Origin of the sequence: Stenotrophomonas tumulicola (assembly GCF_014117215.1) — a bacterium.
In the GTDB taxonomy this organism is placed as follows: Bacteria; Pseudomonadota; Gammaproteobacteria; order Xanthomonadales; family Xanthomonadaceae; genus Stenotrophomonas; species Stenotrophomonas tumulicola.
Map to the genome: position 1 here is coordinate 226,852 of NZ_JACGXS010000003.1, position 112,605 is coordinate 339,456.

Below are 112,605 nucleotides of genomic sequence, written 5' to 3' on the forward strand. Positions count from 1 at the left end.
CTGCTGGGCTGGTCGCTGACCGGGCTGGGCATGGGACTGATCTACCCCAGTCTCTCGGTGCTCACGCTGTCGCTGTCTGCGCCGCATGAACAAGGTGCCAACAGTTCGGCATTGCAACTCAGCGAAGGACTGGCAGTGGCCACCACGCTGGCACTGTCGGGCTCGCTGTTCGCCGCCTTCATAGGCGGGCGGGAGACGCTGGGTTACCTGCTGTGCTTCGCGGTCACGCTGGCACTGGCCATGCTGGGCACGGTGGTGGCGCGGCGGATCTGAACGATGCCATTCCGGAAGGGGCGTGCCGCGCTGCGCGCGGGGGACGGGCATGGCCCGTCACTACCCTGATACGCTTTTGCCCGGCGCCGTTGCACGATCAGGGACGGGCGCCGACCTCGTCGACGTCCTCGCGCAGGATGCGGCGGATCTCCAGCACCGCCTGCGGCGTTTCCTGCACGCTGTGCCCGGAAATGACGACCTTCTCCGACAACGCACCGTCCAGGTGGGAACTCCAGTAGGGCACCAGCCCATCATCGGACTGCAGCAGCGGCACCTCGGGCTTGCGGTGGGCGATGATCGAATGGTATTTCAGGCCGGGCTCGATCGGCAGCGAAGCGGCTGCCTTGACGAATGGATCGCTGGATTTGAGGTTGTCGATGCTGTTGGGCACGCGCAGCTTTTCGCTGCCCTCATGCTGGGGCTCCGCCTGCTGCAAGGTCAGGAACACGTCCTCGAACTTGCCCAGGATGGTCAGCGGCAACCTGACCAACCGGCCGATCAGGCGGCCGATCCGGTTGCCGGCGATATCCGTGCCCTTGTGCGGGGCGGCGATGAAGATGGCGCGCTCCACGTTCGGCTGCGGATCGAAATGCAGCAGTGGCCCGAGCCGAGCCTGTACCCGCTGCAGCCGTTCACCCTTCAGCTCGTACCGGGCCAGCAGGCCATCCCACAGTTGCTCCCCTGAAGAGCTGACCAGCAGGCGCGCCAGCACCCCGCCCATGCTATGGCCGATGAATACCATGTCCTCGGAAGCACGGGTCTGGCCGTTGGGATCGAAGTGCTTCAACGTGGCGTCAAACGCGCGCGCGATCTCGTAGCGGTTCAGCGCGATCGGGGCATTGGTTGGATAGTAGACCTGCCATACCTGGTACTCGCGGCGCAGGTCACTCTCGCCCATGATCTCGTTGGCCACGTTGACCCACGCTTCCGGGCTGCTGCCCAGGCCATGCAGCATGAAGATGATGCGCCGGTCAGGGTCCCACGGCTGCATCAGGTAGATGTGCGGCTCGTTGATGCCCTCGCTCATGCCGAACAGCGTGCGCAGCGATTGCCGGGCGAAACCACTCTGCGCCAGCCACAGCCCGTAGGCGGCGGTGAAGTTCCCGGCCAACGGCACCTGCTCGCCATGCAGGTCCACGTGCTCCGTGGCCTCGGGCGAGTACACATCCAACAGCACCTGGCTGGTCTGCAGCACTTCCTGCAGGGAATTCCCCTTGAAACGCAGCAGCGCCGTGGCATTGATCGACGACATTTCGCTGTACTGCGGCACCTCGTCTGTCCGCCCCGGTTGCGTGCCGTCGACCGGTGCATCGGCCTGTGGCAGCGGCATGGTCAGTTTCGGCGGATCCATCACCACGACCAGCTCGGCACCAAAGCCATCGCGGCGGTAGGTGCTGCGCAACCCGACGAAGCTGATGGTGGCCGCCGAAACCAGCCGCGTGGGGACGCTCGGCATGGACAGCCGATCGAAATCGGAAGTGATGGTCCAACGTTCGCCGGCGACCGGGGCGTTATAGTCCTGCCCTTCCAGCGCCGATGCACGCGCACGCCGGAACACCACCGACGCGGTCTGTTCGGCCGCGTAGTTGTAATAGTCGCGGACCTGCGTCTGCCTGTCCTCGAAAGCCCGGTCGGAGGGCGCGCGTCCGCTGAAGAACAGGTAGGCGTACGCATAGCGGGCGGCCTCCAGCCACGCATCGACGGCCGCATCGCTCATCGGCTCGGTGTCGGCGTGCTTCGGCTTGGGGCTGAGCGCCAGCGCGGTGCGCACCCACAGTTCGGACATGGCGGACATCCGTTGTTCGGCGCTGATGCCATCGGTTTCCAGCAATGTATGCCGGCACGCTACAACGTCCTTGGCGCACTGGCTTTCGTCCAGTCCGACCACGCTCAGTGTCTCCTGCGATGCCGCACTGAGCTTGCCCGTGGTCAATACGTCTGCACGCTTGGTGGTCAGGTAATCGGTATTGGCCACCTGCTTGACGGTGACCATGGCGCAGCCGCTGCCGGCCACGAGGATCATCACCGCCAGCAGCAGGCGCAGCCGGTTCTGCCAGGAGAATGCGCCGGGGTTGGACTTCATCGTGGGTCTTCCTGGGGGGTGCCCGGCACGCCGCGGCGTATCCATGTGGAGAAATGCTGCGCAGCCTGTGGCTGCAGCGCGCGTTCCGTGATCCGGCCACGCGCATGCAGGGTATTGAAATCGTATCCCGGCACCAGTGCCTGCTGGTCGAAGGCATAGTCGGCCAGGTAGCCGGACAGCAACAGGCGATAGTCCAGCGGCAGGCCCGGTGCGATATGCCGCGCCAGGTCGAATACGATGGTGGTGCAGTTGCTGGTGAGCGTGTTGTAGAACGCCGGTTCGGCGTCCAGCGCGCGTGCCTGGTCGATGTAGGCGGCGAACAGCGTGCGCAGCTGCGCCTGGCTCATGCCATGCAGCCGGTACAGATAGACATCCTCACCGCGCGCATTGGTGCGGGTACGGATGATGTCCGTCTCCTCCGAGGCCACCAGGGTCATCTCGAACTTGCGGAAGAAGCCACCCAGTGCGGAGAACGATTCGCCACGTTCCTTGCGGATTTCCAGCGAGAACACCAACTGGCGCCCATCCTCGAAACCGAACGACACCAGCGTGTGGGCGATGGCCGGCCCCATCCAGTAGGACAGCACCAGGTCAGCCGAGCGCAGCTGCTCCAGGTCGTAGGCACGGCGCACCCAGCGTGCGTCGTAGTCCGTTTCAGTACGCCAGTTGAAGTCGCGCACATTGTCGAGCACCACATGGCGCCCATCGAAGGACACCACATGCAGGCGCTGGGCTACATCATCGGCCCAGACCCGGTCCTGGCTGGGGGCCAGGGCCATCCAGCCGGCGCCGGCGGCGACCACGCACAGTCCGTAAGCCAGGCGGACGCGGCGGCCAGCCCGGCCGCGCGCAACGCGCAGCGCCATCCAGGTGGCAGCCACCAGCCAGCCCAGCGCCACCAGCGCAGCCAGCCACTCCGGTCCGGGCAACTGGTAATACAGCAACCCGCCGACCCAGACGGCCAGCAACAGCATGAGGGTCCCGATGCTCCAACGTCCTGCTGCCTTCACTGTCGTCCTGTCGTGATCTCCTTGGGTCGCCTAGTTAGCCACAACCGGTGCCACAGCGGAATCCGGGCCTGTTCAGGGACGCCATCGCTGGCAGAATGAACGCCCGCGCGCCGGCGTTGGCGTGACCTTGCACGGAGCATCCCCATGGGCATCACCCTTGTTGCCGGCACGCCGGTAAGCGAATGGCACACCGCCACCTGCCACTGCGGCGCGGTCGAACTGCGCCTGCACCTGCCCGATGGCATCGTCGATCCTCGCCGCTGCGACTGCTCGATGTGCCGCCGGCGCGGCGCCATCGCCGCCAGCGTGGCCGAAGACGGGCTGGAAATCGTGCGCGGAGGCGAGCACCTGCGGCGCTACCAGTTCAACACGCACGTGGCCGAGCACTATTTCTGCGGCGCGTGCGGCATCTACACCCATCACCGCCGCCGCTCCAATCCGCGTCAGTTCGGCTACAACGTGGCCTGCCTGGTGGGCATCAATCCGTTCGCACTGGGCGCAGTGCCCACCAATGACGGGGTCAACCATCCCGCCGATCGCGCCCCGCCGCCGCACTGACGACGATGGCCGAGCGTGTGGCCAGCGTCAGTTGGCCACCCTGGACCGGCCCAGGCCGCGTACCAGCACGAAGAACAACGGCACCAGCAGGATGGCCAGCAACGTACCGGACACCATGCCACCGATCACACTGACGCCGATTTCGCGGCGGCTGACCGCGCCTGCCCCGGTGGCCAGGGCCAGTGGCACCACGCCGGCAACGAACGCCAGCGAGGTCATCACGATCGGTCGCAATCGCAGGCGTGCGCCGATCAGCGCCGCCTCCACCGCCGAACGCCCGGCACGGAACTCCGCCTCGGCGAATTCCACGATCAGGATCGCGTTCTTGGCGGACAGGCCGATGGTGGTCAACAGGCCCACCTGGAAGTAGATGTCGTTGACGAAGCCGGCCAAGGTCGTCGCCAGCACGGTCCCGACCACGCCCAGCGGAATCACCATCAGCACCGCCACCGGAATCGTCCAGCTTTCGTACAGCGCTGCCAGGCACAGGAAGATGAAGGCGATGGAGGCGGCATACAGCCACAGCGTCTGGTCGCTCAACAGCTGCTCCTGGTAGGACAGCCCGCTCCATTGCAGGTCGAATCCATCCTGTGCATCCACCAGCGCCTGCATGCGCTGCATGGCTTCGCCCGAGCTGCGTCCCGGCGCCGCGCTGCCCTGGATCTCCATCGCGGGCAGTCCATTGAAACGCTGCTGCAGCTGCGGGCCCCGCGTCCAATGGCTGCCGGCGAAGCTGGCGAACGATGCCATCTGCCCATCACCACCACGCACATACCATTGGCCGATGTCCTCCGGCACCGAGCGATACTGCTGGTCACCCTGCATGTAGACGCGCTTGACGCGTCCACGATCCAGGAAATCGTTGACGTAGCTTCCTCCCCACGCAGCCGACAGCGTGGAATTGATATCGGCCTGCGACAGTCCCAGTGCACTGGCCTGGGCATGGTCGATGTCCAGCTGCAGCTCGGCCTTGTCGCCGAGCCCATTCAAACGCACCGAGCTCAGGCCCTCATCCTCGCCTGCCGCCTGCACCACGCGCTCCTGCGCGAGCTGCAACGGCCCACGTCCAGCCGCGCTGCTGTCCTGCAGCCACAGTTCAAAGCCGCTGGACTGGCCAAGGCCGCGCACGGCCGGCGGTGACAGCACGTTCACCCGGGCATCGACCAGCCCGCGGAAGTGCGCATTGGCACGGGCGATGATCGCTCCGGCATTGTTGTCCCCACCCCGTTCGCTCCATGGCGTCAGCGCCAGGAAGCCCTGTCCGGCATTCTGGCCGGCACCGGCATTGTTGCGGCCGACGATCACGAAGGCGACATCGACATTGTCCTTCTCGTTCTCGCGGAAGTAGCGGCCGATCTGTTCACCCAGCGCCTCGGTCTTCGCCATCGGCGTTCCTTCGGGCGTATTGAACTGGAACATCACCAGCCCCTGGTCTTCCACCGGCAGGAATCCGGTCGGCATGCGCGTGTACAACGCCGCCACGGCGACGATGACCAGCAGGTAGAAGGCCATCCAGCGACGCGGCTGGCTGACGATGCGGCCCAGGCGCCCCTGGTAGGCAAGCTGGCTGCGTTCGACGCCACGGTTGAACCAGCGGAAGAAGCGCCCGGCCGGCCGTTCCTTGTCCACAGGCTTGAGCAGCGTGGCACACAGTGCGGGGGTCAGGGTCAACGCAACCAATGCCGACAGCGCCATCGCCGAGGCGATGGTGATCGAGAACTGCCGGTAGATGATCCCGGTGGAGCCCCCGAACATCGCCATCGGCAGGAATACCGCGCCCAGCACCACGGTGATGCCGACCAGCGCACCGGTGATCTCGCCCATCGAGCGTTCGGTGGCCTCGCGCGGCGGCAGGCCTTCTTCGTGGATGATCCGCTCCACGTTTTCCACCACCACGATGGCATCGTCCACCAGCAGGCCGATGGCCAGCACCATGGCGAACAGGGTCAGCGTGTTGATGGTGAAGCCAGCCACCGCCAGCACCCCGAAGGTACCCAGCAGCACCACCGGCACGGTGATCGCCGGGATCAACGTGGCACGCAGGTTCTGCAGGAACAGGTACATCACGACGACCACCAGGATGATGGCCTCGATCAGCGTATGCACCACCCCTTCGATGGACACCCGCACGAACGGCGTGCTGTCGCGCGGGTAAGCCACTTCCAGTCCCGGCGGGAACGTCGGCTTGAGCCGCTCGATTTCGGCGCGCACCGCATCGGAGGTTTCCAGCGCATTGGCGCCGGCCGCCAGCGAGACCGAGAAGCCCGCGGCAGGATGGCCATTGAGGAAGCTGCTGGTCTGGTAGTTCTCCGCGCCGATCTCGATGCGCGCCACTTCGCCCAGCGTCACCGCCGCACCACTGGGAAGCGTCTTCAGGATGATCGCGCGGAACTGCTCGGGCGTCTGCAACCGCGATTGCGCGGTAACCGTGGCGTTGAGGCTCTGGTCAGGCACGGCGGGCAGCGCACCCAGCTCGCCGGCGGTCACCTGGGTGTTCTGCGCCTCGATGGCGGTGCGCACGTCCGATGGCATCAGCCCATAGGCCCGCAACTGGTGCGGGTCCAGCCACACACGCATGGCATAAGGCGCACCGAACACATCGATCTCGCCGACACCGGGAATACGGCTCATCGGATCCTGCACCGTACTGGTCAGGAAGTCGGATACATCCACCCGTTGCATCCGCCCGGTGGTGTCGTACAGCGCCACCACCATCAGCGAATCGCCCTGCGACTTGGCTACCGTGATGCCCTGCTGCTGCACTTCCTGCGGCAACCGGTTGATGGCCTGGTTGACGCTGTTCTGCACCTGTACCTGGGCGATATCCGGGTCGGCTCGCTGGTCAAAGGTGACGGTGATGCGCGCCTGGCCCGAGGACGAGCTGGTGGAGGAGAAATACAGCAGGTGGTCGATGCCCTTGATCTGCTGTTCGATCACCTGGGTGACACTGTCCTCCACCGTCTGCGCCGAGGCGCCGGTGTAACGCGCGGTGATGTTGATCTGCGGGGGAGCGATGTCCGGGTACTGTTCAACCGGAAGCTGGGTGACCGCGATGGTGCCCAGCGCCATGATGCAGATGGCCAGCACCCAGGCAAAGATCGGTCGATGGATGAAGAAGCGCGGCAGCATGCGGGAGTCAGCCCTGCGGACGCGGTGCGGACGCGTCCTTGATGGAAACCTTCGCGCCGTCGGTCAGTCCCTGCCTGCCGCCTGTTACGACGCGTTCTCCGGCCTGCAGGCCGTCGCGTACCAGCCACTGGTCGCCGACCGCGCGCACGGTGCTGAACTCCCGCAGGCGCGCCAGTCCTTCGTTGTCGATCACCCAGGCCTGGGCATCGCCTCGCGCGCTGCGGTCCACCGCCGACTGCGGCACCAGCAGCGCCTGCTGCCGCGTGCCCTGCCCCACCCTGGCACGCACATACATGCCCGGCAGCAGCTGGCCATCGGGATTGGGGAAGGTGGCACGCAAGGTAATGCTGCCGGTTGCCGGGTCCACGTCCAGGTCGGCGAATTCCAGCGTACCGGGCACCGCATAGTCGGTGCCGTCGGACAGTTTCAAGGTCACCGGCGTGGACGAGGCCTGCACGCCGCCTGCAGCGATGGCCCGGCGCAAGGCGAGGAATTCACTGCTGGACTGGGTGATGTCCACGTTCATCGGATCCAGCCGCTGGATCCTGGCCAGCGGCTCGGCCTGGCCGGAGGTGACCAGCGCACCCGGCGTGAACCGCGCGCGGCCGATACGGCCGGCAATGGGAGCGGTCACGCTGGCAAAGCGCAGGGTAGTGCGCGCCGTATCCAGTGCAGCAGCCGCTGCATCGACGCTGGCATCAGCCTGCCTGGCCGTGGCGATCGCATCATCCACCTCCTGTTGCGAAGCGAGTTGCTCCTTGCCCAGTGCCTGCAAGCGCCCCGCGCGCAGGCGCGCGGCGGCCGCCGTGGCTTCGGCGGTGCGCTGGTTGGCCTGTGCTTCGTTGGCCGCCGCCTGGTACAGCGCCGGTTCGACCTGGAACAACGGCTGGCCGGCGCGGACCATCGCCCCTTCCTCGAACAACCGTCTGAGCAGCACCCCGGAAACCTGTGGGCGCACGTCCGACTCTTCGGAGGCAACGGTACGCCCGGGAAGCTCCTGCTGCAGCGCCACGGCCTGCATCTGCAGGGCCAGGACCTGCACCTCGCGTGGCGCGGACGCTTGTTCCATCTTGTCGCCACTACAGGCAGCAAGGCTGAGGCAGGTCATGGCGGCGAACACCAGCCTGTGGGGGACGGAGAGCAGCATCAAGCAGGTTTCCTGATGGAGGCGACGTGGAAGGGAACGCGGCGAATATAGAAGACCCAGCGGTCGCCAGACGTGCAATCCAGATGAAACATTCTTCATTTGCGCTGGCTCTTCCAGGTTGCGAGGATGTATCGGACCTCATCTCCAAGCTGGCCCATGCCGCGTGTACTGACCATCGAGGACGACGCCATTACCGCCGAGGAAATCGCGACGGAACTGCGCAGCCATGGATTCGAGGTCGACCTGGCATCCGATGGCGACCGCGGGCTGCTGCTGGCCCAGCGCGGTGGCTATGACGTCATCACCCTGGACCGCATGTTGCCGGGCATGGATGGGCTCACGCTCGTTGCCAGCCTGCGCCACCAGGGCATCACCACTCCGGTGCTGATGATCAGCGCACTGTCCGATGTCGACGAGCGCGTGCGCGGGCTGCGTGCCGGCGGCGATGACTACCTGACCAAACCGTTTGCCTCGGACGAGATGTCCGCGCGCGTGGAGGTGCTGCTGCGGCGCCAGGCGCAGGTCGCTCCGACAGACAGCGTGCTGCGCGCGGGCGACGTGGAACTGGACCTCATGGCACGCTGTGCGCGACGCGGCGGGCAGGAGATCGCCCTGCTGCCCACTGAATTCAAGCTGCTGGAATTCCTGATGCGCAATTCCGGCCAGGTGCTCAGCCGGACCATGTTGTTCCAGGAGGTCTGGGGCTACCATTTCGATCCCGGCACCAACCTGATCGAAGTCCACATCGGCCGCCTGCGCCGGCGCATCGAGCAACCCGACCGCCTGCAACCGATCAGGACCGTACGAGGGACCGGCTATGTCTTCGACGCGCCTCACTGAGGGCTGGCGCTCGTCCAGCAGCCGCCTGCTGGGGCTGTATTGCCTGTTGTTCATCGCTTGGTCCAGCGTGCTGCTGGGCGTGGTGTACTGGCGCGTATCCAATTACCTGGACGACATGTCCGAGTCCGCACTGCTGCAGCGTGCGCACCTGTTCCACCGCTTCCAGGGCGACGTGCTGGACGATGCATTGAATGACAGCCTGCGTTACGACATCCATGGCACCTATGCGTACGGCATGTTCACGGCGCAGGGAAAGCACCTGGCAGGGCCGTTGATGGCATTTCCCGCCGGCGTGCGGGCGGACCAGCCCTCACGTGAAATCCCCGGCTGGCTGCTGGCTGGCGGCGAGCGCCGTGAAGCCGGCCGTGCACTGGCGGTGAGCACGCAGGATCAGCGCGTACTGGTGCTGGTGCGGCAAAGCGGAAAGCTGAGCGGGGTGAACAGCATCATCCTCGATGCGCTGCTCTGGGGGATATCACTGACGGTCATTCCCGGCCTGGCCGGCTGGTACTTCCTGCGCCGGCGCCCATTGAAACGAATCCAGCAGATCGAAGGGGTGACCAACCGCATCATCGCCGGCGATCTTGGCCAGCGCCTGCCGGTATCGGATCGTCGCGACGAGATCGATCGCCTGTCCAGCATCGTCAACGCGATGCTGGAACGCATCGAGCAGTTGATGACCGAAGTGAAAGGCGTCTGCGACAACATAGCCCATGACCTGCGTACCCCGCTGACACGCCTGCGTGCGCACCTGTACCGCACACGCGTGGAACTGGGCGACAGCCCGCATACCGTGCAGATGGACAAGGCACTGGCCGAGACCGACCTGCTGATGGCCCGCTTCAGCGCACTGCTGCGGGTTTCCGAACTGGAAAGCGGGCAGCGCCGCTCGGCGTTCGAAGACGTGGACGTGGCTGCGTTGCTGGGCGAGCTGCATGAGTTCTACCTGCCACTGGCCGAAGAAAAGCGGCAGGCACTGGTGCTGGAAATCGAAAGCGGCGTACACACGCTGCGCGGCGACCGGGAACTGCTGTTCGAAGCGCTGGCCAACCTGTTGTCCAACGCGATCCGCTTCACCCCTGAAGCGGGGCGGATCCTGTTGCGGGCGGTGGATGATGACGGCGTGCCGCGCATCGACGTAATGGATACCGGGCCAGGCATCGCCGAGCAGGACCGGGAACTGGTGTTCCAGCGCTTCTTCCAGGGGCAGGACGAAGCCGGGCGGGCGGAGGGATTCGGCCTGGGGCTTTCCATCGTGGCCGCCATCGCCGGACTGCACGGTTTCCGGCTGCGCGCGAGCGGCGCGGAGGGCGGCGGTGCCTGGCTGAGCCTGCGCTGCGCCCCGGAAACGCTGTGATTGTGATGAGGACAGCCGCGCCGGCCACATCCGCCACTGAATGCATTCGCTGCTGCGAATCATTTGTACTTACATATCCATAACGGGATAATCCGTCGCTATTGCCCTCCCGGATCGCGACCATGTCTGCCCCGCTGCGCCCCCGCGCCTTGCTGTTGCTTGCCCTCGGCACCCCCACCCTGCTGGCCACCGCGGTGGCGCAGGCACAGGACAGCGGCGATGCCCGTACGCTGGATGGCGTGAACGTGGTGGCCGACCGGGCCAGTACCGCAACCAAGACCGATACCCCGCTGACACAGACCCCGCAGGCCATCAGCGTGGTCACCCGCCAGTTGTTCACCGACCGTGGCGCCCAGAACCTGCAGGAGACGCTGCGCTACAGCGCCGGCGTCACCGCCGAAGCCTATGGCCTGGACAGCCGGGGCGACGGCAGCAGCATCCGCGGCCTGGACCCGGTGCAGTACCTGGACGGCCTGCGCCGCGTCCATGGCTTCAGCCCGATGGCGCGGCCGGACGTGTTCGGCCTGGAACGCGTCGAGGTGCTGCGCGGCCCGTCCTCTGTCCTGTATGGCGCTGGCGCGACCGGCGGCATCATCAACGCCATGAGCAAGCGCCCCAGCCTGCAGGACGGCGGCGAAGTCGGCGTGCAGCTGGGCAGCTTCGACCGCCGCCAGTTGCAGGGCGACGTCACCGGTGCGTTGAACGAATCAGGCACGCTGGCCGGCCGCCTGGTCGGAGTGGTGCGCGAATCCGGCTCGCAGACCGACCACGTGGACGATGACCGCATCTACCTGGCACCGTCGATCAGCTGGTTCGGCGAAAGCAGCAACCTGACCGTGCTGGCCAGCTACCAGCGCGACAAGGGCGCGTCCACCCAGCAGTTCCTGCCGGTGGTGGCTTCGCTGCGCGCGCCGGAAGGCCGCCGGCTGGACCCGTCCACCTTCCTTGGCGATCTGCAGTTCGACAAGCTCGACACGCGCATGGCCAGCCTGACCGTCCTGTTCGACCACCGTTTCAGCGACAGCATCAACTGGCGCTCGAACCTGCGCTACATCGATTCGAAAACGGAATTCCGCGAACTGTTCCCGGATGTCTACAGCAACCCGGATGCTCCGTTCCTGGATGCCGACCAGCGCATGCTCAACCGCACCGCCTACGGCACGCGTCCGGACAACCGCATCCTCAGCAGCGACAACGCGCTGGAATTCAGCTTCCGCACCGGAGCGTTCGAACACCAGTTGCTGGCCGGCGTGGACTACACCGATTTCCGCGAGGAGTCGTCCGACCTGGTGGCCAGCGCCACGCCCATCGACATCTACAACCCGGTATCAGGCGGGGTGGACATCGAAGGCTGGCAGCGCCTGCCCAACCAGCGCTCCACCCAGCTGGGCGTCTACCTGCAGGACCAGATCCGCTGGGCCGACCGCGTGTCGCTGGTGCTGGGCGCGCGCCGTGACCACGCCCGGTCGAAGACCGAAGGGCTGCCCAGCCAGACCGACAATGCCAGCACCTTCCGTGTCGGCCTGATCGGCGAGATCGGCGCCGGTGTTTCGCCGTACATCAGCTACAGCGAATCGTTCCTGCCGGTCACCGGGCAGGATCTGTACGGCCGCGCGTTCGTGCCGATGGAAGGCCACCAGGTCGAAGCCGGCGTGAAGTGGCAACCGCATCGCAATGCGCTGTTCACCCTGGCCGGTTACCGCATCACCGAGACCAACCGGCAGACCAACGACCCGGACAATGTGCTCAACGTCATCCAGACCGGCGAAATCCAGTCCAAGGGCGTGGAGCTTGAAGGCGCCTACGCGTTCGACAACGGCTTCAACGTGACCGCCGCGTATGCGCACAGCGAACCGGAAGTAACCCGCAGCACCTATGCACCGGAGGTGGGCGTGCGCCTGAACGACACCCCGCAGGATCTTGCTTCGCTGTGGCTGTCCAAGGAGTTCCAGCTCGATGCCGATGCACGGCTGCGGCTGGGCATCGGCGGGCTCCATGTGGGCAGCACCGTGTCCTCCGGCCCGGGCGGCTACCTGCGTACCCCGGGCTACACGCTGGCCGATGCGTTGATGGAGATCCAGGTGACGGACTGGACGATGGGACTGAACATCACCAACCTTGCCGACAAACGTTACTTCGCCCCATGCCGTAATTTCGGCGACTGCTTCACCGGCAGCCCACGCGTGGTGACCGGCACCATCCGCTACCGCTTCTGATCGATCACGCCACGCCCTGGTAGAACGGGGCCCTGCCCCGCTGCTTCCTGCACCTCCAGCTGCCGCCCGAGGAACTTCGATACATGCAACGCGCCACCATCAAAACCTGGTTCGTCGTCCACAAGTGGACCAGCCTGGTCTGCACGCTGTTCCTGCTGCTGTTGTGCGTGACCGGCCTGCCGCTGGTATTCGGGCACGAGATCGGCCACCTGACCGGCGCCGACCCGGACGTACCGGCAGCGCCCGCCGATGCGACCCTGCGCGATCTCGACGCACAGGTACAGACCGCGCTGCAGCACTATCCTGGCAACGTACCGCTGTTCGTCGGCTGGGATCCGGATGCACCGGTCATGTACGTCAACACCGGCGCGCGGACGGATACCCCGCCACCGCAGATGCAGACCGTGCTGCTCAACACCATCAGCGGCGAACAGGTCCCGGCACCACAGTTCAACGAAGGGGTGATGTACTTCCTGTACCGCCTGCATACCGACGTGTTCCTCGGCTTGCCGGGCATGTTGTTCATGGGCGCGATGGGACTGTTGTTCGTGGTCGCCATCGTGTCCGGCCTGGTGCTGTACGGGCCATTCATGCGCAAGCAGCGCTTCGGCACCCTGCGCACCGGGCGCAGCCGCAGGCTGGCTTGGCTGGACCTGCATAACGTGCTGGGCGTGGTCACCCTGGGTTGGGCGCTGGTGGTCGGCCTGACCGGTGCGATCAACACGCTGGCCAAACCGCTGGAACAGGCATGGCAGACCGAGCAGCTGGGCGAGTTCGCCGCGCAGTATGCCGGCCAGCCCAAGCCGACCCGGCTGGCCTCGTTGCAGGCGGCCGTGGACACCGCACGCACGGCGGAGCCTGGCATGCGCCCGGCCTTCGTCAGCTTCCCCGGCACCGGCTACAGCGGCGACCATCACTACGGCGTGTTCATGCAGGGCAGTACGCCGCTGACTGAACGCCTGTACCGGCCGGTGCTGATCGACGCACAGACCGGTGCACTCACCGCGCAACCGCAACTGCCGACTTACATGACCGTGCTGCTGCTCAGCCAGCCACTGCATTTCGGCGACTATGGCAAGCTGCCGTTGAAGATCCTGTGGGCGCTGCTGGACCTGTTGACCATCATCGTGCTGGTCAGCGGCCTGTACCTGTGGTTCAAGCGCGGCAGTACCGAAACGCGCGTGGCCGAGATCGAGCGCGCACAGACGCAGGAGGTTGCATGAGCCGGCCGGTGGACAAACGTCCCGCACCGCGCAGTCCTTTCATCGCGCCGACGTGGATCGCCCTGGCCAGCCTGGTGGGGCTGGTCAGCGCGCTGGTCGGCGACGGCGTGTTCGACGTCGTTTCGTGGCTGGTGTTCAGCGCCTTGATCGCGCTGTTCGTGCGTGCCTGGATCAAGCGCGACCGCCGCTGAACCGTGCTTCGGCGTGGTGGTGGGTGACAGGCATGGCCCGCCACTACCCGGTCAGCGTTCGCACACCAGGTTCACCGACATGCAGTTGTGCACATAGGCTTCCCAGTAACCTGCGGGCCGGCCGGTGATGTCCTCTTCCAGCAGCACTGGCTCGTGCCAGCGCAACCTGCTGAAGCCGGCAGCCAGGATGGCCTGCTCATAATGGTCGCGCGCCCAGCGATAGTTGATGATCCGTGCCGGTGGCGTCCCCGGAAACTCCAACTGCAGGCGGGTGCCCTGCTTCCAAGGTACTTCCTCCAGCACTTTCACGCCGTACATCGCGTAGTCCCCCAGCGCGAGGCGGTAGTCAGGGTTGAACGTCTGGATGACCAGTTTCCCATCGCGCTTGAGGTGCGGCAGTACCGCGGCAAACATCCGCTGCAGCTCGTCCAGCGACTGCGCGTAATTGAACAGGTATGCCGCCAGCACGACGGAGTACTCGCCGGCGAATGGCATCGCCATGACATCATTCCGCTGGAAGGTCATGCCATCGCCCCGGTGCGCGGACAGCGCGCGTGCAAAGTCGATCATGCCCTGCGACTGGTCCACGCCGTGGGCGCTGCGCGCCCCGAAGCGCAGGAATTCCCGACCGTAGTAGCCGGATCCACAGGCCAGGTCCAGCACGTCCCGTCCTTCCAGGTCGCCGGCCAGACGCAGCATGGTGCGCAACTCGATCGGCCGGGTCGGCGATGCGTAGGCATAGGCTACGTACTGGTCGACAATGCTGTCGTACTTCGCGCTCATCACATCTTCCTTCCATAGTCAGGAACGTTGTAATGAGACGCTATCGACTGACTGCGCTTACTTGAAGAGGCAAAAGCGACGCCAAGGCATCGGGCCGTTGTAGCGCCGGGCCATGCCCGGCGAACGTCAGGCCTTCAGCACGTACCGCGTGCTGCGCCCACCGCCGGGCAACTGGCTTGCGCTGATACCCCATCAAAGCTGCGTTCGCCACCGTGAAGCAACCGGCCCAAGACCTTGACCTGCTCATCGAAAAGACCATCGTCGCGATGCGCCTGCCATAAGCACGCTTTGGCCATCACACGTTCGGCCATGCCCAACCGCCAGCGCACCGAGCCCACGTCCAACCCCTCGCCCTCGATGGCCGAGGCGTGATGATGTTGGACAGCAGCGTATCCAGCGCGTCCTGCGACTCCTGAAGGAACGATGAGCCGATTAATTAGCCTATTCGGCTCATCTGAGAATCCAGGACAGCATTGTCGCGGGGCCTCCGGCCATATCATTCTCCGCGCCGGGCCATCATGCTGGAGGCAGGACAGGAAGGTCTGCGGTACCGCCTTGTTCTTTTCAATGTACGCCGCAAACGCAAGGAGCTGCTGAATGTCGAACACCATCGAATCACTGCAGGCGCAGGTCGACTCGCTGAAGAGGACCCAGCGCAGGCTGGGCACGGGTCTCGCTGCCGCAGCCCTGTTGGCCATGGCGGGCGTGCTGGTGGGCGCAACGGCGCAGCGCAATGCGACGTTCGACGTCATCGATGCCCAACGCATCAACATCAAAGAACCCGACGGCACGCTGCGGCTGGCCATCTCCAACCGGACACTGTTTCCCGGCGCCATCATCCATAACAAGGAACAGCCGCATCCACGCCCCATGGCGGGCATGCTGTTCTTCAATGATGAGGGCACCGAGAACGGTGGACTGATCTACAACGGCCATCTTGGAAAGGATGGCAAGCCATCCAGCGGGATGAGCCTGACCTTCGACCGCTACCAACAGGACCAGCAGATGCAGTTGTTGGGCGTCGATGAAGCAGGCCAGCACTACGCCGGCCTGACCCTCAACGACGTTGTTGACGGGCTGGAACGCCCCATCTTCTCCGCTGCGGATGAGACACTGCATGGAAAGGGAATCCCCGCGATTACCCGTCGTGTCTTCCTCGGCAAGTCGGAAACGCGCGATTCGGTGCTGGAACTGCTGGACGCCGATGGAAAGCCCCGGCTGGAACTGGCGGTAACGCCAACCGGCGAGGCCACGCTGCGTTTCCTGGACGAGCACGGCAAGCCAACGCGCGAAATTTCAGGGGTACGCACCAGTGCACCGCAATGAGTGACAGGGCACCGATGCTGGGCAATGGCCGCGCTGGGCTGTGACGCTTTACGTGCCTGCATGCAGCCACAGCTCGCCGGCCTGACGCCGTTCGTTCTATTGGGTGAATCCTTCGGCAGTCCGTTGTCCATCATGCTTGCCAGCAGCGCACCGCCCACGTTGCGCGGACTGGCCCTTTCCACGCCATTTGCTCTGCCTGCAGGCACGACAAGACAGGCTGCTTGCCATCACGGTGAAGGAAGCACGGGACAGATGGGTGCCGGCCTCGATGGCATCGCATTCGTTCCATGGCCCGCACCTGCTTCTGCAAGCAAGGGCCATGGCAACCGCTTCATGTTTGGCGACGTGGATGAAACGTTTGCCAGCCTGAGGCTGCCGCGATATCGATCAGCGGCGGTGCACCGTCACCGGACGAAGAAGGCGCTGCGTGCAATGCCCGCGTTGTTGCCCGGCCCCATCCAGGCACGGATTTCCAACTCGTGGACGCCAGCGACATCGGTAGGAACATCCACGCTGAACAGTGAGTCGGCCGGGTCATAGGTCATTGCATATCGGCGTGGCGCGCCGCCGTCGACGGTCAGGTACGCCTCTACTTCGGTATCAGCCAGCCGCCATGGGCCGTCGGCGCTGATCGGGCAGCCGCACAGCATGGTGACACCTGCGCGCACAGGGACCGATGCACCGCGCGCCACCACCTGGTAGGCAACCGGGGTGGCCAGATCGACAATCAGGCCAGGCAGTTCCATCCGCCAGCCATCACCGGCGGTGAGGTGGCGCCCGGGCAGGATCCACTGCGTACTGGTGGCGGTGGTGGTCGCCTGTGGCTGGCTGAGCGGGCCGGTGACGCTCAGGGTGACCCGACGCGGATGGTCGATGTCCAACGTGGCGCGGAAGGCAGCGGAATCGTCACTGGACAGCGTGCCGCTACCCGTACTGGAACCGCCCATGATCTTGCCGGTGTCGCCGGTGGTTCCAGCCGTCAGGCCGCGTGCCAGCACTTCCCCGGTGTCGGCGTCGGTCATGACCACGCGCACGGGCGCTGTATATCCCCCCATGAACTTGGCGCCACGCGCCAGCACCCGCACGTCCACCTTGGTGGGTTCGGCCAGTGCCGGGGCAGCAAACACCAGCGATGCACACAGTGCGGCGATGAATGAAGGGCGCATGGAATCAGTCCTCGAGGCGAAGGGAAAGGATCACAGATTACCGCTGGCCGGGCACCCTCACGGGGGCGTGTTCCCGCTCAGGTCGTCCAGGATCGGACAGTCCGGACGCTGGTCGCCATGGCAGCGACGGGCGAGATCATCCAGCGTGCGTTGCATTGCCTGCATCTCCGCGATGCGCTTGCCCAGCTCATCGGCATGCTGCCTGGCCAGCTTCTTCACTTCCGCGCTGGCACGCGAGCGGTCGGACCAGAGTGCCAGCAATACCATGATCTGCTTCATCGAGAACCCGAGCAGGCGCGAGCGCTTGATGAAGCGCAACCGGTGGATGTCCTGGCCACTGTAAAGCCGGTAACCGGCAAACGTCCGGGCCGCTTCGGGGATCAACCCGATGCTCTCGTAATGGCGGATCATCTTGGCGGTGACACCGGAAAGGCTGGCGGCTTCCCCGATGTTATGCAGGCCCTGGCCGCGTGCCTCACCCAGTTCGGGCAGCATCGTTTCATCCGGCATCCCGCACCTCCGCAGTGATACCCGATGGTACTGGCCGCCAGCGCTTCAACAACAATGTATTGCCCAGCACGCTGACCGACGAGAACGCCATGGCCGCGCCAGCGAAGATCGGGTTGAGAAGCCCCATCGCCGCCAGCGGGATGCCGACCACGTTGTAACCGAACGCCCAGAACAGGTTCTGGTGGATCTTGCGGGTGCTGCGCCGGGAAATGTCGATGGCATCAGCCACCAGGGCGATGTCCGGGCGCATCAGGGTGATCGCTGCGGCGTGCATGGCAACGTCCGTGCCGGAGCCCATCGCGATGCCGACATCGCTCGCCGCCAGCGCCGGGGCATCGTTGATGCCATCACCGACCATCGCTACCACGCCCTGCTGTTTCAGCGCGCGGATGGCGTCGACTTTCTGCTCCGGCCGCACATTGGCGTGTACCTCGTCGATGCCCAGGCTGTCGGCGATGCTGCGTGCCGCACCCTCGTTGTCGCCAGAGATCATCACGGTCTGGATGCCCAGTGCATGCAGGCGCGCAATCGCCTCACGTGCACCGGTGCGGGCTTCATCGCGGAAAGCCAGCAGGCCCTGCACCTGGATGGAATCACCGTGCTGGCTGGCCACCCATGACAGCGTATGGCCATGCGCTTCCAGTTCCTTCGCGCGGATACCCAGTGCACCAATATCAGCATTGATTTCCTGCATCAGGGCCTGGTTGCCCAGCCATGCCTGGCTGCCGTCGACGCGTCCGGCCAGGCCGCGGCCCGGCAACGCCCGTGTATCGGTCGCGGCAGCCACCGGCGTCGCCTCGCGCAGGACGGCACGTGCCAGAGGATGCTCACTGCCCGCCTGCAGCGCTGCCGCCAGCGAAAGCAGCGCTTCGCGACCGCCAACAAGTGCGACCGCCTCCACCAGGCGCGGCTGGCCTGCGGTAAGGGTGCCGGTCTTGTCGAACGCAACGATCTGCACCTTATGCGCGATTTCCAGCGCCTGCGCATCTTTGATCAGGATGCCGGCACGGGCCGCTACGCCGGTGCCGGCCATGATCGCCGTGGGCGTCGCCAGGCCTAGTGCGCAGGGACAGGCGATGACCAGCACGGCCACGGCATTGAGGATGGCGGCGTTCCAGTCCTGTGTCAGCAGGCCCCAGGCGAGCATCGTCAGCAGCGCGATGGCCACCACGATGGGCACGAAGATCGCACTGATGCGGTCGACCGTCTTCTGGATGGGCGCTTTCCCGGCCTGTGCATCTTCGACCAGCCGGATGATGCGCGCGAGCGCGGTTTCGCTGCCGACGGCGCGGGTTTCGACCACGACCACGCCTTCGCCGTTGACCGCACCGCCAGTGACCCGGTCGCCGATGTCCTTGGCCACGGGCAGCGATTCACCGGTGATCAGCGATTCGTCGGCATGGGTCCGCCCCTCGCGCACGTCACCGTCGACCGGAAAGCGCTCGCCCGGGCGCACCACCACCAGATCACCCGGCTTCACGCTTTCAACCGGTACGTCGATGTCGCCTGATGCGCCACGCACGCGTGCGGTGGAGGGCTTCAGTGCCTGCAGCGCGCGGATGGCTTCGGTGGTCTGGCGCTTGGCGCGCGCTTCCAGGAACTTGCCCAGCAGGATCAAGGTGATGATCGCGGCCGAAGCCTCGAAATACAGCGCAGTGGAACCCTGCAGCAGGTGATGCAGGCTCAGGCCAAAGCCGGCCGAGGTGCCCAGGGCCACCAGCAGATCCATGTTGCCGGTGCCGGCCTTTACCGCCTTCCACGCAGCGCGGTAGAAGCGCGCACCCAACCAGAACTGCACGGGAGTGGCCAGGACAAGCTGCACCCAGCCCGGCAGCATCCAATGCTGGCCAAACAGCATGCCGATCATCGGCAGCACCAGGGGTGCAGTCAGGACGGCGGCGATGACCAGGTGGCGTGCTTCGCGATTGGACTTTGCATGGGTTGCCTCCGCCTTCGTGCCATCCGCGGTGGCGGTGGCCGCCTGCGGTCGCCGGGCGGCGTAGCCGGCAGCAAGCACGGCCGCGACAAGGCGTTCGATGTCCGCGCTACCGGCGGTGCGTATCCGCGCGCGCTCGGTGGCCAGGTTGACCGATGCATCCAGCACCCCGGGCACCTGCTTGAGCGCGCGTTCCACACGCCCCGCGCAGGACGCGCAGGTCATGCCCTCGATGGCCAGTTCGGCCTCGCCGGTGCCCACGGTGTAGCCGGCCGCTTCGATCGCCTGGGCGATGTCTGCCACCGTGGGCAATGCAGCGCCCCGGACTTCGGCCGTTTCCGTGGCCAGGTTGACGGTCGCCGCTTCCACGCCCGGCAGTTGCTTCAGTGCCCGCTCCACCCGCCCAGCGCAGGTTGCACAACTCATCCCTTCGACGGGAAATCGCAGATCGGCGGGAGGATTGGCGGCTGTCATGGGAGGGTCTCCTGGTTGATGCGTCCAGCCTGGGCCTTCCCATCATAGGAAGGTCAAGCGATCGGCGCACCTCAAGCCTTCCCCCCTCCCCCGGCACCTGGCCTGGCCATGCACACCAAGGGTCAGCCAAGAAACATGCCGCCATCCACACGAAGCTCGGCGCCGTTGACGAAGCGGCTCTCATCCGATGCCAGGAACAGGGCGGCAGCGGCCAGTTCCTCGGGATCGCCAAGCCGGCCGGCCGGAATCCGGTCGGCCATCGATTGCAGGAAGGCCGGCCGATCGGCCTCGGGGACGCCCAGCTTTTCCACGATGGCCGTGTCCACGGGGCCGGGAACAAGCACGTTTACGCGGATCCGGCGGTCTTTAAGTTCCAGCGCCCAGCTGCGCGCGAATGCTTCGATGGCCGCCTTGGAACCTGCGTACACGGCGTGGCCCTGCAGCACGCGGCCCGAGGCAAGCGAGCTGGTCACGATGATGCTGGCTCCATCGCGCAGGATCGGCACCATGGCCTGCACGCCGAAGAACACCCCCCGCGTGTTGATGGAAAACTGCGCGTCGAATTCCGTCGGCGAAACAGCCGCCGAATCCTGGATGGTCAGCACCCCGGCGTTGGCAACGTACACGTCAAGCGCGCCGAAGTCGCGGCGCACCTGCCGGGCAACCTGGGCATGATGGGCGATGTCGGCCACGTCGCCACATATACCCATCGCACCGTGGCCGATGATGGCGAGTGCCTCCTCCAGCACCTGCTGCCGCCGGGCAGTGATGATCACCTGCGCTCCCTCTTCGGCAAAGCGTTGGGCGGTAGACAGGCCGATGCCGCTGTTGCCACCGGTGACCAGCGCTACTTTGTTTTCCAAGCGTTTCATTGCAACGGTTCCTGATGTTGTTCGGGCGATGTGCCCATTGCCTTTGTGAATAAACTCAACCTGCGGCCATATGGACGCCCACTGCGGGTCCCACGCGCTGCGGAACACGCCCGCTGGCTTCGGCAAGCACGCCTTTCAGTTCCTGCTCCAGCGACATGCAGATGCGCGGGAGGGACACGCCGTCGGCACTGCTTTCGAATGGATTGGGCGGACCTTGGCCGGCACGATCAAGCGCCAGGTACAGCCAGGTCACCAATGCCGACAGCGGCACGATGCACCACGACGCGACGGCTCCCATCAGCGCGTCGTCGAAGATCACCAGCGGTGCCAGGGCATCGAGCAGACCAAAGGGAAGAAACAGCGCGAATACCCAGAGAAGGGCAGCGCCGATGAAGCGGGATTGGCGCGGATGCGAATCTTCCTTCAGCTGCTCCGTGCTTGCCTGCAGCGCCTGCAGTTGTTGCAGCAGGCGGTGCATTTCCAGCGACGATGCAGCGTCCAATCCGCCCTGCGCCACCAGCGCCGTCAGTGCCTTGCCCTGCAGCACCAGCACCTGGCCGGCCTTGTTGTCCGCCCGCAGGATGCACCTGCGTTCCGTTGCATCCACATACCGGCCTAGCGCCTGCGCCAAGGCGGACTCCTTCTCCGGCATCGCATAGCTGCCGTAGGCGAGATTCGGCCTGTCCCTGGAAGCCTCCCATTCCTGGCTGAAGCGCACCTGGTGGCGCAGCGCTGCCAGCCACGCCAGGTGGCGATGCACCAGTTTCCCGGCGGCCTGTCCGTCCAGCGGCAGGTTGCAGCTCAGCAGGGTCCAGCTGCGGCTGGCTGCGATGATCGATGCCCAGACGCGCCGGGCATCGGTCGTCCGTCCGCAGGTGCGTACCGCCTTTAGCCCGCTGGTGATCGCCAGCGTGAGCCCCAGCATCGTCAGCAGGCTCCAGGGCAGGCTGATCCATTGCCCGTCGGACAATCGGTACATCGCGATGATGGCTGCGGCATAACCAATGGCCAGGTACATGGGGCGCCTCGTCGACAGCACGAACTCGCCGAAACCCTGGGAATTCCGCACGTACATGGCTGCGTTCTCCTCGGTAGGCAGGCAGCGCAGGTTAGGCCGGGCCACGCACGTCCGGAAGGCAGGGACGCATCTCCATGATGTTTCTGCACACGCAACAATCAGCGCCGACATGGCCGAGCCCGAGCCCGCCCCGCAGGCGCAACGCATCCCGCCATTGTTGCGCCGCGCACAACACGGAGCGTCCCTGCGGCTGCCTACCCGATGGCCCCACGGCGACCTAGATTGCGGCCACACGGGGACCTCCCCGTGCCCCTTCCTTCGCAGAATCGAGGCCCTCCATGAAACGACACGCGTCCGGCCATGAGGCCGATCCTTCCACCGATCCGATCAAGGGCGTGGACGAAGGCCGGCGGTTGCTGGTCACCGCAGGCATTGCCGCCGCTGGAGCAGCGGCACTTCCCCTGACCGCCACCTCTGCACCATCACGCCACCTCTCCGTTTCCCCTCCAAGGAAAGACGACATGCAATCGATCACCACCACAGACGGCGCCGAAATCTTCTACAAGGATTGGGGCAGCGGCCAACCGATCGTCTTCCACCATGGCTGGCCGTTGTGTTCGGACGACTGGGATACGCAGTTGTTGTACTTCCTGGCCCACGGCTACCGCGTCATCGCCCACGACCGTCGCGGCCACGGTCGATCCAGCCATACGGCAACAGGCAATGACATGGATACCTATGCCAGGGATGTGGCGGCCTTGGCCGAACACCTGGACCTGCGTGACGCCATCCACGTGGGACACTCCACCGGTGGTGGCGAGGCCGCACGCTACGTCGCCCGCCACGGTGCCGGCAGGGTGGCCAAGCTGGTGCTGGTGGGTGCGGTGCCGCCGCAGATGCTGCGCACCCCAGCCAACCCTGGCGGCCTGCCGCGCGAGACCTTCGATGGCCTGCGCAAGGAACTGGCGGCCAGCCGCGCGGGCTTCTACTGGACCTTCCCGGTCCCGTTCTATGGCTTCAACCGCGCAGGCAATCCGCTCTCCGAACCAATCCGCATGAACTGGTGGCGGCAGGGCATGATGGGAGGTGCCAAGGCACAGTACGACTGCATCGCGGCGTTCTCGGAAACGGATTTCACCGAGGACCTGAAACAGATCACCATGCCCACCCTGGTGATGCATGGCGACGACGACCAGATCGTGCCCATCGCCGACTCGGCCGTACTTTCAGCCAAGCTGCTGCGCAACGCCACGTTGAAGGTGTACGCCGGCTATCCGCATGGCATGTGCACGACCCACGCCGATACCATCAACCCGGACCTGCTCGCCTTCTTCCGCGGCGGCTGAAGGCTGCCATCAACGGGCGGGGAACCTTGCGCATGGATGCGCCGTGTCGGTCATCGTGCCTCCAATCGGTTCCCCGCCGCCGCCTTGATCAGCTTACGACCGGCAACAAGCAGGCCGTCCCGCAGGTGTCAGGCTTTCACGCCTGACGCAGGGGCACTTGGCTGCACCCAGGAAAGCAGCCATGAAAAAACCGGCCAAGGCCGGTTTCGTCATGATTCTTCGAATTCGTGGTGGGCGGTACAAGGTTCGAACTTGTGACCCTTGCCGTGTGAAGGCAATGCTCTACCGCTGAGCTAACCGCCCGATGCTGCTGAGCCGCTCATTATAGGAACTTTTCCGGGAGCGTCAACACTTTCCACGCCCGGTCTTCACATGGTGTGGGTCGGCTTTTCCGAGGCGGTCAGGCCAGCCAGCAGGGCCTCGATCTTGTTGCGCACGGTCTCACCTTCCACGCCATCGGCCAGCTGCATGCCGATGCCGGCGGTGCGGTTGCCCTGCGCGCCAGCCGGCGTCACCCAGATCACCTTGCCGGCCACCGGCAGCCGCTCGTTGGAATCGGGCAGGGTCAGCAGCAGGAACACTTCATCGCCCAGGAAGTAGCGCTTCGGCGTGGGCACGAACACCCCGCCATTCTTCACGAACGGCATGTAGGCGCTGTACAGCGCGGCCTTGTCCCTCACGGCAAGCGAGAGGATGCCTTGTCGGGCGTTGTTGGCACTCATCGATTTCCCCTTGCTTGCTGCCGTTCGTTGACCCTGTTCCAGGCCAGCAACAACTCCACCACGGCCAGGTCCGCGCGTACGGTGGTGCGCAGCAGGTCGCGGGTCCGGTTGGCAGCGTCGAACCAGGCTGCCAGCTTGTTCAAACGCTCCGGCGCGGTCAAGCCATCGCTGCTGGCCTGGGCCAGCGCCAGTTCGGCGGCGAACCGCAGCCGCAGCGCGGCGCGTTCATCGCCACACCACTTCTGCGCCAGCGCCACCGCACCGGTGCGCCCCGCGGCCAGCTGTTCCAGGTCCTTGGCGACCTCCCGGCGCAGCACCAGGCCCTCTTCGCGCAGCCAGCTGTCGGCCAGCCCGGGATGGCCACGTGCCGCGTCCAGGGCTTCGCGCGCATCGGCGTCGCCGTGCCCCTGCTGCTGCAGCCAGGCCAGGGCCTCGGCATAGGGCGGCAATTTGAACTCCAGCCGCTGGCAGCGGCTGCGCACCGTCTGCGGCAGGCGCGCCGGATCGCTGCTGACCAGCCACAGGTAACGGCCCGGCTGCGGTTCTTCCAGCGTCTTCAGCAACGCGTTGCAGGCGGCGCGGTTGATCGCATCGGCCGGATCGACGATGACCACCTGGGCCACGCCGTATTGCGGGGTCAGCGAGAGCTTCTGGCCGATCTCGCGCACCTGTTCGATGACGATCTCGGTACGCAGCTTGTCGCCGCTCTTGTTCGGGATGAAGCTGATGATCTGCAGGTCAGGATGCGTTCCGGCCGCGATCAGCTGGCTGCTACGCTCGGCCTGCGCCCCACCGCCCTGCGACAACACATGCAGCGCCAGCGCTTCGGCCACCGCGCGCTGGCCCAGGCCGGCCGGGCCGCAGATCAGCAGGCCATGGCCCAGGCGACCGGCATCCAGCGCCGCGATGGTCTGGTCGTATGCGCGCTGCTGCCACGGTGAAAAACTGCTGGTCGTCGGCATGCTCATCTGCCCTCCCCGGCCTGCAGCCAGCGCTCCACGTGCGCCACCACGTCGGCCGCCACGCACTCCTGTGCCTGCGCGGCGTCGATCAGCGCAAAGCGCTGTGGATCCTGCCGGGCACGCTCGCGGAACACCGCGCGTACGCGCTGGAAGAAGTCATCGTGCTCGCTTTCGATCCGGTCCGGCCACAGATCGCGTCCGTTGGCGCGTGCGCGGCCCACTTCCACGTCCACGTCCAGCAGCAGGGTCAGGCCGGGCAGCAGCCCGACCACGCGCCGCTCCAGGTCGGCGATCCACGCCGCATCCAGGCCACGGCCCCCGCCCTGGTAGGCGTAGCTGGAGTCGGTGAAACGATCACTGAGCACATAAGCGCCCCGACGCAGCGCCGGCTGGATCACCTGGCGTACGTGCTGGGCGCGCGCGGCGAACACCAGCAGCAGTTCGGCTTCGGCACTCAACGGTTCGGCAGCGATCTCCTCGTCCGGCTTCAACACCAGCGCGCGGATGCGCTCGGCCAGCGGCGTGCCGCCTGGTTCGCGGGTCAACAGCACCTCGTGCCCCTGCGCGCGCAGGCAGGCATGGATGGCGTTGATGGCAGTGGTCTTGCCAGCGCCCTCGCCGCCCTCAAGGCTGACGAAACGCGGATGGCGCAGAAGCGCTGGACTCATTGCGCTGGGGTCTCCTTGCGGCGGTTCTGGCGCAGCTGCTGCAGGTAACGCGCCACGGCGGCGTTGTGCTCGGCATAGCTGGCCGAAAATACATGGGCGCCACTGCCATCGCCCACGGCGACGAAGTACAGCGCGTTGCCCGCCGCCGGCCGTGCAGCGGCCATCAGGGCATCGCGGCTGGGCATGGCGATTGGCGTCGGGGTCAGGCCGACACGGGTGTACGTGTTGTAAGGCGTATCGGTGGTGAGATGGCTCCTGCGGATGTTGCCGTCGTACGCCATGCCGATGCCATAGATCACGGTCGGATCCGTCTGCAGGCGCATCCCCATCTTCAGGCGGCGTGCGAAGACGCCGGCGATCTGCGGACGTTCGCTGGCCAATGCGGTTTCTTTTTCGATGATCGAGGCCAGGATCAACAGTTCGTACGGCGAGCTGATCGGCAGGTCGTCGGCACGCGCTTCCCACGCCGCCGCCAGTGCCTCTTCCATCGCCGCGTGTGCACGCTTGAGCACGTCGGCGTCATTGTCGCCACGTTGATAGACGTAGGTCTCCGGCAGGAAACGCCCTTCCGGATGCTGTCCATCGAAGCCCAGCCGCTGCATCAACGCAGCATCGTCCAGGTCATCGGTGGTGTGCACCAGCGGCTGCGCACGCTTCAGCGCCGCGCGTACCTGGCGGATGTTCCAACCCTCGACGATCGTGATCCGGTGCTGCAGCACCCGGCCCTGGCGCATGCGCATCAGCAGTTCGCGTGGGGTCAGGTTGGCATCCAGCGCGTACTCGCCGACCTTCAGCTTGCCTGCCGCATCAAGCTGGCGTGCCAGCACCTGCCACTGCGCGTCCTGGCCTTCGTCGACACCGGCCTGGCGCAGCTTGCCGAGCACGGTATTGAAGCCATCGCCACTGGCGATGACCACGCTCTGCTCGCTGGGGGTCAGCCGGGTGTCGGCGAACTGCACCTGCTGGTAGTACAACCAGGCACCCGCACCGACCACCACCGCGGCCAGCAGCACCAGCACCGTCACCACCAGCAGACACCCGCGCTTGGCTCCCGCCATGGACTACCTCGAAGAAGAATTCAGGGGTGCAGGATACCGCGTGGCGACAAACCGTAGCGCCGAGCCATGCCCGGCGAAGGCAACGGTGCCGGCCAGCGCCCGGCACCTGCCGGGGCGCCCTCAGCCCTGCTGCCCCAGCGCGCGCATCAGGCCACGCGCCTTGGCGCGGGTTTCGTCCAGTTCCTTGTCCGGGTCGGAGTCCACCACGATGCCGGCACCGGTGCGGAAGCTGACCCTGTCGCCGTCCACTTCAGCGGTGCGGATCAGGATGTTCAGGTCCAGGTCGCCGTCGCGGTTCAGCCAGCCGAAGGCGCCGGTGTAGGCGCCGCGCTCCACCTGCTCCAGCTCGCTGATGATCTGCATGCAGCGCACCTTGGGACAGCCGGTGATGGTGCCGCCGGGGAACGTGGCGGCGATCACCTGCCCGGGGGTGACGTCATCGCGGAGATGGCCACTGACGTTGCTGACGATGTGGTGCACGTGGGCGTAGCTTTCCACCGTCATCAGTTCGTCCACCACCACGCTGCCGGGCGTGCAGATGCGGCCCAGGTCGTTGCGCTCCAGGTCGATCAGCATCACGTGTTCGGCGCGTTCCTTCGGGTGCCCCACCAGTTCCTGGATGCGCGCGGCATCGTCGTCGCCATCGAAGCGTGGTCGCGTACCGGCAATCGGCCGGGTCTGCGCGTGACCGGCGTGCACCGACACCAGGCGCTCCGGCGAAGAGCTGACCACATGGCGGCCATGTCCGGTGAACAGCCCGGCGAACGGTGCGGGGTTGGCACGACGCAGCTGCGCGTAAAGCGCCTGCGGGCACACCGGCGCGGCGAAACGGGCGCACCAGCGGCGCGACAGGTTCACCTGGAACACGTCGCCGGCACGCAGGTAGTCGATCACCGTGCGCACGCCGTCGGTGAATCGCACCGGCTCATCCTCGTCCACCGCCAGCGGCGGCTGCCAATCCTGCCCCGCCGCTGGCAACGGCCGCGACAGGTCGTCCTGCAACTTCGCCAGCAGCGCTTCCTGCCCCGCCTCGGCCAGCAGGTAGCTGCGCTGCGCCTGGTGGTCATGCAGCACCGCCGCGGGGCAGCGCAGCGCAAGCGCCGTGGGCTGGCCGTCACGGCGTGGCATCGGCGGCAGCACCGGTTCAATCTGGCTGGCCACTTCGTAATCCAGCAGCAGCGCCCAACCGCCCCGGAACGGTAGCGCCCGGTCCGCAGCCGGCGGTAACCGTTCGGCCTGCCAGGCGGCATCCAGCACATCGAGGAAACGACCGTCCTGCACACGGCCGTCGTGGTCGCGCACCCGTCCATCGGCATCCAGACGCAGGAATGCCTCCCCAGCCACCAGCAGCAGGTCCCAGCGCCCCTGCGCGGTGCCTGATGCGGTGGATTCCATCAGCAGCGGGAAACGCGCCGGATTGGCCTGTTGCAGGGCAAGCAGGTCCACGGGCGCGGCCAGTGGCTGGATCAGGAGGGCATCGGACATGGGCGTGGCATCGAAGGTATGTAGCGCCGAGCCATGCTCGGCGGCTGTTTGCCGGGGCCGCTGCGCTCGCCGAGCATGGCTTGGCGCTACAGCACGCCTGCATGGCTCTGCGCTACAACACGGCGGGCAGGGCCCGGCGCTGCAACATCCAAGGCGATGGCCGGACGCCAACCGCCAAAGTGGTCAGACGCGCTTGAACACCAGCGTGCCGTTGGTGCCACCGAAGCCGAAGCCGTTGGACATCACCACGTCCACCTTGGCCTGGCGCGCTTCATTGGGCACGTAGTCCAGGTCGCAACCTTCGCCCGGCTGCTGGAGGTTGATGGTCGGCGGAATCACGCCGTCCTGCAGCGCCAGCACCGAGAAGATCGCTTCCACGCCACCTGCGGCACCCAGCAGATGGCCGGTCATCGACTTGGTGGAGCTGACCAGCATCTTGTAGGCATGGTCGCCAAAGGCGGTCTTCATCGCCATGGTTTCGCCGAGGTCGCCCAGCGGCGTGGAGGTGCCGTGCGCGTTGAGGTAACCGACCTGGTCCGGGTTGACGCCCGCATCCTTCATGGCCGCGGCCATGCAGCGTGCAGCGCCTTCGCCGCTCTCGGCCGGGGCGGTCATGTGGTACGCATCGGAACTGGCGCCGAAACCGGCCAGCTCGCAGTAGATCTTCGCGCCACGCGCCTTGGCGTGCTCGTACTCTTCCAGCACAAGGATGCCGGCACCGTCGCCCAGCACGAAGCCATCACGGTCCTTGTCCCACGGACGCGAGGCCTCGGCCGGTGCATCGTTGCGGGTGGACATGGCTTTCATGGCGCAGAAACCGCCCAGTGCGGTTGGCGAAGAGCCGCGCTCGGCGCCGCCTGCAACCATCACGTCGGCGTCGCCGTACTGGATCATGCGCATCGCGGTACCGATGGAATGGTTCGACGTCGCGCACGCAGACACCGCAGAGAACGACGGGCCCTTCAGGCCGGCGATGATGCTCAGCTGGCCGGGCAGCATGTTGATGATGGTCTTGGGCACGTAGAAGGGCGAGATCTTCTTGCCTTCGTGGAAGTCGATGGTCTGCTCTTCGATGCCCAGCAGGCCGCCGATGCCGGCGCCGACGATGGCACCGATGCGATCGGCGTTGCTGTCGTTGATTTCAAGGCCCGAATCGGCCAGCGCCATGAACGAGGCGCCCAGGCCGTAATGGATGAACGGGTCCATCTTCTTGGCGTCCTTGCCGGACACCCGATACTTGCCGAACAGTTCGTTGTCGGCGGTGATGTCGAATCCTTTGACTTCACCTGCAATCCTGGTGGTGAAACGTTCCAGATAGGAGTCCGCAACGTGGGTCAGCGGGCCGATGCCCGAGCGGCCTTCGGTGATGCCCTGCCAACTTGTGGCCAGGTCATTGCCCAGTGGCGAGACCATGCCCATGCCGGTAACGACGACGCGACGCTTCATTGCTATCTCCTGACCCGAAGGTGGTGCGGGTATGACGCGGGGTGTTGCTCAATTTAACCAGCGCAAATACACAGGGCCGCATGCGCGGCCCCATGGAGTGCCGTACGCGGGGCGTCCATGACGCCGCCGCGCACCAGCCGCCGTACATCAGGACTTGGTATGCGCCTTGATGTAGTCGATGGCAGCCTGCACGGTGGTGATCTTCTCGGCTTCTTCGTCCGGGATCTCGCACTCGAACTCTTCTTCCAGCGCCATCACCAGTTCAACGGTGTCCAGCGAGTCGGCGCCCAGATCATCGACGAACGATGCGGTGTTGATGACTTCTTCTTCCTTGACGCCGAGCTGTTCGACGACGATTTTCTTGACGCGTTCTTCGATGGTGCTCATGGGGTATCGCTCCAGATGGAGTAGTGGTTCAAAAAGACGCCATCGGTGGCGATGGCCGTGGGATAGTGTAGTGGAAACCGGTGGCGCCTTGCATGCGTGCAAAATACCATCCAGATCAACCACTTGCGGCGCAGTCCCTGCGCCCCGTGCTTACGGCATGTACATGCCGCCGTTCACATGGAGGGTTTCTCCGGTGATGTAGTTGGCTGCCGGGCTTGCCAGGAAGGCCACCGCATGGGCGATATCTTCCGGCGAACCCAGCCGTTCCAGCGCGATATCGCCGATCAGGGCGGCGCGCGCCTCGTCCGGCAGCGCCTTGGTCATGTCGGTGTCGATGAAGCCCGGCGCGACGACATTCACGGTGACGCCGCGCGAGCCGATTTCCTTGGCCAGCGACTTGGAGAAACCGATGATGCCGGCCTTGGCCGCGGCGTAGTTGGCCTGCCCGGCGTTACCGGTCACGCCGACCACCGAGGCGATGTTGATGATGCGGCCCTTGCGTGCCTTCATCATGCCGCGCATCACGGCCTTGCTGGTGCGGAACACACTGGTGAGGTTGGTGTCGATGATCGACGCCCAGTCCTCTTCCTTCATCCGCATCAGCAGGTTGTCGCGGGTGATGCCGGCGTTGTTGACCAGGATGCTGATCGGGCCGAATTCCTTGGCGATGTCGGCAAGCACTGCGTCCAGGGCTGCGGCATCGGTGACATTCAGCGCGCGGCCGTGGCCGCCCTGCGCTGCGAGTCGTTCGCCAATGGCGGCGGCGCCGGAATCGGTGGTCGCCGTGCCGATGACGGTGGCGCCCTGGGCGGCCAACAGATCGGCGATGGCGGCGCCGATGCCACGGCTGGCGCCGGTGACCAGCGCGATTTCACCCTGCAGGGGCTTGCTCATGTTGATGTCCTCGAAACGGTTCGGTCGCCCGCGCGCGGCAGCGTGCCGGAGCGGCACGCCACCTGCGGGAAACGGGAAGGGGTCAGGCCGACCATGCCTCGCGGGCAGCTTCAAAGTCGCCCGGGGTGGCCAGCGAACGGCCGTCGATGGTCTTGTCGATGCGCTTGACCAGGCCGGTCAGCACCTTGCCCGGGCCGCATTCGGCGATACGGGTGACGCCACGCGCGGCCAGCGCCTGCACGCATCCGGTCCACTGCACCGGCTGGTACAGCTGCTGCACCAGCGCCTGGCGGATTGCGTCCACGCCGTCATGCACCTTGGCGTCGACGTTCTGCACTACCGGCAGCTGTGGTGCCTTCCAGTCCAGCCCGGCCATGGTTTCGGCCAGGCGGTTGGCGGCTTCGCGCATCAGCGGGGTATGCGAGGGGACGCTCACCGCCAGCTTCACCGCCTTGCGCACGCCTTTTTCGGCCAACAGGGCCAGCGCGCGATCGACTGCCGCGGCATCGCCACCAATGACGATCTGGCCGGGGGAGTTGTAGTTCGCCGGCACCAGCACCTGGCTGCCCCTGGCTTCGGCGCAGACCGACTCCACCAGCGCGTCTTCGGCACCCAGCACCGCAGCCATCGCACCCACTCCGGCAGGCGCGGCTTCCTGCATCAACTGGCCACGCAGGCGCACCAGGTGGGCGCCGTCACGCAGGGTCAAGGCGCCAGCAGCGACAAGCGCGGTGTACTCGCCCAGGCTGTGCCCGGCCAGCACCGTCGGCTGCGTGCCACCAACCGCCTTCCATGCACGCCACGCGCCGATACTGGCCGCCAGCAGCGCCGGCTGGGTATATTCAGTGCGGTTGAGCATTTCTTCCGGGCCGCCCTGGGACAACGCCCACAGATCAACGCCAGCGCCATCGGACGCTTCGCTGAAGGCATCGCGCACCTGCGGGTGCAGCTCGGCCAGCTCGGCCAGCATGCCCAGCGACTGTGAGCCTTGGCCCGGGAACACGAATGCAAGAGTGGTGTCGGTCACGCGGTGATCCGCCTGGTTGAATCGAAGCACGCCATGATAAAGGCGATTGGCGCCTCCCGTCTGTACGTGCGCGTATGCAGGGGCGCGACATCGGCGGCCATCGGTCCGCTTGCCGGTAGCGCCGAGCCACGCCCGGCGTGGGCCACAGACGCCGCCAACAACCGCCGAACATGGCTCGGCGCTGCGGGATTGCGTGTCAGGTCAGCAGTTCCAGGATGTCCAGCTGGCCGTCGGCCAACCAGTCCACGCAGACTACAAGCACCATCAGCACGCCCAGCGTGGTCGCACCATGCACGATGAGGATGGCATGGGCCAGCGCACGCGCCGACCGCCCCATCTTCAGCGTGGCCCGGGCGAAGTGCTGCAGGCGGCCGGTCACTTCGTGGGCATGCGCGCGCACCGGTGCCTGCGCACCGTCCATCGCCGTGGCCATCATGGCCTGCAGTTGCTGTGGGCGATCTGCGTAGTACTTGGCTACGCCGTACCCGAACATCAGCCAATCACGTGCCTGCGCCTGTGCCAGGTCCATGACCTCCAGCGGATCTTCCTCGAAATCGATGAACCCGATCTCCTGGCCGTCCCAGGTAAGGTTGCGCGGCAGCGGCTGGCCGAAATACGCGCCACGCGCGTGTGCGGCGGCAATGGCACTCATGGCCATGGCCACCAGGCGGTCGCGGCCAGCGTCATCGGCCTGGCGCAGGCAGGTATTGAAGGAACTGCCATTGTCCCCCAGCACCAGCGCGGCACGGCCGCTGCCCAGCACCGCAGGCACATTGACGCCCTGCGCCTGCAGCTCGGCAAGGCGGCGTGCCTCGGTCTGGCGCGCCGCATCGCCACCACGGTGTGGTGGTGGGCGCAGGGCGTCGAGATGGAAGCGACGGGCGACGAAATTGAGCAGGCCCAGCGCCAGCGCGCGGCTGCTTTGGCCATATTGCTTCAGCCAGGCACGCTGGCCTTCGATGGTGATGGGCTCAACCATGGCGGTTCTCCAGAACGGGTTACGGCCCCGAATGGGGCCGTAACGACAGATTCACGTAGTCGTAACTGCATTAATCAATAGCGCAACAGCGCCGAACCCCACGTGAAGCCGCCACCAAAGGCTTCCAGCAACAGCAGTTGGCCACGCTCGACGCGGCCGGAACGAATCGCCACGTCCAGCGCCATCGGCACCGACGCCGAGGAGGTATTGCCGTGCTTGTCGACCGTCACCACCACCTGGTCCATCGACATGTCCAGCCGCTTGGCGGTGGCTTCGATGATGCGCAGATTGGCCTGGTGCGGGATCAGCCAATCCAGGTCGGCCTTGGTCATGCCGTTTGCGTCAAGGGTTTCGTCCACTACCGAATCCAGCGCCTTGACGGCGTACTTGAATACGTCGTTGCCCTTCATCAGGATCGCGCCACGGGCATTGTCGCCCTCGCCGAAACCGGCCGACACACCGACCGGGTTCCACAGCAATTCCTTCTTGCTGCCATCCGAATGCAGGTGCGTGCTGAGGATACCGGTGTCCTCGTCGGCCTTGAGCACGACAGCACCGGCGCCATCGCCGAACAGCACGCAGGTGGTGCGCTCGGTCCAGTCGACGATACGGGTCAGGGTCTCGGCACCGATGACCAGCACATGGCGCACGTCACCGGAACGAATGAATTTGTCTGCCACGCTCAGCGCGAACACGAAGCCCGAGCAGGCCGCATTGACGTCGAAGGCAGGGCAGCCGGTCGCACCGAGCTTGGCCTGGATCAGGCAGGCGGTGGACGGGAAAATAAGGTCCGGCGTAGTGGTGCCGACCACGATCATGTCGAGCTGGCTGGCATCGATGCCGGCCGCTTCCAGCGCACGCACCGCGGCGTGGTAACCGAGGTCGCTGGTGGTTTCTCCAGCAGCGGCGATATGCCGCTCCTTGATGCCGGTGCGCGACTGGATCCACTCGTCCGACGTCTCGACCATTTTTTCCAGGTCGGCGTTGGTGAGCACTTTCTCCGGCAAATAACTACCGGTGCCCGCGATCCTCGAGTAGATCCGCTTGCTCATCGACATTCCTGTTTCGCGGGAAACCGTCGCCGGCAACCCGGGGGGACACGACGAAGGCCGCTGCCTGGATGGCAGCGGCCTTCGCTCACATCAATCTTCTTCGACGGAAGAAGTCTTGGTCTGGATGACCTTCTTGCCGCGGTAGAAACCATCGGCAGTGATGTGGTGACGCAGATGCACTTCGCCGGTGGTCGGGTCGGTCGACAGCTGCTTGGCGCTCAGGGCGTCGTGCGCACGGCGCTGGCCGCGGCGGGACGGGGTAACACGGGATTTCTGCACAGCCATGGGATTGCTCCAAACTCGGTTCGATTTGCTTCGTCGTTTCGTCGCACAGGACGCCAGCGCCCAGCACACTTTTCGCTTTCGCCGCAGCCGCCGACGATACCCGGCTGCTGATTTCTCAGTCTTTCTTCTTCAACGCCGCCAACGCCGCGAACGGGTTGACCTTGTCGGTTTCTTCCTGCGTCGGCGCCCACTCGCGGTCCACTGCCTCGCCATAGGGCGACAAGGGAACCACAGGCACCGCCAACACCAATTCGTCCTCGACCATCTCCAACGGCGCCAGCTGGCCATCTTCGGGCACCAGCAACGCCTCGAAGTCCTCCGGAAGCGACGATTCCTCGTCTTCGTTCCGGATAAGGCCAAGCTTCTGTTCCATCTTCACCGGCAGCAGGAAACGCTGCATGCTGCGCTGGCAGATCAGCGGCAGCTCGGTCTCGACGGTCAATGTCGCATAGGATACCCGCAGGATGTCGTCGTGCGCGAATTCCAGCGCATAGGTGCACTGGCCCTCGGTATCGGCAACAAGCCCTTGCAGGCGGGTAAATTGAGCCAGATCAACCTGGCCGTCGAAGCGCCTTCGCGCTGCGACCATCCGCCAAGCATCCAGCGTTTCGGGCACGTTCGCGGACATAAGCCGCTGAATGTTAAGGATCACCGGGGCCGCTGTCAAATATCAGCGGCTTCAGGGTTGTCGCAGGCCTTGGCAACGGGCCAGACTGCCCTGCCCCTTGTCCTGTGAAACCCGCATGAGCGCACTGCTGCTGGCCTCGACTTCCCCCTACCGGCGCGAGCTGCTGCAACGGCTGCGCCTGCCCTTCGACTGCGCGCGCCCGGCGGTGGACGAAACGCCCCTGCCCGGAGAGGCGCCGGCGGCCTTGGCAGCCCGGCTGGCGGCCGCCAAGGCGACCGAGGTCGCCGCACGCCATCCCGGGCGCTGGGTGATCGGCTCGGACCAGGCCGCCGACCTGGAGGGCCAGCCGCTGGGCAAGCCGGGTAGCATCGAGTCCGCCTGCGCGCAGCTGGCGCTGATGTCCGGCCGCGCTGTCCGCTTCCACACCGCCATCTGTCTCACCAGGGACGGAGATAGATTCGATGCCAATGATGTGACGACGGTCCGCTTCCGTGCGTTGGCCACTGCGGAGATCGCCCGCTACGTGGCGGCCGAGCAACCATTGGACTGCGCCGGCAGCTTCAAGTGCGAAGGCCTGGGCATCGCCCTGTTCGACGCGATCGAGAACCAGGACCCCACCGCACTGGTCGGACTGCCGTTGATCGCGCTGTGCCGGCTGTTGCGCCAGGCGGGCTTTGCGGTGCCCTGATCCGGCGCCCGCTTGCGCAGCGCCGGGCATGGTCCGGCAGGCCGCGCCACGGCGAAGGGCCGCCGAGCATGGCTCGGCGCTACGGCGGCCGTCAGCGCATCGGCACTACGAACGATTGCTCCTGCCATGTTTCCACGCTGCCGTCGTTGCCATGCAGGCGCAGGCCCAGCCAATGCCGTCCCGGTGCCAGGCCGGAGGTATCGATGCGGGTGTCGAAGCCCACGTGTGGATGCTGCGCATCGTTTGATTGAGGCCAGGCCGGACGGATGTCGAAGCTGCGCCCATACACGGCGTCGGTGACATGGCGGCCATCGACCAGCACTTCGATGCGCGCCAGGCCCACGCCATCCTTGAACGCCCACCCGCTCACCTGCATGTCCACCTCGACACGGTCGCCGGCCGAGGGAGAATCCAGCCAGGCCATCGCCGGTGCCACGCAGGCGCCCTCGCTGCGCTGCGCCGGCAGGCGGAACAGCAGGAAACGCTGGAACCCGTGGTCGGTGCTGACCACGCGCGGCCCCGGCAAGGGCCCTACCTGGGCGCAGATGGCGTGGTAGCGATCCAGCAGTTCCCGGTACCGCTGGTCGCTGGGCGACAGCACCAGCAAACGGGGACCATTGCGCCGGCCGTCGTGCAGCAACCCCCACAGGCCGAGTTGCACGCTACGGCCATGCTTGTCGTTGAGCGGATGCGGCAGCACTTCGATATCGGCGTCCTCCAACTGGAATCCCAGTTCCGCGCCGACCTTGAAATTACCGGCCAGCAGCGTGGTGCCCGGCGGCATCTGCCGCAGTTCATCGCGCACTGCAGCCGCCAGCGGCTCCCAGCCGGCGAAGTTGCGCGGGTAGTACTTGTACCCGGCCAACTGCTCGCGCAACGCCGGCGAAGACGCCATCAAGTAATAGGCGAAGGCCAGCGTCAAGCCGACACCAGCGGTCCACCATGCGGTCCGCCGCAGCCAGCGCGGCCAGCCATTCAGCACCACCGGTACCGCCACCAGCATTGCCAGGTAGCCCGGCAATGGCCAGTGGAAGCTGATCCGCTCGACATCGGTGAAGAAACCGAGCAGGAAGATCGCCAGCGTCGACACCCCACCGACCAGGCCGAAATAACGCCATTGCGCGCGCGTGCCATCGCCGGCGCGGGTGCCGGCCACCGCCACCTTCCACATCGCGATGCACAGCAGCGGGGTGACCATCATCGGCTGGATCACCAGGAACCACAGCCCGGTCCATTCGAAGTCCCAGGGATGCCGCTCGACCACCTGGAACTTCAGCCCCGCTTCGTGATTGTCCGAGTTCCATGCCAGCAGCGGCACCCACGCCAACACGCCCACCGCCAATGCCACCCATATGCGCGGATCGCGCAGCATGCGTCGTCCCTGTGGCATCAGCAGAAGGGCAATGAAACCCACCGCGATCACCCCGATGAAACGGTAATGGCTGAGCGCGCCCACCATCAGGCCGAACGCCAGCTTCACCGCTGCAGCCGCGTCGACATTGCGCAGCAGGCGCGCGCCGGCATCCAGGCACAGCACTGCCGCCATCGCCATCGGCACATCCGGCACGGCCATCATGCCCAGCGTGGCCGACAGCGGCATCAGCAGCGTCAGGCTGCCAGCCTGCCAACCTGCCACGTTGCCGAACCAGCGCGTTGCGATCCGCGACACCGCCCATGGCAACCACGCGCCGATGGCCAGGAACGGCAGGCGCAGGCCCAGTACATGGTGTCCACCCACTTCCACGCCCAGCCGCGCCAGCCACGCGGTCAGCCCGGGCAGGTCCGAATACGCGGCGGCCAGGTGCTGGCCTTCCTGCCAATAGAACGCCTCGTCGACGAACAACGGCAGGCGCGCGGCCACGACCAGCTTCGCTGCCGTGACCAGCGTCCATAGACACAGAAATATGGTGCGTGCGCGTTGTTCGCCCTGCATTGCTCTATAGAATCGAAGGAAGACCGAGCCAGAGACGACGATGGAATCTTCGCCCCCCACGTTCTGCATGCTAACCGATGAGCTGCGCCAGGCACTCCACGATGCACAGGAACAGGTCAACGCCCTGGTGCTGGGCAAATCGCACGAAGTGCGCCTGGCCTTCGTCGCCCTGCTGTCCGGCGGGCATCTGTTGATCGAGGATCTGCCTGGATTGGGCAAAACCACCCTGGCGCACGCGTTGGCCTGCAGCCTGGGGCTGGGCTTCCAGCGAGTGCAGTTCACGTCGGATCTGTTGCCAGCCGATGTACTGGGTGTCTCCATCCTGGATTCCGGCAGCCGTGAGTTCACCTTCCATCCGGGCCCTGTGTTCACCCATGTGCTGCTGGCCGACGAAATCAACCGCGCCCCTCCGCGCACGCAGAGTGCGCTGCTGGAAGCCATGGCCGAACAGCAGGTGACGCTGGATGGCCAGACGCATGCACTTCCCGATCCGTTCTTCGTCATCGCCACGCAGAACCCGGTGGATCTGTCAGGTACCTTTCCGTTGCCCGATTCGCAGCTGGACCGTTTCCTGCTGCGGCTGGCCATGGGCTACCCGAACGTGGATGCCGAACGCGAACTGCTGCGTGGCATCGATCGCCGCGAACTGATCGCGCGTGCCACGCCACGGCTGGACGACAGGCAAGTCCGCGAACTGCGACAGGCCGTGCTCGACGTACATGCCAGCGATGCCCTGGTGGATTACGTGCAGGCACTGCTGACGCGCAGCCGCCAGCACGCGGGCGTACGCGTGGGCCTGTCGCCGCGTGCCGGACTGGCGTTGCTGCGTGCGGCAAAGGCCCATGCGCTGTTGCTGGGGCGTGCACACGTGGTGCCCGAAGACGTGCAGACGTTGTTCATCGGCGTGGCCGGGCACCGGCTGGTGGCCGAGGCCGAATCCTCGTCCGGCCCCGCATTGGCGCGTGCCATCCTGCAGACGGTGCCGGTGGATTGAACGTGCGCGCGCCTTCGCGTCGGCAACGATTGCTGGCACTGGCCCGGCCACGCCATCCCGAGACGCTGCCGCAACGACTGGACCGCCGCCGCATCTATGTGCTGCCGACGCCATTTGGATTGTTCGTCGCGGCGTTGCTGGCGGCCATGCTGCTGGGCGCGCTGAACTACAACAACAACCCTGCCCTGCTGCTGGCATTGCTGCTGGCGGGCACGGGCGTGGCCAGCATGATCAGCGCACACCTGGCATTGTCCGGGCTGAGCCTGGAGGCGGTATCTGCCGAACCGGTTGCCGCAGGGCAGCTGCTGCGGCTACGGCTGGCGATATCCCAGCGCGACCAGCGCCACCGCCCGGGCCTGCAACTGGACCATGCCAACGCGCGCAGCTGGACATCGCTGCCGGCTGGCGGCCACAGCGATGCCACGCTGGACCTGCCCACCACCCAACGCGGCTGGCTGGACCTGGAGCGGATCCGCATATCCACCACCCAACCGCTGGGACTGGTGCGCGCATGGGCCTGGTTCTGGCCCGAACAGCCGCTGCTGGTGTACCCGAAATCGGAAAGCCAGGGCCCTGGCCTGCCCGAACAAGGCAGCGACCCGTTGCACAGCCGGATGGATCCAGCCGGCGAAGAACTGCACCAGCTACGCCCCTACCGTGCCGGCGATCCGCGCCGCAGCATCGCGTGGAAACATTCGGCGCGTCGCGACAGCCTGCTGGTGCGCGAATATGAAAAGCCGGTCGGGATAGAAATCGTGCTGGATTGGCACCAGTTGGCCGGACTGGGCAATGAAGCCCGCATCGCCCGGCTGGCGCGCTGGGTGGACCTGGCCGAACGCCAGGGACGCCGCTATTCCCTGAAGCTGCCCGGCCAGCCCATGCAGGGTCCGGGTATCGGCGCCGCCCACCACCACCTCTGCCTGCGCGCACTGGCGCTGCTGCCGCATGACTGACGCCACCGCCCTGTTGGACCGCCATGCACGCGGCTGGACCTTGGCGAGCACGGCACTGGCCCTGCTGCCCTTGCTGCTGCAGCTGCCGGCGATGCTGGCCGGCAGCATTGCCGCCACCGCGCTGCTGACCGCCCTGGTATCGCGTCGCGGCCTGCTGCCGGTGCCGGTGCGCCTGCTGCTGGTACTGGCGATGCTGGCACTGATCTACCTGCAGATGGGCATCCGCCCCGGCCGCGACACCGGCTGCGCCTTGTTGGCAGCGATGCTGGCGATCAAGTCCAGCGAACTGCGCACATTGCGCGACGCACGCAGCCTGCTCGGCTTTGCCTTGTTCGCCCCGTTCGCTGCATTCCTGCTCGACCAGGGCCCCCTGACCACCTCACTGGCCACGCTGGCCGGCATCTGCGCACTGCTGGCCCTGCAACGGCTGGCACAGGCTGAAGGACAGGCACATCCGCCACCGCTGCGCGTGCAACTGCGCGGGGTGGCACGGCTGGTCGTGCTGGGCCTGCCGCTGGCATTGGCCACGTTCTGGCTGTTCCCGCGCCTGTCGCAGCCACTGTGGGGGCTGCCCGAGCGCGCCATCGGCCGCCCTGGGCTGTCCGACAGCATGGAACCGGGCCAGTGGCTGGACCTGATGGCCGACGACACACCGGCACTGCGTGCGCAGTTCCATGGCCCGGCACCGTCCGCCGGGCAACGCTACTGGCGCGGCCCGGTGCTGAGCCACTTCGATGGCCGCCGCTGGGAGCGCGACCGGCGCACCGAACAGCGCGCGCCGGAGCATGTCGAACCCGGCACGCAGCGCTGGGATTACACCATCGACTACGAACCTACTGATCGCCGCCAACTTGTCGCGCTGGACCTGCCGGGCAGCGCGCCGGAAGGCACCCACCTCAGTGCCGACTACAGCCTGCTCAGCGACCGGCCGCTTGCTGCATTGACCCGCTGGCGCCTGCAATCCGCTCCACCCGAAGTGTTCGCGCCGTCGCTGTCGCCATGGCAGCGCCAGCTCATGCTGGCATTGCCGGAAGGCTTCAACCCGCGCACGGCAGCGCTGGCACGGCAGTGGCGTGCAGCAGCGGGCACCGACGATGCCGCCCTGGTCCGGCGCGGCCTGGACTGGATCGGTGCGGAGTTCGCCTACTCATTGGAAACACCGTTGCCCGGCCGCAACGCCGTGGACGAATTCCTGTTCGAGCAGAAGGTCGGGTTCTGTGAACATTTCAGCTCCGCCTTCGTGGTGCTGATGCGCAATGCCGACATACCCGCGCGGGTGGTCACCGGCTTTGCCGGCGGCGTGCGCAATCCCATCGGCGACTACTGGGTGGTGCGGCGCATGGATGCCCATGCCTGGGCGGAAGTGTGGCTGGCCGGCCGCGGATGGGTACGCGTGGACCCGACGGCAGCCGTCGCCCCGGAACGTATCTACGACACGCTGGAGGACCGTCTCGGCGCCGGCGATGGCGGCATGCAGGGCGCATGGCGGCAGACTGGCCAGGCCATGGACTGGCTGCGGCGCGGCTGGAACGACCTGGTGCTGTCCTTCGACGCCAACCGCCAACGGCAACTGCTGCGCCCCTTCGGCCTGCCCGACCTCAAGCCGGGGCAACTGATCGCCGGCTTCATCATCATCGCGCTGTTGGCGCTGGGCACCATGGCCTGGGTGCTGGCACGCGGAGAGCGCGAGCGCGACCCGCTGCTGCGCGCCTGGCACCGGCTTTGCCGCCGCCATGCAAAGCTGGGCCTGGGCCGCGAACCGGCCGAGGCCGCAATGGACTGGGCCCACCGCGTCCATGCCCAGCACCCCGATCCCGCCCTGCTGGCACTCAGCCAGCGTTTCGTCCACGCGCGCTACGCTGGCACTCACGTCGACCGCGCTGCATTATTGGCCGACCTGCGCAGGCATCGCCCGACTTCCGGAGCCACACCATGAACCTCAAACTCCTGCTTCCCCTGGCCGCCTCGCTGGCGTTGGCGGCCTGCGCAACGGCGCCCAAGCCGCTGCAGGGCCAATTCAGTGCAGTAACTCCACGCGACTCGGTATCGACCCAGCAGGTCGGCACCCCGGTGCGCTGGGGCGGCCGCATCATCGAAACCCTGCCCAGCCAGGGCCAGACCTGCTTCCAGCTGATCTCGCGCCCGCTCAACGCCAGTGGCCGTCCGACCACCGCATCCTCCGACGCCAGTGATGGCCGCTTCGTGGCCTGCCGCGCCGGCTTCTATGACCCGGCGGTGTTCGAGGAAGGCCGTGACGTGACCTTCATCGGCCGCATCGACGGCTACGAGAACACCAAGATCGGCGAGTACGACTACCGTCTGCCGAAGCTGGCCGCCGACGTCATCTACCTGTGGCCGGAACAGCGCCAGGTCGATGTGGTGCCCTATCCGTATGGTCCGTGGGGCCCGGGTCCGGGCTGGGGCCCGTGGGGCTACGGCCGCTACGGTTGGTGGTAAGCAGGCAACAGGGGTAGCACCCGGCCGCTGGCCGGGTGACCTTGCCCATTACTTGCCTGGCGCGCCGAAATGGCCCAGTGGCGCACCTGCCAACAGGTGCATGTGGATATGGAACACCGTCTGCCCAGCATGTTCGCGGCAGTTCATGACGATGCGGTAGCCGTCCTCGGCCAGGCCCTCCTGGCGCGCATAGTGCGCAGCGGCCAGCGCCAGCTTGCCGACCAGCTGTGCGTTCCCAGGCTGCAGATCGTCCAGGGTAGGGATGATCTCGTTCTTCGGAATGAACAACACATGCACCGGCGCCTGCGGCGCGATGTCCTTGAAACCCAGCACTTCTTCGTCTTCGTAGACGATGGTGGCGGGTATCTCGCGACGGATGATCTTGCTGAAAATGGTCTCGCTGCTCATGGAGTTCCCTCGCTGTTGCCTGGCTCTTGGTCGGTACGCTTCGGTACGCTGATCGTGACGACCAACGGTCGCCACCGACCGGGCGTCGCCGGTCATTCCTGCACTTCGTTGCGCGAACCGAAGGCATGCGACAGCGTGCCACGATCGACGAACTCCAGTTCGCCTCCCAGTGGCAGGCCCTGCGCCAGGCGACTCGGCCGTACCTGCCGTGCACGCGCCAGTTGCGCCAGGTAATGCGCGGTCGCCTCGCCTTCCACGGTGGCACTGGTGGCGATGATCATTTCGCCGATCTCGCCCTGGGCCAGGCGCTGGTCCAACTGCTCCAGGCCCAGCTCGCGCGGGCCGATGCCATCCAGCGGCGACAGCCGCCCCTGCAGCACGAAGTACACCCCGCGGAAACCGGTGGCGTTCTCGATCGCCAGGCGATCTGCCGGCGATTCAACCACGCACAACTGGCTGCGCTCGCGGCTGTCGTTGGCGCAGGTCGGGCATAGATCGGTTTCGCTGAAATCGCGGCACTGCGCGCAGTGGCCGATGCGCTCCATTGCCTGCGCCAACATGTCGGCCAGTCGCGTGCCGCCTTCGCGTTCGCGCTCCAACAGGTGGTAGGCCATGCGTTGGGCCGTCTTCTGGCCCACGCCGGGCAGCACCCGCAACGCATCGATCAACTGTTCAAGCAAGGGCGCAGACATCATGTGGCTCGGTAGAGCGGGTCCATGACCCGCTGCATTGCCTCGGTGGAACGGGCCAACGGCCCGCTGCCCTGGTTCAAAACGGCAGCTTCATCCCCGGCGGCAACTGCATGCCGGCGGTGGCCGAACCCATCCGGGTCTTCGACTCGGCATCGATCTTGTTCGACGCATCATTGAATGCTGCAGCCACCAGGTCTTCCAGCATCTCCTGGTCACCCAGCAGCGACGGATCCAGACGCACCTTGCGGCACTCCTTGGCACCGGTCAGCGTGATGCTGACCATGCCACCGCCGGCACTGCCGGTGACTTCCAGCTTGGCGATTTCTTCCTGGGCCTTCTGCAGGTTCTCCTGCATCTTCTGGGCCTGCTGCATCATCTGGGCGATATTGCCGCGCATCGTTGATTACTCTTCAAAAGGACGGATGGAATCGGACACGAGCCGGGCGCCGTGCTGTTGCATCAGCACCTGCACTTCCGGATCGGCCAGGAACATGGCCTCGGCAGCCTGCTGCCGTTCGCCGCGCTGGCGGTCGGAACGCTCATGCAGGGTTTCCGCTGGCGGCGCCTGCGTGGTTTCCACCACGATCTTCGGCGGCGAGCCCAGCGCCTTGGCCAGCATATCGGACAGCGCGGACATCGCACCCTCCGATTGCAGATACTCAAATCCGGGCGAAAGGCCCAATTTCAAGGTGCCATTCCTGCAGCTGATGAACGCAGCGTTGGCCGCCAGCAACCGCGAGGGCCCGGTCAACCTGCTGTTGGCCACCAGGTCCAGCCAATCCTCGGCACAGGCCAGTTCGGCCACCGCAAGGCTGGACGCACCCGCAGGTACCACCGGCGCGGACGGGGAAATGGCGATGCCTTCAGCGCGGAACGGTTTTTCCGCCACAGGCCGTGGAGTGGATGCTGGCCGCGGCTCCGGTACCGCCGGTGGCGGCGCCAGCATCGCTGCATCCGGACCCGCCAGTTCAACGGCCAGCGCTTCGTCGCGATCATCGCGGCCCTCGGCCGCTTCAATTTCCCACGGCGGCAGGTCATTGCCATCAGCCACTGGCTGCGCGGCTGGTGCAGGAGCCACGGCGGGCTCTGGCTTTGGCGCGGCCGTGGCTACGGCAGATTCGGGCGCAGGCCTGGCAGGCATCGGTACGCTTTCAACAGCATGGGCCGGGCGAGGCACGACACCATTGCCGGCCTGCGTGCTGGCCGCAGCCGCCATGCCGGCCTGGCTGGCGCCACTGCCCAGTGATCCTGCCGCCCCGCCTGCAGCCGTGCCCTCACCATCATCCGGCGTGCGTGGAACCGGCGGCACGGCGACCGCCGGACGGAAAGCAAGCATGCGCAGCACGGCCATTTCGAAACCGGCGCGCGGGCTCGGCGCCAGCGGCAGGTCGCGACGGCCATTGAGCGCCATCTGGTACCACAGCTGCACCACCTCCGGCCGCATGCGCGCTGCGAAGCCCGCCACGTCCAGGCCTTCCTCTGCAGCGAGCGCGCCCGGCACCAGCTGCTGCACCTGGATACGGTGCAGCGCCTCCGCCAGCGCTTCCAGCACACCACTCCAGTCCGGAGAAAATTCGGCCAGCGCCGACACCACCTGCAACAGACGCGCGCCGTCACCCTCGGCCAGGGCATCCAGCATCGCCCCCACCTGGGTGCGGTCGACCGTGCCCAGCATGGTGCGCACCACGTCTTCGCGCAGCGCGCCGCCGGCATAGGCGATGGCCTGGTCCAACAGCGAAAGACCGTCGCGCAGGCTGCCGTCGGCAGCCTTGGACAACTGCACGATGGCGCTGGCATCGGCCTCGATTTCTTCAGCGGCCAGGATGCGGGTCATCTGTCCCTGGATCTGGTCTTCGTCCAGGCGCTTCAGGTTGAACTGCAGGCAGCGGCTGAGCACGGTGACCGGCAGCTTCTGCGGATCGGTGGTGGCCAGCAGGAACTTCACGTGCTCCGGCGGCTCTTCCAGCGTCTTCAGCAGTGCATTGAACGCCGCCTTGGACAGCATGTGCACTTCGTCGATCAGGTAGACCTTGTACTTCCCGCGCGAGGGCATGTACTGCGCGTTCTCGATCACCTCGCGGACATCGTCCACGCCGGTGTTGGACGCCGCATCGATCTCCAACAGGTCGATGTAGCGGCCGGAATCGATGTCCAGGCAGGCCGGGCACTGGCCGCACGGGTCGGCGCTGGTGCCCTGTTCGCAGTTCAGCGACTTGGCGAAAATGCGCGCGATGGTGGTCTTGCCCACGCCGCGGGTGCCGGTAAACAGGAACGCATGGTGCACACGGCCGCTGTCCAGCGCATTGCTGAGCGCCCGGACCACGTGTTCCTGGCCTACCAGCTCGGCAAAACGCTTTGGACGCCACTTGCGGGCAAGGACGAGATAGGACATCAGGCCACCGGCTTCATCGGGACGTCCATTGTGCCATGCCTGTCCAGCCCCCCTGCCCGTCACCATGGGCGCTTGTGTCCTTCCGTCCAGCCAGCTAGAATCTGCGACCCCTGCAGCGGCATTGAAGCCGGTTCGGGGGAAATCCGGAGAGGTGTCCGAGTGGTTGAAGGAGCACGCCTGGAAAGTGTGTAAGCGTCTAAACCGCGCTTCGGGGGTTCGAATCCCCCTCTCTCCGCCAGACTCTGCAAACCCCTGAGAAATCAGGGGTTTTGCTTTTCTGGGCCTACCAAGGGGCAGGACACAAATCGGGACACATCCCGATGAGAGTTCCCCATCACTTGATCAAGACGCCAGCAGGCTTTTCGTTCCGCCAGCGCGTGCCCGTCGACCTCCAGCCCCTTCTGGGCTGCCGAATTCTCAAGCGAAGCCTTCGAACACGCGAAATGCGCAGCGCCCAGGCTTGCGCCCTGGTGCTGGCCGCCCGCTATGCTGAGGTCTTCAGCGCCATCAGGAAGAACGGCATGGGCGAGAAGACGGCAGAGCAATGGCTCCAGGAACTTCGGGGACAACAGCTCCACGACTACACCCTGGAACGAGATGCCAATGGCACCCTGCGTATCCAAGCGGAGCCAGGCGAAGACACCGAGGCACTGACTCGCGCCATTGAGAGCATCGGACGGGTCAACCCTGCGTTCTTCGGCGCGGTAGCCGCCCCGGCAGTCCCCTCCAAGCCCCAGCCCAGCAAAGTCCTGTCGCTGATGGAAGCGCGCGATCTTTGGCTCAAAGCTATTGCCCCAGACACCATCCCCAAGACCTACAGCATCAAGAAGTCGGCCATTGACGGGTTCGTGCGCACCACCGGCCCTGACTACCCTTTGCCCAGCATCAACCGGATCGACCTGTCGAACTTCTATCAGTCGCTCGCCGATGCTGGCATCTCAACCCCGACCCGAGTGAACAAACAGTCCTACCTGGGCGGCTTCTTCGACTGGTTGATTGCCGCTGGCTACTACACAGACAGCAATCCGGCCCGAAGCCATGTCTCATACGGAAATAGCGCCAAGCGTAAGCGGCGCAAGCTGGGCTTCAAGGCCTTCGACCTGAAGCAGATCAGCCTCCTCTTTGCTCCCTCGGCCTTTGCTAACTTGTCACACGCCGCGCGCTGGGCAGCCTTGTTGGGCCTGTATACGGGTGCCCGCGCCTCTGAAGTTGGGCAGCTGCTGGTGAGCGATGTGCAAACGGAGGGAGGCGTGGCCTACATCCATATTAATGACGATGGCGAGCACCAGCGCCTCAAGAGCGAGGCCAGCATCCGGACTGTCCCGATCCACGCTGACCTGATGGCCCTGAGCTTCGGCGACTATGTTGCCAGCCTGCCCACCTCAAGCCGTCTCTTCCCCCAAGCGAAGGCCAATGCCGTCAATGGCGCGGGGAACTGGATCTCCAAGGCCTTTACCCGCCACCTTGCTGAGCATGGGAAGGCCTGGCCCAAGGCCAAGCGCGGTTTCCATTCCCTGCGCAAGACGGTCATTCAGCAGATGCAGGGCTTCGGTGTCGCCTCAGAAATGCGCGCCCAGATCGTGGGCCACGAGCTTGATGATGAGCACCATCCCGTCTACAGCCGCGAATTCACCCCGGCAGAAAAGCTCAATGGGCTGGTCACTCCTGAATTCAAAACAGCGGGCCTGTCATCCCTGAGCTTCGATCTTGAGCTCGCTGCACTGAAATAGTTGCTGGGATAGCGGGTCTCCGCGCCAGGAAAATTACATGGAATGTCTAGGAGTATCTCTAACGGGGCAACATTTGCACTGACAAGCGCCGCAACTATTGCGATCAACGCAAATGATGGTTTTATGAAAGCTCCCCTACCTTAGGAGCTTCATGTGCCGTTAGAAAGAAAGCTGGCTATCGCTAGTCGAGTGCTGTGCCCATTGATCGCGCAAGACCGGACCCGAGACACCCAGGAGCGGATAGAGGACATCATTCATGCCCTCGAAATTGCCGATGAGCTGATCAACCGATGCATGGCTCCAAAACCACCGGCTGACGACCACACACTGAAACCCACAGTGAGAGTCAGGGAGAGCCTAGTAGAGCGCGATCAGGTGCAGCTGAGCGACATGATCTCAGAGCGCCGTGGCGCGGCATCCAAGCCCACTCGCGGACCTACCTACCACTGAATTTGCGAAACCAGAGGTGGGCTAAAGCCCCGGTTCGCCGGGGCCTTCGCTTGTTTATCAGTGCAACCGCGCTCCGGGCTCCTTGCTCTGCTTCATCACCAGTAAGGCATCAGCCGAAGTGGACGCTGCAGGAGCGTCAGTGGGCGCGTCCTCCAGTACCGGATATCTCCGAAGCAACACTTCGCTCCAATTCTCCAGCTGTGAGAGGGACTCATCTGTTCGACGGTTGTAGTCTTCCTGGGCATTGGGACCGGTGGCTGCGTGAGCGCGTTGATACTCCTCGCGCCTCAGCTCAACAGCCCTGACCCGTTCGCTCATCGAGGATGAGAAGGCCTGCGCGATAGGCCGCTGCAGCGGTGGATGCATGCCCTTGGGCACGGCTGAAGGTCTTTACTCTGGTGTGATAAATGGCCATTGATGCTCCTTGTTTTGACCCCGCACTTGCCTTTATGCCTACGATTTAGGCTTTGGCAAGCGCTTTTCTAGGGGGTCAAGGGGCACAGCCTCTTGCGCACGCATTGCCCGCAGGGCAATGCCTAAGTGCGCTCTTGCTATCGCCTTTCTGTCTGCTTTGGCCCCCGTCCAGACGCGTCTTGCCAAGTCTGGCCACGCCGAACGGCACGCGACGACCCACCCAAAAAATGTGACCACCATCAAACTATTGAATAGATGAGTTGCCTGAGGCAGGATCTCATGACTGAAGGGCGTATCAGCCAGGGAATTTTCAGGGGGGAGGTAAACATTCGCAGGAGGCTTCAAGAAGCCCGGCAGATATCTGTCAGGATGATAATTGTCGCGCAGGGTGAAAAACGGCCAATAAATATGCCGACATCTACGCGCGCGAGAGAGAATGAACATCTCACGTCAGCCGCTGCTGACCAATGCGACGCAGGGAGAATGCGCCGCCCAACTTCGCATGAGCAGAATACGTATCTAGGAGAAAAAGCGTGTCTAGCCCGTTCCAAGATGTCGCACCCCGAATTACTGGAAATCCGAAGGTCAGAGAGCCGCAACAAGGAGCCTATGAGGCGCTAGCACAGCATGTAGCTGACGGCGTGGACATAAGAGAAGTTAGCGTAGTACTGCCCGTGGGATGCGGGAAGTCAGGAACTATAACGCTGACTCCATTTGCATATAAATCGAAACGAGCATTGATCGTCGCTCCTGGCGTTGCGATTGCGACGCAGCTGGCAGCTGATTTCGACTTTAGTAGCGAGAAGCTATTCTATGCCCGCTGCGATGTGATGGATGGTCCTAATTATCCAGAACCGGTGGAAATAAGAGGCACCGATGCAAATCGAAGTGACCTTGATGCCGCGCACGTTGCGATTACAAACATCCAGCAGATTTCCGGCGATGGCAACAAGTGGTTGCGAACCCTTCCTGCCGACTACTTTGACCTAATTATTTTCGACGAAGGCCATCATAGCGTTGCAGCAACCTATGAGGCCCTCAAAGCGAAATTCCCTGCAGCCTCGGTCGTGAACTTCAGCGCCACGCCTCTTAGAGCGGACGGCCAGATGATGAGCGGCCCCGTCGTTTACTCATACCCAATCTTCAAGGCGATCAGGGCAGGCTATGTTAAACAGCTCAAAGCAATCCAACTCAACCCGAAGACCTTACGCTATGTCAGGCGACCAGGCGATTCGGAGGTGGAAGTCTCCCTCGATGAGGTCCGTCGCCTAGGTGAGGAGGACGCGGATTTCCGCAGAAGCATCGTAACGTCCGAAGAAACACTGAATACCATTGTTGACGCGTCCCTCCGGGAGCTCGACCGGCTCCGTAACTTGACGGGGGAACCACGCCTAAAGGTAATCGCCTCGGCGTTGAATTATGAGCACTGCATTCAGATTGTGGAGGCTTATCGCGCACGGGGACGGAAGGCCGACTTTGTGCATTCCCGTGAGAGTAAGAAGAATGACCAAGTTATGCAAAAGCTGGCGAATCATCAACTGGATGTAATCGTACAGGTTAGAAAACTTGGCGAGGGTTTTGATCATCCATTCCTGTCGGTGGCAGCGGTCCTTAGCGTGTTCTCCAACCTGTCTCCGTTCGTCCAATTCGTTGGGCGAATCATGCGCGTAATCAAGCAAGATGCGCCCGGGGACGTTGTAAACCAGGGGAGTGTGATTTTTCATGCTGGCGGCAACATTGCTGCCAGGTGGGGAGACTTCCAGCAATTCAGCGAAGATGACCAGTCCTTCTTCGACCAGCTTCTTCCTCTAGAGGGCTTGGATCCAGCAGATCCCACGGAGTTCCGTGAGTATGCACCTCGCGACACCGTCAATGGCAAGCCCGAGGTCAAAGAGCAGTCCGAGGTGGAACTGCAGGAAATCCACCTCCTAAAGCAGGAAGAGGAAGACGCCATTCGCCTGTTGAAGGAGAGCGGAATTATCCCTGCAGACTTTGATCCTACCACCCAAGCGCTCAAGCCCATCGCTGTTCCTAAGGCAGCAAAACGACAGGCCGCCAGAGACGCTCTTAACGAGCTTATTCAACTCCACGCAGGCCGAATTCTCAATGAGCGCGGAATTAAGCATGTCGGGCGAGAGTTGGATCACAGACGGCTTGGTCGCGACAATTACGTCGTGGTAGTCACCTCTCTCAACGAGGCAGCGAACACCTTGGTCGGCCGGAAGCCCGGGGAAAGAAGTGAGATGTCACAGGCAGAATTGGACACTATTCGAAGGCAATTTGATGCCCTAACAGCAAGCGTTTGCAGGAAGCTGTTCGATGGCGACTAAATCCTTGATAGTTTCGACAATGGTAGACAGGGCGAAGAAGGCCCACAACTGCCAGGCTAACAGTAAACATAGGATCGAACGCGGAGACATTCGACTAGGCGTGCGAAAAGACCGGGGCTGGGATCGATACTGTGTTGCTTGTGCGCAGAGCATGATTGAGCGCGGTCTATTGCGACTGGGAGAACTCAGCAAGTTGGAGCCGCTAGAGAACGGAGTCTAAAGCGCAGCGTGCGCCCATCCTTCCGCGCAGGGAGGATGGGGCACTCTGCCTTTCTGCCTAGCTGCATTCGCAGGCACTGAGGTGCTTAGGTAGTGCGCGCCTCAATAAGCCAAGCTTTCATCCTAGCGAACCACTCATCCCTCTCAGTCTCATTGACAGCTGTGCTCTTGAGCCAACGGTCAGAGTGGCGCACGAAGGGAACCAGCCAGAACGGGTTAACAACGTCCCGCACCTGGACTTCCAAGCGGTGCGTGACGATGCCTTTGTAGTTGTATTCCCCAGTGCGGATAGCGAGCACTTCAGCCCGCCGCAGGTAGCGCTCGCCCTTCACGGGGTCCCGAATCCAGATGGTGTCCCTGCCCAGGTCCAAGGCTATGTGGTCATGGGAAATCGTGGGCTCAAACTCTTCAGGCCTATGCTTCTTGAATTTGGGCGTTCGGCGACGGAACAACCACGGCAAGCCCCACAGCAACGCAAGGGGCCAAAAGACAACCTGGCCGAAGAGCATGAGCCCGAATACTGCCCCTTCAGCGGTAGTGCCCTTCTCAAACACCACGCTGCAAAGCCACCACAGTGCCGCGCCCGTGATGAGCCAACGCACTACGTTGAACAAGGTCCACATACGAGCTTCCTAGCTTTAGTTGGCGAAGCTTGGGGTTAGCGACGATCTACGACAATCCAAGTGCCGTCAACTTTGTCGATGACGAAAGTGCCGACAAGCTGCTGTTGCTCAGTGCGAGTGCCCAGCTGATACCGCGCAGTCCCAGTGACACTGCAGGCATAGCCAGGACTGTCCCCTCGCGAGCACTCGCCTACCTTGAGACGCTCAAAGGTCATCGTCGTTCCCGTCGCTTCCTTGAAATACGCGGTCAGCGCTTTCTCAACATCGCCACTACCAGGGCCACCCGAGCAGGCGGCCAGCAGCACTGCGGCGGAAACCATCCAAAGCTTCTTCATGTGTGTTCCTTCAGTCGATGAGCAAGCAGTGCTTGCCCGGGTTGAGGCTGGCGCCAGGTAGGACTTCGCTATCGATCACTGACCCAGCTTTGTTGATGACGATGAAGATCTGGCTAGGCCGGGCGGACGAGTCTTCATCGCGCTCTCCCAAATAGGCCAAGGCAACGGCACCCCCGAAGTCGTAGACCTTGCCGAAGCCGACCACGCTATGCGCTTCGGTAGGCAGCAGCACCAGCTCGCCGTCGAGCTTGAGCATCCGTTTGTAGTCCGGCCCATCTGCAGGGTCGATGCGGCCAATGCTGGTTCGGATGGGGCCGGTGGGAGTAGCGGAGCCGTGTCCGGTGGCCCAGATGAAAGCGGAGACCTTGGGCTTCCCTCCCCCACCCGCCTTGAACTGGCCGCTCTGCAGTTGGCACGACAAGCTGGGCGCAGCCCCAGCAGAGGCAGCGAACGCCAAGAGACCCACCAATGCCCAGCACCTCATATCCATACGACTGCCTCCCGATCCAATTTTGCGTTGAACGAAAATGACCGGATAAGCTTATGCGGTCAAACTTCGGAGAGTCAACGTGTTTGTTTCTACCGGATGCCCGCCGCTCAACCTACGCCCACAGTCCTTGGCCAACGCCTACGCGCCGCACGCGTCGCCAAAGGCTGGACGCAAGCTCAGCTAGGCGAAATGCTCATGGGAGTGGATGACTCAAATACGACGGCGCCTCGCATCAGCCGATATGAGCGGGGGATGCACAAGCCGGACTTGGAGACCATTGAGAAGTTGGCGGAACTGCTGAATCTTCCAGCGGCCTACTTCCTTGCTGCTTCGGACACAATGGCTGAAGCCATCCTAGTGCTTTCCCAGCTTGATGCCAGGAAGCAGAAGGAAGCACTGGCACTGCTAAAGCAACTTGCGGGACTTTAGCCTGTCATCACACATCTGGGGCTGGAACGTATCCGGAGAACTGGCTTGGAGAAGAAGCAAGCGCCTCCCACTTTTTCAGTTGCCTGACAGTGGCACTTTCTTCTAAGACCAGCCGCCACGCAGCTCCATTAGCGCCTGCGGCCAGAAAATCCATCAGAAAAAGCCTAAGTCTGGCGGCGCGATTGACGAAGCATGGAATAATCTAGAAGCATCGGGAACGAGTCACAGGGGACTTGAAGGATGCAAGAAGCTCTGGATCGAAGAACCAATCACGAATACACCGCTTTAGAGATTTCACAGCTCACGGACTCTCATCGTGAGGCCTTTAGGGGCCACCTGAAGTGCTTGGGCTGTGAATCTACCGCTCACTTTCGCCGGGAAACTGACTCAAGTCCGGGAAGAAGGGGACGAATTGCGCACTTCTATTGTCGGCCTCATGCGGCCAACTGCAGCCTCATCCAGCGGAACGCAGACCCATGGGAGACAAATGAGAGCGATGCGACCGTCGCCGAATGGGTGGAACGCAATCAGACACTGATTGTCCGGATTCAGACGCCAGTCGAATCTTCGGAAGTGAATTCTGAAGAAAGCGAAGATGCTGACGAAGGCAGCAGAGCTGGCGGAGGCTCGGCATCCCGGACGCGCCGTTCGACGACTATATCTCGCGGGCCGCAGCGCTTGCTTGAACAATTGGTTCACTGGCCGAGCTTCAAAACGAGCGCAGTGCGTATACGGCTTCCAGATCCTGCCCAGACGGAGGTTCCAGTCCACTACGCATTTGTACGGTTCGAGGATGCCCAAGTTGCTCTACATACGGAGCGATGGCTTGGATTCTGGGGGATAGTGCGCCCCTTTAGTTTCTGGGCTCAAGGTGGAAGCTACTACTCTAACTTCGGCACTGAGAATAGCAGCTTCCGAATCTCAATCCATCGAACCCATGCCGACGCCATAGTGCAAAGGTATCGGCTAGGAAGCATTCATGACCTGGTTGGCCACTACCTCTTGCTCTTCGACCGTGCTCGCGAATCTGCGTCAGGGCGATTCACCGCCGACGTAAACTCGGTTCATCATGTTGGATTTGTCCGCAATACGGATCAATAAGAAGAGGTCGTCAGGCTCGTGACCGCGAGCAGGTGTTGCGACAGATGGTCACCAAGCTTCGCTAGCACTTGAAGATTGTGACGTCGGTCGCAATGCCTAAATGCCATTAGTGTAAGAAAGCACGCTTAGGCGTAAGCACACTCAAAATCGTACAGTACATAGATAACTTGATGGTTTAAGCACTGACCGTGTCTACATTCCCATTGGTTCGATGAAACTAGCCCAGGGGATCAATTAGTCAAGCCCCGCCTGATTGCGACGGCAATCTCCAAAACGACCAACCCCAGATCATGACGCCAGGAGTTCCTCGTGGTTGAGAAGAACATCACAAGCTTCGTCAATGAAAGGACCCTTGAGTACAAGCTGGTCCCAGACCTCCAGAAAGCACTGGCACCCTACTGCAACGCAGCGATGCCAATGTTCTTCTGGAAAACCAGGGAAGGCGGCATTCGCTCAAGAGCGTCTTTTCTTGGAGAGTCATTCAAAGTCATTGCAATGTTCGCAAGAAGACCAAAGGTCCACGACAAGAGCAATGCGCTGTATGCCACGATCAACGATGAGCTACTCATCTTTGCTGAGCACGCTATAAACATGGGGGTACCTACACTTGGCGGCTTCTGTGCAGCGCGAAACCTCGGGGAGATCACTTCCGCTCACTCCATCTGGATACCGTTGTTGAAATCAGATGAGTCAATGAATCTGCTTCGCTGGAGTGAATCCGACTCATCAGGAGGCTCTCTTTCAACCTATGACTCAAAGGCCGCCTCAATTAAGACTAGAGAGCTTCCAGAGGTAATACTGCCGCGATGCGAACGGATGTCCTTCGGCGCAGCAATAGACACAATGGATCGCCTACGCTCGGTACTGAATCGAGAGGCAGTCCGTCCCTACTACTACGGGAGTTCATACAAGCCCGTATATATGCTTATTGAAGGCAGTCAGCTATGAATCGCGCCAAAGAAATGGCACAATGAAATGAGCTTTTTCGAAGAAAAAAACATAAATGTATGCCGACGACATAAAAGTAATGATTGTATCGGCGCTATTGCCTACGCTCGACTTCGATGAAGTCTTGGGATCTGAGGTGCGATTCGGCGATGGGAAATACAGGGCAGATTTGGTTGTTTCCTCGCCTACTCGGCTGAGCGCAATCGAAATTAAAGGACCACGTGACAACTTCGACAAGCTTGATGAACAAGCGCGGGGTTACGGTTCCATGTTTCTCGACTTTTCTGTGGCCACCACCGCCAATTGGCTGCCACTGTTGCGGTCGCGCTTACCCCGCTCAACAGGTTTGATCACCCTTGACGAAGATGGCATCCAGTATGTGCGCAAGCCCCAGCAGCGAAACACGCTTTCAACTGACGCCTCACTCAAATGGCTGCGCTCTAATGACCTCAAACGGTTGATGCTTCTACACGATCTTCCCCAAACGGGACTACATGAAGCGTTAGCTGAAAAGGCCCTAAAGCTATCCAGAAATTCGCTTTCCGAGTTCACATTGGCAGCGATACACGAGCGACTGGCGACCAGGTTCGAATCGTTTAGATCAGAACTAGGTAGCACAGTCACTCTGGACGACGTGCGGATGCTGACACTAAGTGAGAGAATTATCGGGAAACTCTAACCACTTGCCTGGAGATATGGAAATTGACCCGGTTAGAGATCCAGAATGACGGGCTTCGTCCGATAGCTTCACCATCGGCAGTTTTGCGGATGTTGTCGACCGCCCAACAGCCGAGAGGCACAAATCGCGGATCCTTGATTGCGCGCTGCGCGCACTTCACGTAGCCGCCCTCGGTTCTACGATAGCGGTGATAGAAGAAAGACCTATCCAGCATGACATCGATTCTGGGAACCCAGTTCGTGACAGTACCCGAAAAATCCATTGGATGGATTCCAGCGTAGTCGCTGTAGTCCAATCCTGAAAATCTTTTGGAGAGATCACTCCAAAGTTCAACTTCAGTGAGATTGAATTCCCCCTCTTCATCCCCGCCTCCGGCAGAGACGACGCTGATAGGGAAAGAGCTGGCAGCAATTGATTTAGCAAAAAAATCGATGCCGTCAATTGTGCCAAGCATCTCAGCAAGGCGGGCGTTAGCCCCCGAAAGCCCCTTTAGGGAGACGTAAGCCGCATCCAAAATTAGGACAACATCCTCGGTTCGCCCAAACATATTCGGGAGATTTCCAACCAGCTCATCAAAATCAGAATAGTTAGTCGGGACCCGGACGGCGAATTTTGTGAACTTTTCCCTCAATGAAGCTATTTGACGCCGAAAAGAAACAGCATCAAATGGCTCCAAAAGATGGACTACAGGGACGCAGTGTGCGGGAAGATTCTCTACCGCAAAGTCAGTCCAGTATGAGAACCCATTCTGGTCATCAAGAAAATTATCAAATTCTGTATTTTGCTGACTTTCAAGGGAGGTAAGATCTACGATAAAAGGCTGCTCGCCCAATATTTCGAGGACAGCTTCAACACTTTTCGCAACATTGCCCGCTGGATTCTTTGACGTTCTACGTGATTTCGTCAATTCAATGATAGGCAGCAACTTAAGCCTCGCATCCTGCGACAGTTCCTTTAGGCCGCGCAATTCGGCCGCACGGGATCGGACAATAGGCAAATATCTTGTCATTGGTTAACCCTGTAGCCCAAGTTCTGAACCCTATATTTCATTGCCAGAGCAGACACACCAAACTCTGCGGCGAGCCCTGAGAGGGTCGTATTTCCCGAAGAAATCATTTGCCTGACATCAGCCTCAGGCATCAGAAGCTCAGCAGCGAAACGATCCGCTTCGCGCTCCATAGGATTTGGATCATCGTTCCTGCGGGCAAACGTTTGATCATGGAAGCTCTTTTTCTGCCCAGAATGGAGCACGAAATGCGCAATCTCGTGAGCAATTGTAAATCTCTTTCGATTGCGGTGATGGAGCGAATTCACGCCAACAACCCAAGAGCCAGAGCGCACTTCGAGATAGCCGGAGAGATCATCTGCCATTGGCTCCTCAACGACCTCCAAGCCCAGGAATTCCGCTATTGCCACGACGTTTACGGGCACGCGCAAAAGACCCGCATCGGATAGGCGTTGGCGCAGGTCAACCTCGCGTTGAGCACTCATTGCAGAGGTTCTCACAGAGGAAACTTTTTTTCTTACAACCGCCATCACCTATCCTCAGTCAAGTCTGAAACCACATCCCCATCAAGATCTTCGTCATCACTACTCAGGAGTCTACTCTTACGTCGCTTCTTCAAGCTTTCTTTGATGCTATCAAGATCTTTTTCTAATCTTTCCAACTGATACGCCAAGCCGGTTTCCTCGATTGCATATTTTACGCTATCGCCAAACTGGCGAGTCTCAAGGTAATGAGCCATCGCCTCTTTCGCGGCACCGTGAGCAATATCTTCAGCCGCTGATTTCGATAAAAACCTCAAAGTTAATACTGCCAATATTCCTATGAGGCCCAGCAAGACCCCCATCATCGTAATAATCGTCTGATAGAAGCTGCTAAGTGCAGAAACAACTTCGCCGTCACTCCATCGGTCCGGCTTCCTTTCCGGAATAGAAGCAGCCGGGGAACTCTCAGGCGCCTTGTCGATGACTCGCACCGGATTTTTTATCTTTTCCGCGACTGGGATCTGCGATTCGAATTGCTTTTGGAGATCGAATGCATGAACCCTCCAGACCTGGGCGAAGAAGAGGAAGAAACATATGACTATCAATGAGATGAGGACCCGGCGCTTGAGTCGAAGATTGGGGTCCGTCTTCCATGAGCTACTCATATCAAATTCCGGTCTCGTATGATGAGACATTGTGGACAATTGAATAACTTTTTGCTAGCCAGCCCTAGCTCGCACGCTGGAGCACCCGCTCGCCATGGGCACTTCAGCTTTGGCACTGTGGCGCTGAAAGCACGGTTCAGCTAGCATCCGGGACACACCACAGGACACAAATCCGGTTTGTGGACGCCTGCGGAGCTAGGCGGGACGGTCAAGGTACTGCTTCCCCCTCTCTCCGCAGGACAAAACAAAACAGGCCACCCGACGGGGTGGCCTGTTTTGTTTTGTCCTGCAGAAGGGCGACAGATGAGAAGCCCCGCCGGGGTTCGACGGTTCTGCAGGAGCAGAACCGGACAGCCGAATGGCTGGCCCTGCAGCGCGCAGCGCGGTAGGGCTGGGCGCATGGATGCACCCAGAAATCCCCCCAACTCCTCACTACCTTCGCGACCAACGCATCACCAATCCTGAACCACCCCACTGCCACGAATAGACAACCTACCAACAGTAAGTTACTAATGGTAACCACAAATTCCGTGGATACCCCAACATGCATGCCCTGATCGTCGTCGCCCATCCCACCCCCACCTCCCTCACCCACGCGATCGCGAGCCGGATCGCGGAAGGCATCACCGGTTCCGGTCCGGGAAACACCGCCGAGATCGCCGATCTCGCCGCCGAGCGCTTCGATCCCCGCTTCAATCCAGCCGACATCGCGCGGTTCGAGAAGCGCGCTGCTGCGCCGACCGATGTCGCCGCCGAGCAGGCACGCATCGACCGCGCAGACACGCTGGTGCTGGTGTATCCCATCTACTGGTGGTCCTTTCCTGCCCTGCTGAAGGGGTGGATTGATCGCGTCTTTACGCAGGGCTGGGCTTATGAAGACGGTGCGGATGGCAAGGTCAGCAAAAAGCTGCAGCGCCTGCAGGTACATCTGGTTGCCAATGGCGGTGCGGACCAGGGCACGATGGATCGGCATGGTTACGCCAAGGCGATGACGACCCAGATCGACCATGGCATCTTCGACTATTGTGGTGCGCGTGTACTGAGCTCCAGCCTGCTGCTCGCCTCCGATCCCGGCTTCCCCGCCGCGCATCTGGATACCGCGCTGGACATCGGGCGCCGCATCGTTTCAGCAGAGGATTGAACCCTTGTCCAAACGCGCCACCACCGCCAATGCAACTGCAGCGTCCAGTGCGCGTCGTCGGCTGCCGCGCGAGGAGCGCACGCGCCAACTGCTCGATGTCGCATGGAAATTGATCAACGATGAAGGCACCGATGAGTTGACCCTTGCGCGGCTTGCTGAGGCGGCAGGCGTTACCAAACCCATCACCTACGATCATTTCAGCACCCGTAATGGCCTGCTGGCCGCGCTGTACGAGGACTACGACACACGGCAGACCGCCATCTTCGACGCCGCTATCGAGGCCGCACGATCTACGCTGCAGGAAAAGGCACGCGTGATGGCATCAAGCTACGTCGATTGCGTACTGACCCAGGGACGTGAGATTTCCGGTGTACTGGCCGCGCTCTGCGGTTCACCGGAACTGCTTGAAGTGAAACGCAGCTACCAATATGCCTTCATCGAAAAATGCCAGGGCATCTTCGCGCCCTTCGCTGGCCCACAGGGTGTCGCACCGGCCGGCATGTGGGCAATGCTCGGTGCCGCCGATGCGCTTTCCCAGGCGGCAGTTGACGGCGATGTCACCGACACGCAGGCCAAGGAAGAGCTGCAGCAAGCCATCGTGTCGATGGTGAAGCGAAGCAGATAAGCAGGCTGCAGCCATCCGGAATCAACTACTGGACAGCTTCATCAACACCAATCCACAGACGATCAGCACCGCCGCGCCAATCCGCATCGCGCTCACCTGCTCACCCAGGAACAGGATGCCGACCACGAACGCGCCGACCGCGCCGATGCCCGTCCAGATCGTGTAAGCGGTGCCCAATGGCAGCGTGCGCATCGCCACGGCCAGCAGCCAGAAGCTGGCAATCATGCCAACCAAGGTGATGATCGTAGGGGTCAACCTGCTGAAGCCTTCGGACTGTTTCATCGAAACAGCCCAGACGATTTCCAGCAGGCCAGCAAAGAACAGCGCAATCCAGGCCATGGCGGCCTCCTTTGTAGGGGCCAGGCCGTCCTGGACAGTAGAACCCGATATGGGGGAGGCCGTTCCTCCGGGCTGGGATTCTAGCAACGGCAAGCGCGTTGGGGCATTGCTGCAGATGGGGGGTTACAACCGATTCAGCGCGCGCGTCTGGCTAACGCTCCCCCGCATGCGCTAGAATGCACGCCTGCCATCGCCCAGCGATGCGCAGTCCGGACGTGGTCTCTGGCGCGATGCGCCGCTTCCCTGCTCCGCGAACTGGCCACCTCCACCGTGGCCACGTCTCTATGGCGGCCCCGTCGGCCCCTCGCGACGCTAGATCGAAAATCCCGCCAGGGCCGGAAGGCAGCAACGGTATCGATCGACGCGGGCGCCGAGGTCAGCCGGCGGGGTCGCCACCTTTTCAGGCCCTGGAAAAGCATGGATGGCCCTCGCCCTCCATGGCGTCGGGCATGCCCGGCAGTGCATCAGCGTTCGTGACACCAGCGGGACACGCCGCCCGGCATGGCGCGGCGCTACAGGTACGACACCCGACACCCGTGACGGGCATGGCCCGTCACTACCTACAGCGCGGGTCCATGACCCGCTTCTCCAGTTGCAGGATCGTGCATCGGCACCTGCATCGCCGTCGGTGATGCCAGCGGCACGCACTGCCCCGGTTCGGCCACGCGATGCCCCCGCGCACGCAGCGCATTGCCATCGTCCACGCTGGCGTAGTGGTACAGCATCATCCGTGAGCGCAGTTCGGCACTGTACTCGCGCTCCAGATCATCCACCCCGGTATGCGAGGGGTTGCCGTGCAGACCACAGTCATGGGCGATCAACTCGTTGTCGCCGGCAAACCGGGCCAGCATCTCGGGAATCGGACGGGTATCGCCGCTCCAGGTCACTGCCCCCTTCAGGCGCAGCCCATATGCCGTCTCCGGCCAATGATGCCGCGCGGGAAACACCTCCAGCCGCACGCCCTCATGCCAGAACGCCTCGCCGACCACGACCAGTTGGAATGCATCCCAGAAATTGGCACCGCCTTCGGCCAGCACGTTCGGGTAATCACCGATGCGCTTGTGCAGCAGCGGTACCACCGGTGCAGGCACGTACAGGCGCACCTTGCCACGCCGTTGCGCATTGAAATAGGTATCCACGAACAGGCGCTCGAAGCCCGCCACATGGTCCAGATGCACATGGGTGACGAACAGCGCCTGCGGCATATGGCCGTAGTGCGCATGGAAAGCGGTCAACCCTTCGCCGCCGCAGTCGATGGTCAACCATGGCTGGCCGTCGCGCTCGATCACCGACATCGGCGAACCCAGTTCCACCGCCGATGCATTGCCGACGCCCAGGAAACGCAGCGACCAGTCCATCAGGTTCCCCGGTTCCAGGCCATGTCGTAGGCACGGCGCAGCCGGGCGAAGTCTTTTTCCACTTCATCCACGCTGCGCTCGCCGCGCAGCTTCAACAGCGACCGCAGCAGGCGCTTGAGGTTACGTTCGCGCCAGGCCGTGGCCGGGATGCGCTGCACGCCACGATCAAAGTCGATCAGCCAGCCGTGCCCGTTGCCGTCGAACAGGATGTTGTGTGCGTTGAGGTCGGCATGGTCCAGCCCCGCGCGATGGAAACGAGCGATCAGCCGACCCGTCTCTTCCCATGGGGCCCCCCGTCCGGCCACCAGCGCGCGGTCGGCCAGCGAGCGCACCGCCTCGATACGCTCCATCAGGATGGCGCAGCGATAACGCAGGCCTTCACGCATATAGAACGCGGCAATGGGCCGCGGCACCGGCAGCTTCAGCTCGCGCAGTGCGCGCATCAGGCGAAATTCGGCAAAGCTGCGGGTGTGCTCCGAGCCGCGCCATAGGTATTTGTCCTGTACCAGCTTGGCCACCAACCCGCCGCGACGGTAGTGCCGCAGCACACTGGCGCCAAACGGCGCGTCCACGAACCAGGCACTGCCGCGCCCCCCCTCGTCCACCGGCCGTGCACGGTCGCCCCAGTGCTGCGCGGAGAACAGGCTGGCGTCTGCTTGCCGCAGCCGCTCGCGGTCGAACAGAATGGCACCCATGCCGCGTCCATCGCGGCAGGGCGTCAGGGCTTCATTGGCGTCGAATGCGACCATTCTCTCGAGTCTAACAACACCATGGCATCAACGTCCTCTTCCCTGTGCCTTTTGCGTTTGTCCGCGCTCGGGGACGTGACCCATGTGGTGCCGCTGGTACGCACCCTCCAGGCCGCACATCCAGGCATGCCCATCCACTGGGTGATCGACAAGGTCGGCCTGAAACTGCTGGATGGATTGCCCGGCGTTACCTTCCATGCCTATGACAAGAAGACCGGCCTGGCCGGCATGCGCGCCCTGCGTGCCGCGCTGCCGGCAGGGCGCTTCGATGCCCTGCTGCAGATGCAGGTGGCCTTCCGCGCGAACGTGCTGTCGGCCTTCATACCAGCCCGCCGCCGCATCGGTTATGACCGCAGCCGCTCCAAGGACCTGCATGGGTTGTTCATCAACGAACGCATCCCGGACCGCCCCGGCATCCACGTGCTGGATGCCATTGGCAGCTTCTGCGAACCCCTGGGGCTGGAACAGACCGAGGTCAGCTGGGATCTTGCAGTGCCGCAGGCGGCCCATGATTGGGCGCAGGCGCAGTGGCAGGATGACGGTCGCCCGGTGCTGATGATTTCGCCCTGTTCCAGCCACGTGCGCCGCAACTGGTATCCCGACCGCTATGCGGCCGTGGCAAACCATGCCACCGCGCGCGGCTGGCAGGTAGTGCTGTGCGGCGGCCGCAGCACGCTGGAACGCGACACGACCGATGCAATCCAGGCCCAGCTTGCCCAGCCGGCACTGGACCTGGTAGGCAAGGACACGTTGAAGCAGCTGCCTGCCCTGCTGGCGCGCGCGGCGCTGGTGATGACGCCCGATTCCGGGCCAATGCACATTGCCAATGCGATGGGCAGCAAGGTGCTGGGCCTGCATGCGGCCAGCAATCCCCACCGCAGCGGCCCCTACTCTGATCGCCGTTACTGTGTCGACCGTTATGACGATGCCGCGCAGAAGTATCTCGGCAAGCCAGCCAGCGCATTGAAATGGGGCACCAAGATCGAGTTCGACGACGTGATGCAATTGATCACGGTGGAAGATGGCATCGCCGCGTTCGAACGGTATGTGGCCGATCACCTGGCCTGAGTACGCCGCTGCGTTCGCCGGGCAAGGCTCGGCACTACCGCCACTACCCGCGTCCAGGGATCAGCGAGCGTTGTAATCCTTGTATGACTTCTCTTCTACGTAGGCCGAGCCCAGCGCCAGGTTGATCGCCTTCTTGATCCGCGCGCGCTCGTCGTTCTGCAGGTAGACGCTGCGCGCCAGCTCGATGAATGCCGGACCAAAATCACCGCCCCTGTCCTTCAGCCGGATGTTGTCTTCGATGTCCCACAGCCGTTCGTTGACGGCCTTCAGGTCGGCGCGCAGCTGGGCGATATCCTTGCCGCCCGCCGGGTGTTCCATCCAGGCCCGCTCCAGCGCAGACAACTCGGTGCGCACGTTGGCCAGCTTGGCCTCGTCGCTGATGCGCTCGGACTTGATCTGCAGGATGGATATCTTGTCCAGCAACTCGCCAAAGGCGACCGGGACGAGGATTTCAGCGGTCATGGGGGGCATCCGTTAAGTGAGACCGGCATTTTAGCGGACGTGGCGTGTAACGCCGGTGGTCTGCACGCCCAATGGAGGCACAAGCCCCTCTGGGGGCTGCCCCGACAGGGGCGGGGAGAGGCAGGCAAAGGAGAGGGGGGATTGCTGGGTGCATCCCTGCACCCAGCCCTGCGCGCCGCGCGCTCCGGGCCAGCCATTCGCTTGTCCGGTTCTGCTGCTGCAGAACCGTCGAACCCCGCGTGGGTTCTCTCCTGCCTGCTCTCCGCCAGACAAAAAGAAAAGGGCCACCCGTTGGGTGGCCCTTTTCTTTTTGTCTGGCGGAGAGGGGGGGATTCGAACCCCCGAGGCGCTATAAACGCCTGCCTGATTTCGAGTCAGGTACATTCAACCGCTCTGCCACCTCTCCGGTTTCCCCGGCGAACCGGGGACGCGCATGATACGAGGATGCGCGGTCATCCACAAGCCTCCACCCCTGGAAGATGAAATCTTCCTGAGCCGGGCGCTTGCCGGATGTCCGGGGCACCGCGATGATGCCGTTCTCCCTGCAATACACCCTTGCCCCACCCCATGATCGAATTCGGACACCTCACCCACCCCGGCCTGCGCCGCGCGCTCAACGAGGACACCTACTACGGTGACGGAGAGCTGTCGCTGTGGCTGGTGGCCGACGGCATGGGGGGCCATGCCTGTGGCGAGGTGGCCAGCGCGCTGGCGCGCGAGACCATCGTCCGGGAGATCCGCCGTGGCGCATCGCTGGCGCAGGCCATCCGCACCGCCGACGAGGAGATCATCCGCGCTTCGCGCCGGCGTAACGACACCCTGCCCATGGGCACCACGGTGGTCGCTGCACGCGTGCAGGGCAACCGCTATGAAGTGGCCTGGGTCGGCGACAGCCGCGCGTACCTGTGGCGCGACGGGCAACTGGCCCAGCTCAGCCAGGACCATAGCGTGGTGCAGGAAATGATGGCGCAGGGCAACCTGACCCCGGAACAGGCGCGCGCGCATCCGCACCGCAACGTGGTCACCCAGGCACTGGGGGTCACCGACCCGGCACACCTGAACGTGGCGACCACCGCCGGTGAACTGCGTCCCGGCATGCAACTGTTGCTGTGCAGCGACGGCCTGACCGAAGAACTGGATGACAGCGGCATCTCCCGCACCCTGGCCTTCGACGATGCCAGCGCCCAGGAATGCGTCGACACCCTCGTAGCCGCCGCCCTGGACGGCGGCGGCTCGGACAACATCACGGTAATCCTGGTGCGCTGCCACTAAGCGCTGCCGGGGTTCGTTGCGCGTCTGGAGGAAAGCCCCCCTGGATCAGGCGACGGCGGCTTCTTCGGCCTTCGGGCCATCCCACAGCGCGTGGCCAGCCTTCTTGCGCAGGCGCTCCAGCCGCGCCGCATGGGCTTCCAGCTCCGATGCGGTGGCCTGCACGCGCGGACGCGGCAGCAGTTTGGACGGATCGAACCCCTGCATGGCAGCAGCACCCGCCCCTCCCTCCTCGCCCAGGTCGAAGCCCAGGTCATCCTGGCCGGAGGTCAGCGCGATATAGACATCGCCAAGGATCTGCGCATCGAGCAGGGCGCCGTGCAACTGACGATGGGAGTTGTCTACGCCCAGCCGCTTGCACAGCGCGTCCAGTGAATTGCGTTGCCCCGGGAAGCGCTCGCGTGCCAACGCCAGGGTGTCCACCACGGTGCAACGGTCGGCGATGCGGCCGTATTGGGGGCCCAGCCGCGCCAGTTCGCTGTCCAGGAAGCCCAGGTCGAACGCGGCGTTGTGGATGATCAGCTCGGCACCGTCAATGAAGGCCAGGAACGCGTCGGCCACCTGCGCGAAATCCGGCTTGTCGGCCAGGAAATCCAGGGTCAGCCCAGTGACTTCCTGCGCCCCGGGCTCGAAGTCCACGTCCGGCTTCAGGTACTGGTGGTAGTTGTTGCCACTGGGCCGTCGCTTGAACAGCTCCACGCAACCGATTTCAACGATCCGGTTGCCCTTCTGCCAGGCCAGGCCGGTGGTTTCTGTATCAAGGATGATCTGACGCATGCGCTCAGTTTACCGCCACGCCGCTGTCGCGGACCTGCATGGCCGCATTCCGCGCCAGCGTATCCACGCGCTCGTTGTCCGGGTCACCGGAATGCCCCTTCACCCAGCGCCAGTCGATCTGGTGGCGCAGGGTGGCGGCATGCAGGCGCTCCCACAGCTCACGGTTCTTTACCGGCGCACCGCCGGCGGTCTTCCAGTTCTTGCGGATCCAACCCGGCATCCATTCGGTCAGCCCCTGCCGCACATACTGTGAATCGGTATAGAGCACGATCTGGCACGGCTCGCTCAGAGCCTCCAAACCGGAAATGGCAGCCATCAGCTCCATCCGGTTGTTGGTGGTGTGCGCTTCGCCGCCGCTCAACTCGCGTTCGTGCGCCTTGTAACGCAGCAACGCCGCCCAGCCGCCGGGGCCGGGGTTACCGAGGCAGGAGCCGTCGGTGTGTACTTCAATGGTCTTCATTCGTTTCCAGGATCGATCGGGTCATGCCGGGCGTGGGCATCGGCCCGCGCCAGCGCATGCGGACGGGCGTGGGGCCCGGCAGTGCAAAGGTTCGCTTTTCAGCGCTGAACAGGCAGGCAGCACGCAGCGCCGCCAGGTTGAAGCGGCGACGCGACGCGGCCGGCCACATGGGCCCGACATAGCGCGTGTCATCGCACTCCAGCCCTACCCTCTCCAGCAACTGGCGCAGGCGCTGCGGGGTGCGCACCACCATGCCGTGCCGGCGCCATTGCGCGCGGTAGGGACTGAAAGGATTGAGGCTGCTGAGCAGCAATCGCCCGCCGGGCATCAGCACGCGCTCACATTCGGCCAGCAGCGCGGCCGCATCTGCAGCGGTGACATGCTGCAGGATCACCACGCGGACACTTTCGTTGGGCAGCGGCAGCGGCAGCGCGCAACGCGCTTCCCCGGCATACCCCTGGCCATCGCGGAACAGGCGCAGCCCCCGCCCGCCGAGCAATGCCCCGTCCAGCCAACGGGCGCTGGGCGTGATCCACAGCCAAGGTGGGCCTGGCAGCGTCGGCAACTGCGGCAGCAGCAGTTGCTGCTCCAGCAGGAACAGTTCCTGCGCCGGTTCACTGTCGAACCAGGAGGTGGGTGTCGCTTGACGGAGGCTTGGCAGCGCGGGCATGGTCCGATTCTATGCGACTGACTGCCCTGCCCGCATTTGCGGACAACTACATCTGGTGCCTGAGCGCCGACGACGGCGCTGCCGTGGTCGTCGATCCGGGCGATGCCGCGCCGGTGCTGGCTGCGGTCGACGCCGGCCTGCGCCCGCAGGCGATCCTGCTCACCCACCACCATGACGATCACATCGGCGGGGTGCCGGCACTGCAGCAGCGATTTCCCGGCATCAGGGTGATCGCGCCGCGCGAAACGCGCATTCCGACAGCCACCGAGCGCGTCACCGAGGGTGAACGCGTTCAGGCACTGGGGCAGATGTTCCACGTAGTATCCGTGCCCGGGCACACTCTCAGCCATGTCGCGTTTCACACTGATGAACATCTTTTCAGTGGTGACGCATTGTTCAGCCTGGGCTGTGGGCGCCTGTTCGAAGGTACGCCGTCCCAGTTGCTGGCCACCATGCGCAGCCTGGCGTCCCTGCCGGCGCAACTGCTTGTCTGTTGCGCGCACGAATACACCGTGTCAAATGCCGTCTTCGCGCGGCATGTCGACCCCGCCAACGCTGCCATCCGGCAGCGCCAAGAGGAGGCCTTGGCCATGCGCCGCGATGATCGCTCCACCCTGCCGGTTACGCTGGCACAAGAACTGGACGGCAATCCGTTCCTGCGTACCCACACCGCGCCGATCCGTGCGGCGGTGTCGGCTCACCTGGGGCGGGAGGTCACCGACGATGTCGACGTAATGGCCGGACTTCGGCACTGGAAAGACGGCTTTCGCGCATGAAGCGCCGAACTCTGTCGCTGGCCCTGGGCATCCTGCTGGGGCTCGCCGGAACCGCCAACGCGCAACCGCTGGGTGCGGGCATCACCCAGAACATGGCCGGCTTGACCGCCCTTCCGCTGGAGGCCGGCACGTTGCCGCCGCCCAGCGTACGCAACGGCCAGGACATCTTCGCCAGCTTCCGCGCCGGCCTGGCCGAGCCTACCTGTGACATCGAGGCCACCAGCCCGCGCTGGCGGAAGCAGTTCGCGCATGCACCGGCGCGGCTGGCCAACCAGAATGACGACGCGCTGGTGCTGTTCGGCTATGTGGTCGAAGAGCTGCGCAAGGCCAGCCTGCCCACCGAATTCGCACTGATCCCGTTCGTGGAAAGTGGCTACCGCCCCAATGCACGCAGCAATGCCGGGCCGGCCGGCCTGTGGCAATTCATCGCCACCACCGCCCGCAACCATCGGGTGCCGATGAGCGAGGGCTACGATGGGCGGCTGTCTGCCGTGGATTCCACCCAGGCTGCCGTGCGTTACCTGAAGACGCTGCATGGCATGTTCGGCGGCGATTGGCGGCTGGCCACCATGGCCTACAACGCCGGTGAATACCGGGTGCTGCAGAGCCTGCGCAAGGCCGGCATGAACTCCAGCAATGCACGCCCTTCCGATCTGCCGGGCCTGTCTCCGATCACCTATGCCTACGTGGAGAAGCTGCACGCGCTGGCCTGCGTGCTGGAAAACGCCGAAGAACAACCTTCGGTGATGGCCTCGCTGGACCGCACCGTGCCGGTACTGAAAAGCCACACCCTGCCCGCCGGTACCAGCGTGCAGCAGTGGGCCGCGCAACGCGCGCTGGATCCTGCCCGCATCGCCCGCCTGAACCCCGCTGCCTCCAACAGTGGCGCACGCCCGAAAGGAGCGCCGGTGCGCCTGCTGGCACCGGTGAATCCGATGGCAGCGACTGCAGCCGTCGCACAGGTCGGCAGCGGTACGGCAACAGCCGCGGTGGCGACTGTACAGCCAGCGCCGGATGCGACGCACACCGTAGCCAGCAGCGCTGACCGGCCACGTAATCGCCGCCATACCGTGCGCAGTGGCGAGTCTGCCTGGACCATCGCCCGCCGCTACGGCATGCCGGTCAAAGCCCTGCTGAGCCTCAACGGCCTGAGTGGCAAGAGCGTACTCAAGCCCGGTGCGGTGTTGCGCATCGAGGATTGATCGACCCGGCGCCGTAGCGTGCGTGCAGACAGAAAAAGGCCCGGCATCGCTGCCGGGCCTTTTCGTTCACCGTTCAACCAACCTTTACAGGTTCGCTTCAGTGGTCTGCACCAGGAAGCGCTTGCGGGTGGACTTGATGAACGCGTCCGCCGCCGCCATGCCGTCGATCTGGCTCAGCTGCTGCTTGAGCTGCTGGCGTTGTTCGGCGGTCACTTCCTTGACGTCACCCGGGCTGACCTTGGTCACCGCGAACACTACCGTGCGGCCCTGCACGTCCACCTTGCCGTAGCTCGGCTTGCCTTCTGCCGGCAGCGGCGCGCTGAACACGGCCTGGTTGACCTCCACGGTCGGCACCGGCTGGGTGCGTGGCAGCCCCGGCATCGGGCTCACCTGCAGCTTCTCGACCTGTGCCAGGCCCTGCAGGGTCTGGCCTGCGTTCAACTTGGCCAGCAACGCGTCAGCCGCCTTTTCCGTCGCTTGGCGCATGCGGTCGGCACGAATGGCGGCGATCACCTGCTCACGCGCCTTGTCCAGCGGAATCGCCTGTTCCGGGGTGTGTTCGGCCACGCGGATCACGACACTATGGTTGCCGGCGGCATCCAGTTCGATCGGGTCGCTGGAGGTGCCATCCTGGACCAGGATGTCGGAGAACGCCGCGCGCAGCACTGCCGGATTGGCAGCAATGCCCGTGGCGGTCTGTCGCGAGAACGGCCCAACCGTCTGCAGCGGCAGATTGACCGCCTGCGCCGCAGCCGCCAGGTCGCTCGGGCTCTTGTTGGTGGCATCCACGACACGGCCGGCCAGTTCGTTGTAACCACGCTCACCATCGGCCTTGATCTGTTCGGCCAGCAACTGGTCGCGCACTTCCTCGAACGGCTTGCCTTCACCGCCACGCACTTCGCGCACCTGGATCACGTGATAGCCGAAGTCCGACTTCACCGGGCCGACGATCTCGCCGGCCTTGGCCGCGAATACCGCGTCTTCGAACGGCTTGACCATGGCACCATGTTCCACCCAGCCCAGGTCGCCGCCCTGCTCCTTGGAGCCGGTATCGGCCGAATTGGCCCGGGCCAGTGCCGCGAAGTCGGCACCGGCCGCCTTGGCCTCGGCAGCCAGCTTGGCCGCCTTCGCTTCGGCACCGTCGCCGTTTTCGATCAGGATGTGCGAGGTCAGGCGCTGTTCCGGCGTCGCAAAGCGTGCCTTCTCGTCGTCATAGCGCTTGCGCAGCGTGGCCTCGTCCGGAGCGGCCGGCGGCGGCAGCGCCGTACCGTCGATATCCACGTACTCCAGCGTGACCATCTCGGCCTGGCGGAAGTCGCGGGTGTGGCCGTCATACCACTGCTTGATCTGCGCGTCGGTCACCGGCGCGGTATCGGCCGGCTGCTCGGGCAGCATGGCGATCTCGACGTCACGGGTTTCGCCCAACAGCTTGAGCAGGCGTTCGGTCTCGGCTTCGGTGACGAAGCCGGAATTCTGCAGGGCACTGGGAATGATCGACTGCTGCAGGCTGGTGCGCACCAGTTGCTCGAACATGGCCGGGGTACGCGGCGGATTGCCGCTGGCCAGCGCGATGCGGTACTGGTCGCCGTTGAACTTGCCGTCGGCCCCCAGGAAAGCCGGGATGGTGGCGATGTAGTCGCGCACGGCGGCATCACCGATCACTACGCCGGACTGCTCACCGGCCAGGCGCACCACTTGTTCGTCGACCAGCTGGTCCAGCACGGCCAGCTTGTTCTCGGCGCTTTCGAAGGCGCGCGGATCGAAGTCCTCGCCCTGCTGCTGGCGCACGCGCGCGCGCTCCTGCTCGAACCGCTCGCGGAATTCCTGCGAGGTGATCTCATGGTGCTTCCACAGCAGGCGCGCCGGCCACCAGGAAGGAGCGGACGTCCACCAGCTCGGCGGCGCCGACACTTTGGCCACGTTCTGCGCACCAACGCCACCAAGGTAGCTGTTGTCGATGACGAACAGGAACGGGATCATCAGCAGCCCCAGGATCACGGTGACGATCCAGCCCGAGGTCTTGTCGCGAAGTTTCTGCAGCATGGGAAAAATCAAGGCCTGATTGGCGAGCCCGGCAGTGTAACCCGCTTCGCGGCAGGCTCCAAAAGCCGCGGCGCCGAAAGCCAGGCCGCTGGCCCAGCCCGGGACCGCCGGAACAAAAAAAAAGCCCCTGGCTTTCACCAGGGGCTTTCCATTCGTGGCGGAGCGGACGGGACTCGAACCCGCGACCTCCGGCGTGACAGGCCAGCATTCTAACCAGCTGAACTACCGCTCCGCGTTGAAACTTTGCAGGCGCACATTCTATCCGAAGATGTCCTGGTTGCCCAGCCTGATGAACACTTTTTTCAGGAGTTTTTCACGAGGCCTTACCATATCTGCAGTGGCGGAGCGGACGGGACTCGAACCCGCGACCTCCGGCGTGACAGGCCAGCATTCTAACCAGCTGAACTACCGCTCCGTGCTGCAAAACCCACGCTCCCTCCGCAGCCATGGCCCTGGAGAAAACAAAGCCCCCAGGATGAACCCGGAGGCCTCTTTGAAAATGGCGGAGCGGACGGGACTCGAACCCGCGACCTCCGGCGTGACAGGCCAGCATTCTAACCAGCTGAACTACCGCTCCACATTTCAATCTTTACTGCGGTGCTGTGGTGGGTGCTGAGGGTTTCGAACCCCCGACCCTCTCCGTGTAAAGGAGACGCTCTACCACTGAGCTAAGCACCCCAGCGAGCCGCTTAGTTTACAGCATCCTTCAGGGCCTTGCCAGCCTTGAACGACGGATTCTTCGAAGCAGCGATCGCGATGGTGTCGCCGGTCTTCGGGTTGCGGCCGGTGCGTGCAGCACGGTCACGGACCTGGAAGGTGCCAAAGCCGACCAGCGTCACTGCATCGCCACCCTTCAGTGCCTTGGTGACGGCAGCAACGACGGCATCGACAGCACGGGCGGACTCGGCCTTGGTCAGGTCAGCGGTCTCGGCAACGGCGTCGATCAATTCGGTCTTGTTCATTCTCTACAGCTCCTTATAGCGGGGGACCCGCGGATATAGCCAGGGAAGCCATCATTCGTTGCAGCACGAACGATGACACTACGGATCGATTCGGCGAATCCCTTGCAGCTGATTCGCGAGTGCTGCTTTTATACCAGTGGCCCTACCCCCGCGCAAGCCGAAAACCCAGCAATGACGCGGGTTTCGGCCGTTTGTAAAGCACATCTCAGTGCTTGACGCGCGTGGTGGAAGGTGTCTTGCCCTTGCTGCGAACCGTGACACGCTGCGCCGTCTTGCGCACCTTCTTCGGCGTGAGCGGACGCTCGAGCGCCAGGTCGAGTACTTCCTCGATGTATTTCACCGGCACGATCTCGATGTCCCGGGTGACATTGGCCGGAATATCCGCCAGATCCTTGCGGTTCTCCTCGGGGATGATGACCGTGCGGATGCCACCGCGCAGCGCCGCAAGCAGCTTCTCCTTCAGGCCACCAATGGCGGTGACACGGCCGCGCAAGGTGATTTCGCCAGTCATGGCAACGTCGGCACGCACCGGCACCTTGGTCAGGATGGATACCAGCGAGGTGACCATCGCCGCGCCCGCACTGGGGCCGTCCTTGGGCGTGGCGCCATCGGGCACGTGCACGTGCACGTCCTGCTTCTGCAGGAAGCCGACGTCGATGCCCATCTGTGCGGCACGCGAACGCACCACCGACAACGCGGCGGAAGCGGATTCCTTCATGACATTGCCCAACTGGCCGGTCAGGATCAGCTGGCCCTTGCCTGGCACCAGCGTCGATTCGATCTGCAGCAGTTCGCCACCGACCTCGGTCCAGGCCAGCCCGGTGACCAGGCCGACTTCATTCTCTTCTTCGGCACGGCCGAAATCGAAGCGGCGCACGCCGAGGTACTTGTCCAGGTTGCTGGCGTCGACCACCACCAGTGCCTTCTTCTTCGCAGCCGCCTTCCTGCCGGCCTTGGCAGCCTTCGCCGGCTTGGCCAGGCCTGCGGGGCCAGCCAGGGCGATTTCCTTCACCACCTTGCGGCAGATCTTGGCCACTTCGCGCTCCAGGTTGCGCACGCCGGATTCGCGCGTGTAATACCGCACGATATCGACGATGGCCTCGCTGGCGATGTCCAGCTCTTCCGCCTTCAGGCCGTTGGCCTTCAACTGCTTGGGTACCAGGTAGCGCATGGCGATGTTGAGCTTCTCATCCTCGGTATAGCCGGGGATGCGGATCACTTCCATGCGGTCCAGCAGCGGGCCCGGAATGTTCAGCGAGTTCGAGGTGGCCACGAACATCACTTCGGACAGGTCCAGGTCCACTTCCAGGTAGTGGTCGTTGAAGGAATGGTTCTGTTCCGGGTCCAGCACTTCCAGCAGCGCCGAGGACGGATCGCCACGGAAATCCATCGACATCTTGTCGATTTCGTCGAGCAGGAACAGCGCGTTCTTGCTGCCGACCTTGTTGAGGTTCTGCACGATGCGGCCCGGCATCGAGCCGACGTAGGTGCGGCGATGGCCACGGATTTCGGCCTCGTCGCGCACGCCCCCCAGGCTCATGCGCACGAACTTGCGGTTGGTGGCCTTGGCGATGGACTGGCCCAGGGAGGTCTTGCCCACGCCCGGCGGCCCGACCAGGCACAGGATCGGGCCCTTCATCTGCTTCACGCGCGACTGCACCGCCAGGTATTCCAAGATGCGGTCCTTGACCTTGTCCAGGCCGTAATGATCGGCATCCAGCGTGTCCTGCGCGGCCTTCAGATCCTTGCGCACCTTGGTGCGCTTCTTCCACGGCACGCCCAGGATCCAGTCGAGGTAGTTGCGCACCACGGCCGCCTCGGCGGACATCGGCGACATCTGCTTTAGCTTGCCCAGCTCGGCCTTGGCCTTGGTTTCCACCGGCTTGGGCATGCCCGCCTCGGCGATCTTGCGCGTCAGCTCTTCCATCTCGCCCGGCGCATCGTCCAGGTCACCCAGTTCCTTCTGGATGGCCTTCATCTGTTCGTTGAGATAGTACTCGCGCTGGCTCTTCTCCATCTGCGACTTCACGCGGCCGCGGATGCGCTTTTCCATCTGCTGCACGTCGATCTCGCCGTCGACCAGGCCGACCAGCATTTCCAGGCGCTCACCGACGGGCAGCACTTCCAGCAGCCGCTGCTTGTCGGCCAGGCGCACGCTGATGTGCGCGGCGATGGTGTCGGCCAGGCGCGCCGGCTCTTCGATGCCCGCCAGGGTCTGCAGCAGCTCCGGCGGCAGTTTGCGGTTGGTCTTGACGTACTGTTCGAACAAGGACATCAGCGAACGGGCGATCGCCTCGATCTCGCGTGCCTCGCGATCATCGTCGGCCTGTATCTCCACGGCCTGGCCCTGCAGGGCGCCATCACGTTCGCCCACCTGCGTCACCTGCACGCGCGACAGCCCTTCCACCAGCACCTTGATGGTGCCATCAGGCAGCTTCAACAGTTGCAGCACCTGGGCCAGCGTGCCGACCTGGTACAGGTCGGATTCCTGCGGATCGTCGGTCTCGGCCGACTTCTGCGCCACCAGCAGGATGCGCTTGTCGGCCTCCATCGCCTTTTCCAGTGCGTGCATGGACTTGTCGCGGCCGACGAACAGCGGGATGACCATGTGCGGGAACACCACCACGTCACGCAGCGGCAGTACCGGCAGGTCGAGAGTCTCAGTTGGGGAACGGGCCATGGGGGCTCCAGGAAGGGGGGAATACCGCCTCCGGCACTGGCTGGGCCGGAGACAAAAAAGCCGATGGCCCCGTTATGGGGCCATCGGCATCAGGATGCAAGCTGTCTTGAGAAAGTTCTTTCAATTCAACAAATTGAAAGAATCACTCGGCCCCGGCGGCCTTCTGCTCAGGGGCCGGTGGCGTCTGGTAGATCAGGTAGGGTTCGGACTTGTGCTCGATGACCGATTCGTCCACCACCACCTTGCTCACGTTCTCCTGCGACGGCAGGTCATACATGGTGTCCAGCAGGACCGATTCGACGATGGTGCGCAGGCCACGGGCACCGGTCTTGCGCTTGAGCGCCTTGCGGGCGATGGCAGCCAGTGCGTCGGGCCGGAACTCCAGCTCGACGTTTTCCATGTCGAACAGCTTCTTGAACTGCTTGGTGATGGCGTTCTTCGGCTCGGTCAGGATGGTGATCAGCGCCGCCTCGTCCAGCTCTTCCAGCGTGGCGACCACCGGGAGGCGGCCGACGAACTCCGGAATCAGGCCGAATTTGATCAGGTCTTCCGGCTCCACTTCAGCCAGCAGCTTGCCGATCTCCTGCTTGCGCTCGCTGCTCTTCACCTTGGCCCCGAAACCAATGCCGCCGGCTTCGGTGGACCGCTGCTGGATCACCTTGTCCAACCCGGCGAACGCGCCGCCGCAGATGAACAGGATGTTCTTGGTGTCCACCTGCAGGAATTCCTGCTGCGGGTGCTTGCGGCCGCCCTGCGGCGGCACGCTGGCCACGGTGCCTTCGATCAGCTTCAGCAGCGCCTGCTGCACGCCTTCGCCGGACACATCGCGGGTGATCGACGGGTTCTCACTCTTACGCGAGATCTTATCGATTTCGTCGATGTAGACGATGCCCTGCTGCGCCTTCTCGACATCGTAGTCGCACTTCTGCAGCAGCTTCTGGATGATGTTCTCCACGTCCTCGCCCACGTAACCGGCTTCGGTCAGCGTGGTGGCGTCAGCCATGGTGAACGGCACGTTGAGCAGCCGGGCCAGGGTCTCGGCCAGCAGCGTCTTGCCCGAACCGGTAGGGCCGACCAGCAGGATGTTCGACTTCGCCAGTTCGACTTCGTCGTTCTTCTGCCGGCTCTCGATGCGCTTGTAATGGTTGTACACGGCAACGGCGAGCGTGCGCTTGGCACGGTTCTGGCCGATGACGTACTGGTCCAGGGCCTCAAGGATCTCGCGCGGCTTGGGCAGTGAACTGCGGGCCGACTGCGCCTTCTCTTCAAGCTCTTCACGAATGATGTCGTTGCACAGCTCCACGCATTCATCACAGATGAATACGCTAGGACCGGCAATGAGCTTGCGCACCTCGTGCTGGCTCTTGCCGCAGAAGGAGCAGTAAAGAATCTTGCCGCTGTCCGTGGAACGACCTTGGCGGTCTTCGCTCATGCTTCGCTTACCCAGTTACCCCACCCGTGCGACGGGGGTTCAATTCGAGAATAACACAGGGTCCGGAGGGCACCAGCCCTACCCGACCCTGCAAGTCCAGTCGGAAATCCGACCATGTAGCTGTCATCAACCGGCCTGGATCGACTCATCCGGGCGACGCTCCAGTACCTGGTCGACCAGGCCATAGGCCTGCGCTTCCACCGCACTCTTGAAGTTGTCGCGCTCGGTATCGCGGGCGATGGTCTCCAGCGACTGGCCGGTATGCCGTGCCAGCACCTCGTTCAGGCGCGCACGCAGGGTCAGGATTTCGCGGGCGTGGATGTCGATATCCGTCGCCTGGCCCTGGAAGCCGCCCAGCGGCTGGTGGATCATCACGCGGGAGTTCGGCAGCGCATAGCGCTTGCCGGCCGCACCGGATGCCAGCAACAGAGCGCCCATCGAGGCCGCCTGACCGATGCAGATGGTGGCCACGTCCGGCTTGATGTATTGCATGGTGTCGTAGATCGCCATGCCGGCCGTGACCACGCCACCGGGCGAGTTGATGTAGATGCTGATGTCCTTTTCCGGGTTTTCCGCTTCCAGGAACAGCAGCTGCGCCACCACCACGTTGGCCATGTGATCATCGATCGGGCCCACGAGGAAGATCAGGCGCTCCTTCAACAGGCGCGAATAGATGTCGTAGGCGCGCTCGCCACGGGCGGTCTGCTCGACCACCATCGGAACCAGATTGAGGGCTTTGGTTCGGTTGTCCATATCGTGAGGCACCTATGTAGAGGGAGGAACTACCCCGCACCTTGCGGCACGGGGTCCGACTTCGGCATCACTCAGCCGCGGATGGCGTCCTGGAAGGACAGCGTCTCCTCGGTGTGCTGGGCGCGCTCGGCGATCCAGTCGATCACCTGCTCTTCCATCACGCGGTTCTGCAGACCCGACATGAGCTGGGGGTCATTGCGGTACATCTCAATGACCTGCTCCGGCTCTTCGTAGGTCGAAGCAATCAGGCGCATGGTTTCGTTCAGACGCTTCGGCTCCAGCTTCAGGTCGTTGATGCGGGCCACTTCGCCGACCAGCAGGCCAACCAGCACGCGCTTGGCAGCAGCGTCCTTGAAACCTTCGTGGGCATCGGCCGGCACCTGGCCCGGGTCACGGCCACTGCGGCGGATCTGCTCGACCTGCTGGGCGAGCATGGCGCGGGCCTCGTTCTCGACCAGGCGCGGCGGCAGTTCGACCGAGGAATAGGCGGCGATCAACTGCTCGCCCACTTCGCGGCGCAGGCGGTTCATCAGCGCGCCCTTCAGTTCGCGCTCCAGGTTGGCGCGGATGTCCTTGCGGAACTGCTCCACGTCGCCCGCCTTGACGCCGAAGCTCTTGATGAACGCATCGTCGACTTCCGGCAGGGATTCCTCGGACACTTCGGTGACCTTGACCGTGACCTGCACGGTCTTGCCGGCCAGCGCTTCAACGCGCCAATCCGCCGGAAAATCGACGTCCAGGGTCTTTTCCTCACCCTTTGCCAGGCCGACCAGCGCCTTTTCGATGGTTTCGAACATCATGTTCTGGCCGACGATGATCGTGCCCTTTTCGGTCCCTTCAGCCGGCAGGCGTTCGTCGCCGGCCTGCGAGAAGGTTTCCAGCGCAACCAGGTCACCTTCCTGGGCGCCACGTGCTACCGGCTCCCAGGTGCGGCGCTGCTGGCGCAGGTTCTCGATCATCTGGTCGATGTCGGCGTCGCCGATCTCGGCCACGTGACGCACCACGCTCAGCTTGGCAACGTCGATCTCGCCAAATTCCGGCACCAGCTCGACAGTGGCCACGAACGACAGATCGCCCTGCTCGCCCGGATCGATGCGGGGGCTGCCGACAACACGCAGATCGTGCTCACGGATCGCGGCATCAAAGGTTTCGCGCAGCAGGCCATCGACGGCCTCGCCACGGACCTGGGCCCCGAAGCGCTGCTCGATCACCTTTGCCGGCACCTTCCCCGGGCGGAAGCCCTTGATGCGCGTGGTGCGGGCGATTTCGCCCAGACGGCCACTGATGTGGGTCTGCAGGCGGTCTTCCGGCAGCGAGAAGCTCAGGCGGCGTTCCAGGTTGCCGGTGGATTCGATCGAAGCTTGCATGTTGACTCCTGCCACCGGCGGCCCCTGGCCACCGGCTCGATGTGATGGACGAAACGGTTGAAGGACGCGGCATCATGGACGCGCATGCCCGCCGCAGCCCTTTAGTTTGGACGATATCGGGCCACACTGCCAGCGGGGCCGGCCTGGCATCCGCCAGGGGGAAGCCCCCTGTCACGGGCAAGCCGGCCGATGGTGCGAAAGGCGGGACTCGAACCCGCACGCCTTGCGGCACTGGAACCTAAATCCAGGGCGTCTGCCAATTCCGCCACTTTCGCAGGGCCGACCTGCGTATTGTCGCAGGGTACGACTGCCTTTTGGTAGAGCCGGGCCATGTCCCGCAGTGACGCGCCTGGCCCGTCATGACCGGTCGGACAAGAAAAAAGCCACCAGGGATTTCCTGGTGGCTTTCGTCTGGTGGGCCGTCAAGGATTCGAACCTTGGACCTATTGATTAAGAGTCAACTGCTCTACCAACTGAGCTAACGGCCCGAAATCGGGGGGCGAATTATGGCCTGGACGCCAACAGGGATGCAAGCACTTTTGAGCGGGGGCGCGGAACCGGAACCCAGCCAGGAAAGAAAAAAGCCACCAGGGATTTCCTGGTGGCTTCTGTCTGGTGGGCCGTCAAGGATTCGAACCTTGGACCTATTGATTAAGAGTCAACTGCTCTACCAACTGAGCTAACGGCCCCAAAAACTAGACGAATATTCTAACGCGCGATCCGTCCTGCTGCAATGGCCGGTTCGCTTTCGGCAAACCCGCCTGGTAACCAGTGGGGTGGCTGAGGGGATTCGAACCCCCGACCACCGGAATCACAATCCGGTACTCTAACCAACTGAGCTACAGCCACCACTGAAACACCCATTCCCCTGCTGGAAAGCGGCAGGAAGAACTTCCAATCTTCTGGACGTGTCATCGAGCAGATGCCCCGACCAAGTCCGACATTTTTACGGAGTCAGGAAGGAAATGCAAGCCTTTCTTCACGCAGAAGATCGCTTGCCGCATGCGCCGCACTGCCCATGATCACGACCTGCCGCGCCCGCCCAGCAACCAGGCGTTGTCGCCATCCACCCGTGCAGGCGCGCGTTGTCCATCGCGTCCCGCCATGACGGCAGCCACAGACATCTCCTGCGTCGAAGCGATGCGCAGCAAGCCTTGGCGGCCCTCCTGGCGCACAGGAACCGGCAGGCATCCCCTCCACTGCGATTGACCAAAGCAATTGCAGATTCCGGCTAACAACATGACCACCAATCGTCATTTGGAGCCAAGCAGCACGACATGTCAGCTTGGGCCTTCCATGGTCTGACTTAGTCACGCATGAACAAGTTTATTCCCGTGCGCATCCGGTCCCAGCTGACGCTGGCCGCGCGATCGAACGTCCGCAGCCCCCTGCCGGAAGTGGCCAATCGATTGGACCAGACCTTCCATGGCGGTACACCCAACGCGAGCTGGCTGCTGGGCAGGATGATCGCGCAGAGCAACGAACTGGATGCACTGATCAACCAACTACGTCGCGAACGACGGATCCTGCCCACCCGGCGGGGACAACCTCACTGGCGTCCGCCGCATTGGCTGGAGGCCACATTGTCACCCGACCTGGTCCGCGACGAGTACGACGCACTCATCTCTGCCCTCAGTGCGCGACAGGCGGATCTCGGCCGCACCTATATTCCTCTCATGAACGCGGTCTCCACAGGCAAGCCGGTTCCGATCGCCGTCGCCGCCGTCGTAGTGGCCTAGCTGCCGCCCCCGTTGCCTGGCTGCCACATCGCGACCGCCGCCGTCCGCGGGACCGTGCTGCGCACGTTGCAGACCGGCCAGCGCGATCAGCGCGGAACCCAGCTCGAACGAGACAAACCTTTGCTTGTTTCGTTTCAACCGGTGGATCGTGGACTGCGACGTGCCGCAAGCGGCCCCGATACGGGCTTCGGTCCAGCCTGCGTCAACCAAGGTCCGGACAGCGTGTCGAGGGCATGGAAGATTCATGCGACGACCCTATTCCTGAAGTAATAGAAAGTCCAATACATAAATGAACTATGCCCCTTTGCTGTAAGGGGAAATAATTCGTATATGAATAAAGTGACCACCAATCTCCGCCAACTGGTGCGTGCACATCCCACCAGCGAGAACGAGCTGTCCCGCAACACCGGCGTACCGCAGCCCACCATCCACCGCATCCTGGCCGGTCGCGTGGCAGATCCCCGCGACGGCACCCTGCGCCCATTGGCCACATGGTTCGGGGTCACCGTGGAACAACTGAGAACAAGCCTCCCTGGCGAGGACGGCGGCAGCCAGGACCCGGTGATTTACCCGGTCCGGACCGCCAAGGGCCTTGTGTTGGGTGAGCCCGTGCACGACATCGCGATCAGCGAAGTCCGTGCCAGAACCACCTGCACGGCAGGCCGCCCTCGGGCAGAGCTGGTCGCGACAGGACAACGCCGTTCCTACCCGACCCACTGGTTTACACAACGCGACGCCGCACCTGCGGACGTGCGACTGATGAGAGTGCACGGCGATGGCATGGAGCGGACATTGTTCGACGGCGACCTGGTGGCCGTCATGCTGGGGGCCGACGGTATCGTTGATGGGCGCGTGCACGTCTTTGCCAGCGGTGGCGGCAGCGAACCGGACGTGAAGATCAAACGGCTGTTCAAGACATCCGATGGCAGGCTGCGCGTAGTCAGCGACAACCCTGACAAAGCACTGTATCCCGACGAACTGCTGAGCCCGGAGGATATGGCCAATGTACTGGTGATCGGAAGGGCGATCGATCGCTGCGGCCGCGGCGGCCTCTGAAACAGCACAGGCCGCCTGACGATGAAGTGGCGCGCCCGACAGGAATCGAACCTGTAACCGCCGGCTTAGAAGGCCGGTGCTCTATCCAGTTGAGCTACGGGCGCCCGAACCGGTTGGACCAACCCGCTCCCCGGAGGGCGACGGATTGGTCGGGGTAGAGGGATTCGAACCCCCGACATCCTGCTCCCAAAGCAGGCGCGCTACCAGACTGCGCTATACCCCGGCGATGCATCCTGCCGGGGCCGGGCCCACGAGCAGGCGGGAATTGTGAACAACCGCGCGCCCTTCTGTCAACGCGCAATGTTGCTGCGCGATGGTTCCGGGGCACGCGCAGATGCGCGATCCCCGGCAGTTGTCGTCACCATCGATCCGCTATGCTGCAGTCAACGGCCGGATGGCCGTCCCCCCTCTTCCGCATGGAGATCGCAGATGCGCAGCGGCAACCCGGCTCTTTCCGAATCCACCTTCCTTGACCTTGGCAGCGGCACCGTATCGGCCCGCAGCGACCAGGCCATGACCCTCAACGGCACCGTCAACAAGACCGGCATCCTGCTGCTGTTGACCGTGCTCACTGCAACGTTCGCCTGGAACCAGGCGCTGGTAGCCAGCGGAGAGATGGCCGGTACGCTGTCACCGGCCGGCATGGGATACGCGCTCGGCGGCGCCATCGGTGGGCTGGTCCTGGCCTTGATCACCGTGTTCAAGAAGACCTGGGCCCCGGTCACCGCACCGATGTACGCGCTGGTTGAAGGGCTGTTCCTGGGCGCCATCTCGGCAGTGTTCGAACAGCGCTTCCCCGGCATCGTGTTCCAGGCGGTGCTGGCCACGTTCGGCACCCTGGTCGCCCTGCTGCTGGCGTACCGCAGCGGCCTGATCAAGGCCACGGAGAACTTCAAGCTGGGCGTAGTGGCAGCCACCGGTGGCATCGCCCTGCTTTACCTGGCCTCGATCGTGCTCGGCTTTTTCGGCGTGAACGTGCCGGTCATCCACGAAGCCAGCGGCTGGGGCATCGCCTTCAGCGTGTTCGTGGTGATCGTCGCCGCGCTGAACCTGGTACTGGATTTCGACTTCATCGAAACCGGCGTCGCGCAGGGCGCGCCGAAATTCATGGAGTGGTATGGCGCGTTCGGACTGATGGTGACGCTGGTCTGGCTGTACGTGGAATTTCTGCGCCTGCTGGCGAAAATCCAGCAACGCTGAGCAGGCCCGGTAGCGCCGGGCCATGCCCGGCGGTTTTCACCGATACGTGCACGATCATTGCTTCGCCGAGCATGGCTCGGCGCTACCGTGAAGCATCGCGCGGGCCGCACAGATCGTCGCCGTACCCACCAACGCAACGAGGCGCCCGAAGGCGCCCCGTTGCTACTGCATGACCGTAGCGCTGCCGCTTACAGGCGACTGGCGATGGCCTGGGCGAAGCCCATGGTGTTGCCGTTGCCGCCGAGATCGCCGGTCAGCGAATCCTTGGCTTCCAGCGTGGCCACGATGGCCTTGCGCAGGCGCTCGGCATTTTCCGGCTGGCCGATATGGTCCAGCATCTGCGCGGCTGCCAGCAGCAGCGCGCACGGATTGGCCTTGCCCTGGCCGGCGATGTCCGGTGCAGTGCCGTGCACGGCTTCGAAGATCGCCGCGTTCTCACCGATGTTGGCGCCCGGGGCCAGCCCCAGGCCGCCGACGAGGCCGGCGCACAGGTCGGAGATGATGTCGCCGAACAGATTGGTGGTGACGATCACGTCGAACTGTTCCGGACGCATCACCAACTGCATGCAGGTGTTGTCGACGATCATTTCCTGGAACTCGATGTCCGGGTAGTTGGCCGCCACTTCGCGTGCCACGGCCAGGAACAGGCCCGAGGTCGACTTGATGATGTTGGCCTTGTGCACCGCAGTGACCTTCTTGCGGCCGGTGCTGCGGGCCAGTTCGAAGGCATAGCGCACGATGCGCTCGGAGCCCTTGCGGGTGATGCGGGTACCCGAGAACGCGGTTTCGCCATCGGCCGACACTTCCTGGCCTTCGGCCAGGTAGGCGCCTTCGGTGTTCTCACGCACCGTGACCAGGTTGACGTTGTCGAAGCGCGACTTGGTGTTCGGGAACGTATGTGCCGGACGGACGTTGGCATACAGGTCGAAATGACGACGCAGGCTGACGTTGATCGAGGTGAAGCCACCACCGACCGGCGTGGTCAGCGGGCTCTTCAGTGCAACCTTGTTGCGCGCGATCGACTCCAGCGTGGAAGCCGGCATCAGGTCGCCGTGCTTTTCCAGCGCGACCAGGCCCGCATCGGCGTCTTCATACTCCAGGCCGACGTTGAGCTTGTCGAGGACGTACAGCGTAGCGTCCATGATCTCCGGGCCGATGCCGTCGCCGCGGATGACCGTGATTTTCTGCGTCATTGATCGATATTCCGAACAGGGGGAAAAGCGCCGTCCGGGGGTGCCCGGAGCGCCGGCGCGAGGGAAGTTTCACCCGCAATTATGCCTGAGCCGGGGCCGAGGTCCCAAATAGACCATGGTCCGGTAGCGCCGGGCCATGCCCGGCGGCGGGTACCATGAGATCTGAACGAAGAACCGCCGAGCATGGCTCGGCGCTACCAACCGGTCAGTGTTCGTGCGCGTCGGGGGCTTCGGCGCCGGCTTCGAGCTGGTCCAGGAAATCCACCGCGCGACGCAGGTGCGGGATCACGATCGACCCACCAACCACCAGCCCGACCGAGAACGTCTCGAAGAACTCGTCACGGTTCACGCCGGCTTGCTTGCACTGTGCTACGTGGTAACTGATGCAGTCGTCGCAGCGCAGCACCAGCGAGGCCACCAGGCCCAGCAGCTCCTTGGTCTTCACGTCCAGCGCACCGGCCTGGTAGGTCTGCGTGTCCAGCGCGAAGAAGCGCCGCACCACCTGGTTGGGCTCGGCCAGGATCCGCTCGTTCATCTTCTTGCGGTAGGCATTGAACTCGGCCAGGCGATCGCTCTCGTCAGCTCCGCTCATGCCTGCGCCTGCCCAGCCAGCAGCGGCTCCAGGCGGCCTTCACGGTGCATGGCGATCAGGTCGTCATAACCCCCCACGTGGACGTCTCCAACGAAGATCTGCGGCACGCTGGTACGCCGGGTCAGCGCCATCATCTTCTCGCGCTCGGCCGGGTCCAGGTCGATGCGGACTTCCGTCCATTGCTGGCCTTTGCTCTTCAGGAAATTCTTGGCCGCCACGCAGTACGGGCACACGGCGGTGGAATAGATGGTGATGGCGGGGGTGCCACCAGCAGAGGGATCAATCTGGCTCACGGGAAACTCCACGACGGAACGACGGTCTGTATATGGTAGCCGTGCGCTGGAATTTCCATGCCATGGCCGCAACACTGTGGATTAACGATAGGTTTCCCCGCCGCCTGCCACGCTGCGGGATGCTGCCCGAGGAACGACTGCTTGCGACCGCTGCTGCTCTCCGCTGCCTTGACCCTTGCGCTGGCCATGCCGTTGGCCAACGCCCAGGATTCGTTGCCGGACATCGGGTCCTCGGCAGGTGAACTGCTGACCCCGGCCCGCCAGGCCGAATATGGCGGGATGATGCTGCGCGAACTGCGCAACTATGGCTACCTGCTGGATGACCCGATGGTCACCGAGTGGCTGCAGGGTATCGGCGCCAGGCTGGGTTCCAACAGCGCCCAGCCGCGGCAGTCCTACACGTTCTTCATGATGAAGGACCGCCAGATCAACGCCTTTGCCACGCTCGGTGGCTATATCGGCGTCAATGCCGGCCTGGTGCTGACCGCCGAACGCGAGGACGAGGTGGCGGCGGTGCTGTCGCATGAAATCGCCCACGTCACCCAGCAGCATGTGCTGCGTGGCGTCGAACGGGCACAGCGCGACCAGATCCCGATCCTGCTTGGCATGCTGGCCGCCATCGTCGCGGCCCAGCAAGCAGGGGGGAACTCCTCCGGTGACGCCACCATGGCCAGCATCGCCTCCGGCATGGGCCTGATGCAGCAGCGCCAGATCGACTACACCCGTTCCAATGAGTCCGAGGCCGACCGCCTGGGCATCCGCACGCTGGCCCGCAGCGGCTATGACGTGGATGCGATGGCCGGCTTCTTCGAGCGCATGAGCGCGTCCATGCGCGGCAACGATGGCGGCTACAACGTGCCGGACTTCCTGCGCACGCACCCGGTCAACACCACCCGCATCAGCGAGGCCAAGCTGCGCGCCGAACAGATGAAGAAGGACACCGTGGTGCTGACGACCGAGGTACCCGGCGGAGTGCGCCGGGAGCGGGTCAATCCCAGCGACCCTGCCCTTTCCGAGCCCCTCACGCGGCGCCTGAACCTGCTGCTGCCGCCCGGCATGCAGGTATCGGTGGGCCAGCTGAGCCGTGGCGCCAGCGGCCAGTTCGACTGGGCGCGCGAGCGCCTGCGGGTGCTCAGCGCCACCACGCCATCGGAACTGACCCGCGAATACCAGGGGCTGGCGCGCAGCCAGAAGGGCGGCCTGAGCCCGGCCCAGCGTTATGGCCAGGCCCTGGCGCAACTCAATACCGGCACCGGCGGGGCCGCCGGGGCAGCGCGGGCGCTGGCCGAACTGAACGATGCAGATCCGGAAAACCTATGGGTGGCACTGGCCTTGGGCGAAGCTGAATCGCGCTCGGGACAGGCGGCGCGGGCCAACGAACGGTTCGAACAGCTGCTGCACCAGCATCCGGGCAGCCGACCGGTCGCCTTGACGTACGCGCAGATACTGAACGAGCAGGGAGGACCCGCCGCCGGCCAGCGCGCGCAGGCGATGCTGCGGCCGATGCTGTCACAAAGCAGCAATGACCCCGTTTTCCAGCAACGCTTCGCCCGCGCCAGCGAGCTGGCCGGTGACGCGCACCGCGCCAGCGAGGCCTATGCCGAGGCGGCTTTCCTGAGCGGAAGGCCGGAACAGGCACTGATGCAGTTGCAGGCGCTGAAGCGCCAACCGGGGCTGGATTACATCACCCGCGCGCGGGTGGATGCGCGTATCGAAACCATCACGCCCAGCGTGCTGGAAATGCGCCGGCAAGGCATCAACGATCCCGAACTGGAACGTCGCTGAACATTGCCATGAGGTGACGCTGCAACCACGGCACATCGAAATGACGCCGGGAGCGTCACAAACATGTCATCAAATCGTAGTCTACTGGGGACATTCCGATTTGATGAGCAACCTGGTGGGCACGTGCAGAAACGCATCCTGATCGTCGATGACGAACCCGCGATCCGCGAAATGGTGGCTTTTGCCCTGCGCAAGGGCGATTACGAGCCGATCCATGCCGGCGACGCCCGCGAGGCACAGACGGCCATCGCCGACCGCGTGCCGGACCTCATCCTGCTGGACTGGATGCTTCCCGGCACCAGTGGGTTGGACCTTGCCCGCCGTTGGCGAAAGGAGGCCCTGACCCGCGAAGTGCCGATCATCATGCTGACCGCCCGCGGCGAAGAGAACGACCGCGTCGGTGGCCTGGAAGCCGGCGTGGACGATTACGTGGTCAAGCCGTTCTCCGCCCGCGAACTGCTGGCGCGCATCCGGGCAGTGATGCGCCGGGCACGTGACGACGATGAGGATGGCAGCGTGGCCGTCGGTGTCATCCGCATCGACGGCGCCGCCCACCGCGTGTTCGCCAACGACCAGCCGGTACCGATCGGACCGACCGAGTATCGCCTGCTGCATTTCTTCATGACCCATCCCGAGCGCGTCTATACCCGTGCCCAGTTGCTGGACCACGTATGGGGCGGCAGCGTATATGTGGAGGAGCGCACCATCGACGTGCACATCCGCCGCCTGCGCAAGACCCTGGAGCCGTTCAACGCCGAGAACATGGTGCAGACGGTACGCGGCGCCGGTTACCGCTTCTCCACCTCCACCTGATCCCCTGTTGCCGGTGCAGTGTCATCGGATACGTCCACTTACTGCCTGGTACCGCAATGCCGCGTCACATACGTTCTGCCTGGTTCAAGACGTTGGCCACCCTGGCCGCGGCGCTGTTGCTGGCAGGCGTGGTGGGGGGGCTGCTGGGCAACGCCTGGATGGGCCTGGCGCTGGCCTCCATCGGTGCGCTGGCATGGCACTACTGGCGGTTGCGGCGGGTACTGGGCAGGTTGACCGCGCGCCAGCGTTGGGACATCGCGGCCGGCCCCGGGGTATGGAACGAACTGGACCGGGTGGTCAGCCGCAACCAGCATGAAATGCGGGTGCGCAAGCGGCGCCTGCTGGACATGCTGCGCAGCTACCGTGCGGCCGCAGCGGCACTGCCCGATGCGGTGGTGGTGCTGGACCGCAACAGCCAGCGCGTGCAGTGGTTCAACGAAGCGGCCACGTCGTTGCTTGGCCTGCACCATCCCGGCGACCTCGGCCAGGCGCTGGTCCAACGGCTGCAACCCATGCCATTGGCCCACTGGCTGGCCGGTGGGCGCAATGCCGAGCCCATCCTTGATGTCGCCTCGCCAGTGGACCCGGCGATCCGCCTCAACCTGCGGCTGATCCCATACTCGCCGGACTACTGGCTGCTGATCGCCCGCGATGTCAGCAAGCTGCTGCGGCTGGAGCAGGTGCGGCGCGACTTCGTGGCCAACGTGTCGCACGAACTGCGTACGCCGCTGACCGTGGTGCACGGCTACCTGGACATGATGGATCCGGAGGATTTCCCCGGTACCGGGCCGATGCTGGAAGAAATGCGCAAGCAGAGCCAGCGCATGGCCCAGCTGGTGGAAGACCTGCTGACCTTGTCGCGGCTGGAATCGCAGGAACATGGCGACGCCGAGAATGTGGCGATGGTGCCGATGCTGGCCACGCTGCGCCGCGAGGCCGAAGCCCACAGCCAGGGACGCCACCAGATCACCATCGAGGACGATGCCGGCGTGGACCTGATCGGCTCGATCAAGGAACTGCACAGCGCCTTTTCCAACCTGGTCACCAACGCCGTGCGCTACACCCCGGTCGGCGGCCAGGTCTGCGTCACCTTCCGCCGCGAGGGCGATGGCGCGGTGCTGGCGGTGCGTGATACCGGCTACGGCATCCCGGCCAACCACCTGCCGCGCTTGACCGAACGTTTCTACCGCGTCTCCAGCAGCCGTTCGCGCGAGAGCGGTGGCACCGGCCTGGGCCTGTCCATCGTCAAGCACATCCTTGGCCTGCACCACGCCCGTCTGGGAATACAGAGCGAGGTCGGCAAGGGCTCCACGTTTTCCTGCCATTTCGACGCCGAACACATCCGCGTGCGTGAGCATGTCGCCTACCAACCCGCCGAAGATTGAAGCCATGAGCAGCCTTGGATCCCTCCCCGTCCCGCCGAACCCGGACATCGATCCGCTGCGTGACCCGGCGCATTACATCAACCGCGAGCTGTCGCAGCTGGATTTCAACTTCCGCGTGCTGGCGCAGGCATTGGATCCGCAGGTCCCGCTGCTGGATCGCCTGCGCTTCATGTGCATTTCCTGCACCAACCTGGATGAGTTCTTCGAGATCCGCGCCGCGGCCGTACGCCACGCGCAGGAATTCGGCCTGCCACCGGCGCCGGACGGCATGAGTCCGCAGGCCATCCTCAATGCCATCCATGACCGCGCCGCCGAACTGGTCGACCAGCAGTACCGTTGCTGGAACGACGTGCTGCGCCCTGCCCTGCAGGATGCCGGCATCGGCGTACTGGGCCGCCATTCCTGGACCCACCGGCAGAAACGCTGGCTGCGCGCGTATTTCCGCAACGAGATCATGCCGGTGCTGTCCCCGCTGGGACTGGACCCGGTGCACCCGTTCCCGAAGATCCTCAACAAATCGCTGAACATCGTGGTGGTGCTGAAGGGCGTGGATGCATTCGGCCGCAGTGGCCACCTGGCCATCGTGCGTGCGCCGCGGTCGCTGCCGCGCATCATCCAGTTGCCCGAACGGCTCGGCGGCGGACAGAACTTCGTGTTCCTGTCCTCGATGCTGTCGGCCTTCGTCGACGAACTGTTCCCGGGCATGGAAGTGGAAGGCGCCTACCAGTTCCGCGTCACCCGCAACTCCGAGCTGGTGGTCGACGAAGAAGAGGTGGAGAACCTGGCGCTGGCGTTGCGCGACGAACTGGTCGACCGTGGCTACCGGCCAGCGGTGCGGCTGGAGATCGCCAAGGACACGCCACGCGACATCGTACGCACCCTGCTGCAGAACTTCGGCCTGACCGAAAACGCGGTCTACTACATCGACGGACCGGTCAACCTCAACCGTGTCATCCAGCTGTACGACGTGCTGGCCCGCCCGGACCTGAAGTACCCTCCGATGACACCGCGCACCCTGCGCGACGCCGATGGCATCTTCGACATCGCCGCTCGCCAGGACGTGCTGTTGCATCACCCGTTCGACGCGTTCACGGCCGTCCTAGACCTGATCAAGCAGGCCGCGGTGGATCCCAACGTACTGGCCATCAAGCAGACCCTGTACCGCACCGGCAAGGACTCGCTGATCGTGGAGGCGCTGATCCAGGCGGCACACAACGGCAAGGACGTCACCGTAGTGGTGGAACTGCGCGCGCGCTTCGACGAAGAGGCCAACCTCGGCCTGGCAGACCGGTTGCAGGAGGCGGGGGTCCAGGTCGTGTACGGCGTGGTCGGCTTCAAGACCCACGCCAAGATGCTGCTCATCGTGCGACGCGAAGGCCGCAAGCTGCGCCGCTACGTGCACCTGGGCACCGGCAACTACCACAGTGGCACCGCGCGGGCGTATACCGATATCAGCCTGATCACCGCCGACGCGGACGTCGGCAACGACGTGCACCTGCTGTTCCAGCAGCTGTCCGGGCTGGCGTCAAAGGCCAAGCTGAAGCACCTGCTGCAATCACCGTTCACCCTGCACACCGGCGTGCTCAAGCGGATCGAGCGCGAGACGGCCATTGCGCGGAGCGGCCACCCCGCACGCATCATCGCCAAGATGAACGCCCTCAATGAGCCCCAGGTGATCCGTGCGCTGTACGCTGCATCGCAGGCCGGCGTGCAGATCGACCTGATCATCCGCGGGGCCTGCACGCTGCGCCCCGGCGTGCCCGGCATCTCGGACAACATCCGGGTACGTTCCATCGTCGGCCGGTTCCTGGAACACAGCCGCGTCTACTGGTTCGGCAATGACGGGGCACCGGAGCTTTACTGCGCCAGCGCCGACTGGCTGGAACGCAACCTGCTGCGACGGGTGGAAACCGGCTTCCCGATCCTGGATGCGGGACTATCCCGGCGGGTCTACCGCGAAGTACTGCAGAACTATCTCGACGACAACCTCAATGCCTGGGAGCTCCAGGCTGATGGCCGCTACCTCAAGCTGACGCCGGCACACGACGAGCCGCCGCATTCGGCGCAGATGGCGTTGATGCAGGGATTGTGACCACGCGGATGGTGGAGCCAGGTCCCTTTTCCAGCGAAAAAGGGACCTGGCCCCCAACGTGGTGACGAGCTTGCCCCTCCTTCGGCTACCATTTGCCCATGCCGCATACCACGACATCCCCCACCCTCCAGGACGGCGAGCTGCTGGCCGCCATAGATATCGGCTCCAACAGCTTCCACATGGTCATCGCCCGCTACACGCTGGGCCAGCTGCGGGTGGTCGACCGCCTGCGCGAAACGGTGCGCATGGCCGACGGCCTGGATGGCAAGGGAGGCCTGTCCAGCGAAGCGCGCCAGCGCGCCCTGGAATGCCTGGCCCGGTTCGGCCAACGCATCCGTGACATTCCCTCGCATCGCGTGCGTGCACTGGCGACCAACACGGTGCGCCAGCTGCGCTCGCCGCATGCGTTCCTGATGCCGGCCGAGACCGCCCTCGGCCATGCCATCGAAGTGGTCAGCGGCCGTGAAGAGGCGCGCCTGATCTACCTCGGGGTGGCGCACGCGCAGCCGCCCAAGCCGGGGCAGCGCCGTCTGGTGATCGACATCGGTGGGGGCTCGACGGAGTTCATCATCGGCAGCGGCATGCAGACCCTGGAGCGCGAGAGCCTGCAGGCCGGCTGCATCGCCAGCACGCGGCGTTTCTTCCCCGGCGGCAAGCTGAGCCGCAAGCGCTGGAAGGAGGCCTTGGCCGAGATCGGCCGCGAGTTCCAGCCATTCGCCAACAAATACCGCGCCCTGGGATGGGACGAAGCGCTGGGCTCGTCGGGTACCCACAAGGCCATCAGCGAAATCTGCGCGATGATGAAGCTGAGCAAGGGTGCCATCACCGCCGAAGCGCTGCCGCTGCTGCGCGACGAACTGCTGAAGGCCAAGAAGATCGATGACATCGTGCTGCCTGGGCTGGGTAGCGATCGCCGGCCGATCATCGCTGGCGGCGTGCTCGTGCTGGAGGCAGCGTTCCAGGCGCTGGGCCTGCAGAAGCTGCTGGTCAGCAAGGCAGCGATGCGCGAAGGCATCCTGTACGACATCCTGGGACGCGCCAGCGAGAACGACCTGCGCGATGAATCGGTGGCTGCACTGACCCAACGCTACGGCATCGACATCATCCAGGCCGACCGCGTACAGGACACGGCGATGGCCCTGTTCGAGCAGGTGCAGCAGGGCTGGAGCCTGGACCCGGACGATGCACGCATGCTGGCCTGGGCCGCGCGCCTGCACGAGCTGGGATTGATGATCGCGCACAGCGGGTACCACACCCACGGCAGCTACGTGCTGGAAAACTCGGACATCGCCGGGTTCTCGCGGCAGGAGCAGCAGATGCTGGCCGCACTGGTGCGTACCCACCGTCGCAATGTGCCCAAGAGTGCCTTCGAGGCGCTCCCCGAGCGCCTGGCGACACCGGCACGGCGCTTGGCCGCCCTGCTGAGGCTGGCGGTGCTGGTCAACCGCGCACATGAATCCACGCCGTTGCCGGCGCTTGAGCTGACCGCCGAAGAAGATCGCCTGTCGCTGATCGTGCCGCAGGCATTCATCGATCCGCGCCCCCTGCTGCGCGCCGACCTGATTGGCGAAGTGGACGGCATGGAAGGGCTGGGCCTGCAGTTCAAACCCTTCGTCGCCTGACGCGTACAAGGGGGTAGCGCCGAGCCACGCTCGGCGGCTCTTTGTTGACGGTGACCGATACCGTCCGCCGAGCATGGCTCGGCGCTAGCGCAGCTTGCCGTCCGCCGTCATGCGACCGTCGCAATCCGGTCATGGCAGGGACATGGCCAGCGCCGAGCATGCCCGCAAACGGGAGAGTGCCATGCGCTACACGATCGTTACCGAGACCTATCCTCCGGAAGTCAACGGCGTGGCCCTGACCGTACAAGGGCTGGAACAGGGCCTGCGCCAGGCCGGCCACGAAGTCGACCTGGTCCGCCCGCGCCAGGAATGCGATGCCCTGTCTGCGGCAACCACCTTCCTGGTACCCGGGGCCGCCCTGCCGCGCTATCCCGGCCTGCGCTTCGGCCTGCCCGCGCCGATCCGCCTTGGCCGGCACTGGCTTGCCCAGCGCCCGGATGCGATCTACATCGCCACCGAAGGTCCCCTCGGCTGGTCGGCATTGCGCTGCGCGCGCCGGATGGGCATCCCGGTAGCCACCGGTTTCCACACCCGTTTCGATGAATACCTGCCGGACTATGGCGTGGCATGGCTGCAGGCCGCTGCGCTGCGCTGGATGCGCCGGTTCCACAACCAGGCCGATGCCACCCTGGTACCGACCCGCGAACTGCAGCAGTTCCTTGGCGGGCAAGGCTTCGAGCGGGTGCGGCTGCTTTCGCGCGCGGTGGACAGCCAACAGTTCGACCCGGCCAGGCGTGACCCGGCACTGCGCGAAGAATGGGGCATCGACGGGACCGGCTTTGCCGCGATCTACGTCGGCCGCATCGCGCCGGAGAAGAATCTCGGCCTGGCGGTAAAAGCCTTCCGTCGCCTGCAGCAGTTGCGGCCCAAGGCGCGCTTCGTGCTGGTCGGCGACGGTCCGGCGCGCGAGAGGCTGGCGCATGAAAATCCGGACTTCCTGTTCTGTGGCGTACAGCGCGGGGAAGCGCTGGCCAGGCATTTCGCCAGTGGCGACCTGTTCCTGTTTCCCAGCCGCAGCGAAACCTTCGGCAACGTGACACTGGAGGCGATGGCCAGTGGCGTGGCTACGGTTGCATTCGATTACGGTGCTGCGCGCGAGTACCTGCGCGATGGCGAAAATGGAGCAGCGGTGGAATCCGATGAGCAGTTCGTTGAGGCCGCACAGCGGCTTGCCGGCGACGACGCATTGCGCAGTGCGCTCGGCAACCAGGCGGCGCAGGACATGAAGCGCCTGCATCCACAGCAGGTGGTCGCCGAATTCGATGCGTTGCTCGCTGAACTGGCCCAGGCCCGGAGGCTGCATGCCCACCACGCCGCTTGAACTGCTGCTCGGACGCGAAACCCGCTGGTGCCGCCGGGCCAACCTGTACTGTCGGCGCCGCCATGTGCGTGCACTGTTCGCCGCCATCAGCCGCCTGGGTGATGGCGTGTTCTGGTATGTGCTGATGGGCGCGCTGGTGCTGCTGGACGGGGTCGACGGACTGCGTGCCAGCACCCACATGGCCGCCACCGGCGTGGCCGCCCTGCTGCTGTACAAGGGACTCAAGCGCTGGACCCGGCGCCCGCGTCCCTACAAGGCGGACCTGCGCATCCGCGCATGGGTAGCACCGCTGGACGAGTTCAGCTTCCCCTCTGGCCACACCCTGCACGCGGTTTCCTTCACCATCGTCGCACTGGCGTACTACCCATGGCTGGCCCCCCTGCTGATCCCGTTCACGCTGGGCGTGGCGGCCTCGCGCGTGGTGCTGGGCCTGCACTATCCCAGCGACGTACTGGCCGCCACCGGCATCGCCGTGCTGCTCGCTTCGGCCAGCCTGGCCTGGCTGCCGCTGGCGGCGTGACCAGCGCAGCGCCCGGCCAGGCCGGCGACGCGCGTATGCGCTCGTGGCGTTTAGAATGTCGGCATGACCACGTTGTTCATCTCCGACCTGCACCTGGACCCGAGTCGTCCAGCCATCACCGATCTGTTCCTCGCCTTCCTGCGTGACGAGGCCACGTCCGCTGATGCGCTGTACATCCTGGGCGACCTATTCGAAGCCTGGATCGGGGATGACACCCCATCACCGGCAGCGGATGCGGTGGCGACAGCACTGAAAGCAGTGTCCGATGCCGGGGTACCGGTCTATTTCATCCGCGGCAACCGCGACTTCCTGCTCGGCGACACATATGCAAGACGGTCGGGCATGCGGATCCTTCCCGACCCCAGCGTCATCGATCTGTATGGCAAACCGGTCCTGCTGCAGCACGGTGACCTGCTGTGCACGGATGACATCCCGTACCAGCAGTTCCGCGCACAGACGCGTGATCCGGCATTCCAGGCGCAGTTCCTGGCGCAGCCGCTGGCCGCCCGCATCGCCTTCGCGCAGAAGGCACGTGAGGCCAGCCAGAACCGCCAGGCCGAGATGAAGGAAGGTGACCGGGCACAGTTCGAGACAGTCACCGATGTCACTCCGGCCGAAGTCGTGGCGACCTTCGCCCGATATGGGGTGGACACGATGATCCACGGCCACACCCACCGCCCGGCGACCCATGTCCTGCAGGTCGGCGGACGCTCCTGCCAACGCATCGTGCTGGGTGACTGGTTCGAGCAGGGCTCGGTGCTGCGCGCCTCTGCGGAGGGCATGGCGCTGCAGGCACTGTGATCCATGGCTCAGCGGAAACCGGCAAGCGTATCGCGCATCATCTCGAGCACGCGGCGGTTGTCGGCTTCGGCGACATTGCCCGTGGCTACGCCTTCATGTCGCAGGTCGGTTCTCCATGGGACGAGAGCGCCTGCGGGCCAGCGACACGCAAATGCGCTACGTTGCGCGCGAGCCACCAGGGAATGCCCATGCCTGCGACAGACCGGAGACCATCGCCAACCCAGCCGCCGGGCATGTTGCAGATCGGGCTGTTCTTCGACGGCACCCGCAACAACATGCACAACCTCGCGCATGGCGGCGGCCGCCCCCAGCCGACATCACTGCCAACGTCAGTACAGGCTGACGATGCGTCGCCTTACCTCAGCCGCATCACCAGCAGCTTCGACAACGGACTGACCAATATCGCCCGCCTGCACGCGTGCTACGCCGACAGCCGTCGCGATGCATCCGGGCCACTGTCGCTGGCCATCTACATCGAAGGCGCCGGCACCCGGGATGGCCTGCCGGACGATCTGCTCGGGCTGGCTTTCGGCACCGGGACAACAGGGGTGCGGGCCAAGGTACGGCGCGCACTGCAGGAGTTGTTGCCGGCCGCCCTGCGTGCACTCGCCTCCGTCCCCTCCCCGGCCCTGGCCGGCGTGCGGATCGACCTGTTCGGCTTTTCGCGCGGCGCGGCGTCGGCACGTGATGCGGCCCACCGGTTGACGGCATGGACATCGGCGCAGTGGATGGGCGTGCTGCGTGAAGCCGGCCTGTCGATCAGCCCGCGTTTCGAGCTGCGGCAGCCGACGATCCGCTTCATCGGACTATTCGATACGGTAGCGGCGGTCAGCAGCCGACGCAGTGACGAACAACCGCAGTTGCGGCTGCCCGTCGGGATCGCCGGCAAGGTGTTGCAGTTGGCTGCGCGTGACGAGCACCGTGAGCATTTCGCGCTCGCCAGTGTCGCCCCGGAGCACGAGCAGGTGTTGCTGCCCGGCGTACATGCCAACATCGGCGGTGGCTACGACCAGGCTGAAGAAGGCCCCAAGCTGCTGACCCGACCGCGCAGCCAGCGCGTCGCGCGTCCTCCGTTCGCGGATTTCGCCGCGCCCGACCGGGCCTGGCTGCACGCCACCCCAAGCCACCTCAGGGCAGAAGCCGAAGCGGAACAGTGGCGACAGCGCCTCGGCCTGGATGCTTCGTCGATCTGGGTGGACAGCTGGCACCAATGGCTGCGGCAACGGCAATCGGGCAGTACCAGCGTGCTGCCATCGCCGACCCTGTACGTGTATTCCGCGGTGGTGCTCAAACGTCCCATCGACTGGCGCTACCAGTTGGTCGCGCTGCGCCTGATGCACCAGCGCACGCTCGAATCCGGCGTCGCCTGGGCATTGTCGCCCGACGACATGGCCGGCTGGGCATTACCGGATGAGCTGCAGCCGATAGCGCGCGAACTGCTGCAGGGACATACGTTGGACGCTGCCGCGGAACAGTTGCTGCGGCAGCGCTACATCATGCAATCGGCACACTGGAACTTCGACGCATTGGGCGATACCGCGCTGACCTACGCAGCCGATGCCGGCGTGAGCGAACTTCCGTATCGGCCTGGGCCGGGGCTGTTCTACATCAATCGCCCAACCGACGATGGGCAACGGGTGGTCCTGCACAACGCGTGATGTGGGGACGCTGGGTCATGCCTGGTTGACGGGCATGGCCCGTCACTACCTGGGGGGCCATGCCCCGCTGCCGGCGCTAGCCCGCCTGCTCGACCAGGTCAGCCAGTTCATCGGCATCGAATCCGGCCAGCAGGCGTGCTTCGATGTTGAACGGTCCATGCAGGTAACCACCGGCATACTCGCCAAGCAGCTCCTTGAAACGCGCGCGCGGTTCGATGCCCGCACGTTCGCAGTACCAGCGGTACCAGCGCGTACCGGCAGCAACATGCGCCACTTCCTCGCGCAGGATGATCTCCAGCACGTCCGCTGTTTCAAGGTCGCCGGAGGCACGCAGCTTGTCGATCATCGATGGCGTCACGTCCAGGCCGCGGGCTTCCAGTACGCGCGGCACCAGGGCCATGCGCGCCAGGCCATCATGCGCGGTCTTTTCGCACATTTCCCACAGGCCGTTGTGTGCGGGGAAATCCCCGTAATCATGCCCATTGGCCAGCAGGCGCTCGCGCAGCAGCATGAAGTGCCGGGATTCGTCATCGGCGCAACTCACCCAGTCGGCATGGAATGCCGCGGGCAAACCACGGAAGCGATACACCGCGTCCCAGGCCAGGTCGATGGCATTGAGTTCGATATGGGCGATGGCATGGATGAACGCCGCGCGGCCGCCGGGGCTTCCCAGCCGACGCCGCGGCACGTCACGCGGCAACACCAGCTGCAATCGTGCAGGCCGACCCGGCATGCGGATCGGCGCGGGCGGGGGTGCGTCGGCCGGCGCCTTCAGCTGGCCGGCGCGGAACGCCGCCGCATGTGCCTGGGTCAGCGCGACCTTGCGCAGCGGGTCGGGTTCGGCCAGGCACTGCTGCGCAGCCCGCAGCAGATCACCCTGGACGTCGGCACCCGCCACCGCCCCCATGTTCAGGCGCGGCGCTTGTGCTTGGCGTCGTCCGAACGCAGCTGCTGGATGCGTTCGAAATAGCCCGGCTCGATACCGGTCGGGTAATGCCCGTTGAAGCAGGAGGAATCGAAATTCTGCAGCGCCGGGTTGCCTTCGCTGACCGCCGCTTCCATGTCTTCGATGTCCTGGTAGATCAGCCAGTCGCAGCCCAGGTGCTTCTCGATTTCCTCGATGCTGCGGTTGTGCGCGACCAGCTCTTCGGCTGCGGGCATGTCGATGCCATAGATGTTGGGGTAACGCACCGGCGGCGCGGCGCTGGCCAGGTAGACCTTGCGCGCCCCGGCGTCGCGTGCCATCTGCACGATCTGCTGGCTGGTGGTGCCACGGACGATGGAATCGTCCACCAGCAGCACCACCCGGTTGCGGAATTCCAGGTGGATCGGGTTGAGCTTGCGGCGTACCGACTTCACCCGCTCCCCCTGCCCCGGCATGATGAAGGTACGGCCGATGTAGCGGTTCTTGATGAAGCCTTCGCGGTACTTCACCCCGAGCGTGTTGGATATCTCCAGCGCGGCATCGCGCGAGGTGTCCGGGATCGGGATGATGGTGTCGATGTCGTGGTCCGGGCGCAGGCGCAGGATCTTCTCGCCCAGCTTGATGCCCATGCGCATGCGCGCCTTGTGCACGGAGACGTTGTCGATCATCGAATCCGGGCGTGCGAAGTACACGTATTCGAAGATGCAGGGCGTGTGCTCGGCCGGTTCGGCGCAGAGTTCGGAGAACAGTTCGCCACGCGCGGTGATCACCAGTGCCTCGCCCGGCTGCACGTCACGCACGCGCTGGAACCCCAGCACGTCCAGCGCCGCCGATTCGGAGGCCACGATGTACTCATCACCTTCGGCGTGGCTGCGCTTGCCCAGCACCAGCGGACGGATGCCGTGCGGGTCGCGGAAAGCCACCAGGCCCAGGCCGAGTACCACGCTGACCACCGCATAGCCGCCCTTGCAGCGGCGATGCACGTGCGAGACCGCGCGGATGGCGGCTTCCGGGGTGAGCTGGCGCTGCGCGTCCAGTTCGAAGGCGAAGACGTTCAGCAGGACTTCGCTGTCCGATTCGGTGTTGACGTTGCGGCGGTCCTGCTCGAACACCTGCCGGCGCAGGTCTTCGGTGTTGATCAGGTTGCCGTTGTGCGCCAGCGCGATGCCGTAGGGAGAATTGACGTAGAACGGCTGCGCCTCGTCCATTCCTTCCGAACCGGCGGTGGGATAGCGCACGTGTGCGATGCCGACCCGGCCCTCAAGGGTGGACATGGTGCGCGCATCGAATACATCGCGCACCAGCCCGTTGGCCTTCTGCACGCGCAGGCGCGTGCCGTCGGCGGTGGCGATGCCCGCCGCGTCCTGCCCACGATGCTGGAGGACGGTCAGGCCGTCATAGAGCTGCCCGGCGACGTTCTGGTTGCCGACGATTCCGACGATGCCACACATGTTGCGTAATCTCCGCTGGGCTGTGCCCATCTACAGGGATGTTGGCCGTGCCTGGCCGGGGGAAGCCGTCCTTAGGGGACAGCGGCTGGGTCTGGACGCTCGGGCGCCGACTCGATGTTCGCAGGCAGTGCCGGGGCGATCGCGTGCTCATCCGCCGCGCCCCTGGCCGGGTCCACGGTGCGCGGCCATCCGCGTCCCGCCACCACCTCGCCGAGGGCACCATTATCGCCTGTCGCGGCAGGCTTGCCCAACAGACTTTCAGGAAATGAGGCCGATCCGGGCAACGACAAGGGCTTTGCCTCCGGCAGCAGCCCATCCAGCGCCGGCGGCAACGACTGCGGCACCATGTCCTGCAGGCTTTCCATCGGCCGGGATACATCGGGCAACTGCGCCTGCATCCAGGCCACCATCGGCTGCAGCACCGGCCGCAGGTGCGATTGCTGCCACTCCGGCTCCATGCGCAGCGGCGTGTAGCTGCCAATGAGCAGCAGTACGGCGGCGATCAGCCCCCCGCGCACCAGGCCCAGCACCCCTCCCAGCAACCGGTCGGCACCACCCAGCAAGGCGAGCCGCAGGGCCGCGCGCAGCAGCATGCCGAGCACGCTCACCACCACCAGCACGGCAACGAACACGCTGACATAGCCGCCGACCTGATGGGCGGTCTCCGCAGGGCCTGGCGCCGCCCACCACGCAGCGGCATCGCCTCCGAACTGGAAGGCCGCCCAGCCCGCCAGCACCCAGGACAGGGTGCCGACGACGATGCCGACGAAGCCACGGAAGAAGCCGAACAGCGTGGACAGTCCAATGAAGCCCAGCAGGATGATGTCGATCATGCCGGCCTCCTGCCAGGTCCCTGGCGTCCGCGGCCTGTCATCAGGGGTGGGGGCGAACCATGCCGGCCACGCCGACCCGGGCGGCCACCTGCGCCTTCAGCTGGTCCGCTTCAGCGCGGTTGGCGACCGGACCGACGCGGACCCGGCTGAGCGTGCCCTTGTCGGTACGGACCTGTTCGACAAAAGCGCTGAATCCGGCCGCACGCACTTTGTCGCGCAGCGCGTTCGCCTCGCTGGCCTGGGAAAAGGCCCCCAACTGCACCGCGAAACCCACCCCGCTGGCCGCCGGAGCGGCAGGAGCCTTCACCTCCGGTTTCACTTCAGGCTTGGGCTGGGGCTTGGCAGCGACAGGTTTCGGTTCCGGCCGGGGCTCGGGCCTGGCCGGCGCCGGCCTGCTTTCGGGCAGCACCTGGGCCTGCACCGGGTTGGCACCCAGCGGCGTGGTCGTGGCAGCCGGCGTGGTCGTCGCCACCGCACTTCCATCACCTGCATCCAGCGTAATCACTTCAGCGCGCACATCGGTGCGCACCTTGACCGCCTGCAACCGCGCCGCTTCGGCCTGGGCGCGGTCAGCGAAGGGGCCTACCCGTACACGCCAGGCCGGTTTGCCATTGATGGTGGCCTGCTCGCTGAAGCCAGGCAGCTGGGCCCCCTTCAGATGGGCAATCACCGCATCGGCATGCGCCTGGCTGGCGTAGGCACCGAAGCTCACCGCGAAGTCGCCCGCGGCTGCCCCTGGACCGGTGTCGACGCCCGACGGGGCCGCAGCAGCCTGTTCCGGCAACGGCGTGGCCCCCTGCAATCCGCTGTTTCCACCGGCAGGAACCGCCAGTGGCAGCTCCCGGGTCTCGAACTGGGCATTGGCCGGCGCACCAGGCACCTCGATCGGCACGCTGTCGGCACTGCTGTTGCGGGCGGGGCCGGTCACCAGCATGGGAAGGAAAATCACGGCCAGCGCCACCAGGACGATGGCTCCGATCAAACGCTGTTTCAAGGACGTATCCACGGATGGCAGGCAACATGTGGGAACTGCAGGTGATTATACGGTCCCGGTGTGATGCAGCGTCGGTAACGCCTGAATGGACTCAGCGGGTGCTGTCCAGCCATTGCAGCGCCTGCGCCGCCGCATGGAATGAGCCGAACACCAGCACCCGGTCGCCGGCCTCCGCCTGCGCCAGCACCTGCGCCAATGCAGCCGCCACCGTCGGCGCCTGGGCAGCGCCTGCGGCGACCGTACCGGCCAGCCGCGCAGCCAGCGCCGGAGCGTCCTGTCCGCGCACGCCATCGAGTCCGGCCAGGGTCCAATCCGTCACCGTTTCGGCCAATGCGCGCACCACGCCCGCTGCATCCTTGTCCTGCAGCGCAGCGTAGACAGCATGGGTCCGCCCGGCCACGGGATCGGCACGCAACGCACGGCCCAGCGCCGTGGCGGCCTGCGGGTTGTGGCCCACATCCACCAGCACCGCGACGCCCTCATGGTCGAAATGCTGCAGCCGGCCGGCGATGCGGGCCGCTGCAATACCGCCAGCATAGGCTGCGCGCGGCACCGGACGATCCAGCGCGCGCAGCGCGGCGATCGCCGCACCGGCATTGGCCAGTTGTACCGGTCCGGCCAGTGCGGGCAACGGCAGTTCCATCCGCGTGGCAACGTCGCGCCAGCGCCAGCGCTGGGCATCGATCGGCTCGCAGAAGTAATCGCTGCCGGCACGGATCGCGTTGGCACCCACCAGGTATGCACGCTGCAATACGCTGGAAGGCGGATCGATCTCACCCAGCACCGCCGGCTTCCAGCCCCGGATGATCCCGGCCTTCTCCGCACCGATGGCTTCGCGATCTTCGCCCAGCCACTCGGCGTGGTCGATGTCCACGGTGGTGATGACAGCCACGTCGGCATCGACGATGTTGACCGCATCCAACCGCCCGCCCAGGCCTACCTCCAGCACCGCCAGGTCCAACCCGGCCCCGGCGAACAGATGCAGTGCAGCCAGCGTGCCGTACTCGAAGTAGGTCAGCGTGGTCTCGCCGCGAGCCGCTTCCACGGCAGCGAACGCAGCCACCAGCGCATCGTCGGTGACCTCCTGTCCATCGATGCGCACGCGCTCGTTGTAACGCAGCAGGTGCGGCGAGGTGTACGCACCGGTCTTCCAGCCAGCCTCACGTGCGATCGCTTCGATGAAGGCAACTGTCGAGCCTTTGCCATTGGTCCCCGCCACGGTGATGGTCCGCTGCGCAGGCGCGCCCAGTCCCAGTGCAGCGGCCACGGTGCGCACGCGCTCCAGCCCCATGTCGATGGTTGCCGGGTGCTGGCGTTCGATGAAGGTCAGCCAGTCGGCCAGGGTGGCGGGCGTATCGGTCACGGTGGAACGTCCTGCAATGGGTGATGTCAGAGGGCGCGGTGCTTGGCTTCGCCGAAGAACGGCGTGTGGTGGGCGCAGTCGTTCATGCGCACCACCTCCAGTTGTTCGATGTCCGGCCCTTCCAGCAGGTTGAGCGTGGTCGGCGCCTGGCGGAACGTCCACAACCGGCTGATCGGCAGGCCGAGGATCCGACACAGGATGACCCGGTTGACCGCATCGTGGGCCACCACCAGCAGCGTGTCGTGCTCACCAAGGCCTTCGGCGGCGCGCGCCAGGCCCCGCCAGCTGCGGTCCAGCACCAGCCGCAGCGACTCGCCACCCGGCATCAGCACGGTATCGGGTTCTTCGCGCCACGCGCGCAGGCGGGACGGATCCTTTTCGTGGATCTCGCTGGCCAGCAGGCCTTCCCACTCACCGTGGGCGATTTCCTGCAGTTCCGGTTCGGTCAGCAGCATGTCGGCACGATCACTGCCAAGGGCAAGCTGGGCGGTGCGCTGTGCGCGCGACAGCGGCGAGGCTACCGCACGGGTGATGTCCACCGACTTCAGGCGTTCACCGAGGGCCTGGGCCTGGGCTTCGCCGATCGGCGACAACGGGATATCGATCTGGCCTTGGTAGCGGCCTTCGGCGTTCCACGGCGTTTCGCCATGGCGGGCAAGCAGGATGCGCATGCGGGAGTCGGGGTCCTTGGGGGGAGGAGATCCGGCGGTTCGTCCACGTCTTGTGAAACCACCCGGACGCGCCATGATACCCGGTCGCGCTGGGGCCGCGCCGGATGGTTGACGCAGCCGGGCCATCGGTGACGACAGTTCGTCGTCACTCATCTGGCCGACGGCGGGGGCATGGCCCCGCCCTACCTCACTTCGCCAGGTCCAGTTCCTTCAGCAGTTCCGGTGCCGGCGCCACTTCCTGCATGATCCACTGCATGTAGCGGCTGTCCACGGCGATCATGCGGGTCATGATCGGATCGAACACCCAGTTGGAGCTGACCGATTCCCAGTTGCCATCGAAGGCCAAGCCGACCAGCTTGCCGTGGGCATCGAGCACCGGCGAACCGGAATTGCCACCGGTTATGTCCAGGTTGGACAGGAAGTTCACCGGCACCGAACCAATGCGCTGGTCTTCCAGGCCGCCGTAGCGCTTGGCCTTGACAGCATCCAGCAGCGCTTTCGGCGAATCGAACGGGTCGGCGCCGGTTTCCTTGGCGACGACGCCTTCCAGCGTGGTGAACGGGGTGAACGCCACGCCGTCCTTGGGCTGGTAGCCCATCACGTTGCCGAAGGTGATGCGCAGCGACAGGTTGGCATCCGGATAGACGAACTCGCCCTTGCTCTTCTTGTAGTCAGCCAGGGCCTGCAGGTACAGCGGTCGCGCCAGCAGCGATTCGCCTTCGCGGATCTTCTTCTGCTCTTCCTGCTTCAGCAGTTCCGGCATCACTGCCACTGCGTACTGGATGACCGGATCGTTGCTGGCTTCGAACGCGGCGCGGTCGGCCTTGAACCACTTCAAGCGTTCATCCAGGCTGCCCAGCTGCGTGCCGGCCAGCTTGCCGACCAGCGCGGTGGCAGCATTGGCATCGCTCCCGGCCAGCCACTGGTTCAGCACTGCGTTGTCGCGCTGTGCAGCCGGCAGACCCACGTACTGGTTCAACCAGTACTGCTGCAGCTGCTGGTCCATCTTCGCCACGTAGCGGCGTTCCATCTGCCGCACGCTGCCTTCGATGGTCGGCAGGTCACGGTCCTGGTAACCCACTTCACGTTCGGCATCGGGCTTGCTGCGCTCGATCGCCAGGCGGTACAGGGTGATCGCCGAACCCACTGCGGCGGTGTTGTTGAACTGGCCCACGAACAGGTCGCGCTCACGCGTGGCGCGGCCGGCTTCCAGATGCTTGATCAACTGCGCATGCGCGGCCAATGCCGGCTTGCCGGCCGCACCCTGCTGCTTCAGCCATGCCAGCACCTGCGCTTCTTCAGCCTGCTTCTGCCCGGCCGCGTCGATGCGCGTGAAGCCCTCCAACTGGCCGGCATAGTTCTTGGCCACGTTGTTCAGGCTGGCCGCGGTGGCGGCGTACTTCACCTTGACATCGGCGTCGGCCTTGCCGGCACCCTCGATCAACTTCAGCACCGCGTTGTAATGGCGGGCAATGGTCGGGTAGGTCCAGTCGGCGGTCTCATTGAACTCACCGGCAAGCGCATAACGGTTGGTCCGGCCCGGGTAGCCGGCCACCATCACGAAGTCGTCGGCACCCAGCGGCTGGTCGGCGAATTTCAGGAAATGCTTTGGCTGGTAGGGAACGTTGTCGGCCGAGAACGGCGCCGGCTTGCCGTCCTTGCCGACGTAAGCGCGGTAGAAGGAGAAATCGCCGGTGTGGCGCGGCCACATCCAGTTGTCGATGTCACCACCGAACTTGCCGACGCTGCCCGGGGGCGCATAGACCAGGCGCACGTCCTTGATTTCAAGGTTGCGGAACAGCCGGTAGGTGTTGCCGCCGGAGAACGAGTACAAGCGGCAGCGGAAACCGGCATCCGCTTCGCACGCGGCCACCTGGGACTTGTCGAACGCCTCCAGTGCGCGGGTACGGGCAAGCGGGTCCTTGCCGGCCGCCGCGATGGCCGCCTTGGCCTGCGTGGTGACGTCGGTGATCTGGTCGAGCACGAAGACGCGGGCATTCGGCCCGGCACTGAGCTCATCGCTGGTCCTGGGCGCATTGAAGCCGTCCTTGATCAGGTTCTTTTCAGCGGTGGAATTCAGCTGGATGGCACCATAGGCGCAGTGGTGGTTGGTGACCACCAGCCCCTGCGGCGATACGAAACTGGCGGTGCAACCGCCCAGGGCCACCACCGCGCCCATCGGGTCCCCGGTCAGGTCGGCCAGTTGCTCGGCGGACAGCTTGAGCCCGGCCTTCTGCAGCGGGCCGGCGATCTCCGGCAACTGTTGCGGCACCCACATGCCTTCGGCGGCATGGGCGACCTGGGCCAGGCCGAGGCTGGCGACGATGGAGAAAGCGAGCAGATTCGAGCGCATGAAGCATGCCCTTGGGTAATGGAACCGTCGATTCTAGCCCGCTCGCGGGCTTGCGTAGAGTGGCCCATGATCCGCTGCGCTCGCAGCGTTGTCGGAGGGAGATGCAGCGGGCCATGGACCGGCCCCTACCTTGGACAGACCGCGCTGCAGCATGGCGCGGACGCTGCCGGCCTTATAATCCGCGCCACCTTTCCCCCTGTGAGTTCCGCCGTGATGGCACAAACGATGAAGGCGCTGGTCAAGCGCGAAGCCGGCAAGGGTATCTGGCTGGAAGAAGTGCCGGTACCGGTGCCAGGCCCGAACGATGTGCTGGTCAAGCTGGAAAAGACCGCCATCTGTGGCACCGACCTGCATATCTACCTGTGGGACGAATGGAGCCAGCGCACCATCAAGCCCGGGCTGACCATCGGCCATGAGTTCGTTGGTCGCATTGCTGCCCTGGGTTCGGCCGTGACCGGCTACGAGATCGGCCAGCGCGTGTCGGCCGAGGGGCATATCGTCTGCGGCCATTGCCGCAACTGCCGCGGCGGCCGCCCGCACCTGTGCCCGAATACCGTCGGCATCGGCGTCAACGTCAATGGCGCCTTCGCCGAATACATGGTGATGCCGGCCAGCAACCTGTGGCCGATCCCGGACCAGATTCCGTCCGAACTGGCCGCGTTCTTCGACCCCTACGGCAATGCCGCGCACTGCGCGCTGGAATTCAACGTGATCGGTGAAGACGTGCTGATCACCGGCGCCGGCCCGATCGGCATCATTGCCGCCGGCATCTGCAAGCACATCGGTGCGCGCAACGTGGTGGTGACCGACGTCAATGACTTCCGCCTGAAACTGGCTGCCGACATGGGCGCTACCCGCGTGGTCAACGTGGCCAATACCTCGTTGAAGGACGTGATGGCCGACCTGCACATGGAAGGCTTCGACGTCGGCCTGGAAATGAGCGGCAACCCGCGTGCCTTCAATGACATGCTGGACTGCATGTACCACGGCGGCAAGATCGCCATGCTCGGCATCATGCCCAAAGGTGCCGGTTGCGATTGGGACAAGATCATCTTCAAGGGCCTGACCGTACAGGGCATCTATGGTCGCAAGATGTACGAGACCTGGTACAAGATGACCCAGCTGGTGCTGTCCGGCTTCCCGCTGGGCAAGGTGCTGACCCATCAGTTGCCGATCGATGACTTCCAGAAGGGCTTCGACCTGATGGAAGAAGGCAAGGCCGGCAAGGTCGTCCTCAGCTGGAACTGATTCCGGTCGTCGGTAGCGCCGGGCCATGCCCGGCGTCCGCGGAACAGCCGCCGGGCATGGCCCGGCGCTACCGGAACGAAAAAGGCGCCGCTCGGGCGCCTTTTTCGTAAAGCGTGCCGGAGCGATGCGGCCGGATCAGTTCCCGATGGCGACAGTGAACACCACCCGGTTGTCTGCCAGCTTGCCGTTGTTGTCGCGGCCGGCGCCGTCGGTTCCGTGGTAACCCAGGCCCAGGTTGAACAGGCCGAACTGCCGGCTGACGCCAACATTGAAATCGGTGTAATCCTTGCCCGTTACGGTTTCCAGCGTGCTGCGACCGACGTTGGCGTTCAAGGTGAAATCGTTCGGCAGGCCCCATTCCCCGCCCACGGCGTAGTACCAGCTCTTGGTATCGGAACCGGAGATATCGTTGGTATAGGCCACCGTGAGCGTGTACTGCTCGGCGAAGGTGGTGGTGGTGATCAGCTCGTTGTAGTTCAGCTCGCTGGCACCCGGATAGGTGTAGCGGTTGAGCAGTACGTCGAAGTTGACGTTGTCGCTGACATCGAAACCGTAACCGATCAGGAAATCCACTTCGGTGCTCGGGTCGCCCGGCCCGAAGTCCACGCCCGAACCCCATACGCCTGCATACAAGCCCACCGGGGAGGTGTAGGTGAAGCCGGCCTGCAGGGTGGGATCTTCGTCGGTCTGCGAGACGCCGCGGAAGACGTAGTCGGATACACCGGTGACATTCCAGCTGTAAGGCGATTCGGCTTCCTGTGCGCTGGCAGCGAACGAGGCAAGCGACAGGGCAGCAGCAACGGCAAGACAACGGCAGGCGTGCTTCATGGGCGTCTCCGGGGGCGATGGCGGGGGAGGAGGGACATGGGGCGTGGCGCGGACCGGAAGGAAAACAACCGGTTCACGGATATTTAACCTGTTTGATATTGCAACGCAACATGTTCGTGCACCCCGGCCCGCCGCTCCTGCGGCGGCGGGCCGGGTAAAATTGCAGCTTTCCCGTGCTGAGCCGCCTTTCCGCCATGACCGAAGCCTCGACCGACCTCACCCGCCACTATGCCGAGGAACTGGACGCCATCCGCGCCCAAGGCCTGTTCAAGTCCGAGCGGATCATCACCAGCCCGCAATCGGCCGAGATCACCCTCGACGACGGCCGCCAGGTGTTGAACTTCTGCGCCAACAACTACCTGGGCCTGGCCGACCACCCGGACCTGATCCAGGCAGCCAAGGACGCGCTGGACAGCCACGGCTTCGGCATGGCCTCGGTGCGCTTCATCTGCGGCACCCAAGACCTGCACAAGCAGCTGGAAGCGCAGATCGCCAGCTTCTTCGGCAAGCAGGACACCTGCCTGTACGCGGCCTGCTTCGACGCCAACGGTGGCCTGTTCGAACCGCTGCTTGGCGAGAACGACGCCATCATCTCCGATGCGCTCAACCATGCGTCGATCATCGACGGCGTGCGCCTGTGCAAGGCCAAGCGCTTCCGCTATGCCAACTGCGACATGGCCGACCTGGAAGCCCAGTTGCAGGCTGCGGACGCGGCCGGCTGCAAGACCAAGCTGATCACCACCGATGGCGTGTTCTCGATGGACGGCTTCATCGCCCCGCTGGACGAGATCACCGCGCTGGCAAAGAAATACAACGCGCTGGTGCACATCGACGAATGCCACGCCACTGGCTTCCTCGGTGCCACCGGCCGTGGCTCGGCCGAGGTAAAGGGCGTGCTGGACCGGATCGACATCATCACCGGCACGCTGGGCAAGGCCATGGGCGGGGCGCTGGGTGGCTTCACCACGGCCAGCGCCGAAGTGATCGAACTGCTGCGCCAGCGCTCGCGTCCGTACCTGTTCTCCAACTCGCTGCCGCCGCACGTGGTGGCCGCCGGCATCAAGGCCTTCGAGATGCTGGCTGCCGCCGATGACCTGCGCACCACCTTGGCGGGGAATACCGCGTACTTCCGCGAAAAGATGACGGCTGCAGGTTTCGACGTGAAGCCAGGGGTGCACCCGATCAGCCCGGTGATGCTGTATGACGCGCCGCTGGCGCAGAAGTTCGCCGAGCGCCTGCTCGAGGAAGGCATCTATGCCATTGGCTTCTTCTTCCCGGTGGTGCCCAAGGGCCAGGCACGCATCCGCACCCAGATCAGCGCCGCGCATACCCGCCAACACCTGGATCGCGCGATCGAAGCATTCACCCGCATCGGCCTGGAACTGGGCGTAATCAAGGCCTGACAGAAAAAGGGGACGGAGGGGATTAAGTCGTTTCTGGCCCGGCCCTGGCTGCAGCGGCGCATCGGGTTGGAAACGACTTAATCCCCTCCGTCCCCTTTTTTCACCTTTTTCAATTTTCAGCGTGCTTCGACTTTGCTGTTGCCTTTCGCCACGCGAATGCCGTTGGCCTTCATCCAAGCGTCGAATTCGTCGGCGGACATTTTCTTGTCGCCTTCGCTCATCATGAAGCGATAGCTGCCACGTCCGTCCAACTCGGGCACTTTGATTTCCACCACGTCCATGATGGGCGGTGGTGGCGCCTTGGCCATTTCCTTCTTGCTGCTGCAGGCAGCCAGCAACACCAGTGGCAGCAAGCTGCCAGCAAGCCGCAGCGGAAGGTTCGGGAGATTTCGGTTCATGGCGGTACTCCTGTTGCGTGGGGTGTAATGCCGGACGCCCCCTACGCCCGGAACGCGGCCGACGCACAGCGCCGGCCGCGGGTTTCAGCCCGGAGGCATGGCAGCCTCCAGTTGCCGTCGGTCGTCTTCCTGCAGCATCCGCCACTGGCCCTTGCCCAGGTCGCCGAGCAGCAGCCCGCCGATCGCCACGCGGACCAGCCGCACTACCTGTAGGTCGAATGCCGCCAGCAGGCGACGGATATGCCGGTTGCGCCCTTCTTCCAGCACGACTTCCAGCCAGGCGGTCTTCTCGCCCTGGCGCAACACCGTTGTCGAGCGCGCGGCAAGAAACTCACCATCGTCATGCACGCCTGCGCAAAGGGCGGCCAGCGTGCTGGCGTCGGGAATGCCATCGACCTGCACGTGATACGTCTTGTCCGGTCCCGTTTCGGGGGCGGTCAGCCGTGCGGCCCACTGTGGGTCATTGCTGAAAAGCAGCAGGCCCTCGCTGGCTTTGTCCAGCCGCCCAACAGGGGCCAGCCATGGCAGCCCAGCGTCGTCAAAACAGCGATAGACCGTATCGCGGCCGCGTTCGTCCTTCACCGTAGTGACCAGGCCGCGCGGCTTGTTGAGCACCAGGTAGACGCGCTGCGCCGCATCCAGTGACTGGCCGTCGACCTGGACCTGCTGCCGACCCGCCTGGATGGGAAACTCTGGATCGAGCACGGTGCGCCCATCCACGCTGACCCGCCCGGCGGCAATCCAGCGCGCCGCTTCGGTACGCGAGCACAGGCCGGCCTTGGACAGTACGCGTGCCAGGCCATGGCGCACCGCAGTTGCAGCGGGCATCGCACGCCCACGCGCGGCATGGGTGCGGGCGGTGACGGTGGCAGGGGGGCGCCTTGGCCGCATGTCCTGCTACCTGCCGCGATTACTTCTTGTCGACCGGCTTGGCTTCGGCAGACGCTTCCGCCGCCGGAGCCTCAACCGCGGCCGCAGCCGCAGGGGCCGGCCGTGCCTTGACCACACGCACGCCGCGCGCCTTCATCCAGGCGTCGAATTCCTCGGCAGTCATGCGCTTGCCGTTCTGGCTCATGTCGAAGCGCCAGGGCGTATTGTCGAACTCGGTCTGCGGCTTGTAGGCGGCCGGATCATTCGGCGCGATCACCGGTGCGCCCGGCATGACCTTGGCGACGTTCTGGCAGCCTTCGATGCGCAACCGCTGCAGCACGCTGTCCAGCGACTGGGCCTGCTCGTAATTGCTGGTCAGGACGCCCGCGGGCATGCCCAGCTGGGAATTGCGGGTGAACAGTTCGCTGGCAACCGGAGCAATAGCCGTTGCGGGCAACGGCAGCGGCGCGGCGCCGGCGTTGACCGAACAGTCCACGGCGGCATGGGCGGCAGGAACCAGGGCCAGCGCCAGGACGGCGGCCGATGCAGTGCGCAACATGAGGACATCCAGGAAAGACGAGGTTGCCGCGAGTTTAACAGCGACACAACGCCTTTCAAGATCCTACATTCAATGAATACGCCAACTTGTTGGTTTTTTTGCGATTTCCTGACGAACGGTGGGAACACCGTGACGGCCAACGGGCCGTAGCCCCCGATCCGCGAACCCCGGAAACAACAAGACCCGGCCGAAGCCGGGTCCTGCTGTGTCATTCCGGTGAAGCGCCAGGACTTAGTTCTGGACGTTCAGCTCGGTACGACGGTTCTTGGCGCGACCTTCCGGGTTGTCCGAACCATCAGCATTGGTGTTCGGAGCAATCGGACGGCTCTCGCCGTAGCCGATCGGGCCCTGCAGGCGCGAAGCCTCGACACCGTTCTGGGTCAGGTAGTCGTACACCGCGGTGGCACGACGCTCGGACAGCTTCTGGTTGTAAGCATCAGAACCCTTCGAGTCGGTGTGACCGGCCACTTCAACGCGCAGGTCCGGGTAACGCTTCAGGATTTCCGAAGCTTCACCCAGGATTGCCACGGCGTCCGGACGCAGGTTCGCCTTGTCGAAGTCGAAGTTCACGCCCTTCAGGTCGATCGAGACCGGCACCGGGCAACCGTCCGGACCAATGGTCTGGCCAGGCTGCGAATCCGGGCAACGGTCGTCGCAGTTGTTGACGCCGTCACCGTCGTCATCCAGGTCGGCGCAGCTCGGAGCAACCGGAGCCGGAGCCGGCACGGCAGCCACCGGGGCCGGTCCCAGCGGGATCACGACACCGACCGAAGCCAGCACGTCGCCGAACCAGTCTTCGTTCGAAGCAGCAACGCTCTGGTCGTCGAAGTCAGCGCGGTAGGCCACTTCGGCACGCACGGCAACGCGCTTGTCGAACGTGGTCTGCACACCGGCGCCGAGCTTGGCAGCGAAACCGCCGTCCTTACGCTCGCGCGGACCATTCGCATTCACTGCTGCGTACTCTTCTTCCGACTTCTGGTAGCCCAGGCCGAACAGCAGGTACGGGTTCCAGCCACGGCCTTCCTGCACGAAGTGGCGACGCAGGTCCAGCGAGGCGCCGTACTGCGACCAGTTCAGGTCCTGATCGGCATCGAAGTTCGGGTTCTGGTAGTTCAGCTCACCGTCGAGCGACCAGTTCGGGCTGATGAACTTGCCCAGGCCCAGGGTCACGAACGGAGCATCGTTGGTGGTGCGATCGCTGTCCTGGAAATTGAAGCCGGCCGAACCGGTCAGGTACCAGCGGTCGTCGAATTCCTGCGCCGAAGCAGCCTGGGCGAAAGCCAGACCGCCCAGCAGCGCGGCGGTAAGGATCTTCTTGTTCATTGAGTACAGCTCCTATATCGGGGGTATGAAACCGGTAGAGGCATGGGCCAGCACTACGACAGCCGATTCAGCACGCCACCGCCGCGAACATTATGCTCAGGCGGGTGAAGGTCATGTTAACAGTCCCGTAACATGTGAAACCGGGCGCCGGGCCTCCACCGTGTCCGGCGGTTGCACCCTATACAGGATCATGAAAAACCGCAACAGGCAGGTGTGGCAAGGGTTTTCCTCTGCTTCAGGGAAGCAGATGGGTATCTTGCGACATAAGTAACTCAGGGATTCAGCAGGCACACAGCGCCATGAGGAACTTTATGCGCGGCGCGAACCTGAACCGGCGATAGCGGTGGATCGCGATCCACGGGTACGTTATCAGCCCATTCCCGACATACCTCATGAGAATTCCTTCATAAGGAACCGCCGTCCCCCGATTCGCTGCCAGCCCAGCCTGTGGCGGCGCATTGCGTAACATCTGTATCTATCGAATCATTATCGACCGACCTAAGGTGGGCACAGTCCTGCCGAGCCTGTTCGATGCCCTCCTCCATTTTCCGTCGCCTTGCCCAACTGATCGCCGGCCTGTTCCTGTATGGCCTTGGCATTTCCATGATGGTGCGCGCCAGTATCGGCGTTGCCCCATGGGATGTGTTGTCGCAGGGCATCGCGGCCAACAGCCCGTTGTCCTTCGGGATGGCCACCAATGCCATCGGCGCACTGGTGCTGCTGCTGTGGTGGCCGCTGCGGCAGAAGCCGGGAATCGGCACCGTGTTGAACGTGCTTCTGATCGGCCCTTCGGCACAGTTCGGCCTGTGGTTGCTTCCGGCGGTCGATGGCCTCTGGTTGCAGGTACCGCTGTTTGCCGCCGGGCTGCTGCTGGTTGCGCTGGCTACCGGCCTGTATATCGGTGCCCGCCTCGGGCCTGGGCCGCGCGATGGCCTGATGACCGGCCTGCACGCACGGACCGGCTGGCCTATCTGGCAGGTGCGCAGCCTGATCGAAGGCGGTGCGCTGCTGGTGGGCTGGTTGTTGGGCGGCGACGTGGGGCTGGGCACCCTGGCCTTCGCGCTGCTGATCGGGCCGTTGTGCGGCATGACCTTGGGGTGGTTCGGCATCGGCAAGGTGCCATCGGGTCCATTGCCGGCGCGGTGATCCGGTCGCGCTCGCCGACCACGGCTCGGCACCGCAGGCCCGTGTAGTGCGGCGGCAGAGCTTGCTCCCCAGCGCGTTTCAGGTCACGCTTCGGCTCTCCGTACGCAAGCGTATCCACGATGACGCCAGCCAGCGAAAGCGCCTACCCGCACCTGTTCACCCCGCTCGACCTGGGCTTTACCCAGTTGCGCAACCGGGTCCTGATGGGTTCCATGCACACTGGCCTGGAAGACCGCGCGCGCGATTTTCCGCGGCTGGCAGCCTATTTCGCCGAGCGCGCCGAAGGCGGCGTGGGCCTGATCGTCACCGGCGGTTTCGCCCCCAACGTAGTGGGCTGGCTCAAGCCGTTCGGCGGCAAGCTGTCATGGCCGTGGGAAGTGCGGCCGCATCGCCAACTGACTGCAGCGGCCCACCAGCATGGCGCGAAGATCTGCCTGCAGTTGCTGCACGCTGGCCGCTATGCGTATCACCCGCTGTCGGTGGCGCCCTCACGGCTGAAAGCACCGATCAATCCGTTCACTCCCCGGGCGCTGTCCGCACGTGGCGTGGACCGGCACGTCGCCGACTA

Annotated in this window: 104 protein-coding genes, 13 tRNA genes, 1 other RNA gene and 1 pseudogene (2 of these 119 cut by a window edge); 43 read left to right on the forward strand and 76 right to left on the reverse strand. The window is 64.4% G+C overall.

The features are described from left to right. Positions 1–273, forward strand: the 3' portion of a protein-coding gene (locus H4O11_RS08875; protein WP_182339061.1) for an MFS transporter. 1,089 nt of this gene lie to the left of the window's left edge; 273 of the gene's 1,362 nt are visible here — the last part of the coding sequence; its start codon lies beyond the left edge, outside the window; it ends in the stop codon at positions 271–273. Between the two features lie 97 nt (positions 274–370). On the opposite strand, the gene H4O11_RS08880 is transcribed toward H4O11_RS08875, so the two are convergent. Both H4O11_RS08880 and H4O11_RS08885 read right to left on the reverse strand, forming a co-directional pair. After that, complete coding sequence (locus H4O11_RS08880; protein ID WP_182339062.1) at positions 371–2,356, reverse strand: esterase/lipase family protein; 1,986 nt, start codon at positions 2,354–2,356, stop codon at positions 371–373. Next, the gene (locus H4O11_RS08885; RefSeq protein WP_182339063.1) at positions 2,353–3,330 is read right to left on the reverse strand and encodes an Lnb N-terminal periplasmic domain-containing protein; all 978 of its coding nucleotides are present in this window, start codon (positions 3,328–3,330) and stop codon (positions 2,353–2,355) included. The genes H4O11_RS08880 and H4O11_RS08885 overlap by 4 nt, the downstream gene beginning before the upstream one ends. 180 nt (positions 3,331–3,510) lie before the next feature. Between H4O11_RS08885 and H4O11_RS08890 the strand changes: the two genes are divergently transcribed. Further along, the gene (locus H4O11_RS08890; protein ID WP_182339064.1) at positions 3,511–3,924 is read left to right on the forward strand and encodes a GFA family protein; all 414 of its coding nucleotides are present in this window, start codon (positions 3,511–3,513) and stop codon (positions 3,922–3,924) included. A gap of 27 nt (positions 3,925–3,951) precedes the next feature. Here the strand turns inward: H4O11_RS08890 and H4O11_RS08895 are convergent, their stop codons facing one another. Then, positions 3,952–7,053 (reverse strand): efflux RND transporter permease subunit, encoded by a 3,102-nt coding sequence (locus H4O11_RS08895; RefSeq protein WP_182339065.1) that lies wholly within the window; start codon positions 7,051–7,053, stop codon positions 3,952–3,954. Positions 7,054–7,060: 7 nt separating this feature from the next. Next, entirely contained in the window at positions 7,061–8,200 is a 1,140-nt protein-coding gene (locus H4O11_RS08900; RefSeq protein WP_182339066.1) for an efflux RND transporter periplasmic adaptor subunit, read from the reverse strand. A 156-nt stretch (positions 8,201–8,356) separates the two neighbouring features. Here H4O11_RS08900 and H4O11_RS08905 point away from each other — a divergent pair, with 156 nt between their 5' ends. The 5 genes from H4O11_RS08905 to H4O11_RS08925 all read left to right on the forward strand — a co-directional run bounded on the left by H4O11_RS08905 (position 8,357) and on the right by H4O11_RS08925 (position 14,027). Continuing rightward, a complete protein-coding gene (locus tag H4O11_RS08905) occupies positions 8,357–9,040 on the forward strand; it encodes a response regulator transcription factor (RefSeq protein WP_182339067.1) in 684 nt (227 codons plus the stop codon). Beyond that, the gene (locus H4O11_RS08910; protein WP_182339068.1) at positions 9,018–10,397 is read left to right on the forward strand and encodes a sensor histidine kinase; all 1,380 of its coding nucleotides are present in this window, start codon (positions 9,018–9,020) and stop codon (positions 10,395–10,397) included. The genes H4O11_RS08905 and H4O11_RS08910 overlap by 23 nt, the downstream gene beginning before the upstream one ends. Before the next feature lie 122 nt (positions 10,398–10,519). After that, a complete protein-coding gene (locus H4O11_RS08915) occupies positions 10,520–12,613 on the forward strand; it encodes a TonB-dependent siderophore receptor (protein ID WP_182339069.1) in 2,094 nt (697 codons plus the stop codon). A gap of 83 nt (positions 12,614–12,696) precedes the next feature. Next, complete coding sequence (locus H4O11_RS08920; protein ID WP_182339070.1) at positions 12,697–13,836, forward strand: PepSY-associated TM helix domain-containing protein; 1,140 nt, start codon at positions 12,697–12,699, stop codon at positions 13,834–13,836. Then, a complete protein-coding gene (locus H4O11_RS08925) occupies positions 13,833–14,027 on the forward strand; it encodes a hypothetical protein (protein WP_182339071.1) in 195 nt (64 codons plus the stop codon). Before H4O11_RS08920 ends, H4O11_RS08925 begins: the two co-directional genes overlap by 4 nt. Before the next feature lie 51 nt (positions 14,028–14,078). Here H4O11_RS08925 and H4O11_RS08930 read toward each other — a convergent pair whose 3' ends face one another. Further along, positions 14,079–14,810 (reverse strand): class I SAM-dependent methyltransferase, encoded by a 732-nt coding sequence (locus H4O11_RS08930; protein ID WP_182339072.1) that lies wholly within the window; start codon positions 14,808–14,810, stop codon positions 14,079–14,081. Between the two features lie 134 nt (positions 14,811–14,944). Further along, a complete protein-coding gene (locus tag H4O11_RS08935; RefSeq protein ID WP_182339073.1) occupies positions 14,945–15,421 on the reverse strand; it encodes a hypothetical protein in 477 nt (158 codons plus the stop codon). Between H4O11_RS08935 and H4O11_RS08940 the strand changes: the two genes are divergently transcribed. Next, positions 15,408–16,136, forward strand: a complete 729-nt coding sequence (locus H4O11_RS08940) for a hypothetical protein (RefSeq protein ID WP_182339074.1) — start codon at positions 15,408–15,410, stop codon at positions 16,134–16,136. The two genes, H4O11_RS08935 and H4O11_RS08940, sit on opposite strands and share 14 nt — an antisense overlap. Before the next feature lie 404 nt (positions 16,137–16,540). Here the strand turns inward: H4O11_RS08940 and H4O11_RS08945 are convergent, their stop codons facing one another. The 5 genes from H4O11_RS08945 to H4O11_RS08965 all read right to left on the reverse strand — a co-directional run bounded on the left by H4O11_RS08945 (position 16,541) and on the right by H4O11_RS08965 (position 22,169). After that, entirely contained in the window at positions 16,541–17,302 is a 762-nt protein-coding gene (locus H4O11_RS08945) for a hypothetical protein (protein WP_182339075.1), read from the reverse strand. A 57-nt stretch (positions 17,303–17,359) separates the two neighbouring features. Further along, complete coding sequence (cueR, locus tag H4O11_RS08950; protein ID WP_246333374.1) at positions 17,360–17,797, reverse strand: Cu(I)-responsive transcriptional regulator; 438 nt, start codon at positions 17,795–17,797, stop codon at positions 17,360–17,362. Between the two features lie 4 nt (positions 17,798–17,801). Beyond that, a complete protein-coding gene (locus H4O11_RS08955; RefSeq protein WP_182339077.1) occupies positions 17,802–20,222 on the reverse strand; it encodes a heavy metal translocating P-type ATPase in 2,421 nt (806 codons plus the stop codon). A gap of 122 nt (positions 20,223–20,344) precedes the next feature. Next, on the reverse strand, positions 20,345–21,202 hold the full coding sequence (locus H4O11_RS08960) for an SDR family oxidoreductase (protein WP_343042807.1): 858 nt from the start codon (positions 21,200–21,202) through the stop codon (positions 20,345–20,347). Continuing rightward, positions 21,150–22,169: a bestrophin family protein gene (locus tag H4O11_RS08965; RefSeq protein ID WP_182339079.1), complete on the reverse strand. Its 1,020-nt coding sequence runs from the start codon at positions 22,167–22,169 to the stop codon at positions 21,150–21,152. The genes H4O11_RS08960 and H4O11_RS08965 overlap by 53 nt, the downstream gene beginning before the upstream one ends. A 464-nt stretch (positions 22,170–22,633) precedes the next feature. Here H4O11_RS08965 and H4O11_RS08970 point away from each other — a divergent pair, with 464 nt between their 5' ends. Next, positions 22,634–23,458, forward strand: a complete 825-nt coding sequence (locus tag H4O11_RS08970; protein WP_220466673.1) for an alpha/beta fold hydrolase — start codon at positions 22,634–22,636, stop codon at positions 23,456–23,458. A 228-nt stretch (positions 23,459–23,686) separates the two neighbouring features. Here the strand turns inward: H4O11_RS08970 and H4O11_RS08975 are convergent. The 14 genes from H4O11_RS08975 to H4O11_RS09040 all read right to left on the reverse strand — a co-directional run bounded on the left by H4O11_RS08975 (position 23,687) and on the right by H4O11_RS09040 (position 35,051). Next, positions 23,687–23,761, reverse strand: a tRNA-Val gene (locus tag H4O11_RS08975). Positions 23,762–23,826: 65 nt separating this feature from the next. Then, complete coding sequence (locus H4O11_RS08980; protein ID WP_182339081.1) at positions 23,827–24,180, reverse strand: PilZ domain-containing protein; 354 nt, start codon at positions 24,178–24,180, stop codon at positions 23,827–23,829. Further along, a complete protein-coding gene (locus H4O11_RS08985) occupies positions 24,177–25,142 on the reverse strand; it encodes a DNA polymerase III subunit delta' (protein WP_425506029.1) in 966 nt (321 codons plus the stop codon). Before H4O11_RS08985 ends, H4O11_RS08980 begins: the two co-directional genes overlap by 4 nt. Before the next feature lie 2 nt (positions 25,143–25,144). Further along, positions 25,145–25,810: a dTMP kinase gene (gene tmk, locus H4O11_RS08990; protein ID WP_182339083.1), complete on the reverse strand. Its 666-nt coding sequence runs from the start codon at positions 25,808–25,810 to the stop codon at positions 25,145–25,147. Then, positions 25,807–26,868: an endolytic transglycosylase MltG gene (gene mltG / locus H4O11_RS08995; RefSeq protein WP_182339084.1), complete on the reverse strand. Its 1,062-nt coding sequence runs from the start codon at positions 26,866–26,868 to the stop codon at positions 25,807–25,809. Before mltG ends, tmk begins: the two co-directional genes overlap by 4 nt. Before the next feature lie 120 nt (positions 26,869–26,988). Further along, positions 26,989–28,353, reverse strand: a complete 1,365-nt coding sequence (locus H4O11_RS09000) for an aminodeoxychorismate synthase component I (protein ID WP_182339085.1) — start codon at positions 28,351–28,353, stop codon at positions 26,989–26,991. Positions 28,354–28,536: 183 nt separating this feature from the next. Beyond that, a complete protein-coding gene (fabF, locus tag H4O11_RS09005) occupies positions 28,537–29,799 on the reverse strand; it encodes a beta-ketoacyl-ACP synthase II (protein WP_182339086.1) in 1,263 nt (420 codons plus the stop codon). A 147-nt stretch (positions 29,800–29,946) separates the two neighbouring features. After that, complete coding sequence (gene acpP, locus H4O11_RS09010; protein WP_182339087.1) at positions 29,947–30,186, reverse strand: acyl carrier protein; 240 nt, start codon at positions 30,184–30,186, stop codon at positions 29,947–29,949. Positions 30,187–30,336: 150 nt separating this feature from the next. Continuing rightward, complete coding sequence (gene fabG / locus H4O11_RS09015; protein WP_182339088.1) at positions 30,337–31,080, reverse strand: 3-oxoacyl-ACP reductase FabG; 744 nt, start codon at positions 31,078–31,080, stop codon at positions 30,337–30,339. Between the two features lie 82 nt (positions 31,081–31,162). Next, positions 31,163–32,107, reverse strand: a complete 945-nt coding sequence (gene fabD / locus H4O11_RS09020) for an ACP S-malonyltransferase (protein WP_182339089.1) — start codon at positions 32,105–32,107, stop codon at positions 31,163–31,165. A gap of 196 nt (positions 32,108–32,303) precedes the next feature. Then, complete coding sequence (locus tag H4O11_RS09025; protein ID WP_182339090.1) at positions 32,304–33,086, reverse strand: BUD32 family EKC/KEOPS complex subunit; 783 nt, start codon at positions 33,084–33,086, stop codon at positions 32,304–32,306. 74 nt (positions 33,087–33,160) lie between these two features. Next, a complete protein-coding gene (locus H4O11_RS09030; RefSeq protein WP_182339091.1) occupies positions 33,161–34,138 on the reverse strand; it encodes a beta-ketoacyl-ACP synthase III in 978 nt (325 codons plus the stop codon). Positions 34,139–34,228: 90 nt separating this feature from the next. Beyond that, positions 34,229–34,423 carry a 50S ribosomal protein L32 gene (gene rpmF / locus H4O11_RS09035; protein WP_182339092.1) on the reverse strand — a complete coding sequence of 65 codons (195 nt, stop codon included), beginning with the start codon at positions 34,421–34,423 and terminating at the stop codon, positions 34,229–34,231. Between the two features lie 115 nt (positions 34,424–34,538). Further along, on the reverse strand, positions 34,539–35,051 hold the full coding sequence (locus H4O11_RS09040; protein ID WP_182339093.1) for a YceD family protein: 513 nt from the start codon (positions 35,049–35,051) through the stop codon (positions 34,539–34,541). A gap of 115 nt (positions 35,052–35,166) precedes the next feature. Between H4O11_RS09040 and H4O11_RS09045 the strand changes: the two genes are divergently transcribed. Next, positions 35,167–35,739, forward strand: a complete 573-nt coding sequence (locus H4O11_RS09045) for a Maf family protein (RefSeq protein WP_182339094.1) — start codon at positions 35,167–35,169, stop codon at positions 35,737–35,739. A gap of 91 nt (positions 35,740–35,830) precedes the next feature. Here H4O11_RS09045 and H4O11_RS09050 read toward each other — a convergent pair whose 3' ends face one another. After that, on the reverse strand, positions 35,831–37,672 hold the full coding sequence (locus H4O11_RS09050) for an ArnT family glycosyltransferase (protein ID WP_182339177.1): 1,842 nt from the start codon (positions 37,670–37,672) through the stop codon (positions 35,831–35,833). 67 nt (positions 37,673–37,739) lie between these two features. Between H4O11_RS09050 and H4O11_RS09055 the strand changes: the two genes are divergently transcribed. Genes H4O11_RS09055 through H4O11_RS09070 form a run of 4 tightly spaced genes read left to right on the forward strand, consistent with a single transcriptional unit; the run spans position 37,740 to position 42,076 of the window. Then, entirely contained in the window at positions 37,740–38,666 is a 927-nt protein-coding gene (locus tag H4O11_RS09055; RefSeq protein WP_182339095.1) for an AAA family ATPase, read from the forward strand. A 2-nt stretch (positions 38,667–38,668) separates the two neighbouring features. Then, positions 38,669–39,619: a DUF58 domain-containing protein gene (locus tag H4O11_RS09060; RefSeq protein WP_343042808.1), complete on the forward strand. Its 951-nt coding sequence runs from the start codon at positions 38,669–38,671 to the stop codon at positions 39,617–39,619. Continuing rightward, complete coding sequence (locus H4O11_RS09065) at positions 39,612–41,555, forward strand: transglutaminase TgpA family protein (protein ID WP_182339096.1); 1,944 nt, start codon at positions 39,612–39,614, stop codon at positions 41,553–41,555. Before H4O11_RS09060 ends, H4O11_RS09065 begins: the two co-directional genes overlap by 8 nt. Then, positions 41,552–42,076 (forward strand): Slp family lipoprotein, encoded by a 525-nt coding sequence (locus H4O11_RS09070; protein ID WP_182339097.1) that lies wholly within the window; start codon positions 41,552–41,554, stop codon positions 42,074–42,076. Before H4O11_RS09065 ends, H4O11_RS09070 begins: the two co-directional genes overlap by 4 nt. Before the next feature lie 48 nt (positions 42,077–42,124). Here H4O11_RS09070 and H4O11_RS09075 read toward each other — a convergent pair whose 3' ends face one another. The 4 genes from H4O11_RS09075 to dnaX form a co-directional block, all read right to left on the reverse strand. Continuing rightward, entirely contained in the window at positions 42,125–42,484 is a 360-nt protein-coding gene (locus tag H4O11_RS09075) for a histidine triad nucleotide-binding protein (RefSeq protein WP_182339098.1), read from the reverse strand. 92 nt (positions 42,485–42,576) lie between these two features. Next, the gene (gene recR, locus H4O11_RS09080; RefSeq protein ID WP_182339179.1) at positions 42,577–43,176 is read right to left on the reverse strand and encodes a recombination mediator RecR; all 600 of its coding nucleotides are present in this window, start codon (positions 43,174–43,176) and stop codon (positions 42,577–42,579) included. Between the two features lie 76 nt (positions 43,177–43,252). Next, positions 43,253–43,573 (reverse strand): YbaB/EbfC family nucleoid-associated protein, encoded by a 321-nt coding sequence (locus H4O11_RS09085; protein WP_182339099.1) that lies wholly within the window; start codon positions 43,571–43,573, stop codon positions 43,253–43,255. 6 nt (positions 43,574–43,579) lie between these two features. After that, positions 43,580–45,568 (reverse strand): DNA polymerase III subunit gamma/tau, encoded by a 1,989-nt coding sequence (gene dnaX / locus H4O11_RS09090; protein WP_182339100.1) that lies wholly within the window; start codon positions 45,566–45,568, stop codon positions 43,580–43,582. A 145-nt stretch (positions 45,569–45,713) separates the two neighbouring features. Between dnaX and H4O11_RS09095 the strand changes: the two genes are divergently transcribed. After that, positions 45,714–45,806 (forward strand) — tRNA-Ser (locus H4O11_RS09095). Positions 45,807–45,888: 82 nt separating this feature from the next. Continuing rightward, positions 45,889–47,298, forward strand: coding sequence for a DUF6538 domain-containing protein (locus H4O11_RS09100; RefSeq protein WP_182339101.1), 1,410 nt, complete (start codon positions 45,889–45,891; stop codon positions 47,296–47,298). A gap of 754 nt (positions 47,299–48,052) precedes the next feature. Here the strand turns inward: H4O11_RS09100 and H4O11_RS19355 are convergent. Next, a pseudogene (locus H4O11_RS19355) lies at positions 48,053–48,163 on the reverse strand (MobA/MobL family protein); the annotation flags it as partial. A gap of 532 nt (positions 48,164–48,695) precedes the next feature. Between H4O11_RS19355 and H4O11_RS09105 the strand changes: the two are divergent. Next, the gene (locus tag H4O11_RS09105; RefSeq protein ID WP_182339102.1) at positions 48,696–50,492 is read left to right on the forward strand and encodes a DEAD/DEAH box helicase family protein; all 1,797 of its coding nucleotides are present in this window, start codon (positions 48,696–48,698) and stop codon (positions 50,490–50,492) included. Positions 50,493–50,797: 305 nt separating this feature from the next. Here H4O11_RS09105 and H4O11_RS09110 read toward each other — a convergent pair whose 3' ends face one another. The 3 genes from H4O11_RS09110 to H4O11_RS19360 are packed head-to-tail and all read right to left on the reverse strand — an operon-like array spanning position 50,798 to position 51,925. Beyond that, the gene (locus H4O11_RS09110) at positions 50,798–51,334 is read right to left on the reverse strand and encodes a hypothetical protein (protein ID WP_182339103.1); all 537 of its coding nucleotides are present in this window, start codon (positions 51,332–51,334) and stop codon (positions 50,798–50,800) included. A gap of 35 nt (positions 51,335–51,369) precedes the next feature. Beyond that, positions 51,370–51,669: a hypothetical protein gene (locus tag H4O11_RS09115; RefSeq protein WP_182339104.1), complete on the reverse strand. Its 300-nt coding sequence runs from the start codon at positions 51,667–51,669 to the stop codon at positions 51,370–51,372. Between the two features lie 10 nt (positions 51,670–51,679). Then, the gene (locus tag H4O11_RS19360; RefSeq protein WP_246333378.1) at positions 51,680–51,925 is read right to left on the reverse strand and encodes a hypothetical protein; all 246 of its coding nucleotides are present in this window, start codon (positions 51,923–51,925) and stop codon (positions 51,680–51,682) included. 330 nt (positions 51,926–52,255) lie between these two features. On the opposite strand from H4O11_RS19360, the gene H4O11_RS09125 reads away from it, so the two are divergent. The 3 genes from H4O11_RS09125 to H4O11_RS09135 all read left to right on the forward strand — a co-directional run bounded on the left by H4O11_RS09125 (position 52,256) and on the right by H4O11_RS09135 (position 55,316). Further along, positions 52,256–52,588 (forward strand): helix-turn-helix domain-containing protein, encoded by a 333-nt coding sequence (locus tag H4O11_RS09125; RefSeq protein ID WP_182339180.1) that lies wholly within the window; start codon positions 52,256–52,258, stop codon positions 52,586–52,588. Positions 52,589–53,998: 1,410 nt separating this feature from the next. Further along, positions 53,999–54,637, forward strand: a complete 639-nt coding sequence (locus tag H4O11_RS09130; protein WP_182339106.1) for a hypothetical protein — start codon at positions 53,999–54,001, stop codon at positions 54,635–54,637. Between the two features lie 55 nt (positions 54,638–54,692). Then, complete coding sequence (locus H4O11_RS09135; protein ID WP_182339107.1) at positions 54,693–55,316, forward strand: sce7726 family protein; 624 nt, start codon at positions 54,693–54,695, stop codon at positions 55,314–55,316. On the opposite strand, the gene H4O11_RS09140 is transcribed toward H4O11_RS09135, so the two are convergent. Genes H4O11_RS09140 through H4O11_RS09150 form a run of 3 tightly spaced genes read right to left on the reverse strand, consistent with a single transcriptional unit; the run spans position 55,300 to position 57,469 of the window. After that, positions 55,300–56,325, reverse strand: a complete 1,026-nt coding sequence (locus H4O11_RS09140) for a beta family protein (protein ID WP_182339108.1) — start codon at positions 56,323–56,325, stop codon at positions 55,300–55,302. The genes H4O11_RS09135 and H4O11_RS09140 overlap by 17 nt on opposite strands. Then, on the reverse strand, positions 56,322–56,807 hold the full coding sequence (locus H4O11_RS09145; protein WP_180834303.1) for an ImmA/IrrE family metallo-endopeptidase: 486 nt from the start codon (positions 56,805–56,807) through the stop codon (positions 56,322–56,324). Before H4O11_RS09145 ends, H4O11_RS09140 begins: the two co-directional genes overlap by 4 nt. Positions 56,808–56,851: 44 nt before the next feature. After that, entirely contained in the window at positions 56,852–57,469 is a 618-nt protein-coding gene (locus tag H4O11_RS09150; protein WP_182339110.1) for a hypothetical protein, read from the reverse strand. Between the two features lie 544 nt (positions 57,470–58,013). Between H4O11_RS09150 and H4O11_RS09155 the strand changes: the two genes are divergently transcribed. Beyond that, positions 58,014–58,610 carry an NAD(P)H-dependent oxidoreductase gene (locus H4O11_RS09155; protein ID WP_182339111.1) on the forward strand — a complete coding sequence of 199 codons (597 nt, stop codon included), beginning with the start codon at positions 58,014–58,016 and terminating at the stop codon, positions 58,608–58,610. A 4-nt stretch (positions 58,611–58,614) separates the two neighbouring features. Continuing rightward, positions 58,615–59,235 carry a TetR/AcrR family transcriptional regulator gene (locus H4O11_RS09160; RefSeq protein WP_182339112.1) on the forward strand — a complete coding sequence of 207 codons (621 nt, stop codon included), beginning with the start codon at positions 58,615–58,617 and terminating at the stop codon, positions 59,233–59,235. Between the two features lie 21 nt (positions 59,236–59,256). Here H4O11_RS09160 and H4O11_RS09165 read toward each other — a convergent pair whose 3' ends face one another. Then, on the reverse strand, positions 59,257–59,574 hold the full coding sequence (locus H4O11_RS09165) for a DMT family transporter (protein WP_182339113.1): 318 nt from the start codon (positions 59,572–59,574) through the stop codon (positions 59,257–59,259). Positions 59,575–59,867: 293 nt separating this feature from the next. Between H4O11_RS09165 and ffs the strand changes: the two genes are divergently transcribed. Further along, positions 59,868–59,964, forward strand: an RNA gene (gene ffs / locus H4O11_RS09170) — signal recognition particle sRNA small type. A gap of 170 nt (positions 59,965–60,134) precedes the next feature. On the opposite strand, the gene H4O11_RS09175 is transcribed toward ffs, so the two are convergent. Together H4O11_RS09175 and H4O11_RS09180 are read right to left on the reverse strand one after the other, a co-directional pair. Further along, positions 60,135–60,932, reverse strand: coding sequence for an MBL fold metallo-hydrolase (locus H4O11_RS09175; protein WP_182339114.1), 798 nt, complete (start codon positions 60,930–60,932; stop codon positions 60,135–60,137). Beyond that, on the reverse strand, positions 60,932–61,681 hold the full coding sequence (locus H4O11_RS09180; protein WP_182339115.1) for a 3-deoxy-D-manno-octulosonic acid kinase: 750 nt from the start codon (positions 61,679–61,681) through the stop codon (positions 60,932–60,934). The genes H4O11_RS09175 and H4O11_RS09180 overlap by 1 nt, the downstream gene beginning before the upstream one ends. Before the next feature lie 21 nt (positions 61,682–61,702). Between H4O11_RS09180 and H4O11_RS09185 the strand changes: the two genes are divergently transcribed. Continuing rightward, the gene (locus H4O11_RS09185) at positions 61,703–62,749 is read left to right on the forward strand and encodes a glycosyltransferase family 9 protein (protein WP_182339116.1); all 1,047 of its coding nucleotides are present in this window, start codon (positions 61,703–61,705) and stop codon (positions 62,747–62,749) included. A gap of 60 nt (positions 62,750–62,809) precedes the next feature. Here H4O11_RS09185 and H4O11_RS09190 read toward each other — a convergent pair whose 3' ends face one another. Both H4O11_RS09190 and H4O11_RS09195 read right to left on the reverse strand, forming a co-directional pair. Beyond that, positions 62,810–63,211: a DUF6165 family protein gene (locus H4O11_RS09190; protein WP_182339117.1), complete on the reverse strand. Its 402-nt coding sequence runs from the start codon at positions 63,209–63,211 to the stop codon at positions 62,810–62,812. Positions 63,212–63,526: 315 nt separating this feature from the next. Continuing rightward, positions 63,527–63,617 (reverse strand) — tRNA-Ser (locus H4O11_RS09195). Positions 63,618–63,778: 161 nt separating this feature from the next. On the opposite strand from H4O11_RS09195, the gene H4O11_RS09200 reads away from it, so the two are divergent. Next, on the forward strand, positions 63,779–64,483 hold the full coding sequence (locus H4O11_RS09200) for a PP2C family protein-serine/threonine phosphatase (RefSeq protein WP_182339118.1): 705 nt from the start codon (positions 63,779–63,781) through the stop codon (positions 64,481–64,483). A gap of 45 nt (positions 64,484–64,528) precedes the next feature. Here H4O11_RS09200 and dnaQ read toward each other — a convergent pair whose 3' ends face one another. Genes dnaQ through H4O11_RS09215 form a run of 3 tightly spaced genes read right to left on the reverse strand, consistent with a single transcriptional unit; the run spans position 64,529 to position 66,387 of the window. Then, positions 64,529–65,257, reverse strand: coding sequence for a DNA polymerase III subunit epsilon (dnaQ, locus tag H4O11_RS09205; protein WP_182339119.1), 729 nt, complete (start codon positions 65,255–65,257; stop codon positions 64,529–64,531). Positions 65,258–65,261: 4 nt separating this feature from the next. Next, positions 65,262–65,717, reverse strand: coding sequence for a ribonuclease HI (gene rnhA / locus H4O11_RS09210; protein WP_182339120.1), 456 nt, complete (start codon positions 65,715–65,717; stop codon positions 65,262–65,264). Next, a complete protein-coding gene (locus H4O11_RS09215; RefSeq protein WP_182339121.1) occupies positions 65,704–66,387 on the reverse strand; it encodes a class I SAM-dependent methyltransferase in 684 nt (227 codons plus the stop codon). The genes rnhA and H4O11_RS09215 overlap by 14 nt, the downstream gene beginning before the upstream one ends. A gap of 11 nt (positions 66,388–66,398) precedes the next feature. Between H4O11_RS09215 and gloB the strand changes: the two genes are divergently transcribed. Together gloB and H4O11_RS09225 are read left to right on the forward strand one after the other, a co-directional pair. Beyond that, positions 66,399–67,163 carry a hydroxyacylglutathione hydrolase gene (gene gloB / locus H4O11_RS09220; RefSeq protein WP_182339181.1) on the forward strand — a complete coding sequence of 255 codons (765 nt, stop codon included), beginning with the start codon at positions 66,399–66,401 and terminating at the stop codon, positions 67,161–67,163. Beyond that, positions 67,160–68,365 carry a lytic transglycosylase domain-containing protein gene (locus H4O11_RS09225; RefSeq protein WP_182339122.1) on the forward strand — a complete coding sequence of 402 codons (1,206 nt, stop codon included), beginning with the start codon at positions 67,160–67,162 and terminating at the stop codon, positions 68,363–68,365. The genes gloB and H4O11_RS09225 overlap by 4 nt, the downstream gene beginning before the upstream one ends. Positions 68,366–68,449: 84 nt before the next feature. Here H4O11_RS09225 and H4O11_RS09230 read toward each other — a convergent pair whose 3' ends face one another. The 14 genes from H4O11_RS09230 to H4O11_RS09295 all read right to left on the reverse strand — a co-directional run bounded on the left by H4O11_RS09230 (position 68,450) and on the right by H4O11_RS09295 (position 78,451). Next, positions 68,450–70,408 (reverse strand): peptidyl-prolyl cis-trans isomerase, encoded by a 1,959-nt coding sequence (locus tag H4O11_RS09230; RefSeq protein ID WP_182339123.1) that lies wholly within the window; start codon positions 70,406–70,408, stop codon positions 68,450–68,452. A gap of 155 nt (positions 70,409–70,563) precedes the next feature. Beyond that, positions 70,564–70,640: transfer RNA gene (locus tag H4O11_RS09235), tRNA-Asp, on the reverse strand. A 106-nt stretch (positions 70,641–70,746) separates the two neighbouring features. After that, positions 70,747–70,823: transfer RNA gene (locus H4O11_RS09240), tRNA-Asp, on the reverse strand. An 85-nt stretch (positions 70,824–70,908) separates the two neighbouring features. Beyond that, positions 70,909–70,985, reverse strand: a tRNA-Asp gene (locus H4O11_RS09245). Positions 70,986–71,011: 26 nt separating this feature from the next. Continuing rightward, positions 71,012–71,086, reverse strand: a tRNA-Val gene (locus tag H4O11_RS09250). Positions 71,087–71,097: 11 nt separating this feature from the next. Further along, entirely contained in the window at positions 71,098–71,370 is a 273-nt protein-coding gene (locus tag H4O11_RS09255) for an HU family DNA-binding protein (protein ID WP_182339124.1), read from the reverse strand. Between the two features lie 205 nt (positions 71,371–71,575). Further along, positions 71,576–74,050 carry an endopeptidase La gene (lon, locus tag H4O11_RS09260; protein WP_182339125.1) on the reverse strand — a complete coding sequence of 825 codons (2,475 nt, stop codon included), beginning with the start codon at positions 74,048–74,050 and terminating at the stop codon, positions 71,576–71,578. 142 nt (positions 74,051–74,192) lie between these two features. Further along, positions 74,193–75,482: an ATP-dependent Clp protease ATP-binding subunit ClpX gene (gene clpX, locus H4O11_RS09265; protein WP_182339126.1), complete on the reverse strand. Its 1,290-nt coding sequence runs from the start codon at positions 75,480–75,482 to the stop codon at positions 74,193–74,195. Between the two features lie 126 nt (positions 75,483–75,608). Beyond that, positions 75,609–76,235, reverse strand: a complete 627-nt coding sequence (gene clpP / locus H4O11_RS09270; RefSeq protein ID WP_182339127.1) for an ATP-dependent Clp endopeptidase proteolytic subunit ClpP — start codon at positions 76,233–76,235, stop codon at positions 75,609–75,611. 71 nt (positions 76,236–76,306) lie between these two features. Then, the gene (tig, locus tag H4O11_RS09275) at positions 76,307–77,602 is read right to left on the reverse strand and encodes a trigger factor (RefSeq protein ID WP_182339128.1); all 1,296 of its coding nucleotides are present in this window, start codon (positions 77,600–77,602) and stop codon (positions 76,307–76,309) included. A 190-nt stretch (positions 77,603–77,792) separates the two neighbouring features. Next, positions 77,793–77,877: transfer RNA gene (locus H4O11_RS09280), tRNA-Leu, on the reverse strand. 137 nt (positions 77,878–78,014) lie between these two features. Next, positions 78,015–78,090, reverse strand: a tRNA-Lys gene (locus H4O11_RS09285). A gap of 125 nt (positions 78,091–78,215) precedes the next feature. Continuing rightward, a tRNA-Lys gene (locus H4O11_RS09290) sits at positions 78,216–78,291 on the reverse strand. Positions 78,292–78,374: 83 nt separating this feature from the next. Next, positions 78,375–78,451 (reverse strand) — tRNA-His (locus H4O11_RS09295). A 467-nt stretch (positions 78,452–78,918) separates the two neighbouring features. Between H4O11_RS09295 and H4O11_RS09300 the strand changes: the two genes are divergently transcribed. Continuing rightward, positions 78,919–79,341, forward strand: coding sequence for a hypothetical protein (locus H4O11_RS09300; protein WP_182339129.1), 423 nt, complete (start codon positions 78,919–78,921; stop codon positions 79,339–79,341). 330 nt (positions 79,342–79,671) lie between these two features. Next, positions 79,672–80,397 (forward strand): LexA family transcriptional regulator, encoded by a 726-nt coding sequence (locus tag H4O11_RS09305; protein ID WP_182339130.1) that lies wholly within the window; start codon positions 79,672–79,674, stop codon positions 80,395–80,397. A 27-nt stretch (positions 80,398–80,424) separates the two neighbouring features. On the opposite strand, the gene H4O11_RS09310 is transcribed toward H4O11_RS09305, so the two are convergent. Both H4O11_RS09310 and H4O11_RS09315 read right to left on the reverse strand, forming a co-directional pair. Continuing rightward, positions 80,425–80,501, reverse strand: a tRNA-Arg gene (locus H4O11_RS09310). Positions 80,502–80,543: 42 nt separating this feature from the next. Further along, a tRNA-Pro gene (locus H4O11_RS09315) sits at positions 80,544–80,620 on the reverse strand. A gap of 206 nt (positions 80,621–80,826) precedes the next feature. Here H4O11_RS09315 and H4O11_RS09320 point away from each other — a divergent pair. Further along, positions 80,827–81,597: a Bax inhibitor-1/YccA family protein gene (locus tag H4O11_RS09320; protein WP_182339131.1), complete on the forward strand. Its 771-nt coding sequence runs from the start codon at positions 80,827–80,829 to the stop codon at positions 81,595–81,597. Positions 81,598–81,785: 188 nt separating this feature from the next. Here H4O11_RS09320 and H4O11_RS09325 read toward each other — a convergent pair whose 3' ends face one another. The 3 genes from H4O11_RS09325 to grxC form a co-directional block, all read right to left on the reverse strand. Beyond that, positions 81,786–82,790, reverse strand: coding sequence for an isocitrate dehydrogenase (locus tag H4O11_RS09325; RefSeq protein WP_182339132.1), 1,005 nt, complete (start codon positions 82,788–82,790; stop codon positions 81,786–81,788). A gap of 205 nt (positions 82,791–82,995) precedes the next feature. After that, positions 82,996–83,382: a carboxymuconolactone decarboxylase family protein gene (locus tag H4O11_RS09330; RefSeq protein WP_182339133.1), complete on the reverse strand. Its 387-nt coding sequence runs from the start codon at positions 83,380–83,382 to the stop codon at positions 82,996–82,998. After that, positions 83,379–83,675 carry a glutaredoxin 3 gene (gene grxC / locus H4O11_RS09335; RefSeq protein WP_343042809.1) on the reverse strand — a complete coding sequence of 99 codons (297 nt, stop codon included), beginning with the start codon at positions 83,673–83,675 and terminating at the stop codon, positions 83,379–83,381. Before grxC ends, H4O11_RS09330 begins: the two co-directional genes overlap by 4 nt. A gap of 141 nt (positions 83,676–83,816) precedes the next feature. On the opposite strand from grxC, the gene H4O11_RS09340 reads away from it, so the two are divergent. The 9 genes from H4O11_RS09340 to H4O11_RS09380 all read left to right on the forward strand — a co-directional run bounded on the left by H4O11_RS09340 (position 83,817) and on the right by H4O11_RS09380 (position 95,672). Then, the gene (locus H4O11_RS09340; protein WP_246333379.1) at positions 83,817–85,460 is read left to right on the forward strand and encodes a M48 family metalloprotease; all 1,644 of its coding nucleotides are present in this window, start codon (positions 83,817–83,819) and stop codon (positions 85,458–85,460) included. Between the two features lie 123 nt (positions 85,461–85,583). Beyond that, on the forward strand, positions 85,584–86,273 hold the full coding sequence (phoB, locus tag H4O11_RS09345) for a phosphate regulon transcriptional regulator PhoB (RefSeq protein ID WP_182339136.1): 690 nt from the start codon (positions 85,584–85,586) through the stop codon (positions 86,271–86,273). 56 nt (positions 86,274–86,329) lie between these two features. After that, positions 86,330–87,658: a phosphate regulon sensor histidine kinase PhoR gene (gene phoR, locus H4O11_RS09350; protein ID WP_182339137.1), complete on the forward strand. Its 1,329-nt coding sequence runs from the start codon at positions 86,330–86,332 to the stop codon at positions 87,656–87,658. 4 nt (positions 87,659–87,662) lie between these two features. Further along, the gene (gene ppk1 / locus H4O11_RS09355) at positions 87,663–89,750 is read left to right on the forward strand and encodes a polyphosphate kinase 1 (protein WP_182339138.1); all 2,088 of its coding nucleotides are present in this window, start codon (positions 87,663–87,665) and stop codon (positions 89,748–89,750) included. A gap of 98 nt (positions 89,751–89,848) precedes the next feature. Continuing rightward, positions 89,849–91,372 carry an exopolyphosphatase gene (gene ppx / locus H4O11_RS09360; protein WP_182339139.1) on the forward strand — a complete coding sequence of 508 codons (1,524 nt, stop codon included), beginning with the start codon at positions 89,849–89,851 and terminating at the stop codon, positions 91,370–91,372. A 181-nt stretch (positions 91,373–91,553) separates the two neighbouring features. Next, the gene (locus H4O11_RS09365; protein ID WP_182339140.1) at positions 91,554–92,693 is read left to right on the forward strand and encodes a glycosyltransferase family 4 protein; all 1,140 of its coding nucleotides are present in this window, start codon (positions 91,554–91,556) and stop codon (positions 92,691–92,693) included. Then, on the forward strand, positions 92,674–93,213 hold the full coding sequence (locus H4O11_RS09370; RefSeq protein ID WP_182339141.1) for a phosphatase PAP2 family protein: 540 nt from the start codon (positions 92,674–92,676) through the stop codon (positions 93,211–93,213). The genes H4O11_RS09365 and H4O11_RS09370 overlap by 20 nt, the downstream gene beginning before the upstream one ends. Before the next feature lie 63 nt (positions 93,214–93,276). Further along, positions 93,277–94,014: a UDP-2,3-diacylglucosamine diphosphatase gene (gene lpxH / locus H4O11_RS09375; RefSeq protein WP_182339142.1), complete on the forward strand. Its 738-nt coding sequence runs from the start codon at positions 93,277–93,279 to the stop codon at positions 94,012–94,014. A 233-nt stretch (positions 94,015–94,247) separates the two neighbouring features. After that, positions 94,248–95,672 (forward strand): phospholipase effector Tle1 domain-containing protein, encoded by a 1,425-nt coding sequence (locus H4O11_RS09380; RefSeq protein WP_246333380.1) that lies wholly within the window; start codon positions 94,248–94,250, stop codon positions 95,670–95,672. 76 nt (positions 95,673–95,748) lie between these two features. Here the strand turns inward: H4O11_RS09380 and H4O11_RS09385 are convergent, their stop codons facing one another. From H4O11_RS09385 to H4O11_RS09415, 7 genes are all read right to left on the reverse strand, one after another. Next, positions 95,749–96,579, reverse strand: coding sequence for a ferritin-like domain-containing protein (locus tag H4O11_RS09385; RefSeq protein WP_182339144.1), 831 nt, complete (start codon positions 96,577–96,579; stop codon positions 95,749–95,751). A gap of 2 nt (positions 96,580–96,581) precedes the next feature. Continuing rightward, a complete protein-coding gene (gene purF, locus H4O11_RS09390; RefSeq protein ID WP_182339145.1) occupies positions 96,582–98,048 on the reverse strand; it encodes an amidophosphoribosyltransferase in 1,467 nt (488 codons plus the stop codon). A gap of 71 nt (positions 98,049–98,119) precedes the next feature. Then, entirely contained in the window at positions 98,120–98,881 is a 762-nt protein-coding gene (locus H4O11_RS09395) for a CvpA family protein (RefSeq protein ID WP_182339146.1), read from the reverse strand. 40 nt (positions 98,882–98,921) lie between these two features. Further along, complete coding sequence (locus H4O11_RS09400) at positions 98,922–99,887, reverse strand: SPOR domain-containing protein (RefSeq protein WP_182339147.1); 966 nt, start codon at positions 99,885–99,887, stop codon at positions 98,922–98,924. Between the two features lie 79 nt (positions 99,888–99,966). Beyond that, the gene (folC, locus tag H4O11_RS09405) at positions 99,967–101,238 is read right to left on the reverse strand and encodes a bifunctional tetrahydrofolate synthase/dihydrofolate synthase (RefSeq protein ID WP_182339148.1); all 1,272 of its coding nucleotides are present in this window, start codon (positions 101,236–101,238) and stop codon (positions 99,967–99,969) included. Between the two features lie 26 nt (positions 101,239–101,264). Continuing rightward, positions 101,265–101,909, reverse strand: coding sequence for a histidine phosphatase family protein (locus tag H4O11_RS09410; protein WP_182339149.1), 645 nt, complete (start codon positions 101,907–101,909; stop codon positions 101,265–101,267). Positions 101,910–102,096: 187 nt separating this feature from the next. Continuing rightward, the gene (locus H4O11_RS09415) at positions 102,097–104,262 is read right to left on the reverse strand and encodes a S46 family peptidase (RefSeq protein WP_182339150.1); all 2,166 of its coding nucleotides are present in this window, start codon (positions 104,260–104,262) and stop codon (positions 102,097–102,099) included. 213 nt (positions 104,263–104,475) lie between these two features. Between H4O11_RS09415 and tdh the strand changes: the two genes are divergently transcribed. Continuing rightward, positions 104,476–105,510: an L-threonine 3-dehydrogenase gene (gene tdh / locus H4O11_RS09420; RefSeq protein ID WP_182339151.1), complete on the forward strand. Its 1,035-nt coding sequence runs from the start codon at positions 104,476–104,478 to the stop codon at positions 105,508–105,510. Between the two features lie 135 nt (positions 105,511–105,645). Here tdh and H4O11_RS09425 read toward each other — a convergent pair whose 3' ends face one another. Then, positions 105,646–106,338: a TorF family putative porin gene (locus H4O11_RS09425; RefSeq protein WP_182339152.1), complete on the reverse strand. Its 693-nt coding sequence runs from the start codon at positions 106,336–106,338 to the stop codon at positions 105,646–105,648. 194 nt (positions 106,339–106,532) lie between these two features. On the opposite strand from H4O11_RS09425, the gene kbl reads away from it, so the two are divergent. Then, entirely contained in the window at positions 106,533–107,741 is a 1,209-nt protein-coding gene (gene kbl / locus H4O11_RS09430; protein WP_182339153.1) for a glycine C-acetyltransferase, read from the forward strand. Between the two features lie 116 nt (positions 107,742–107,857). Here the strand turns inward: kbl and H4O11_RS09435 are convergent, their stop codons facing one another. From H4O11_RS09435 to H4O11_RS09450, 4 genes are all read right to left on the reverse strand, one after another. After that, positions 107,858–108,139 (reverse strand): hypothetical protein, encoded by a 282-nt coding sequence (locus H4O11_RS09435; protein ID WP_182339154.1) that lies wholly within the window; start codon positions 108,137–108,139, stop codon positions 107,858–107,860. An 84-nt stretch (positions 108,140–108,223) separates the two neighbouring features. Next, positions 108,224–109,030, reverse strand: a complete 807-nt coding sequence (locus tag H4O11_RS09440; RefSeq protein WP_182339155.1) for a pseudouridine synthase — start codon at positions 109,028–109,030, stop codon at positions 108,224–108,226. 19 nt (positions 109,031–109,049) lie between these two features. Then, positions 109,050–109,568 (reverse strand): hypothetical protein, encoded by a 519-nt coding sequence (locus H4O11_RS09445; protein WP_182339156.1) that lies wholly within the window; start codon positions 109,566–109,568, stop codon positions 109,050–109,052. A 231-nt stretch (positions 109,569–109,799) separates the two neighbouring features. Further along, the gene (locus H4O11_RS09450) at positions 109,800–110,891 is read right to left on the reverse strand and encodes an OmpA family protein (protein ID WP_182339157.1); all 1,092 of its coding nucleotides are present in this window, start codon (positions 110,889–110,891) and stop codon (positions 109,800–109,802) included. Positions 110,892–111,422: 531 nt separating this feature from the next. On the opposite strand from H4O11_RS09450, the gene yczE reads away from it, so the two are divergent. Further along, positions 111,423–112,037, forward strand: a complete 615-nt coding sequence (yczE, locus tag H4O11_RS09455) for a membrane protein YczE (protein ID WP_182339158.1) — start codon at positions 111,423–111,425, stop codon at positions 112,035–112,037. A 119-nt stretch (positions 112,038–112,156) separates the two neighbouring features. Beyond that, on the forward strand, positions 112,157–112,605 hold the 5' portion of the coding sequence (locus H4O11_RS09460) for an NADPH-dependent 2,4-dienoyl-CoA reductase (RefSeq protein ID WP_182339159.1). The gene runs 1,582 nt beyond the window's last position; the window shows 449 of its 2,031 coding nt (coding positions 1–449); it begins with the start codon at positions 112,157–112,159; its stop codon lies off the right edge, out of view.

Excerpts from the sequence above, each read along its gene's own strand:
- H4O11_RS09110 (WP_182339103.1), bottom strand. The coding sequence starts at position 51,334 with ATGTGGACCTTGTTCAACGTAGTGCGTTGGCTCATCACGGGCGCGGCA.
- cueR (WP_246333374.1), bottom strand. The coding sequence starts at position 17,797 with ATGCTGCCCGAACTGGGTGAGGCACGCGGCCAGGGCCTGCATAACATC.
- H4O11_RS09370 (WP_182339141.1), top strand. The coding sequence starts at position 92,674 with ATGCCCACCACGCCGCTTGAACTGCTGCTCGGACGCGAAACCCGCTGG.
- H4O11_RS09145 (WP_180834303.1), bottom strand. The coding sequence starts at position 56,807 with ATGAGTGCTCAACGCGAGGTTGACCTGCGCCAACGCCTATCCGATGCG.
- H4O11_RS08955 (WP_182339077.1), bottom strand. The coding sequence starts at position 20,222 with ATGACAGCCGCCAATCCTCCCGCCGATCTGCGATTTCCCGTCGAAGGG.
- H4O11_RS09025 (WP_182339090.1), bottom strand. The coding sequence starts at position 33,086 with ATGGTTGAGCCCATCACCATCGAAGGCCAGCGTGCCTGGCTGAAGCAA.
- H4O11_RS09165 (WP_182339113.1), bottom strand. The coding sequence starts at position 59,574 with ATGGCCTGGATTGCGCTGTTCTTTGCTGGCCTGCTGGAAATCGTCTGG.
- H4O11_RS09300 (WP_182339129.1), top strand. The coding sequence starts at position 78,919 with ATGAACAAGTTTATTCCCGTGCGCATCCGGTCCCAGCTGACGCTGGCC.
- H4O11_RS09155 (WP_182339111.1), top strand. The coding sequence starts at position 58,014 with ATGCATGCCCTGATCGTCGTCGCCCATCCCACCCCCACCTCCCTCACC.
- mltG (WP_182339084.1), bottom strand. The coding sequence starts at position 26,868 with ATGGCGGGAGCCAAGCGCGGGTGTCTGCTGGTGGTGACGGTGCTGGTG.
- dnaX (WP_182339100.1), bottom strand. The coding sequence starts at position 45,568 with ATGTCCTATCTCGTCCTTGCCCGCAAGTGGCGTCCAAAGCGTTTTGCC.
- H4O11_RS09135 (WP_182339107.1), top strand. The coding sequence starts at position 54,693 with ATGTATGCCGACGACATAAAAGTAATGATTGTATCGGCGCTATTGCCT.
- phoR (WP_182339137.1), top strand. The coding sequence starts at position 86,330 with ATGCCGCGTCACATACGTTCTGCCTGGTTCAAGACGTTGGCCACCCTG.
- H4O11_RS09040 (WP_182339093.1), bottom strand. The coding sequence starts at position 35,051 with ATGTCCGCGAACGTGCCCGAAACGCTGGATGCTTGGCGGATGGTCGCA.
- fabG (WP_182339088.1), bottom strand. The coding sequence starts at position 31,080 with ATGAGCAAGCCCCTGCAGGGTGAAATCGCGCTGGTCACCGGCGCCAGC.
- H4O11_RS08885 (WP_182339063.1), bottom strand. The coding sequence starts at position 3,330 with ATGCTGTTGCTGGCCGTCTGGGTCGGCGGGTTGCTGTATTACCAGTTG.
- H4O11_RS19360 (WP_246333378.1), bottom strand. The coding sequence starts at position 51,925 with ATGCTCAAGCTCGACGGCGAGCTGGTGCTGCTGCCTACCGAAGCGCAT.
- H4O11_RS09445 (WP_182339156.1), bottom strand. The coding sequence starts at position 109,568 with ATGTTGCGCACTGCATCGGCCGCCGTCCTGGCGCTGGCCCTGGTTCCT.
- H4O11_RS08940 (WP_182339074.1), top strand. The coding sequence starts at position 15,408 with ATGTCGAACACCATCGAATCACTGCAGGCGCAGGTCGACTCGCTGAAG.
- H4O11_RS09065 (WP_182339096.1), top strand. The coding sequence starts at position 39,612 with ATGACTGACGCCACCGCCCTGTTGGACCGCCATGCACGCGGCTGGACC.
- H4O11_RS09255 (WP_182339124.1), bottom strand. The coding sequence starts at position 71,370 with ATGAACAAGACCGAATTGATCGACGCCGTTGCCGAGACCGCTGACCTG.
- purF (WP_182339145.1), bottom strand. The coding sequence starts at position 98,048 with ATGTGTGGCATCGTCGGAATCGTCGGCAACCAGAACGTCGCCGGGCAG.
- H4O11_RS09225 (WP_182339122.1), top strand. The coding sequence starts at position 67,160 with ATGAAGCGCCGAACTCTGTCGCTGGCCCTGGGCATCCTGCTGGGGCTC.
- rpmF (WP_182339092.1), bottom strand. The coding sequence starts at position 34,423 with ATGGCTGTGCAGAAATCCCGTGTTACCCCGTCCCGCCGCGGCCAGCGC.
- fabF (WP_182339086.1), bottom strand. The coding sequence starts at position 29,799 with ATGAAGCGTCGCGTCGTCGTTACCGGCATGGGCATGGTCTCGCCACTG.
- H4O11_RS09385 (WP_182339144.1), bottom strand. The coding sequence starts at position 96,579 with ATGGGGGCGGTGGCGGGTGCCGACGTCCAGGGTGATCTGCTGCGGGCT.
- H4O11_RS09150 (WP_182339110.1), bottom strand. The coding sequence starts at position 57,469 with ATGAGTAGCTCATGGAAGACGGACCCCAATCTTCGACTCAAGCGCCGG.
- H4O11_RS09180 (WP_182339115.1), bottom strand. The coding sequence starts at position 61,681 with ATGGTCGCATTCGACGCCAATGAAGCCCTGACGCCCTGCCGCGATGGA.
- H4O11_RS09440 (WP_182339155.1), bottom strand. The coding sequence starts at position 109,030 with ATGCGGCCAAGGCGCCCCCCTGCCACCGTCACCGCCCGCACCCATGCC.
- H4O11_RS08925 (WP_182339071.1), top strand. The coding sequence starts at position 13,833 with ATGAGCCGGCCGGTGGACAAACGTCCCGCACCGCGCAGTCCTTTCATC.
- H4O11_RS08965 (WP_182339079.1), bottom strand. The coding sequence starts at position 22,169 with ATGTACGTGCGGAATTCCCAGGGTTTCGGCGAGTTCGTGCTGTCGACG.
- acpP (WP_182339087.1), bottom strand. The coding sequence starts at position 30,186 with ATGAGCACCATCGAAGAACGCGTCAAGAAAATCGTCGTCGAACAGCTC.
- H4O11_RS08980 (WP_182339081.1), bottom strand. The coding sequence starts at position 24,180 with ATGAGTGCCAACAACGCCCGACAAGGCATCCTCTCGCTTGCCGTGAGG.
- H4O11_RS09115 (WP_182339104.1), bottom strand. The coding sequence starts at position 51,669 with ATGAAGAAGCTTTGGATGGTTTCCGCCGCAGTGCTGCTGGCCGCCTGC.
- H4O11_RS08910 (WP_182339068.1), top strand. The coding sequence starts at position 9,018 with ATGTCTTCGACGCGCCTCACTGAGGGCTGGCGCTCGTCCAGCAGCCGC.
- H4O11_RS09415 (WP_182339150.1), bottom strand. The coding sequence starts at position 104,262 with ATGCGCTCGAATCTGCTCGCTTTCTCCATCGTCGCCAGCCTCGGCCTG.
- H4O11_RS09320 (WP_182339131.1), top strand. The coding sequence starts at position 80,827 with ATGCGCAGCGGCAACCCGGCTCTTTCCGAATCCACCTTCCTTGACCTT.
- H4O11_RS09070 (WP_182339097.1), top strand. The coding sequence starts at position 41,552 with ATGAACCTCAAACTCCTGCTTCCCCTGGCCGCCTCGCTGGCGTTGGCG.
- recR (WP_182339179.1), bottom strand. The coding sequence starts at position 43,176 with ATGTCTGCGCCCTTGCTTGAACAGTTGATCGATGCGTTGCGGGTGCTG.
- yczE (WP_182339158.1), top strand. The coding sequence starts at position 111,423 with ATGCCCTCCTCCATTTTCCGTCGCCTTGCCCAACTGATCGCCGGCCTG.
- H4O11_RS08905 (WP_182339067.1), top strand. The coding sequence starts at position 8,357 with ATGCCGCGTGTACTGACCATCGAGGACGACGCCATTACCGCCGAGGAA.
- H4O11_RS08930 (WP_182339072.1), bottom strand. The coding sequence starts at position 14,810 with ATGAGCGCGAAGTACGACAGCATTGTCGACCAGTACGTAGCCTATGCC.
- gloB (WP_182339181.1), top strand. The coding sequence starts at position 66,399 with ATGCGACTGACTGCCCTGCCCGCATTTGCGGACAACTACATCTGGTGC.
- H4O11_RS08935 (WP_182339073.1), bottom strand. The coding sequence starts at position 15,421 with ATGGTGTTCGACATTCAGCAGCTCCTTGCGTTTGCGGCGTACATTGAA.
- H4O11_RS09140 (WP_182339108.1), bottom strand. The coding sequence starts at position 56,325 with ATGACAAGATATTTGCCTATTGTCCGATCCCGTGCGGCCGAATTGCGC.
- H4O11_RS08880 (WP_182339062.1), bottom strand. The coding sequence starts at position 2,356 with ATGAAGTCCAACCCCGGCGCATTCTCCTGGCAGAACCGGCTGCGCCTG.
- H4O11_RS08900 (WP_182339066.1), bottom strand. The coding sequence starts at position 8,200 with ATGCTGCTCTCCGTCCCCCACAGGCTGGTGTTCGCCGCCATGACCTGC.
- H4O11_RS09365 (WP_182339140.1), top strand. The coding sequence starts at position 91,554 with ATGCGCTACACGATCGTTACCGAGACCTATCCTCCGGAAGTCAACGGC.
- dnaQ (WP_182339119.1), bottom strand. The coding sequence starts at position 65,257 with ATGCGTCAGATCATCCTTGATACAGAAACCACCGGCCTGGCCTGGCAG.
- ppk1 (WP_182339138.1), top strand. The coding sequence starts at position 87,663 with ATGAGCAGCCTTGGATCCCTCCCCGTCCCGCCGAACCCGGACATCGAT.
- H4O11_RS09055 (WP_182339095.1), top strand. The coding sequence starts at position 37,740 with ATGCTAACCGATGAGCTGCGCCAGGCACTCCACGATGCACAGGAACAG.
- H4O11_RS09030 (WP_182339091.1), bottom strand. The coding sequence starts at position 34,138 with ATGAGCAAGCGGATCTACTCGAGGATCGCGGGCACCGGTAGTTATTTG.
- lpxH (WP_182339142.1), top strand. The coding sequence starts at position 93,277 with ATGACCACGTTGTTCATCTCCGACCTGCACCTGGACCCGAGTCGTCCA.
- H4O11_RS08920 (WP_182339070.1), top strand. The coding sequence starts at position 12,697 with ATGCAACGCGCCACCATCAAAACCTGGTTCGTCGTCCACAAGTGGACC.
- H4O11_RS08985 (WP_425506029.1), bottom strand. The coding sequence starts at position 25,142 with ATGCCGACGACCAGCAGTTTTTCACCGTGGCAGCAGCGCGCATACGAC.
- H4O11_RS09330 (WP_182339133.1), bottom strand. The coding sequence starts at position 83,382 with ATGAGCGGAGCTGACGAGAGCGATCGCCTGGCCGAGTTCAATGCCTAC.
- H4O11_RS09305 (WP_182339130.1), top strand. The coding sequence starts at position 79,672 with ATGAATAAAGTGACCACCAATCTCCGCCAACTGGTGCGTGCACATCCC.
- ppx (WP_182339139.1), top strand. The coding sequence starts at position 89,849 with ATGCCGCATACCACGACATCCCCCACCCTCCAGGACGGCGAGCTGCTG.
- H4O11_RS09410 (WP_182339149.1), bottom strand. The coding sequence starts at position 101,909 with ATGCGCATCCTGCTTGCCCGCCATGGCGAAACGCCGTGGAACGCCGAA.
- tmk (WP_182339083.1), bottom strand. The coding sequence starts at position 25,810 with ATGAGTCCAGCGCTTCTGCGCCATCCGCGTTTCGTCAGCCTTGAGGGC.
- H4O11_RS09050 (WP_182339177.1), bottom strand. The coding sequence starts at position 37,672 with ATGCAGGGCGAACAACGCGCACGCACCATATTTCTGTGTCTATGGACG.
- tdh (WP_182339151.1), top strand. The coding sequence starts at position 104,476 with ATGGCACAAACGATGAAGGCGCTGGTCAAGCGCGAAGCCGGCAAGGGT.
- H4O11_RS09185 (WP_182339116.1), top strand. The coding sequence starts at position 61,703 with ATGGCATCAACGTCCTCTTCCCTGTGCCTTTTGCGTTTGTCCGCGCTC.
- clpP (WP_182339127.1), bottom strand. The coding sequence starts at position 76,235 with ATGGACAACCGAACCAAAGCCCTCAATCTGGTTCCGATGGTGGTCGAG.
- H4O11_RS08915 (WP_182339069.1), top strand. The coding sequence starts at position 10,520 with ATGTCTGCCCCGCTGCGCCCCCGCGCCTTGCTGTTGCTTGCCCTCGGC.
- H4O11_RS09435 (WP_182339154.1), bottom strand. The coding sequence starts at position 108,139 with ATGAACCGAAATCTCCCGAACCTTCCGCTGCGGCTTGCTGGCAGCTTG.
- H4O11_RS09075 (WP_182339098.1), bottom strand. The coding sequence starts at position 42,484 with ATGAGCAGCGAGACCATTTTCAGCAAGATCATCCGTCGCGAGATACCC.
- H4O11_RS09215 (WP_182339121.1), bottom strand. The coding sequence starts at position 66,387 with ATGCCCGCGCTGCCAAGCCTCCGTCAAGCGACACCCACCTCCTGGTTC.
- rnhA (WP_182339120.1), bottom strand. The coding sequence starts at position 65,717 with ATGAAGACCATTGAAGTACACACCGACGGCTCCTGCCTCGGTAACCCC.
- tig (WP_182339128.1), bottom strand. The coding sequence starts at position 77,602 with ATGCAAGCTTCGATCGAATCCACCGGCAACCTGGAACGCCGCCTGAGC.
- clpX (WP_182339126.1), bottom strand. The coding sequence starts at position 75,482 with ATGAGCGAAGACCGCCAAGGTCGTTCCACGGACAGCGGCAAGATTCTT.
- H4O11_RS09000 (WP_182339085.1), bottom strand. The coding sequence starts at position 28,353 with ATGTCCGATGCCCTCCTGATCCAGCCACTGGCCGCGCCCGTGGACCTG.
- kbl (WP_182339153.1), top strand. The coding sequence starts at position 106,533 with ATGACCGAAGCCTCGACCGACCTCACCCGCCACTATGCCGAGGAACTG.
- H4O11_RS09100 (WP_182339101.1), top strand. The coding sequence starts at position 45,889 with ATGAGAGTTCCCCATCACTTGATCAAGACGCCAGCAGGCTTTTCGTTC.
- H4O11_RS09230 (WP_182339123.1), bottom strand. The coding sequence starts at position 70,408 with ATGCTGCAGAAACTTCGCGACAAGACCTCGGGCTGGATCGTCACCGTG.
- H4O11_RS09450 (WP_182339157.1), bottom strand. The coding sequence starts at position 110,891 with ATGAACAAGAAGATCCTTACCGCCGCGCTGCTGGGCGGTCTGGCTTTC.
- H4O11_RS09395 (WP_182339146.1), bottom strand. The coding sequence starts at position 98,881 with ATGATCGACATCATCCTGCTGGGCTTCATTGGACTGTCCACGCTGTTC.
- H4O11_RS09175 (WP_182339114.1), bottom strand. The coding sequence starts at position 60,932 with ATGGACTGGTCGCTGCGTTTCCTGGGCGTCGGCAATGCATCGGCGGTG.
- H4O11_RS08890 (WP_182339064.1), top strand. The coding sequence starts at position 3,511 with ATGGGCATCACCCTTGTTGCCGGCACGCCGGTAAGCGAATGGCACACC.
- H4O11_RS09045 (WP_182339094.1), top strand. The coding sequence starts at position 35,167 with ATGAGCGCACTGCTGCTGGCCTCGACTTCCCCCTACCGGCGCGAGCTG.
- H4O11_RS09190 (WP_182339117.1), bottom strand. The coding sequence starts at position 63,211 with ATGACCGCTGAAATCCTCGTCCCGGTCGCCTTTGGCGAGTTGCTGGAC.
- H4O11_RS09325 (WP_182339132.1), bottom strand. The coding sequence starts at position 82,790 with ATGACGCAGAAAATCACGGTCATCCGCGGCGACGGCATCGGCCCGGAG.
- H4O11_RS09425 (WP_182339152.1), bottom strand. The coding sequence starts at position 106,338 with ATGAAGCACGCCTGCCGTTGTCTTGCCGTTGCTGCTGCCCTGTCGCTT.
- H4O11_RS09125 (WP_182339180.1), top strand. The coding sequence starts at position 52,256 with ATGCCCGCCGCTCAACCTACGCCCACAGTCCTTGGCCAACGCCTACGC.
- lon (WP_182339125.1), bottom strand. The coding sequence starts at position 74,050 with ATGGCCCGTTCCCCAACTGAGACTCTCGACCTGCCGGTACTGCCGCTG.
- H4O11_RS09380 (WP_246333380.1), top strand. The coding sequence starts at position 94,248 with ATGTTGCAGATCGGGCTGTTCTTCGACGGCACCCGCAACAACATGCAC.
- H4O11_RS09200 (WP_182339118.1), top strand. The coding sequence starts at position 63,779 with ATGATCGAATTCGGACACCTCACCCACCCCGGCCTGCGCCGCGCGCTC.
- H4O11_RS08895 (WP_182339065.1), bottom strand. The coding sequence starts at position 7,053 with ATGCTGCCGCGCTTCTTCATCCATCGACCGATCTTTGCCTGGGTGCTG.
- H4O11_RS08970 (WP_220466673.1), top strand. The coding sequence starts at position 22,634 with ATGCAATCGATCACCACCACAGACGGCGCCGAAATCTTCTACAAGGAT.
- H4O11_RS09085 (WP_182339099.1), bottom strand. The coding sequence starts at position 43,573 with ATGCGCGGCAATATCGCCCAGATGATGCAGCAGGCCCAGAAGATGCAG.
- H4O11_RS08945 (WP_182339075.1), bottom strand. The coding sequence starts at position 17,302 with ATGCGCCCTTCATTCATCGCCGCACTGTGTGCATCGCTGGTGTTTGCT.